This is a genomic window from Treponema paraluiscuniculi Cuniculi A, assembly GCF_000217655.1.
Classification (GTDB): Bacteria; Spirochaetota; Spirochaetia; order Treponematales; family Treponemataceae; genus Treponema; species Treponema pallidum.
The window spans coordinates 1,029,731-1,133,390 of record NC_015714.1 but is presented as its reverse complement, the minus strand read 5'-3'; the positions used below and the strand labels follow the sequence as shown (position 1 = coordinate 1,133,390).

Sequence of the window (103,660 nt, the reverse complement as noted above, 5' to 3'; positions counted from 1 at the left end):
CCCATGATACAACCTATTGTATTTTGCCTGCAATAAACGAAGAGGTTATACGCGCGTTGCTTTGTGGGGTGTAGATTATCTTGTTATTCAAGAGAAGTTTTTATGCTACACTAAGCGGCTCTTGTTTAGTGCGGGACTGTTGCACGACAGTATACCATGAGCATGCCCGCGAGAAATGGGGAGTCGGAGTGGTTATGAGGTGTGATGCTACGCAGGAAAAACGTGCGCACTCAGAATCAGGGGAGAGTGTTTTTTTCCAGAAGTTTTTGGAAACGCGGCAAATTCTCCTTTCAGGGGAAATAAGTAAAAACCTCGCAGAGGGAATAGTACGGCAACTCTTTGTATTGGAGTCTCTTTCCGTTTCGAAGCCCATCTATATGTACGTGGATTCTCCTGGGGGGGATGTGGATGCAGGGTACGCTATTTTTGACGTTATTCGCTTCGTCAAGACGCCAGTGTACACAATTGGAATGGGGTTGGTTGCGAGTGCTGGTGTACTCGTTTTGCTCGCGGCAAAAAAGGATTGTAGGTTTGGATTGCGCAATAGCCGGTACTTGATACACCAACCCCTTTCTGGTATGCGTGGCGTTGCGACAGACATAGAAATTCACGCACGGGAGCTTGAGAAAACGCGATCGAAACTGAACGCTTTGATCGCAAGTGAAACGGGTGTGAGCTTAGATAAAGTTGCACAGGATACGAATCGAGACTACTGGCTCGACGCTTCTCAAGCACTAGAATATGGTCTCATTTCGAACCTGATTGAAAAAAGGGCGGACCTTCCTAAGAAATAATGGATACCGAATCTGTCCTCTTTCGCGCGCAGTGCTTGCGTGCAGTGCGTGATTTTTTCCTTGAACACCTCTACATAGAGCTCGATACGCCTGCACTCGCCCGTGCGCTCGTTCCAGAACGGTGTCTTGAGGTGTTTCAAACCGAGTACTTTACGTCAGTGCATGCTAAAGATACACAGAAGTTATATCTCGTTCCCTCTCCTGAGGTTTTTCTGAAACCGCTCATCGCGCAACTGCAACGTTCGGCTTTTCAGATCTCAAAGTGCTATCGCAATGGAGAGTCCATGGGCGCCTTGCATAGGCCGGAATTTACTATGGTCGAATACTACACGGTGTACGCTGACTACAAGACGTCGCTCGATGTAAGCAGCAAACTCTTTCGCTTTGTGGTTGAACAAGTACAGAGTCATCCGCTCGCGGACCCATATTCGTGTGCTTGTTTTTGTGCTCCCTTCGAGTACGTGACGGTCGAGGAAGCTTTTCTCCGCTATGCAGGCTTTTCCCTTTCGCACGCGAGTAGTGTACAGACGCTTGCGCAGGAAGTATTGCGCTCCGGAATAGACCTGGGAGCACGTGCGGGGGTCGATTATACCCAGTGGTCATGGGACGATTTGTACGAACTGTTGCTCGTGCATATTGTTGAACCAAAGTTGAGGTCAATAAAGGATCGTTGCGTCGTGCTGTATGACTATCCTATACAGATATCCTGCCTGGCGCAGGAACACACTGGACGCTCAGGGATACAATCTACGTCACCTAACAAGGGTGACGCACCTCACTGGGTGGTAAAGGAACGGTGGGAACTGTACGTCCGCGGTGTGGAACTCATAAACTGTTACACAGAGCAGCGGGATGCGAAGCGTGTTACCCGGTACTGCAGGGAAGAACAAACCGCAAAACAGGGATCTGCGCGAGTTGTGCATCCTGTTCCAGAGGGCTTTGCGCACGCGTGCGCACGCATGCCCCCTTGCTCTGGAGCAGCACTCGGATTTGATCGCCTGGTTGCGCTGCTAGCCGGTCGGCACTCATTAGATGCGTTTGTGTATGATCAGTGACACTCCTCCTGCCTTGGAGAAGTTAATTGGAAGTTTCCTGGTTGTATTCGATGAGCGTTCTCACGGGAAGATCCCCAATCAGCTCATGGTACCGTAGGAATGGTAAACCCACAACGGCGAAGAAGCCCACCACTTCTGCCCCGCCAGCCCGGAGCATCGTGCGCGCTGCATTCAGCGTTCCACCAGTGGCAATCAGGTCGTCTGTTAACAGCACGCGGGCCCCCGCGACTACATCGCTCTTGTGAACCTCAACGGTCGCCTTTCCATACTCTAAGGAATAGGAGCACGAGTACGTATCCCCCGGTAGTTTCCCCGCCTTCCGAACTAAAATAAGAGGTATTCCCATGCGGTCTGCAAAGGGCGCGGCAAAAATAAAGCCACGTGATTCGATTGCTGCGACCGCGGTAACGTGCTCATCGCGGTAAAATTCCACCATTTGATCAAGACAGTAACGAAATACAGCCGCGTTCATCAGCACGCCAGTAATGTCGTAGTAGAGAATTCCTTTTTTAGGGAAATCAATCCGCTTACGAATTGCGCGGTCCAGCGCCGCGTGTCCGTCCATAGGGGCATGGTAACGTCCAATACCACGCACGTCAATGATCTTACCGGTTTGTTGGGAGGCTTGGTGGATTGAGAATTACGTCTCCTGGAAAAAAAGATTTCGCTGAAACTTCACGAAATCTCGGTGAAAATAAATGATGATTTTATCAATCGGTGAAAAAAAGCCGGGAAAAGTCCAAAAAGACAGTAGTTATGCTCCATTTCTTTCGATTTTTTGTTGGCATGGTTTTTGCTTTAAAGTTTGGAGGAGGAAGAACGATGAACATGTGTATAAATGGAAAAAAATACCACAGCACCGCCACGAGCGCTGCAGTTGGAGCCAGCGCCCCCGGTGTACCGGACGCTCGTGCCATTGCTGCTATCTGCGAGCAATTACGCCGGCATGTAGCGGATCTGGGAGTACTGTATATCAAGCTACATAACTATCACTGGCACATCTACGGCATTGAGTTTAAACAGGTGCATGAGCTCCTTGAAGAGTATTATGTATCAGTTACTGAAGCCTTTGATACGATTGCCGAGCGGTTGTTACAGCTGGGCGCGCAGGCTCCTGCGTCTATGGCTGAATACCTTGCGTTGAGTGGAATTGCAGAAGAGACGGAGAAAGAGATCACTATCGTCTCTGCGCTTGCGCGCGTAAAGCGGGATTTTGAATACCTAAGTACGCGATTCAGCCAAACGCAGGTACTTGCAGCTGAAAGTGGGGATGCAGTGACTGACGACATTATCACAGACATACTGAGGACGTTGGGAAAGGCCATTTGGATGCTTGGTGCTACCCTGAAAGCCTAGGTAGAGCAGGCTGTACGTACAACACACGTATGGCCATGCGCTGGAAGCCCTGTATTTTGCGCATAAGGCCTCTCTCCCGTTACAGCATGAGGGGAGGGAGGTGTTGGTTGAAGTGCTTGGGGAAGTGTGCATAATCGTCCTACGGAAGGGGGCGTTTTGTGGAAAAAATTGTTAACGCAGACGGATCGGATGCTATCTGTCCTGCGTCTGCGGCCTGTGCTAAGTCCATACGATCTTACCAGGAGAGCTATTCTCTTGGTGAGGAAATCGCAAATGCAGTCACCCACGGTATCGGTGTCGGACTATCCATCGTTGCACTGGTGCTCCTGGTGGTGCGTGCAGTGCACTATACGCCGGCTGACTTGACGGCTCGCTATGTTGTTGGTTTTAGTGTCTTTGGCTCCTCACTCATTGTGCTGTACCTGTGCTCTACGCTGTACCATGCTCTGCCTCGTGGAGCGAAGTATGTGTTCGGTGTTATTGATCACTGTTGTATTTACGTGCTCATTGCAGGTACGTATACCGCGAGTTGCCTGACTACACTGTACGGCGCGATCGGATGGACTGTTTTTGGGGTTATTTGGGGATTAGCGTGTAGTGGGAGCGTAATGTACTCCGTGTTTGGGCATCGGGTACGGTGGCTGTCTCTCGTGATGTACATAGCGATGGGGTGGCTGGTAGTGTTTGTAGCAAAGCCGTTGCGGGAACGGCTCCCTGAGATTAGCTTTCTGTTTTTGGTATTAGGAGGCGTGCTCTACACGGTTGGTTGTGTATTCTATGCACTCAAGAGAATAAAGTGGACGCATACTATCTGGCATATGTTCGTCATCGGCGGTAGCGTCATGCATTTTTTTTCGCTGTATTTAAGCTTTTAAATCCATAAGCCTCCTATGATAGATAGGAGGTTCGTTTCTTTGCGAAGACCGCATCCTGTCTGACGGAGCGAGCGGGTTCGCGCAGTCCTTTATGGTGATGAAGACTGAAACTGGTTCAACCTCAACGCATTGCATAGCACCGAGACTGAGCTTAAACTCATTGCTGCTGCTGCAAGCATAGGTGTGAGACGTAATCCGAAGAAGGGATATCCGAGTCCTGCTGCTAGAGGAACGCCGAGCGTGTTGTAAAAAAATGCCCAAAATAAGTTCTGCTTCATGTTCCGCACCGTTGCAATGCTGAGATCTACCAACGTTACCACGTCCTGTATGCAGTTTCTCATCAGGACTACGTCTGCACTTTCTACTGCAATATCAGAACCTGCACCGATGGCGATCCCAACATCGGCGGATGCCAGTGCAGGCGCGTCGTTTACGCCGTCTCCTACCATCGCTACCATCATTCCGGACGCTTTTAAAGCGGAAATTTCTCGTTCCTTATCATGAGGGAGTAACTCCGCTTTACTTTTCTTGACACCACAGCGTGCAGCGATGGTGTGTGCAACGTGTTTGACGTCTCCCGTTAGCATCAGCGTTTGGATCCCACGCTTGTGCAAGGCACCAATCGCTGCAGAAGAATGTACCTTTACGGGATCTGAAACAAAAAGAACTCCTACGAGATTTTTATCCGCTGCTACAAATAAGGGCGTTTCCTCTGGATTGTGTAATGGAGAAAGATATGTGTCCATGCCATCAATGCTGTGTGCGACCATCATACGTGCATTGCCTACCATGACGGTCTTTGCATACGAGGTATGCACTAAGCGCGCCCGTAGACCGAGTCCTTGTTCTGAGTTGAAATCGGTTATAGCAAGCGGTGTCATTCCTTTACGCTGTGCAGCTACGCTAATTGCAGCTGCAAGCGGATGGCCAGAGCATACTTCTAAGCTGTACGCAAGGCGCAGTATGTCTTCTTCGTTATAGGTTGGATGGAGCGTGTGTATGTGTGAAAGTGTAGGACGTCCTAAGGTGAGGGTGCCAGTTTTATCGAACGCTATTACTTTTGTGCGTGCCATTTGCTGGAATACCTGCGCTGATTTTATGAGAATACCCATCTGTGCACCCTTACCCGTTGCAACCATGAGCGCAGTAGGGACGGCAAGTCCTAACACGCACGGGCATGATATGACCAGGACAGTGACTGCGATAGAAAAGGCAAATTCTGCAGACGCTCCTGCGCATAACCACGCGCAGCCAGAGAGCAAGGAGAGTGCTACGATTGATGGTACGAAGTATGCGCTGACAGCGTCGACCAGTTTGGTGACCGGAACTTTAGACGCAGTAGTTTTTTCTACCAATGAGATAATTTGCGCAAGGGTGGTATGCTCCCCTACCCGTTCAGCACGAAATTTGAGGAACCCCGTGCTGACTAAGGACGCAGAAATGACGGAATCTCCGCGTCCTTTTTCTACCGGAATACTTTCCCCTGTGACGTTTGACTCATCGAGCGTGGCCTGCCCGGATGTGATGATCCCATCTACCGGAACTAGCTCACCTGCTTTTACAAGTACGGTGTCTCCGACAAGTACGTCCTGTGCAGGAATTTCTATCTCAATTTCATGGGTCTCATGGGCTGATGCAGCGCTTGCAGTTGTTGGGGAAGAAGGGGATGCTCCGCGCGGAACAGATACCTGACGGATAACGCGAGCCGTTTTAGGTTTTATGTCTAGCAGTTGTGTGAGTGCGCGAGAAGTGCGCCCTTTAGACAAGGCGGACAGGTATTTACCCACCGTGACGAGCGTTACGATCATTGCAGCTGATTCGAAATACAAATCCGCCACATAGTGCGATACAAGTGCCGTGTCGTTGGCATGCACGCCCATTGCTATACGCGCCGTGGCAAAGAGACCGTATGTAAAAGAACTCAGGGAACCGAGAGAGATGAGCGAATCCATAGTTGCAGTGTTGCGTCTCAGAATTGCACCATACAACGCAATAAGTCCTGCACGAAAAAGAGAGCGATTGGCGTACAGGACAGGTAATGTCAGAAACGCCTGTACAAGGGCAAAGGAAAGCGCATATTTCAGGGGGTGCAAGAACCCAGGGATCGGTAGGTGCACCATGTGCCCCATGGACAGATACATAAGGGGCACGAGTAAGCAGAGAGAAGTACGGACACGCCTTTTGAGCGTCACAAAATCTGGATGTACCGGCTGGGTTGCAGCAAGCGGTGCGGTTGTCGAATGCGTATCTAAAAGCGTGGCTTTGAATCCTGCATGTGAAACTGCATCGATGATGGTCTGAGCAAACAGGGTGTGCTCAGTAGGGTGAAGATCAGTGTGTACGTATAAATGGCTGGTGGTGGGATTTACGTAAACGTCGTATGCGCCTGTCACGTGGCGCACTGTTTCCTCTATGCGCCGCACGCACGCAGTGCAAGATATACCGTGAACAACAAATGACACCTGCATGAAAGACTACCTCCTATTCAGGACGGGTTTTTTATGTATCCAAAAGCTCTGGGGAGGAGCGGCTGGCAGTGACGGCAAAAAAACTTGCATGTACCGGATAAAAAACCGTACACTTTTCATCCTATCTGCTGTGAAATGGGAGCTCAACGAATTATGACCCAAAAACTGCAAAAAATAGTGCTACCTCCTGTCTATGGGCCTGCAGATTTTGAAGCGCGTGTCTACGCATGCTGGGAGCAGCGGCAGGCATTTAGCCCGCGTGCGCGCGGGAGTGGAACGTCGGATAGCGAGGGGTGCGATGGGCATGGCAGACAGATAGAAGGGGGTGTGCGTACCTTTGTCATTGCTATCCCACCGCCAAATGTAACGGGCGTGCTCCATATGGGGCACTGTCTCAATACGGTGTTGCAGGATATCGTTATCCGCTACCAGCGCATGGCCGGTGCGTGTACGCTTTGGATTCCGGGCACTGACCATGCAGGTATTGCCACGCAGCATGTGGTTGAACGCGCCTTGAGGAAGGAAGGCATCCATAAGCGTGAGGTGACGCGCGAACAATTCGTTGCACGAGCGCAGCAGATAAAGGATTCCCATCAAGACACTATTCGCATGCAGTTACAGAATATGGGGGCATCTTGTGATTGGACCTGTGAGCGCTTCACGCTTGATGCAGGTATGTCAGCCTCCGTACGCGAAGCGTTCGTTACGCTTTATGAACGTGGCTTGCTCTATCGTAGCATGTACTTGGTTAACTGGTGTCCTCGCTGTGGCACCGCGCTGTCTGACGATGAGGTTTTTCATCAAGAAAAGGATGGCGCGCTCTATTATGTTCGGTACCCTCTTTTACCCCGTACTGAAGAAGAAGGAAACGGCGTTCCCCCTCCATTGGGGACTGCTCAGGTGGGGGAAACTATCATCATTGCTACTACGCGCCCTGAAACCATTTTGGCAGATGTGGCAGTTGCGGTGCATCCAGATGATGCGCGCTACCAATCTTTGATTGGACGTAAGGTATGCGTGCCAATGGTGAACCGCATTGTTCCTATTATTGCCGATTCATATGTTGCGCAGGATTTTGGAACCGGTATGGTAAAGATTACTCCTGCGCACGATCCGAACGACTGGGATATTGGGACGCGCCATTCGCTTGAAGCGATTAATATGCTCAATCCAGATGGCTCGCTCAATGATCAGGTGCCTGCTGCGTATCGGGGGCTTTCGTGTGCTCAGGCACGGATACAAATCGTTGCCGATTTGCAGGCGCATGGGCTCCTGTCCCGTGAGGAGCGCATAGTGCATTCGGTGGGAGTGTGTTATCGCTGCGAAGCAGTTATTGAGCCGTATCTTTCTCTGCAGTGGTTTGTCAAAATGAAACCACTTGCTTCTCAGGCCCTGGCTGCGTGGAAGCGTGCGGACGTGCAGTTCCATCCTAAGAAATGGGAAAATACCTATGTGCGGTGGCTTGAGCACATTCGCGACTGGTGTATTTCGCGCCAGCTGTGGTGGGGACATCGCATCCCGGTGTGGTATTGCGCACAGTGTGCACAGCAAACGGTGAGTCGGGTGGATGTGCAGCGCTGTGCTCATTGCGGCAGTGCGGATATAACGCAGGATCCTGATGTGTTAGATACGTGGTTTTCCAGCTGGCTGTGGCCTTTTTCTACCCTTGGGTGGCCTCAGGAAACGCAGAAGCTGCGCGCGTTTTACCCCACGTCTGCAGTCATTACCGCGTATGACATTATTTTCTTTTGGGTGGCGCGCATGATAATGGCGGGGCTGGAGTTTACGCAAACGGTTCCTTTTCGAGATGTGTACCTGCACGGTTTAGTGCGTGACAAGCAGGGAAGAAAGATGAGCAAATCGCTCAACAACGGGGTGGACCCGCTGCACATTATTCGCACGTACGGTGCCGATGCACTGCGTTTTACGCTTGCCTTTATGTGTGCGCAGGGGCAGGACGTGTTGATAGAAATGGATTCGTTCAAGATGGGTTCGCGGTTTGCGAATAAGGTGTGGAATGCTTCTCGTTATATTTTGGGCAATCTCGAAGGCAGGCGGGTGTGCGCTATTGCGCACGTGTCTCTAACTGAACTGGATCGCTGGATCTTTCACACATTTAATGAAACTGTGCAGCAGGTGCGTACAGCACTTGAAGCGTACCGTTTTAATGATGCGGCACAGGCAGTGTATGAGTTCTTTTGGAACAGCTTTTGTGATTGGTATGTAGAGGCAAGTAAATGCTCGTTTCAGAAACCTGATGAACAGGAGAAGGATCGCGCAGCTTCAGTGCTCTGTACCCTTCTGGAAGAGGCGCTGCGACTGCTCCATCCTTTTTTGCCGTTTGTAACAGAAGAGATTTACCGGTCGCTGCCGCCTTCTGTGCACGATACCACCCAAGCAATTCCGTCTGGGGCGCACGCGTTGCTCATGTGCGCGCCATATCCGGTGTATGTGCCGTCGCGGGTAGATGCGCGCGCATGTGCGCATATAGGTGCGGTGCAGGAAATAGTGCGTGCGGTGCGTACGCTGCGCGCTGCGTGTGGTATTGATCCGCAAAAAGCTGTTTCAGTCAGACTGCGTCCGAGTTCTCCGGCGCAGGATGCGAACGCCGCAGCGCAGGCGTCCTGTGTGCACGATCCGGGAGCGGTGGCGCGCACATATGAGGAATTGATTTGTGTGTTAGCGGGTATTTCTCCGCTTGTGTATCTTGAAAGCGATGCGCCTAAACCGCAGGGTGCCGTTGCAACAGCGGGGGCAGGGTTTGAGCTGTTTTTAGTAACGACGGAAGGAATTGACCGGACGATGCTGAGCGCGCGTCTTCAAAAAGCGTGGCAGAAGGCGCGGCAAAAAGTGCAGCAGGTGGAGTGTAAGCTTGCAGACGCGCAGTTTTGCACGCACGCTCCTGAAGAAGTGGTGACCGCAGAGCGCAAGAAACTGGCAGAGGCGCGCGCAACGTGCCACACCCTTGCAGGATATCTTGCGGACATGAATGGAAAGCCTGGACCGCTCTCTGACTCCGACTAGGGTCCTGTGCCCCTGAGCAATCCGTTTAGCAGCACGAACAGCCCATATACCGCGCACAGGAGCACACCGGCAGGGCGGGTGAGGGTCCTGCGGCCGAGTGCGCACGCGTGAAAGATTCCCACAACTAACAGCATGGCAGGCAGGTGTAGCAGAGAAAAGATTTTTGGCACCGGCAGGCCGTGTGGCGTAAGAGACGCGGCAGCTCCGACTACAAACAGCACATTGAGAATATCCGCACCTACTATGTTTCCCACTGCCAGCGCGCCGTGTCCGCGGCGTACTGCGGTGATGGCAGAGACGAGTTCTGGCACGCTGGTGCCAAAGGCGATGATGGTTGCGGCTATGATGCCTGCAGGTACCCCTGCGCGGAGCGCCATGATTTCTACCGTGGGGATGAGGACACGCGAACCGAGGACGAGGAACCCGATTCCCCCTCCTAATTGCAGGAGCAGGCGGCATACACTGCGCGTATCAGTCCTGTCTGCGGGGAGCGCTGCAGTGCGGGTGTCTGGAGCGTGTGGGAGGGCCGACCAGCGCAGAGAAACCCACAGGTACAGCGCGAGCAGACTGAGAAACAGCCAGCCGACGTACTGATGCACCCGCGCGCCAAAGCGTGGCAGGGTTACCCATCCGAGCGCGCATACGACGAACAATTGCACCCGCGCGTGCCGGCGCATCAAGTGTGTGTCGAGCGCGAGCCCGGGGCGTGCAAGGAGTGCCCCGAGTCCGAGAATGAAACCGGTATCCACCACGATGGATCCTATGGCGTTTCCGAGTGCTAAGTCGGCGTTGCCGCAGAGCGCAGCGTATACAGACACGGCTGCCTCGGGGGTGGTGGTGCCCAGGCTCACGAGCGTGGCGCCCAGGATAGCTTCGCTGATCCCCCAACGCCGGGAAAGCGCGCTGGCGCTCTCTACCAAGCAGTCTGCGCTGCGGGCCAGAAAGTAGAGCGCACAGAGCAAGACGCCGAGTAAGGTGGGGAGTGTGCGCGCCGCAAGTGCGCTGCGTATAAACGATTCCATACTGCGTACTGGAACGGTATCACACTGAGGGGAGAATGGACAGCAGGGAGGAAAACGCTCATAATGACCGCACGTGAAGTGGTCGCTCGTTCTTTCAGGTGGTGGTGCGCGGGGAATTGCCCACATTGGGGTGCTCAAAGCGCTTGAAGCGCTGCAGGTTCCGCCGCCGCAATGTGTCGTAGGATGTTCTATGGGTGCGGTGGTGGGGGCGCTCTATGCGCTGGGGATGTCGGTGCGGGAGATGGAAGCGTTTTTTCAGCGTGATTTTGTTATTTCAGACTATGTGAATGCACGGGATCCCTCTGCGTGCGTTGAGGCGGGGATGGTGTGGGGGGCGCGGGCTGCGTTTCAACGCTTGGGCAAGCTGGTGCAGTTGGGGGTGAGCTTGAACACGCTCGTGCGGGGGCTGGGGCTTGATTCGGGAGAAAAGTTTGCCACGCTGCTGACGCGGGTGACGGGGGGGAAATCCTTTCACGATTGTAAAATTCCGTTTTTGTGCAATGCGGTCAATCTGTGTACGGGCGCGGAGGTTGTGCTCTCCAGTGGGATGCTTGCCCGTGCATTGCGCGCCTCGTGTGCGTACCCGGGTGTTTTTGCGCCGGTGCGGCAGGAGGGGGTGTATTTGGCGGACGGCTGTATATTGAACAACACGCCGGTGTGGATTGCGCGTGCGCAGGGTTTTGACGCGGTGCTGGCGGTGACGTTTGACCGGTTTGAGCAGCTGGGGCTCAGTGACTTTCGGACGGGATTTGACGTGTTGCTGCGCAGTCTTTCGTGTGCGTCGCATGCGGTTACCACGCAGGCGCGCAATTACCCGAGCGCGTGTGTGCGGGTAGAAACGCGGCGGGACCAGAGTGATTTTTCTCGTCCGCAGGAGCTGGTGGCGCGTGGGTATGCGGCGGTGCAGCATGCCCGTGCAGTGTTGGACGTATTTTTTGCCCGCGGGGTGCGGGGGATGCTCGGGCGGCGGCGTCTGGCGCGGCAGGCGCGTGCGTATTTTGAGCGCTAACGGGGGGACGCGTGGCCTGCGGCGAGAATGAGCGTGCCTCCACCTCTCCCCCGAACCGGGCGGCTGCCGCGCGCGGCGGAAGGCTGACGCTGCTGGACGGGTGCTGCGTGGCGCTGGTGCTGGCACTGACGGCGTGGAGTGGATTCTTCGTGTACCGCATGCAGGGGGGAGCGCGGACGCTCGACATTCGGTGTGGGGCGCAGCGGTGGACGTACCCGCTCGATCAGGAACGGGTCATCCGGGTGCGCGGCCCCCTGGGGGAAACGGAAATTGAAATTCGCGCCGGGGCAGCCCGGGTGTGCCGCTCGCCGTGCGCGAACGGCACGTGCATTGCGCACCCGCCGGTGCAGCGGGTGGGGGAGTGGAACGCCTGTCTACCGAACGGCGTCTTTCTGTACGTGCACGGCACCGACGCGGCTGAACCCGAAGCAGACGCCGTGCAGTAACGCGCCGGCGCGCCCGCGCGCGTGCCGGCAGACAGCGCTGGTGGGGCAGCCCGGGTGCGCCCCGCTACCACGCGATTTTAAGGCCGCACACAAAGGTGCCAAAGTGTTTATCTGAGGAAATATCTTCGGTAATCAGCATGTACGGCGAGGTGGTCAGCCGCCCCTGCTCCCACCGGGCGTCAAACTCCACTTTTTCTATTGGGCTAACGGTGAACCCCACGTGGTACTGCATTGCCTTTTCGCATAGCAGATTGCTAGCATTGTCGGTGTTGAAACGGTTAGTGGTGCCGTACACCACCGCGTACGGCTTGAGCCAGGCGTGGGAGCCGAGCGCAATCTGATAGCTCAGCCAGGTTTTGCCCACGACCGGCAGGTTGATATGCCCACCGGCTGTACGGCCGTTGTACGCGATGCCCCCGTTGTCTAAGTAGGAGGTGTAGGTGAAGGGAATGTACAGGCGCGCCTCCACCCCTGCGTTCAAGCCGGTGAGCAGGTGCGTGTAGGGGTCGCCGGACTTTGTTTCTAATTTTAGGAATGCGGCGCAGTCCAAGTAGTCGTCTGCAAACTGCCTGGAAAAGACGCGCTTGCCAAACATATTGGCACCGGCGGTGGCAAAATACGCGCCGGAAGAAAGCCACTTCCACTGCATGCACAGCAAGGCGTCAGCGCCCAACATGTGCACGCGCAGGCGGTCCAGCCACGCAAAGAACTTGACAAGCGCAATGGCCGGGTCCGGCCTTTCAAGGAGCTCGGCGAATTTCTTGGTGAGATTTTCTGCCACCCGCGCTACCTGCTGTGCTGCGCTACTAAGTACATTGGTGAGTTTTCCTCCCAAATAGGAAACCACCAGTCCCACTTGCTCTATGAGGGAAGCGCCCTGCACTTTTTTGACAAAAAAATCTACAACGCCACCGTTTCGCACTATCTGGAGAATTTGTTGCTGAAGTTCGGCTACCGCTTTAGCTACGGCCACTCCCGCCTTTTCCTCCACTCTCATCGTCTTCTCCATGTTCTCGTCGCTCCGGTGAATGTTTCCCACATCAAGCGCCAGCACGAGCCGAAACCCGTACCCCGGGGTCAGCGTCAGCCGTCCGCCGGCGCTCCACAGCAGGCTGTCTTTCTGATCATTCTTTCTTCCCTGCTCAGTCCCCGTGGTGTATTTGGGCTCCAGCGTGGCGTTCCCCGCCAGCTCCATCTTGATGCGCTCAGCGCGGTGGTGCGTGTACGTAAGCGTGGCGTCCGCTCCAAAGCCGTACTTGCTGTGCGCAGTACCCGTACTATCCCACATGCCGTTTGACGCAAACGAGAGAAAGCCCACGTCCAACCCAATGCCACTGCCGCCGATATCCTGCGCACGGTAGCCGAGCTTGCCCCCATAGCCGCCAAAGCCGGGCGCATAGCGCACGTCTTCCTGCTTGTAGTCGCTGGTCACGAACGGGTCCCATAGCTGCGCAAAGTTAATAAAGCAGTTCGGGTCCTTGCCAATGGTCAGGTACGCGTTGTAGCAGTGGAGCGTTGCTTCAAAAGACGCTTTGGGTTTTTTGAGCGTAAAGGCATTCCCCGGCTTGGGGGATTCAAAATCAACAGTCAGGTCCTTGAGCCGCAGCTCCGCCCACACGCCTGAGCGCGCCCCGCCGCGACGCAGGTGCGTGGCCTTGGGCACGAGGGGGAGCGAGATTTTCAAATCATTGGTGGTGCGAAACCCGTGCGTGTACCGGTTCGGCTGCGACGAAGGGTTCTTTTCAAACTTAATGCCCCACTGCAGCTGGGCGTGACCGGTTACCTGCGGGGCAATACCTAGCTGCTCAGAAAAAACGGGCAGTGCGCCAAACCCCGGGAGCAGCGCCCCGGCCCCCGCACAAAAAAAGACTGCACGCCGCACCGCCCCGGCTGCGCGCGCAGCGCGTGGGGTGTGCGGTGCACGTTTCTGTATACTCTGCACGGTGCAGTTCCCTCCCGACCCATTTCATTTTTACAACACCCCCCCCCGCCCGTGTCTAGCACCCTCCAGAAGGGGTCAACCGGCGCAGGGTGGCGTCACCGCCGCACGCCCCGCCCCCTCCTCAGGTAGACAGGGGGGTGGGGGCGCGCTATACTTGCAATCCTCAGTGCGCAGAGGGAGTTTTGTATCGCCCCGTGCGCCGCGCGCTGCAGCGCACCGCACGTGCCCGTTTTCATGGCACCGCATTATGAGCGCACGAAACGTTTAAAACTCAGGGAGCGCGAGAATGTCAAAAATATCCTCCAAAATATCGAGCGTTGATCAAGAAAAATTCCAAGCATTTCTGCAACAAATCCTCAGAAACGTAAAAACGCAGGAAGACCCCCGCGTGCTCGACGCCTATCGGCGCCTTTTTCGCAAGAGTGTCCCCTTCTCCATGCGCTCATACGTGGCCGCACACCTGGCGCACACACACTGCCGCGCCGGCGCCACCGCCGGCAGCACGCGGCGCACTGGAGCACGGGAAGGTATACGCACCGGCAGCGCGCACGCGCCTGCCAGCGCCGCCCGCGCGCGCGACTTTGAGCGCAAAGCGCGCGACTACCCCGCCCTCTGCCCGGGGGACACCACGAGCATCTTCATCAGTATTGGAAAAAATCGGCACATCTATCCGCGCGACATCATCGCCCTGCTCATGCAGCGCGCCGATGTTGCACGCGAGCACATCGGCACCATTCGCATCCTCGACCACTATTCCTTTATCCAAGTCCTTTCGGGTGAGGCAGAAGCGGTTATCGCCCGTTTAAATGGCCTCTTTTACCGGGGGCGCACCCTGACGGTGAGTCACTCGCGCAGGGCGGACGAGCATCCCGCTCCTTCTACAGAGCCGCACGCCGCTGCCGTTGCACCAGAGCCTGACTTTATGGCAGAGCCCATCCCCGCCCTGGAAGAATAAGGAACATGCCGTCAGTGCAGGGCGCCGCTCGGGCGCGGTGGCACCCGGTGCGGTGCGGCAGTTTTCGGTTGCAGGGCTGCGCGTGGAATCCTACCTGAGCGCGCTCAATGAGGCGCAGCGTCAGGCCGTTTGCCATTATGGCAGTCCGCTTCTTATCCTTGCCGGCGCAGGCTCAGGAAAGACGCGCGTTATCACCACTAAAATCGCCCATCTTATCCGTTCCCGGCAGGTTCGCCCCGAGCAGATTCTGGCAGTAACCTTTACCAATAAAGCGGCGCGTGAGATGCGCACGCGTGCCTGCGCGCTTGAGTCTGCCGCGCAGGGGGCAACTATCTGTACCTTCCACGCACTGGGGGTGTGGATCCTGCGTCGCTATGCAGTCCGTCTGGGATTGAACCCCCATTTTAGTATTTATGACGACCATGACGTCCGTGCACTCTTGCCAAAAATCCTGCCTAATTGCGATCACAGTCGGGCAGGCATGCTCGCGCGTGGAATTTCTCAGGCAAAGGACTATGGGCTCGACTGCACCTCGTTTGAGTCAGTGCACACGCGTGTCTCCGATCCTGCATGCGCTGCCAGAGCCGTTCTGGGTGACAGGCAGTTTGCGCACGCATATGCGTGCTACCATCGGCGTATGCGCGAAATGGGAACGGTAGACTTTGGGGATCTGATTATGCTTCCGGTGCAGCTCTTGCGTGAGCACCAGGACGTCGCCGAACAGCTGCATGCACGGTGGCAGGTGGTCATGATAGATGAGTATCAAGACTCAAACGTGGCGCAGTTTCATTTCTTGCAGGTGCTCACCGGTGCGCACACCTATCTTTGTGTGGTAGGGGACGATGATCAGTCCATCTACCGCTTTCGCGGAGCAGAGGTAAAAAATATCTTGACCTTCCCTGAGTTCTTTCAAAACACCCAGATTATCCGCTTGGAGTACAACTACCGGTCCACAGACGCAATTTTGCGTGTTGCCGATTCGGTAGTGAAAAAAAACCAAGACCGCTTGGGAAAGGCGCTGATTGCCCAGCGCACGGGAGGTACTAAGCCGCGCCTGTTCTTGCTGAATAATCAAGATGAAGAAGCTGCGCTGTGCGTGCACCTCATTCAAGAAGCGCGTGCGCGCGGCATCCCATACGCGGATTGGGCGATTTTATATCGGGTAAATGCACAGTCGCTGAGTTTTGAACAGTGTTTTTTGCGGAATCGCATTCCGTATCGCATTGTCGGCACGCTCAAATTCTACAGTCGCGCAGAGGTAAAAGACATGCTGGCGTTTCTCCAGCTCATAGTCAATGGCTCAGATGAACTGGCCCTCCGGCGGGTGCTGAATAAGCCGCCTCGGGGCATTGGAGAAAAGACACAAGACGCATTGTTTGTCTGTGCACGGCAGGCAGCCATAACTGATTTTACCACACTCCAGTCCACCCACCTGACCGCGCTTGGCACGCGTGCGCGGCAAAAGGTCAGTAGCTTTCTGTCACTGTTACGTGCGCTGCGTGCACGCATGCCACAGGCCCCCGCAGCGGGAGAAGAAGCTCGCACCAGTGCGCCGCCTGAGGAGCCGGTAGAGGAGCGCACCCACGATGCAGAAGGACTTGCGCGCTTTGTTTCTGTGGTAATGGAACACACGGGGCTGGAAGAATGGTATCGACAGAAGGATGAGGAAGAAGGGACGCAGTGCGCGGTCAACGTGCAGGAGTTAATGAACGCAGCGTCACTGTATGCATGTTCGCATGAGGGGTTAGTGAGTTTCCTAGAACACATCCAATTGGACCAAAATATGGCCGACGAGGGAGGAGCGGCCGACGCAGTGCACTTGATCACCATTCACAATACAAAAGGACTGGAGTTTCGACGGGTGATTCTGACCGGACTAGAGAACGGGGTGTTTCCGCGTGATGACGAAGCAGATATACAGGAAGAGCGGCGTTTGATGTACGTTGCCTGCACGCGGGCTATGGATAGCTTATACCTTACCGCGTGTGCGTACCGCAGAATGTGGGGACGACACACGGCGATGAAGCCCAGCCGCTTTTTGACTGAGCTTGACTCCGCGCTGTTAGAAATAACCGATCCGCGACACTTTGCCTAAAGCACTGCAGTGCGCCTAGCGCGGGGAGTCTTGGGTGATGAGTAATTTAACCGCTTCCACTGCAACCCGTATGGCGTTTTCGGTGTCGTGAACTTGAATGTCTTCCAATCCCTGTGCTCTGCGGGTTTGGTTTCCAATGACTAAGAGCACCGCGCCGGTGCGCACGCGCCGTACGCTCCCGAGCACAAAGAGCGCTGCAGACTCCATTTCGGATGCGAGTGTGTTGCATGCAATCCATGCGTGCCATTTTTGCGTGAGTTCTGCATGGACGGGCATGGTATGGGGGGAGTGTTGACCGTAGAAGTTGTCTTTACACTGAACCACACCGAGCGCGTGGCGCACCTGCACGTCTTCTGCAGCGTGTTTGAGTGCAGCAGTGACCGTAAAGTCCGGCACCGCAGGAAACTCCACGGGAGCATATTCTTTACTGGTGCCTTCAAAGCGAATCGCACCGGTTGCAATAACTACCGTCCCGGCAAGAATATCAGGCTGCATGCCCCCTGAGGTCCCTACGCGGATAAAGGTGTGTGCGCCCAAATGGATGAGCTCCTCAACACCAATTGCAGTTGACGGCCCCCCAATACCGGTGGACATGACGCTGACTGGTGTTTCGCAGAGGGTGCCCGTGTACGTGACGTACTCGCGGTTGTGGCCAACTTTGTGAGGATGAGAAAAATGTTGGGCAATCTTTTCGCTTCGTGCAGGATCCCCCGGTAAGATAACATAGTGTCCGATGTCTGACGCTTTCAGTCCAATGTGGTATTCGCAATCCGTACTGTAGACAAGCTTCATGTGTTTCCCCTTTAAGCGTAAGGTGCACAGCACTCCCCAGTCACGAAGAATCCCGACCGCAGGGGACGGTGACAGGTAGTTCTCTTTTTGGCGAGGCATCTTTTACCCTTTTTTCATAGACCTAGGAAAGGCGGTCACCAACCGTGCGAAAATATGCACGGCAGGAAGCGAGTGTTGAAACAAACGTGTCTTCCTCAAAGGGTTTGTGCAGATTCGCTGTGGCAAGCAGACGCATGAACGGTTCGCTGCCGCCTCGGCTGCACAGTACGCAATAGTCATGCCAGGCTTCCGCATAGGCAGTAGGAGTTGTGCTGGCGTACGGTGCCGCGCCGGTGAGAGTAGAAAGGTGAGTGTATGCAACGCGGCTGCGATCCCAAAATTGCAACGCACATATCTGCGCGAGCGTGTAGTCTATGTAGTAAAAGGGTATACAGAAAATGTGACTTTGACGCATCCACAGTCCCCCGCAGGACAAGTAGTGCTGCCCTCCGTACCGACGGCGAGGTAAATACTGAGTTTCTAATGCGCGCCACGCCTTCTTGCGTTCAGTGGCAGAAGCGTCCGCATGTGCGTACACCCAGTGTTGGAATTCGTCCACGGCTGCCCCGTACGGTAAAAGCTCCACTGCCTGTGTTAAATGGCGCAGGTAGAAGCGTTCTTTCTGTTCACCAAAAAAGAGCCCCATCCACGGCCAGGTGAGAAATTCCATACTCATTGAGTGGATCTCGCACGCTTCGTACGTGGGCCACACATACGCTTCCAAACAGGGATCAAGACGCGCTCGATAGCGTTGGTAGGCTTGGAAGGCGTGGCCCACCTCGTGCGTCATAACCTCCACGTCATGTGCAGTGCGATTAAAGTTTGCAAAAATAAAAGGCGCACGATATGTGCTCAAGGTTGTGCAGTATCCACCGCTCGCTTTTGCAATACGTGCACAGACATCAAATAGGTGGTACTCGCGCATAAAGGTAAAGAACTGGTCTGTTTCTGGGGACAGTTCGCGGTACATACAAGCGGCCTGATTCAATATCCAGGGTGCATCTCCCTGGGGAACTGGATTTCCAGAAGGGAAGTACAACGGCTCGTCATAAAAGAGAAGTTCACTGAGTCCAAGTCGAGATCGCTGTTGTTCATGTAGTTCCGCAGCGAGGGGTACGGCGTAGCGCAGGATGTAGGTGCGGTAACGCGCAATATCTTGCATATCGTAGTCGCTGCGTAACAGGCGGTCATAGCCGAGTTGGATGTAATTGTCATAGCCGAGCGTGCGTGCGATGCGTGTGCGCACTCGTACCAGCGTGTCATAGAGGGTATCGAGCTCCGATTCATGTTGAGCAAAGAAGTGATAGTATGCCTCATGCGCGTCGCGCCGCGTGTTGCGGTCGGTGTGTTCCATAAAGGGAGACAGCTGGGCGAGAGTGTAGTGGTGGCCTCGGAAGAGAATGTGTGCGGAAGCGAGGAGTGTTTCATAGGCGCTGGTGAGACGATTTTCTTCTGCGAGGTCTTCCATAATCTCCGAGCAGAAGGTTTTGCTCTGAAGGCGTGCAAGGGTAAAGCGGTGAGTGCCAATAAGTTTTTCAAGACCGTCGCGCTGTGGTGATGCAAGCAGCAGCTGGTTGAAGGCATGATCTAAGCGGGCAAAGCGAGGATGTACAGCATCGAAGAAATCCTGTTCTCTGCGGTAAAAGGTGTTGCGTGTATCAATGGAACAGCGTATGTTCGCTAGTGCCTGTGCGGTAAGATATTGGCGCTGGAGATCCTCTATGGCGAGTATAGACGCATACGCATCGCGTGCACAACGGGCCTGCGCGAACTCCCCATGAGCCGCGTCGACGGCATGCTCGAGTATGTCCATGTGTGGCCGCGTGTACGGAATGTCTTCAAATCTTTGCATGCGTTATGCGCCCATCATCAGGCGGACTGAGCGTTTGTTCAAGTTAGCTGATTTCTTTCAGCAGAAGGTTTCTTCAGGAAGTTCTTCGCAACTATCTGGAGAGTATACGCATTCTAACTGTCTTTGTGCTAGCGCAGCTTGACACAGAATGATTTTTATGAGACGATCGGGGGATTTTGCGCGGGAGGCGGTGGTGGGCGCGGTTTTGGTTGGTGTGCTGCTAATGGGAGCGGCGGTTTTCGCTCTTCTTTCCCCTATGGAGTACGGTTGTGGTCTCGGGTGGGCGCAGGATGCACTGCGGTTCTTGCGTGGTGCTGCGCCAGTCGGCGGTATTTTTGCTGGTTTTATATCTCTCCTTGTAGGGGTGGCAAACATGCGTGATCGTGCGCCCACGCGCAAGCTACCGGAGCGTGTGGATAAAGGAGCAGAGGGGTGAGGACAATCTTTGTTAATGAGCGCGAGGCTGTTCGCGCTTGGCACCTGATTGACGCAGCGGGGCGCCCCTTGGGGCGTGTTGCCGCGCGCGTTGCGTGTCTCCTGCGTGGTAAGCATAAAGCATCGTACACGCCAAACCAGGAAATGGGTGATTACGTTGTGGTAATTAACGCTGAGAAGGTGTTCCTGAGTGGGACTAAACCGAAGGACAAGATGTACTACCGCCACTCGGGCTATCCTGGGGGGCTCAAGAGCGTGTCGTTTAGCGCGTTGGTCAAGCGCCGGCCTGTCGAACCGTTGCGTCACGCGGTTAAGGGTATGCTACCCAAGGGGCCTTTGGGACGCAAGCTTATCAAGAATGTGAAGATATACGCGGGATCTGTGCATCCGCACGAGTCGCAGAATCCCGTGCCGCTGTCGTGTTAAGGAGTGGTAAAGAGCGTGAAGAATCTTGGGATCGGAACAGGGAGAAGGAAAACGGCTGTCGCTCGCGTGTGTATCCGTATGGGGAACGGGAATGTTACCGTCAACAGACGGGATGTCGGCGCGTATTTTCCTACGGCGGAGCAATTGCGTCGGGTGCGCGAACCCCTCTTCGCTACCGCGAACGAGCGGCGTTACGATGTGATTGTCAATGTGTATGGCGGCGGACTTGACGGGCAGGCTGGTGCGTGTGCGCATGGTATTGCGCGCGCTCTCGTGCGTGCTGACGCTTCAAATCAGGCTTCGCTGCGTGCAGGTGGGTTGCTCACGCGTGATTCTCGCATGGTAGAGCGCAAGAAGTATGGCCAGCGCGGTGCACGGCGTAGATTTCAATTCAGTAAGCGATAGGCGCTTTTGTCTCTGTGCTATCCAGAGCCTCCAGGAGGATGTGCTTAAACTTACGGATGAGGTGGGTGCTGTTCTGCAGACTCGCTTGAGTTACCTTGGCGCGCTTTCCTGCCCGATAGAGGAGTTGGTGGGTACTCGTCCCACTGATGAGCAGTACGGGGCGGTGTGCTTTGCATGTAGGTGTTATGAGGCTGAGTGCGTCGCAGTGCGGTTGCTCGCTCGGAGTGAGACGAGTGCTCAGCAGCTGGGTTTTAAGCTTTTGAAAAGAGGCTTTGAGAAGAGGGTCGTTGAGAGCGTGTTCCCGGTTCTTAAAAGATATTCTTGGCTTGATGATACGCGATTCGCGCGGGCGTGGTTGCGAAACCGCGTCGATTCCCGTCCTGCGTCCCGTGCTCAGCTATTAGGTGAGTTAAAAAGGCGAGGGGTTTCTCATGCAGATGCAGAAGGCGCGTTAGATCTCTTGTTTCAAGAGCAAGATGAAGAAACGCTCTGCTTGAGGTTGCTGGAGAAGCTGCGAAGGCGGGGATATGGGCCGCATACGTTGCAGCGTGCATTGCAGCGGAGGCAATTTTCTCCTTCGCTCGTCCGTCGCTGTCTTGCGGTAGAAACGGAGGGTGCGTGCGGCCCGCCGTGCAGTGCTTTTTCTTCCTGACGTAAGAGAAATGGAGTGGCTAAAAAGACGGAACGTGCCTTTTCCTGCGTGGGGTGTGGTTACGTTCATCCTAAGTGGCTTGGGCGTTGCCCTGAGTGCGGGGAGTGGAATTCCTTCGAAGAGACACCCTCGTTGTCCTCCGGCGATGTTCGTGCTGTAAAAAAGGCATCTTCTTCTCCTGTACAGGCGTTCCCGCTGTGTGCTGTGCGCGCGCAGGATGCGCAGCGTATTAGTTGTGGTATCGCAGAGTTCGATCGCGTCCTCGGCGGAGGAGCCGTAAGACGCTCCGCGATCATGATTGGCGGGGAACCGGGCATTGGTAAATCTACATTACTGTTACAAATCGCTGCAGCCTGCGGGAAATCGGTTCTCTATGTTTCGGGTGAAGAATCTCCGGGGCAAATTCGTGGGCGTGCGGATCGGCTGAATATTCCAATTCAGAACATCGAGTTGCTTTGTGCGACGCGGGTCGAGGATGTCGAGCGTGTTTTAAATACACGATGCCCTACCTTCGTTATTGTTGATTCGATTCAGACAGTTTTTTCCCCCGAAGCAGGTGCCATTCCTATGACTATCAATCAGCTGAAATATTGCGCAAATGAGTTGATAGCGTGGGTAAAGGAACGGGACTCTGTTCTCTTTTTTACTGCGCATGTAACGAAAGATGGGAATATTGCCGGGCCAAAAGTAGTGGAACATATGGTGGACACTGTGATTTCTTTTGAACGGAATGAAGAGGATATTCGTTTTTTACGTGCATTGAAAAATCGATTTGGTTCTGTTGATGAGCTGGGTATTTTTACCATGGGTGAAAATGGACTTTCCGCTGTGCAGGACACTGCAGGATTTTTTATTAGTACCAGGCAGGGAATGTTTCCTGTTGGGTCTGCAACTGTGCCCGTGTGTGAGGGGAGCCGTGTTTTTATGGTAGAAATACAGGCATTGACCGTTCCTGCAAAAAGTAGTGTTACGCGCGTTTTTTCTGATCGTATCGACTCGGCCCGCGTCAGTCGTGTTGCAGCGGTAATTGAGAAACGTGTGGGTTTGAAATTCTCAGATCAGGATATCTACGTGAATGTGGCAGGGGGTATCCGGTTATATGAGCCTGCGGTGGATGTGGCGTTGGCAATGGCCTTGTATTCAGCGCGGCAAAACACCCCAGTGAAAACAAATGCCGCGTTTATCGGTGAGGTAGGTTTATCAGGAGAAATTCGACCTGTGCGTCGGCTAAAGACGCGGCTAAAGACGGCGTATGGTCTGGGATTTTCAACGATATATGTACCTATAGGGGTTGAACACGACACACCGCCTCCTTATACCCTACGGGTAGTGGGTACGCTCGCACAGACAATTGCGGAGATATTTAGCAAGGCGAAGGCGTAGTAGCCCTTTGGTGCGTCTTTCTTCTCCTGGCGTGAGCCGGGCCGGGCGTATGCTGAAAGAGAGACCGCCGCTCTTCCGTGGAGTTTTTCCAGCTGTTACAGCTGAGAGAGTGCTTGGTGGACGAGCGTCGCCACTCGCGCAGGGTGTGCGCGCCCGCGGGAACGCTTCATTACTTGCCCCATGAGCCAGGCAGCCACGTTTGTCTTACCGTGTTGCCAATCACGCAGTGCCTTTGGATGTTCTTGAAACACCGTCTGCACTAAGGTTGCGATTTCTTCCTCATCTGAAAGTTGTGCTAGACCCTGTGCGGAGATAATGTCCTGCGCTCGCGCACCGGTGGCAAGCATTTGTGCAAATATATCCTTTGCTTGTTTTCCGGTAATGCGCTGATCTTCAACTGCATCCATTAGTTCGGCAATTGCTTCAGGACTCAGATTGAGCTCTGCAATGCAGATATTCTTCTCGTTTACTACCGCAAGAACCTCCGACAGAATCCAGTTTGCCACTCGTCGCGCATTCTTAGACGCATGCGCTGCCTTCTCAAACCAGTCTGCGAGCATGCGGCTGCCGGTAAGCGTTTGGGCTGCAAACGCCGACAAGCCAAGGTCAAGTTTGAAACGTGCACGCCGCGCTGCCGGAAGTTCCCCGACTGTGTAAGAGAGATGCTGGACATATGCAGGGGTCAAGTGCAGGTCAGGTAAGTCTGGATCGCGCATGAAACGATAATCGCGCAGTGAGTGCTTTGTACGCTGTAAAAGCGTAACCCCTCCGACCGGATCCCAGCCCATCGTGCGTTTTCTCTGCATCTCTTCTTTGCTCGCAGGACCCTTTTGCCAAAACTCCTGCAATTGACGCTGTACCTCATACGTACACGCGTCCCGCACCATACGATACGAGTTCATATTTTTGATTTCAGAAATGGGAGTGTGGTGTTCTTGCCCTTTGTACAGAATCCTCACATTAACATTCGCGTCGCATCGCAGTGCGCCTTCTTCTAAATTACCATCCGTTACCTCGATAAAGGTGAGAATCTCGCGGATCGTCTGCATAAAACATGCGGCCTCCTCTGCAGAGCGCAGATCCGGCCTAGATACAATTTCAATGAGCGGCACCCCACAACGATTGAAATCAATATAGCTGTAAGCGTCTGCAGCATGCAGGCTTTTGCCTGCGTCCTCCTCCAAATGTATCCGTTCAATACGGACACGCCGCTGCATGGGCATGTCAACTCCCTGTACATCCACTGCACCATCCGTACACAAGGGAGCGTCGTACTGGGTAATTTGATAACCCTTTGGGAGATCTGGATAAAAATAGTGCTTGCGATCAAAGGCGGACCAAAGCTGGATAGTGCACCCCAACGCAAGTCCGGCGCGCACCCCAAGCCGCACGTACTCTTCACTCACAACGGGCAACGCTCCTGGCAACCCAAGACACACAGGACACACACGGCTATTCGGCATTCCTCCTGAGCGATTTGCACAGGCACAGAAAGCTTTGGTCTTTGTTAGAAGCTGACAATGAATTTCACAGCCAACAATTACCTCGTAGAAAAAGGGTGCGGCATGTGCGTCATCTGTGGCGCCTGCAATGGAGGGAACTGTGCCTGTTTGGAGGTCAGACATGAGGTGCCTCCTCCCAACGTTTTGCTAGCCGGAGAACGGCACACTCCTGCCACTGAGAACCGATAATCTGTATTCCGATGGGTAGGCCAGTGCCTGATGTTCCCACTGGTACTGATAGCGCCGGTAGGCGGGCAAGGTTAACGAAGGTGGTGAATAAATCCGAGCAATACATGGCCAGCGGGTCATGTATGCGTTCTCCAAGCGGGAAGGCACCGGTAGCGGCAGTAGGACAAACAATAAAGTGGTAGGAACAGAGGAGCTGCGTACATTCTTGTTCTATACGCGAACGTACGCGCACACTCGTTCGGTAATAATCACCGGAGAAATGGCGTGAAAGAACATAATTCCCCACAATGATCCTTCGCTGTACTTCGGGTCCAAAGCCTGAGGTACGGACGGCGCGGTAGTAATTTTCCAAAAGAGCATCAGTGTCTCCCCTCTGCCCGTAGCGAATACCGTCAAAACGCGCAAGATTGCTGGCGGCTTCAGCTGTCGCGACAAGATAATATACAGGCACTGCCGCCTGTAGTGCAGGAAGCGTCACTTCTTCTACCTGTACGTTTTGGGCACGCAGCCAGGTGAGGAAGCGTTGAAATTGCGCAGACACGTCAGGATGCACGCCAGGAGCATCTACTAATTCGCGGGGAACAGCAGCACGCAGGGTAGAGCACTCGTGGGCAGAAAAAGGGGCAAGATGGTGAGACACAGCGTGTCGCCCCGTCGCAGGAGGGGGGCAAGTGCTCGTGCTGTCGTACAGGTCTTTCCCTGAGGTGACGGAGAGGGCGAGGGCAATATCGTCAATGCAGGTAGCAAAAAAGCCGATTTGGTCCAGAGAGGAGCCAAAGGCAACCACCCCATATCGACTCAAGAGACCATAGGTCGGCTTCAGGCCATAGAGGCCGCAGTAAGCAGCTGGCAGGCGTACCGAGCCTCCCGTTTCGGTACCGAGTGCAAACGGTGCCTGACCGCCTGCGACGGCGGCAGCCGAACCGCCGGAACTTCCCCCGCTGGTGCGGCTCCGATCCCGAGGATTACGCGTCGGCCCATAAACAGAATACTCGGTGGAAGAGCCCATGGCAAACTCATCCATGTTCGTTCTCCCGAGCGGGATAGCACCTGCGGCGCGCAGGCGCGCAACAACGGTGGCATCGTACGGAGCCCTATAGTCTGCAAGGAGTTTACTGCCACACGTGCAGTGCTTTCCTTTCACTGAAATATTGTCCTTGACAGCAAAGGGTAAACCTAACAAAGGCTTACCTGAGACACTCCTCCCGTTTGCTCCAGCTGTTTTAGTACTCTGGGCACACGAGGCACGGAGATTGTCTGCCGTACGCGCGTGCTCCTCCACATCAGAGAAAAACTCGACCAAAGCCCCAAGCGGGGACGCGCTGCGTGTGTCTTCCTCGTATACGTTGCGAAACGCACGCACAATCTGCAAAGAGCTGATTGCACCGACTTCAAGCTGAGCCTTTAACATACTCCAGCTTGCACAGGTAATAGCATGCGCGTCCATTTATGCGCTACCATCGAGCGCGCGCGGTGCGCGAAAGTAACCGTCAGCAAACTCTGTGGACAACCGCTTGAGATCGTGAACGGAAAGACCAGGTAATGCGACATCCTTGCGTACCCAGTCCGGGCAGCAGTCCACGTCAATTTTATTCCCCTGGGAGCAACGGCCTTGTGCGTTATCCGTGTCAGGATCGTCGCGTGGACCGGGGTCGAACTGTTCTACAACGGAAAAATACTGGATAATGTCCTCTATCTGTGTTGCAAGTCCTACTGCACACTCGCTGCTTTCGAGGTGAGAAAGGGTGAGCAGCTGAGCAAAGATATCAGACGTAATACGCTGTTGTGCCATGATACTCCCATGTGCCTTGTTGACCAATATCGCCGGACTAGAATAGGGAGGTAGGAGAGTCACTGTAGCCGATGCAAACCTGCACGGACGCCCGTGCACTCTCCCCCCTCCCCCTGAGGCTCAGCGGGCGTACTCCACGACGCGCGTTTCTCGAATAAGAGTGACCCGGATACGCCCAGGATACTTCAAGTCGCTCTCTATTTTCTTTGCGATGTCACGTCCAAGTGCCTTCACGTCCCTGTCGGGGATTTTATCGTTGTTCACTAAAACACGCAACTCGCGCCCGGCCTGAATAGCGTAGGCTTTCTCCACACCCGAGAACCCCTCAGCAATCGCCTCGAGGTTTTCTAGACGCTTGACGTAGTGATCCACCATTTCACGCCGAGCACCAGGACGCGCAGCAGAGATAGCATCAGCTACCTGAACGAGCCAAGACTCAACACAACACGGCTCTATGTCGTTGTGGTGAGAACCAACGGCGTTCACCACTCGCGGGTCCTCATTCATTTTGCGAGCCATCTCCATACCAATTTCTGCGTGGTTGCGGTCTGAATCAGTTTCCACTCCCTTGCCAATGTCGTGCAGCAACGCGCCCCTTTTGGCAATGGCCACATCTGCGCCGATTTCCGAGGCGAGTATGGAAGCGAGCAGAGCCACCTCCTTTGAGTGGTAGAGTACATTCTGTCCGTAGCTTGTACGGAAATACAGGCGCCCCAGTGCCCGTACCCCCTCGGGACACATATCGTGAATACCGAGGTCAAACAGCACTTTCTCCCCTTCCTCATAGATTTTTTGAGAAACTTCCTGCGTCACCTTCTGCACAATTTCCTCAATGCGCGCCGGATGGATTCGACCGTCAAGTACAAGACGCTCAAGAGAGATGCGCGCAATCTCTTTGCGTACCGGGTCGAAACAGGAAATGACGACAGCTTCAGGTGTGTCATCTACGACAACGTCAGCACCAGTGAGTGTCTCTAACGCGCGGATATTACGTCCCTCGCGCCCAATGATGCGTCCCTTCATTTCTTCACTGGGTAGATTCACCGTAGAGACGGTCACATCACCGGTGACATCAGCAGTAATACGCTGCATGGTAGTAACGAGGATGTCGCGCGCGCGACGCTCAGCGTTCAAAGCCGCGTCCTCCTCTATCTTGTTGATGAGCGCCTGTGCGTCGTGCTTCGCCTCGTTCTCAAGGTTTTTGATGATGAGATCCCGTGCCTGATTCTGAGTGAGGCCAGAGACACGCTCGAGCTCCTGGCGATAGCGGGCCTCTTCTTGACAGAGGGACTGATCCCGCTGTTTTAGCGATCGTTCTCGAGAATCAAGCTCCCCCGCGCGCGTAGAGAGGGCTTCCTCTTTTTGAAGAAGGCGTCGCTCTGCACGCTGCAGCTCAGCTCTTCGGTCTCTGTCGTCTCGTTCCTGTTGATTTCTTTCGCGAAGGACATATTCTTTTGCCTCAAGGAGAATGCTTTTCTTTTTGGATTCAGCTTCTTTTTGTGCCTCCTGGAGGATACGTTCTGCACGTTGCTCACAGGCGGATAAGTGAAATCTGGCGTAGAGCCAGCGAATGGTCCATCCGAAGGTTAAACCGACAGTAACAAGGACAACACCGATCACAATAGACGTGGTCATGTGTGTGCTCCTTATATTTTTTAAGGGTGCGAAACTGTCTTGCGAGAGGCTAGAGGTGTGTGCGAATTCTGTCAAGGATCTTGTCGCAAGGTTGCTCAGAGAGTCCCCGTTTCTTTTTCCCGTTTAGGGTCAGATGTTGACCGCAGCAGGGAAAAGGCGATAATACCCTCCATGAGCATTCCTATTCGCGCCGATCAGCTACGCTCGCGTTATCTCGCCTTCTTTAGCCAGAAGGCTCATGTGGTTATCTCGGGTAAGTCCCTTGTGCCCGAGCACGATCCTACTGTGCTTTTTACTACTGCTGGCATGCATCCGTTGGTTCCCTATCTTATGGGTGAGCCACATCCGGCTGGTACCCGCTTGGTCAATGCGCAAAAGTGTCTGCGCACCGGTGACATCGATGCGGTGGGCGATAACTCGCATCTGACCTTTTTCGAGATGTTGGGTAACTGGTCGTTGGGCGATTACTTCAAGGAGGAGGCAATCGCGTTCAGCTTTGAATTTCTTACTGGTGCTCCATGGCTCGGCATATCCCCTGACCGGCTTTCGGTGACTGTTTTTGCAGGGGATGAGGCTGTTGCGCGTGATGAGGAATCTGCCGCTATCTGGGAACGACTTGGTATCGCGCGCACCCATATTCATTTTTTACCACGTGCGGATAACTGGTGGGGACCTACGGGGGAAACAGGGCCATGTGGTCCGGATACCGAGATATTCTTTGATACTGGAGTTCCTCCTTGCAGTGTGACCTGTTGTCCGGGATGTTCTTGCGGCAAGTACGTAGAGATTTGGAATGACGTGTTCATGCAGTATCGTAAGGACGCAGACGGCAGGTACCGGCCGCTTGAACGTTATTGTGTGGACACCGGTATGGGTATTGAACGCACCGTCGCGGTTTTGCAGGGCAAGCGGTCAGTGTATGATACGGAGATCTTTACCCCGCTCCTGGAGCGGATAGGTCAGTTATGTGGGAAAAGGTATGGGTGTCAGGGAGCGCACGACGTATCCATGCGGATTGTATGCGATCATATCCGTGCAGCCACTTTTATCCTCGGCGATCCTGTCCCTGTACGCCCATCTAACGTGGGTGCAGGCTACGTACTGCGCAGAATCATTCGCCGTTCAGTCCGCCACGGAAGGAAGCTCGGTATCGATGGGGAGTTCCTGTCCTCCCTCGCGCGCGTGGTGATTGGGCAATACGCTGCGGTATACCCGGAACTGGAAGAGAAAGCTACGTGTATTGCGCAGGAGCTTGCAAACGAGGAACGTAAGTTCCTCGACGCCCTCAGGAAGGGTGAGGCAGAGTACGAGAGGATGATACCCAAGTTTTTACAGGGGACAGAGCGAGAAATACCTGGGTCAGTTGCCTTTCGGCTATACGATACGTATGGATTCCCCCTTGAGCTGACCGAGGAACTTGCGCGTGAATCGGGTTTACAGGTGGACCGTGCAGGGTTTGACACCGCGTTTCAGGCGCACCAGGCGTGTTCTCGGATCGGTGCACAGCGAGTATTTAAGGGTGGGCTGGCTGATCATTCAGCGGAAACGACAGCGTACCACACGGCGACGCATCTGCTGCACCAGGCATTGCGAGTGGTTCTTGGTACGCACGTGCAGCAAAAAGGCTCAAATATTACGGCAGAACGCCTGCGTTTCGACTTTTCTCACCCAAGACCGATGAGTGCGCAGGAGAAGGTGCAGGTGGAACAGTTGGTGAATGAGCAGATCCGGGCAGACTTGCCGGTGTGCTGTGAAGTGATGTCGCTCGAAGATGCGATGAATTCTGGTGCCGTGGCGTTGTTTGGTGAGAAATACGAATCAACTGTAAAAGTGTACTCCATAGGAACTTTTTCTCGGGAAGTGTGTGGCGGTCCACATGTAGCACGTACTGGGCAGCTCGGGCGGTTTTCTATTCAAAAGGAACAGTCGAGTGCGGCGGGGGTGCGGCGTATTCGCGCGATTCTTGAGAAAAGCGGGGAAAAGTCGTAACTTGCCCTGCTGCGTATAGTTTCTTCGGCGTGTGTGCTGGTGACTGAGTCGCGGTTGTTACGGGGAGTTCTCATGGGCAGATACATAGTTCCCGCTCTGTTGTGCGTGGCGGGTATGGGGTTTGCGCACGCGCAGTCGGCGCTGCAGCCTATCGCCGAAGTGAATTTATTCCGGCGTGAGCCGGTGACGCTCGGGCAGATTAAGGCAAGAATTTCTGCGATTGAGAAAGAGATGGGAAAGAAGCTCAGCACTGCTGAGCGTAGACAATTCATGGACAGTCTTATTGACGAAAAGCTTCTTGCTCAAGCGGCAGAAAAGGCGGGTATCCAGGTAACAGATGCTGAAGTGAATCAGTATTTTAATGGAATGCTTTCTCAACAGATTGGACGTGCGGTAACGGAGGCTGAGTTCGCCAATTACGTCAAGGAGAAGCAGAATATCTCGCTCGATCAGTTCATGAAGCAGCAAAACGGCATGACTATGGCAGAATACAAAAAGTTTCTAAAGACGCAGGTGAGCACGCAGCGCTACGTGGCACAAAAGAAGGCAGACGAGTTTCGGAATTTGAAGGGACCTGAGGACTCTCAAATCCGTTCCTACTACGAGCTTAATAAACAGGCCTTTTTCCGCCCTGACACGGTTAAGTTGTTTCTTGTTTCTGTCCCGAAGGGTTCAGGTCCTGCTGCTGCAAAGGCGAAAGCGCAAGAGTTTGTTAAGAAACTTAAAAGTTCCGGTGTCAAAGCCACGGCTGACATTAAGAGTAAGGCAAATGGTGCACAGGCGGGTTACTCTGCCGGGGAAATATACCTGGGGAAAACTGCGGTTACTGCCACGCAGCTTGGTCTGACAATGGAGGCGTTGCTTGAAATTTTTAGCATGGGAGTTGGTGCTGTTTCGGACGTGAATGAAACGGCTAATGACTATCAGTGCTTCATAGTTTTGAAGAAAGAGGAAGCGAAGATCCTAACGCTCAGCGATTTGGTGGAGCCTGACAAGACCGTCTCGCTTTACGAGTTTATCAAGAATCTTCTTACTTCCCAAATCCAACAAAAAGCGCTCGAGGACGCTATCCGGGAAGTGTCAGCGGAGCTGAGGAAGTCTGGTACCTATAAGGTATTCTTGGCTGACGCAGAGCTCGGCAAGGTGCTCGACTGGTGAGTGAAGTATTCCCAAAGATAGGGAGGAGGCGCGCTCGGATTCTGGCTTTTCAGGCTCTCTTTGCTTGGGACGCGGCGGGCATCACGCCGGAGACGTTAACTCAGTTTACTTGGTTGCGGAGAAACCCGCCTCCTTCTACCCAGGATTTGGGGTTTTCCCGACTCCTCTTTCTCGGTACGCTCGAGCACCTGCGGGAAATTGACGGTTGTGTGAGTTCACGGTTGGAACACTGGGATTTTGTGCGTTTGAACAAGGTGGACAAGGCCATCCTGCGCCTAAGTGCGTATTCGCTACTCTTTCAAAAAGACATTCCCCCCGTTGTCGTTATACACGAGGCGGTCAGTATCGCTCGGGATTTCGGTACGGACGACTCCTTCCGCTTTGTAAATGGTGTGCTCGATAACATTGCTAAAAGTGCGTAGTAAGCGCCACCTCCTCTCTTACCTTGGAGTAGTTGGGGTGGGTATTGCTGGGCTATGCATCTATCGCTCCGTTTGGGGGAGTCGGCCCTTTTTGGAGAGACTTGCGCGTGCAGATAGTCTGATTGCTCAGGAGCGCAAAGGCGCAGCCTTGCGCGGTCTTGCGCGTATGGTGGGACACGCGCGAGAGTCGTCGCAGTATCTGAGTATTGCCAAGCGTCAGATGGAACTCTCAGCCTCCGCTGCGGCACTGCGTACACTCCAGCGTGGCATACGAAGAAGTGCAGATGATGGCAGGCTTGCTGCATTGGTGATACATCTTCTCCTGCGGGAGGCTCGTTTCGAGGAAGCAATCTCCTATGTCCCCCGGGTGGTGCACAAGGGATATGAGAGTATTGGCGCAGAGGCACTGATAAAGGCTGCTCTCACAGGTTCGCGCACAGGAGGTGACTCTCCATCTCGGGGCTCTTTTCACAGTGAGAGAGCCGAGCACGTGCCAGAGGAGCCTGTTAAGTTTTCTCAGGTTCAGGGGGGTAGAGATCAAGCGTACGTGACGGCGTTCCCTCTTGACCGGGGAGAAGAGCAGTTTCGTGTAGAACCGTCGCCGCCAATACGGCATACAACTGGCATCGCACTTGCCCGCATTGCTCCTGCGCTTTGGCTTGCAGCCTTTGGTGTCACTGGTATGCATGCCTTTCTCCAGAATGCCGCGTGTGCGTACGCCCGCGTGGGGGAGTTGCATGCTGCGTTCCGTCTGTACTCCCGTATACTGGGTACTGAGGCACCGGAGAATACGGCATTCTGGGCCACAGTCGCCTATGACGCAGGACAGTTTTCTTTGGTCTTTGAGTTGCTCCCCATAAGTCTTGCACGTGCAGATTTGTTCGGTACGTACTCTGCCGCCTCGACGCACGCCCGTACTCACTTGCTGTTAGCGGCAGATGCCGCTTTCGATGGAGGGGATAGAGCGCGTGCACGTGCTTTTTGGTACGCGTACGTTGACCGTTTTCCTGGAACATCCATACATGCACTCTACAATCTAGCACTCACTGCTCCTCATGCACAGGAGCGTGTTCGGATGCTCGCGCAGTGTGTTGAGGGGGATAAAACGTACTATCCTGCCGTTGCGTGCTATGCGCGAGAGAGCATTGCCTTTCGTGCAGCACACAGACAGCGCGATTCTGTTACGGAATTGCTCTCTGAAAGGGGGGTGTATTCTGTGCAGATGGAACAGGAGCACTTTTTGTCTCCCCATTTTCCTGTGGAGGCTCGGTCATTGCTGGCGGAATTAGCACAAGAGGCGATGCATGGGCGGGCAGATGTGCGTTTTGCATTGGAATACTTTCGTTTTTGTTATCCTGCACAAAAGAGACTACAGGGCAGTCGGGGCGCGCTGTGGCAGTTGCTTGAAGTCTTCCCTGTGGACACACAGGTGCGTCGGTATGCACGTTGGTTCTTTTTTCGAATTGGGGAATATGAGTCAGCGTTTGGTCTCAGTGATGCAGGAGGTGGTCCTGAGGATGCTTTCTATCGGGCACTTGCTGCAGCTTCTCGTACGGGGAGGGTGGAGAGTATCCTCGGGGGCTTGGTGGAAGCGACACGCGCTGTGGAAGCGCGCAGCGCAGCGTTCGCAAACATAGCGATAGTGCTTGAGCGGATGGGCAAGAAAACCGCGGCTGCAGAACACTTTGTGCTTGCGGCAGACGAAGCAACGCGCGAATCAGTACGACAACTTCGAAAGGAGGCGGGAGAGGGGGAGGCCGAAGAACATCCTCGAGCGCGCCCGGCGGCGGGAAAAGCACAGCGCTGGAGAGAATGGTACCAGCGTGCAGGACAACTTTTGCAGCAACAGGGAAAGACGGCGGCCGCGCGTGCACTGCTCCAGCGCGCGCAAGCCCGTTAAAGAGATGAAACTACTCGATGACAGCTAGGATATCAGTACCCTTAAGCAGCAGGTGCTCCTCTCCATCAATCTTTACTGGGTTTCCGGCATATTTATCGTGCATGACACGCTGACCCACCGAAACTTTTATCTTTTCCGAGTCAGAACCAACAGCAATGACGGTACCGCTTTGCATCTTCTCCTGCGCAGTGTCCGGGATGATGATTCCAGAAGCAGTCCTAGTTTCCGATTTATCAGTTTTTACCAGGACACGGTCCGCGAGCGGTATAATTTTCATGCGCTCCTCCTCATAACGAGTCATATCTTCACGTTTGCGCCGTATGCCTACACGCACCGCGCGGGGCGCATTCTATATATTTCCTTTTGAAGAATCAAGAGAACTGTAGCGCGCCGTGGGAAAGGGAGGTATGCACAGAGGGTCCAGTGGCGTGATAGGGACACCGAACAGATCCCCTCTGGTTTATCGTAAATGGCATGATATTTGCTGAGTATATGGTACGTACCTTTCGAACAAAAGGAGTACTCTGTGAGACAAATGCAGTTCCGCCACGATGAGAATACTCTCACGGCATATTTGAATGACCTGAAACGGATACCGCTCATGAACGAAAAGGAAGAATATGCATGTGCATGTGCTGCCTATGCCGGGGATGCGCAAGCTAAAAACGCGCTCGTGCGTGCAAACGTACGCTTTGTTATCAGTGTTGCCAGGCATTACCGCACGTGTGGCTTACCCCTTGCCGATCTTATCAGTGAAGGCAATATTGGTCTTTTGACGGCTGCCGAGCGGTTCAATCCAGCAAGGGGGTGTCGCTTTATTTCTTACGCTGCCTGTTGGATTCGCCAGTCTATCCTCAAGGCACTGAACGAAAAAGCACGCATCATCCGGTTGCCCGTGAATCGTATTCGTGCTGCAAAGAGCACGTATGAGTACATACCTCCTGTTACCTCGGTGAATGTTGGTATATCGAAAACACAGGGAGGAAACAGATATGGCAAAAGGCGTGCAACGATGTGCCGAGCTGTGCCAACGGTGGAAGAAGTTCACATCTGGCACACGCCGCTATCTTTAGATGCTCCGCTTGGAACCTCGGGAAGTCGTGGTGAGTCTGGGGATGTTGATGGACTGCGTATAGGTGACTGCGTGCCGGACGATCTTTACGCGCAGCCTGGGGAGCATATGCTTGCATGTGCATTGCAAGCGGATATTGCAAAGATTTTACGACTTTTGCCTGCGCGTGATGCGCAGGTCATCCGCTATCGATTTGGACTTGGCGGGTATGAACGGCGTTCTCTGCAAGAGATTGGAGAAATTTTTCAGATAACAAAGGAGCGCGTTCGCCAAATAGAAAAAAAGGCTTTGTTGCGTATCCGTAGCTGTGCCCGTCAACACAGACTGGATTCCTACATAGCGTAGACATCAGAAGCGTATGAAATAGGAGCAGGACGCGTTGGGCATACAACTTATAGTGTTTTTAGGAAATCCTGGTGCAGAGTACGAAGAAACGCGGCACAATGCTGCATGGTTGCTTCTAACGTACCTCTTCCCATCCATCGTGCTTCCTTGGCGATGCGGATGTCGGGGGTCGATTGCGCGTATTGAAGGGTTTGAAGGGTCAAGCGAAGAAGTTTGGCTTTTGAAACCGCTGACTTATATGAACCGTTCTGGGAAAAGCGTAGGGGCAGCATGTGCCTTTTTGCAGACGGATGCGAAGCAGCTCTTAGTAGTGCACGATGAATTAGAATTACCGTTCGGTGTGGTGAGTTTAAAACAAGGCGGAGGGCTTGGAGGACACAATGGGTTGCGCTCTATCAAGGAAGTGCTTGGTACCGCAGATTTTTGGCGGTTGCGCATAGGCATCGGGCGTCCACCCAGTGAGAGTGCGAATATAGCGCAGTACGTCCTCTCTGCCTTTTACCCGGCAGAGATGGCTGCATTCCCAAAGCTGGGGCGTGCCACGCGAGATCTTCTGTGTCAGCTTGTAGTAACAGATCAGGAAGCGACAGTCACCTTACTCAGTACGTGGAGAAAAAAACGGTTGCTGTCTTTATGCGAATAAGGACAGGGTGACTCACCATACGGTGAAGGAAGGGTAAAAAGAGAAAGTGTGGGGAGGACTTGCATAAAGAAAGAATGGTGGGTACGCTGGCGTGCCACGTGTATTCGCTAGGACGAGGAAATCATATGGCATTTGAAACAACTTTCGTCATGCTTAAGCCGGGTGTTCTTCAACGTAGACTGGTAGGGGAGATTTTGAGTCGCTTCGAGCGCAAAGGGCTCGTGCTGACTGCGCTCAGGCTGTTGTGCGTCGATACAGCTACTGCGGAGTTGCATTACGCGGAGCATCGCGAGAAGCTTTTTTATCCTTCGCTTATCGCTTATATTACGAGCGCACCGGTGGTTGCACTCGCATTCAAGGGGGAGAATGCTATCAGTCTTGTGCGCACGCTTTGTGGCTCTACGCGTGTGGAGCACGCTCAACCGGGAACGATTCGTGGTGATTTTGCGCTACGCACCACTACTAATATTGTCCATGCTTCTGATTCTCCCGAGAGCGCTGCACGAGAACTGGCGCTCTACTTTTCTGCGCAAGATTTTGTTGAATGGCGTGACGGGAATTACGATTTTTTCTAAAAAGTTTAGGGTCTGCGGTGCGTGTTCTTTTTCGATACGGTGATCATGTCTCCTCTTGCTGAAGAAAGGTGAGGATCAGGGGAGGGGTTAGGAATCATGGCTTCGATTGCAATACTCGGTGGAGGGGCATGGGGCACGGCGCTTGCTGCGTCTCTCACCGTGAACGGTCACACCGTAATGCTGTGGGCCCGTCGTGGGCAGACGTGCGATGCTATCAATGCACGAAACGAAAATGTTCAGTATCTGCCGGGCATTACGTTGCCCGCAGCCTTGTGTGCCTCTCCCGATATGGCATATGTCTGTGCCGGCGCGGATCTTATTGTATTAGCGGTTCCTTCGTGCTATTTGGCTGAAGTAGCTGCGCTTATGAATACCACTCCTCGTTTTCAGAGGTTGCGTACTGCTGCCGTAGGACAGGAATATCCCCTTATTGGTATTTTGACAAAAGGATTTATTCCGGATCAGGAAGGGATGCCTCATCTAATTACCGATGCGCTGGGTGCGTTGTTGCCGTCTGGGGCGCACGGGCAGCTCGTGTATATTTCGGGTCCAAGCCATGCACAGGAGGTAGCGCAGGGAAAGGTGACCGGACTTATTGCAGCGAGCCAAAATCCTATGGCGGCCATTCGGGTGCGGGAATTGCTGCGCTCGAAGAGGGTGCAGGTGTATTCCAGTCTTGATGTTGTTGGGGTGCAAGTGTGTGCAGCGGTAAAAAACGTGATTGCCATTGCATTTGGTCTTTTGGATGCGATGGCTGAGCATTCTGAAGCTTTTGGGGACAATACAGAGTCGATGCTGCTCGCAGCGGGCTTGAATGAAATTCAAACCATTGGAAAACAGTTGGGTTCTACACATCCTGAAACATTCACATCGCTTGCAGGAATAGGAGATTTGGATGTGACGTGTCGCAGCGCGTATGGACGCAACCGACGTTTCGGACGCGACATAGTGCATAAGGGGATCCTTGATTCCTTTTCTGGAATACAGGATCTCGTGAGTCGTTTGCCCGAAGTAGGGTATCTGGCGGAAGGGGTAGTTGCCTGTATGCATGTGCAGCGCCTTGCTGAGCGGGATCGGTTGAAGGTTCCAATTTGCGCGGGACTGTACGCTATTTTAAATCGGGAAAAGGGTGCTGACACCTTTATGCAAGAGATTCTTGGTTGGTAGCACGGGGGTGTTTTCTTCCGCGCGTCTCTGTGGGGGAAGCGTAAAGAACGAGTCTAGGAGTGGAAGCGAGAACTCTTACCCAAATGTTATTTTTGGCCCATAATCCGCGTTCGGACGGAGAGATATATGCATATCATCAAGCGAAATGGCGAACCGCAACCTTACATGCGCGAGAAAATAATTGTTGCTATCAGTGCTGCTTTTAGAAGTGTCCAGAATCCTCTTGCTCCTGAAGTTCCTGCTATCATCGCAGATCTTGCCGCGGAGGTTGAGCGACAGCTTTTTGAGATGAACCGTGCGGGCGTTCCTGTTCACGTGGAAAAGATTCAGGACTTTGTCGAAAAGACTCTTACCAAATACAATCACAGCGATGAAGTGAAGAGTTTTATCCTGTACCGTGATGATCGCACAAAAAAGCGTATTGCAAGAGAACAGATTGCGTGCTGTTTTACTGACTCTTCAGTGCTCGGTGTACTGAAAGAAATCCAACAAGACTTCCCGTTTCCTGAGTACAGTCTCGATGCACTCGCCAGTAAGTTCCTGCTCTTTAAAAAAGAAGTTACGGACGAGCGTCGGAGTATGCAACTGCTTATTAAGGCAGCGGTGGAACTGACTGCCCAAGAGGCTCCCCAGTGGGAGCTTATTGCTGCGCGCTTGCTTATGCTCGACTTTTCACTCGCGCTAGGAACATCTTTGGAAAAGTTAAATATTCACTCTTTCTACGAGAAAATAACTTATCTTGAAGAGGCCGGTCTATATGGGGTGTACATCCGCACGCACTATAGTCGGGCAGAAATTGAGGAAGCTGCCACGTATCTTGAGTGTAGTCGCGATAAATTGTTTACGTACAGCAGTCTGGATATGATTCTGCGTCGCTATGTGATCAGAACGCGTGCGCATGTACCTCTTGAAACTCCTCAGGAGATGTTTCTCGGTATTGCACTGCATCTAGCGATGAATGAAACCCAAGATCGTATGCAATGGGTAAAACGCTTTTATACAGTCCTCAGCAAGTTGCAGGTTACGGTCGCAACACCTACGCTTTCAAACGCGCGCAAACCTTTTCATCAACTTTCCTCGTGTTTCGTTGATACGGTGCCAGATTCGCTCGACGGTATCTACCGCAGCATCGACAATTTTTCCCAGGTATCTAAGTTTGGGGGAGGGATGGGGCTGTACTTTGGAAAAGTGCGTGCGGTAGGCGCTCCCATTCGGGGGTTCCAGGGTGCTGCAGGTGGTATTCTCCGTTGGATTAAGCTCGCCAATGATACTGCAGTTGCAGTAGATCAACTAGGAGTACGCCAAGGCTCGGTGGCAGTGTATTTGGATGTATGGCACAAGGATATTCCGGAATTTTTGCAATTACGGACTAATAATGGGGATGACCGCATGAAAGCACATGACGTATTTCCTGCGGTCTGTTATCCAGATTTGTTCTGGAAGACAGTACGCGATAATTTGGGGGCGTCGTGGTATTTAATGTGTCCGCATGAGATTCTTACGGTGAAAGGCTATGCTTTGGAGGATTTTTATGCGGAGGAATGGGAGAAGCGCTACTGGGATTGTGTAAAGGATGCGCGTATCTCTAAGAGGACCATTCCGATTAAGGAGTTGGTGCGCTTGGTGCTAAAATCTGTGGTGGAAACCGGTACTCCCTTTGCGTTTTACCGAGATCATGCAAACCGTGCAAATCCCAATGGGCATCGGGGAATTATTTACTGTTCTAATTTGTGTACTGAAATTGCGCAGAACATGAGCGCTATTAATTTAGTAAGCGTAAAAATCACCGAGGTTGATGGACAAAAGGTAGTGGTGCAGACAACGCGGCCGGGGGATTTTGTTGTATGTAATCTCGCGTCGTTGGTGCTGAGCAATATTGACCTTTCAGATGATAAGGAGTTGCGCGAGGTAGTGCGTGTGGCGGTACGTGCATTAGACAACGTGATCGATTTGACATATTATCCGGTTCCCTATGCACAGGTAACCAATGCGTATTATCGTGCTATTGGTTTAGGTGTTTCAGGCTATCATCACGTGCTTGCCCAGCAAGGAATCGATTGGGAAAGTGATGAACATCTTGCATTTGCGGACAGAATATTTGAGCGCATTAACCGTGCCGCAATTGAAGCGAGTATGACAATCGCGCGCGAGAAGGGTGCGTATGGGTGTTTCACTGGGAGCGATTGGTGTACCGGTGCGTATTTTCGCAAACGCGGCTATGTCTCTGAAGACTGGCAACGTTTGCAGCGTGAGGTAGCAACACATGGGATGCGCAACGGTTACTTACTTGCAGTCGCGCCAACTAGTTCTACGTCTATCATTGCAGGGACCACTGCGGGTGTAGATCCTATTATGAAGCAGTATTTCCTCGAGGAAAAGAAAGGCATGCTAATGCCACGCGTAGCTCCTTCTCTTTCGCAGAAGACCTGTCCACTGTATAAAAGTGCACACGCAGTGGAGCAGCGTTGGAGTATCCGTGCTGCGGGTCTGCGGCAACGACATATTGACCAGGCACAGTCAGTGAATCTGTACATTACAACGGACTTTACACTGAAGCAGGTTCTAGATTTGTACGTGTATGCGTGGGAAGTAGGAATGAAATCACTATACTACGTACGAAGCCAGTCGCTCGAAATAGATTCGTGTGGGTATTGTGCCTCGTAGGAGCGTGCTTGCATAACACTGTCCACTGTGTAGGCTTTCTTTGTGACGTTGCGTACGCTTCAAGCCGGTGTAGCGGTCAGTATCGCTCTGGATCGTGTGTGCTTTTTCTGTTATAACGGGGCGGTGGCACACTGTGTAGTAGAAGCTGCCGAAGATATTTTGGACCGGCGTTTTTCTGTATTGGATAAGGGTTTCGTGCGTTTGATAGATTACCTGGGAGGGGATGCACGCATTGTGCAGGCAGCGCGTGTTTCTTACGGTGCGGGGACTAGGACTGCGCGTGACGATGCGGCGCTTATCGATTTTCTTTTACGCAATAAGCATACGTCTCCTTTTGAGCAGGTGGTCCTTACCTTCCATGTACGTGCACCGATTTTTGTCGCGCGTCAGTGGATGCGGCATCGCACTGCTCGCATCAGTGAGGTGTCTGGTCGTTATTCGCTTCTTAGTCATGACTGTTATGTTCCGCAGGAAACTTCAGTTGCAGTTCAGTCCACGCGTAACAAGCAGGGCCGCGCGTCCGAAGGTATTTCTCCTGAACAGCAGCAGGAAGTGCGGGCAGCGTTTGAAGCTCAGCAGAAAGCGGCGTGTGCCGCTTACGACGCATTGATTCAAAAGAACATCGCGCGGGAGCTAGCGCGTATTAACGTGCCGCTTTCGCTTTACACCGAGTGGTATTGGCAGATTGATTTACACAATCTTTTTCATTTTTTGCGTTTACGTGCGAGCGCTCATGCGCAAGCAGAGATTCGTGCGTATGCAGAGGTAATCATTGAAATTACCCGTGCAGTTGCGCCGTGCGCTACCGCCTCTTTTGAAAATCATGAAAAAGATGGGGTGCAGTTTTCAGGGCGGGAGTTTGCTGCGCTTAAGGCCTTACTGGCTGGAGAGGGTCTCTCCCTTGAGGGGAAGGAACGTGCGCGCTTTGAAGAAAAATTACGCTCTGGCCTGCAGCAGTAGAAGTCTATAGTGCGCTCGTCTGTGTGAGCAGCAAGAGTATTGCCTTTCTGTGTCTTAAAAAGGTGAATGTGGTCATAGATATGCTGATGAAAAGGAGAGCGGTCAGTTATGGGGATTGAGTACTCAGCGAGTAGCATTACTGTATTGGAAGGTCTTGAAGCGGTACGCAAGCGTCCGGGGATGTATATCGGCTCTACCGGTCCTAATGGATTGCACCATCTGGTGTACGAGGTGGTGGATAACTGTATCGATGAAGCCATGGCTGGGTACTGTGATCGTATCACCGTGGTGCTTGAACAAGGAAACGTCGTGCGTGTTGAAGACAACGGGAGAGGTATTCCTGTTGACGTGCATCCTCATGAGGGGGTTAGTGCGCTTGAGGTTGTACTTACTAAGTTACATGCGGGGGGGAAGTTTGACAAGAAATCGTATAAGGTGTCGGGTGGACTCCACGGAGTTGGAGTTTCTGTGGTCAACGCGCTGTCGTTGTGGGTAGAAGTGACAGTGTATCGTGATGGTGCTGAGTATTATCAGAAGTTTAATGTGGGGATGCCGCTTGCTCCAGTAGAGAAGCGGGGAGTGTCGGAAAAACGTGGCACTATTATCCGCTGGCAGGCGGACCCATCCATTTTCAAAGAAACGGTGGCCTATGATTTTGATGTACTCCTGACGCGTTTGCGTGAACTTGCTTTTTTGAATAACACGGTAGTTATTCAGTTGCGTGATGAGCGGTTGGCGACCGCTAAACAGGTTGAATTTGCGTTCGAAGGAGGTATTCGTCATTTTGTCAGTTATTTAAACCGCGGTAAATCAGTTGTGCCCGAACGTCCTCTGTACATTGAGGGATCGAAGTCGGATGTTTTAGTGGAAGTTGCGTTGCAATATCACGACGGTTATACGGAAAACGTGCAGTCATTTGTCAATGACATTAATACTCGTGAGGGGGGCACGCATCTTGAAGGATTTAAGTCGGCACTTACGCGTGTGGCGAACGATTTTTTGAAAAAAAGTCCAAAGCTTGCAAAGAAGATAGAAAGGGAAGAAAAGCTCGTTGGGGAAGATGTGCGTGCTGGATTGACAGTGGTGCTTTCTGTGAAAATTCCTGAACCCCAGTTTGAAGGGCAGACAAAGACGAAGTTGGGAAACAGTGAGGTGCGGGGTATTGTTGATTCTTTGGTGGGGGAGCGTCTGACGCTCTATTTTGAGCAAAATCCAGGTGTGCTTACAAAGATTCTTGAAAAGAGCATTGCAGAGGCACAGGCGCGTCTTGCAGCACGTCGTGCAAAGGAAGCTGCGCGCAGAAAAAGTGGAATGGATAGTTTTGGGTTGCCGGGAAAGTTGGCCGACTGTTCGCTCAAGGATCCGGCGAAGTGCGAAGTATATATTGTGGAAGGGGATTCTGCAGGAGGTTCGGCGAAAAAAGGACGGGACAGCAAGACACAGGCCATTTTGCCTTTGTGGGGGAAGATGCTGAACGTGGAAAAGACACGTTTGGATAAGGTCTTGCATAACGAAAAATTACAACCAATTATCGCAACGCTCGGTACAGGTGTTGGCAAGGATTTTGATTTAACAAAGATTCGCTATCATAAAGTGATCATCATGGCGGATGCGGACGTGGATGGCTCTCACATCCGTACGCTTCTTTTAACGTTCTTCTTTCGATACCTGCCGCAAATAATTGAAGCTGGTTACGTATATCTTGCGATGCCGCCTTTGTATCGCATTGCGTGGAGTAAAAAGGAACTGTATGTGTATAGCGACACAGAGCGTGACGAAGCGCTAGAAAGTATCGGTAAAAAAAGTGGTGTCGCTGTGCAGCGTTATAAAGGTCTGGGGGAAATGGATGGCACTCAGCTTTGGGAGACAACTATGAATCCAGTGCGTCGCAAGATGATGCAGGTGGTGCTCTCAGATGCGGTGGAAGCAGACCGGGTGTTTAGTACTCTCATGGGTGAAGATGTCGAACCGCGCCGTAAGTTTATTGAAGAGAATGCAATATATGCGCGTTTGGACGTATGAATGTTTTGTGCATTTGTATTTCCATGTGAGTGGTGCCGTCTGACAGGGGGAAGGATCAGTGGCGTATCAAGTGACGGCAACACGGTATCGGCCGCAACGTTTTCAGCACGTGTTGGGTCAGAAGTTTGTAGTGGCAACACTGCAAAAGTCTCTTGAGGAGAACAAAGTTTCTCCTGCGTATTTGTTTTCCGGCCCACATGGGTGTGGTAAGACCAGCTGTGCGCGTATCCTTGCAAAGGCATTGAATTGTGTGCAAAGAGAAGCGTCTGAACCGTGTGGAGAGTGTCCGTCTTGTAGAGAGATTGCCACCGGTACTAATTTAAATGTTATCGAAATTGACGGTGCGTCACACACAGGGGTGGGCGACGTACGTCAGATTAAGGAAGAGATTCTCTTTCCACCTCATGGGACGCGTTATAAGGTTTTTATTATTGATGAGGTGCATATGCTTTCAAACAGTGCCTTTAATGCACTGTTGAAGACAATCGAAGAGCCTCCGCCGTATGTGGTATTTATCTTTGCAACAACGGAGGTGCACAGGATTCCTGCAACGGTAAAAAGTCGCTGTCAACAATTTCATTTTCGTTTGGTAGATACTCAGACGCTTGTTTGTGCGTTGGCGCAAGCTGCCCAGCAGATGCAGATTGCAGTTGAAGACGGAGTACTGTCTTGGATCGCGCGTGAGTCAGCCGGTAGCATGCGAGACGCATATACTTTGTTCGATCAAACCGTGGTGTCTTGCGCAGGGCCGGTAACACTTGAGAACATTCAAAAAAAACTCGGGCTAATGACTGACGACTCACTTGCAGCACTGTTTTCACATTGCTGCCGCAAAGATGCTCGCGCCGCCTTGGAATTGGTAGATGCTTTGGTAAGTTCTGGTGTCTCCGTTGAACAGTGCGTAATCGACTGCGTCCGCTATGCGCGTGCACTGTTGCTTTTCACGCAGGGAATTACAAATGAGTCACTGGTAGGAATAGCGGCAAACCAGGTGCCTGAGTACGTGCGTACCACATGGAATGCGTCGCAGATTGAGCGGGCGCTTGGACTGTTACTGCAACTGTTTCGCGACATTCGTTTTTCAGTAGATCCGCGGTATGAATTGGAGCTCGCAATTTCGCGTTTAGCGTGGTTGAGTGAGTATGTCTCAATTCAAGAAGTACGCGTTGCATTGGATAGTGTGCAGCAGATACTGGACACGCATGCAGTTCCCGGGGTGTGTTCTGCGTCTGTAGGTTCGGACGATGGGGAAACAGGTGTCGTCTCCCCACACGGTATACGTCCCCCTATGTCAGCATCAGTATGTACCGTGCGTGCGTTACAAGATGCCTTGGTAGAAAAGTTGCGCGCGTCACACCAGATGTTGGCAACAGCGCTTGGTTCTTCATATTCTTGGCGCGAGGAAGATACTTCTGTGTGCATGTGCGTACGCACGCATTATGAGCGCAGCGTTATTTCTCAGCACGCGTCGCTGCTCAAGGAGTATGCGTCAGAATTACTGGGACGGGAGGTATGCGTTCGCGTACTTCTGGATTCGGCGCCTTCGTCAAAAGTCGCGCCCTCCCATCTTCCTCAGAGTCCTGCCCCATCTGCTCTCTTTACAACTTCTTTGCTTATCTCTGGGCAGGAGTATGATAGGGTGAGTGGAGATCTGCCTGCACAGGTGAAGCTTCTCTGTGATTGTGTGCAAGGGCACGTGGTGCGTGTGTATGAAGGTACTGCACGGTGTGTACCTGGGGAGGGGAAAATAGCAGGGGCTGTGCGTACTCCGTATTGAGTAGCGACAGACGGGTAGGAAGAGTGCGAAAGCTGTCAGTTCAATATGGGGATTTTGCACCAGGGGATGTGTGATGATACCGGCGATTGAAGAAGTAGTGGAGCATTTATCTCGTCTCCCGGGTATTGGAGTAAAGCTGGCGACGCGCCTTGCCTATCACCTTTTGAAACGTGACCCCGCTGAAGCGCAGGTTCTTGCGCGCGGGATTGCATGTTTGCATGAGCGCGTATATCGGTGTGTGTGCTGCGGTGCTTTCTGTGAGGGGAGGACCTGCGCGTTGTGCACGGATGCGTCTCGGGACCGAGGCATCATTTGTGTAGTGGAGCGTGCGCAGGACGTGGAAATGATGGCGGGTGTGGGGGAGTATCGGGGTTTATTCCACGTGTTAGGAGGAGTCATTGCACCGCTTGAGGGGGTCGGTCCTGACCAGCTCCGTATTGCGGCGTTGCTGAAACGGTTGCAAGAGAGTCCAGTACGGGAAGTTATTCTGGCGTTGAATCCCACCGTGGAAGGGGATACCACCGCCTTGTATGTGCAAAAAATCCTTGCAAACTTTCCGGTGGTAGTAACGCGTCTAGCGTCTGGTATCCCCGTAGGGGGGGACTTAGAATATATCGACCGAACGACATTGGCGCACAGCCTGCGTGGGCGCCGGCCACTTGATTGCTCGGAGGCTTAGAGCATGATCTCTACCGCAGTGACTACTGCCATATGTGTACCCGGTGGACGCTGCGGATAAAGAACACGCTTGCGGTGTTCAGCAAGAGGAGTCCAACGATACAGGTGCTCCACGTGAGTCCGTGTGTGAGCAATCGGTAACCTGCAATCACAAAAGGTAATGCTGCCGCCGCGATGTAGTAATGGGAGATTTGCAACGTGTGGCCGAGCACCCCGTAAGAAAGTGCGCTGAGGACTGCCGTTGTCCAGAAAAACCACCGGTGCCACGCGTGACTCCCGTAGTAGAACGTGAAGTTCCTCTGTGGGGTCACCAGGATCCGTGTTTTTCTGTGGGCGGAGCTGCGCACTTTGAGCGTTTTTTCTTCACCAGTACTATCTATGATAGATCCGGATTTTGGGATCGGCTGTGCCAGCAGTATAGCTCCCTGTGTGCTCTGTGAGGGACGATATGCGTGTATAGTGTGTATCGTAGTGTATCGGCTAATAAGAAACGCCACCGTGCACAGCACAAAGACAACGGCCCCTTCCTGTCGTGTGAGTGTTTTTTTCGCAAAAATGCCACTTGCAAAGAGAGCAAGCAGTGCCAGACTCCGGAAGAACATGACGATTTGCATGGGAACATTCCCTGCGTATGTGGTAGGCGTGCCTGTGTAGAGTATGGGGAGGAAAAGACGGACTCCTTCGAAGTTGAGTGCGCACAGAAAAAGAGAAAAATAGGATATCTCTACCGCATGTGTTTTTTCGAAGCGACGAAGGAGGTAAGTAAGCAAGAGTGGTGCAGAAAGACCCGTACCGAGGATTGCCACCAAGGTACTGCTATTTGAGGGTGCGGTGGACACCGCAGCAAGCGAGCGAGCAGCTGCCTCCGGTAGCAAGAGAGTGAGCACACGCATGAACGCACGGCCAGTGGTGTGTAACAGGGGAGGAACGCGCGCAACGGCAAGTTGTGGGAGTAAACCACCAGATAGCACGAACGCGGCCTGCAAAAGGGAAATGCTGCACAGCAGGGCGGAAAGTACGATGGAGAACGCGACGACTTTGTTTCGCCCGGCGATGGTCACCGGGCCATTGTAGGCGGTGCATGCGTGTTATGTAAAGTTGTGCTGCGATCAGGAGTCTTCTTAAGGAGATTGGCGAAAGTTGCCGAAGCTGCGGGCGCGGAGGACGTATGGGTAGAACAGGATGTGTGGGTAATCGATGCAAACGGATAGGTACTGTGCGTGCGCGTGGCGAGAAGCAAAGGAGAATAGCATGGGTGTGCTATCTGGCAGCGGTGTTTTTGACGTTATGTACGAAGTCTGCCATGGCGGGAGATATCGCGACCTTTGTGAATTTGGGATTTTCTGCGCACGGAAAGACATTTGCCTTTGGACAGCACGGGGTAACTGATGGGTTGTATCAGGCGTATGCGGATATTTATGTGGTGGACGTAGAATCAAACCGTTTTGTGCAGGGAGGGGTAGTGCGCACAACGCCGACGCAAGAAACAAAAGGCAAACGAAGCATGGATGTCTTTCTTGCGTTGCAGAACCGCGCGCAATCTCTCTTGCAACGTGCAGATATTTCTGCGCTGCGTTTGGGGCGTACTCTGTACGTGCAGGCTGAGGATCGGATGGGGGAAGAGACGCTACTGTTTCGAGATTTTAAAACGAATGTAGAATATGTGGTGGTTATGCATGTAGAACGGACAACAGAGCTGGGTGTGTCGTTCTATTTGACGGTTGAAATGACAAGACCGAATGGAAGCAAAGTTTCGCGTGTGGTGGGGCAGCGCGGCTATGTGCGACCGGGGGTGAAAAATTACGCCTTAAAAAAGGTACTTATTAATGATCAGCAGGACGCTTTGATTTTTGTTGTTGAAAAGCACGGATATGCTCCTGATGGAGCATCAGTTCGGTACATGGTGGAGGCGTGTCGTCTGTAACGGTTATGGGTTCTTGCAATCGTACGAGGGTGGGGTATGGCTTACGTGTGATATAATGGGCGTTAGCCTATTTTTGGTGAGGGAGCATGTCGTCGTGTGGGATCTGCATCGTGCTTTATGCGCAGGGTTGTTGAGTGTGCTGCTCTACGGCGGCTGTTCTTCTGCGCGGGACTTTGTACACGTTATGAAAACTGCGGGCAATGAAGTGACGCTTGTGCATTACGCGTTGCAAGGTGATTGCATTGTGTTTGGTTTTCGCGGTGAGGTGTCTGATGTAGTTGCGCGCGTATATCGCGCAGAGGGTGTTGTTTCAGAGGAAGTGAGCGATGAGCTGTTGCAGTCCTTTACAGACGAAATCCCCTCTGCACTTTCACGCATTGCGGTGCCTGCAGCGTATCAGGAGTCTGTGGATGCAGCCCGTGAGCGCCTTTCGTTTTTCGCAGTGCGCTTTTTACAAAAGCCGCACGTGGGGCAGCAGGTGGTATTGCGTGGTAGTGCGCAGGACGTGGCGCACCAGAAGCATGATTTTGTGCTTCCTTTTGAGGGGATAAATACACAGCCTGCGCGTTTAGAAATCAGCGAAGTCCGTCCCCTTTATGGGAATAAACGCTCGGAATTTGTGGAATTGCTTGTCGTGGAATCCGGTAATTTGCTGGGAATTACTATCACAAATGTAGGTGGCAAGGGGAATCGCTGCGACTATCATTTTCCTGCAGCCCAGGTGCGGGCAGGAGAGCGTGTGGTATTACATTGGCGTAAGCAGGATCCTGCTTCGTGTGATGAACTGTCTGCTGAAACGGTATCGGCAGGTTCGCAGGCCTGTGCGCGTGCACGCGATTTTTGGGGGCAGGAACGCTCAATCCCAGGGCGTAACCCAAACGCAATCGTAGTGAAAGAATCTGCCAACGGAAAGATACAGGATGCGCTGCTATTCTTTAATACCCACGTAAAAAAGGGAAAGGCGCCGACGTTTCGCTGGGCTTTTCCAGAAATTGAAGCTGCCTCGCGGCTTGCATTGGAGCAAGGGGCGTGGCTGAGCACGCACGAGCACTTCCCTCTAAGAGAGAGTCACTTTTTTCAGTGCGATTTGACGCCAGCGAAGAGTATCGCGTTAAAGCGCAAACGGGGCGCAGGCCGATCTGCGGCAGATTGTTTTGTGCTAAAAAAAGCAACGATGGGGTTGCCAAATCAATAGCCCTTCAGGGTGCTGCTAACTTCAGCAAATTGATCGTGTCGGCACCCTGCTCAGATCTTGGCGCTTGCTCTGAAACCAAAAGCTTGTCGGGTTCTACAGCGGCCGCTTTTGCGTGTCCACATCCCTTCTCCTACGCTGATCATTCGAGTTCCTCAAGAATTCCTGCCATTTCTTGCCCACAGGATACTCCCCATCTGTCCAACACCTCGTTCATCCGTCGCAGATCCTCACTTGAAAGCACGAAGCACCCTGCACTCCACGCATAATTCGTGTCGCGCCCTAACTTTTCTGACCACTGGTCGTGTATTAACCACCGACCGGTCTGATATCCTTCTGTAGATATTTGCATCGCTTCCCGATCAATCCACTCTCCATCCATATCCCATGTGCGTGTGATTGCGTGTATCCGTCCATGAAACGCGCGGGCAGGCACAAAGCAACGCACTACAAATGCCCCCGGCGCAACCGATTCCCCATGTGCCACCCCAGACCCCGGTGCCATCCGCCCGAAACAATAATTCGCCACGGTTTGTACCATCGCGCCATACAGCACCCGTCCCGCTTTATCCTGTAGTTGCATTGTATCACAACTGTTGTTTGCCCAGTTGTTCTCGAAACTATCGCCTTTGAGTGGATCTACGCGGTAATGGAAACTTATCCTTCTTCTCAATACGTGCATCCGTACGTCCTCTCTCATCATTGTCTCTCCCCGCTGTACATCCGCGCGGTGCGCCGCACTGCAGGCACCCTTCCTCCTGTGAGGCTGGTAATCGGCGTTGGAATAAAGGGGCAGGGTATCGCCTGCTTGCATTCTGCCGCCCTTCCTGAGAAGAACGCGCGCATCGCGCAGTCACTGACTACCCTTCCGGCAGCCTCCGGTGCATCGTGCCTCACCTTTTTTACCCGTGGACACGTACCCCAATTGCGCAGTTTCAAAAAGTCCGTTGAACAATCGTTCGTCGTTTTCTTACACGCAGATGTGCAACAACTACGAACGCAAAACATCACGTGGTTTGGATCCATTCGGCGGACCGACCACCCCCCTTGCTTCCATTTCTTCGATTAGGCGCGCGGCGCGATTGTAGCCTATCTTCAATTTACGTTGCACGTACGATGTGGACGCTTTACCCGCGTATTGCACTACCTGCACTGCCTGCTCGTACAAAGGATCGCTTTCATCCACAAAATTTCCAGATATACTCGCGTCGTCATCGTCAAAGAAAATTTCTTCATCAAGATACTCAGGCGTTCCCCACGCGCGTACGTGGGCGATCACGCGCGCTAATTCTCGCTCGGAAACATACGCACCTTGAATCCGCGTAGGAAAAGACTGACTCGGGTTCATGTACAGCATATCCCCTCGTCCCAGCAATTTTTCTGCGCCCATCTCATCCAAAATAATACGGCTATCCATTTTAGATGAAACCATAAAGGCAATTCTGCTTGGAATATTTGCCTTAATAAGGCCGGTGATGACATCGATTGACGGTCGCTGGGTGGCAAGTACCAAATGGATGCCTACTGCACGGCTCATCGCGCACAAACGCGCAACACTCGTTTCTAATTCTTTGCCAGAGGCAACCATTAAGTCTGCAAATTCATCAATGATAATAACGATGAATGGGAGAGGCTGCGTGGCGATGCTTTTTTCCTGTATTTTTTTGTTGTAGGTCTTAATGTCGCGGCATTCTAATTGCTCAAGAAGCGCATAGCGTCGCTCCATTTCGCACAGGATGTACTGTAGTGCTTGGAGTGCTCTTTTGGGCTCAGTGATGACAGGAGTGAGAAGGTGGGCGATATCGTTGTAGAGCTTTAACTCTACGATTTTTGGATCAATGAGCAGAAGTTTGGTTTCGTCAGGACACTTGTGGTACAGGATAGAGAGAATGAGCGCGTTTACGCATACTGATTTACCCGACCCAGTTGCGCCTGCAATGAGCAGGTGAGGTGTTTGGGCAAGGTCGATAACCTGTGGTTCGCCGGTAACGTCTTTGCCAAGGATGACAGGGATGGCCATACGGTTGCTGCCAGCTGTGCGCGTATGGAGCAGTTCTTTGAATGTAACGAGGGATCGTTTTTTGTTAGGGACTTCCACGCCTATGGCGTGTTTTCCAGGAATGGGAGCGACGATGCGCACGCTTGAAGCAGCAAGCTTGAGCGCAACGTTGTCCTGCAGATTTGTAATTTTTGACAGTTTGATGCCGGGTGGAGGGAGAAGCTCGAACATTGTGACCACAGGACCCTTCTTGATACCGGTGATTTCTACTCGAATGTTGAATTCAGAGAATGTTTCCTCAAGCAGGAGTGCAAGATTCTTGGTGAGCTCGTCAATTCCTTCATATGTGTCCTCTGAGTACTGGTCAAGCAAGTCGTACGGTACTTGGTAGCCGCGGCAAGGGTGCCGAAGCGGAGCTGCTGAGGCAGGAATAGGACGCGGTGGTCCCTGTTCATCGTCTTGCGCAGGAATAAGGGTTTCAGCGGGGGCGACTGGGGGAGCAGAGATAGGGGAGAGGGCCATGACACACGGTGCCTGTGCAGGGATGACAGACGGCAAAGACCCGGGTGACGCGGGGGCGTGAACGTCTGAGAGAAGGTTACCCTGAATGAGCCCGGGCGCTGGGAGCAGGGGGAATGGAGCCTGAGAAGGCACCGATGGCGCCAAAGCAGTTGGCGTGGACACACCGCCACACGCTGCCACCTGCGTGGCAGGCTGCACCTCTGCCTCAGAAATCAAAAATTCTCCCCCCTGGAGGGGAACTTCCGTGGAGAACTGCCCCTCTGGGGGCGCGCTTGCTTCGGGCGTCTGCACATCTGCGGTGGCGCAGGAGGGAGCGGGGGGAGGGGAAACGGTGTCAGGATGATCGGCAGTGGAGGGAGGGAAGGAAGGGTCTTGGAATCCATCAGCGATGAAATCGCGAGGAATACGTGCATGAAACCATACGTAACACTTTTCCCCGTAAATGAGTGCAGCATAGAGCTCTGCTCCCAGCAATGCGAGGAGGCAAAGGACGTATACGATGTCTACCCCTCCCCGCGTTGACGGTGAAATTGACCGTGCAGCGAGTGCGCGTTGCAGCGCGTAGAGACCGTGTTCTCCACACACTGCAGTAATGAACAAGAGTGGGAAGGCAACAAGTGCGCTTTCTGCCCGTAACGAACGTCCGCCGACAAACAAGAGGAGCGCTGTGTGCAAGAGTAACAGCGGCACGAGCAAGGAGGAGAAAGCGTACGTTTCGTAAAGGAGAGTGCCAGGTACGAAGAACCAGTGTGATGCTCGGTGCAAGGTAAAAAGGGGAAGGAACGTGGACAGGGTCAGGAGCACTGCACTGACGAATAGCAGTGTGCCGAAGGTAAGAGCGGTGATTCTAGGTAAAGGGGATCGTTCCATGCATTGTCCTGAACAGTTAATCTGTTAGCTTGCACGCCCTACAGGCTACCGACCCCGACAGAAGGAGCCGAGTGAGGGGAGGAAACAGGCGCGACCCAATATCTTGTAACGGTAAGATGCTTTGCGTTACACTGGGCGGGCGTGCTTTGCGCCTATTTTACCCATTGAAGTTGGAAGGAATTTCCATGACCGCGTTTCAGGCGCTGCTTATCCGCCTTGTCGATGCTTTGCACTCCTATATCCTCGTCGGGTGGCTTGTCGTCTGCGGTGTCTTTTTTACCATAAAGACTGGCTGTGTTCAACTTAGTCTTCTGAAGCCTGCGTTTGCAGCGCTGGCTGAAAAGAGGGGGAAAGGAGTTTCATCATTTCAAGCGCTTATGATTTCCACTGCGAGCCGTGTGGGGGCTGGGAACATTGTCGGCGTTGCTACGGCTATCGCCTTTGGAGGAAAAGGGGCAGTGTTTTGGATGTGGGTGAGTGCCTTTTTTGGCGCTGCAAGTGCCTTTATCGAAAGTACGCTCGCCCAAGCATACAAAACGCGTACTGCGTGTGGTTTTCGAGGTGGTCCCGCCTATTACATCGAAATGGGTCTGAAAAGTCGCTCCATGGGGGTGCTTTTTGCGCTGTGTCTTGTCTTTGCATACGCGTACGGGTTCAATGCACTACAGGCTTATAATATTGTCTCTACTCTCTCTTACTACGGAAAGGATTCTTCTCTGTGGGTCCAGATCCTGGCGGTGTTGCTGTCTTTTCTCCTTGCGTTTGTTATCTTTGGGGGGGTCGCGCGCATTAGTGTTGTCAGTTCGGTGATAGTACCAGTGATGGCTGTAGGTTATGTTCTCTTCGGGCTGTGGGTGTTGGCACTCAATGTGTACAGGCTCCCTGCGCTCTTTTTTGAAATTTGCCGGGAAGGACTGAGCCTCACGGCGTTTGCTGGTGGTACGTTCGGTTCGGTGGTAGTCATTGGAATAAAGCGTGGCTTGCTGTCTCACGAGGCAGGAATGGGTTCGGCGCCTAACGCTGCAGCCTCTGCAGAAGTGAGTCACCCGGTTGTGCAGGGCCTGGTGCAGGCGCTCTCGGTGTTTATAGACACGATGCTAATTTGTAGTGTGACTGCTTTTGTGTTGCTGCTCTCTGATGTTGCAGGATCAGTGGATGTGAGCGGAATGCAGTTCGTGCAGCAAGCGCTGTCCAAGCAAGTTGGCCCCGTGGGGGTGCACTTGGTGACGCTTGCGATCTTTCTGTTTGCATTCAGTTCACTGATGGGTAACTATTACTACGCGGAGTCAAACGTACGTTTCATTAAGGACCATAAAATGGTTTTGAGTGTTTTCAGAGTTACCTGTGTCAGTGCGGTATTTGTCGGTGCGCATGCGAGTTTTCATTTTGTTTGGGGTGTTGCGGATCTTTTTATGGTATTTATGACGGTCATCAACCTGATTGCTATCGTGACACTGCATCCGGTGGCGTTGTATCTACTGCGTGACTATCGCAAGCAATATCGTGCTGGGAATGTGCCAGTCTTCTTTCAGGAACATTTGGTATTTCCTGAAAAGATAGCCTGCCGGGAGTAGACGAGGCATAACACGCATGAGGTGGAGGTTACAATGTACTCATTGAGAGTTCTCTTTAGGAGACTGCTTCGTGGGTTAAATGCCGTTCGGTTGGTCAGTTTGAACGTCATTTTCTTTCTTTTGTTGTTCTTGTTTTTCAAAGTGCTAGTTGGTGACCGTAGCCGAAGGTCGTCTCAGAAGGTGGTACAATCTGGGACCGTGTTGCTGATGAGACCGGTTGGCGTTGTTACTGAGCAACAGCCGCGTGTTAATTTGGGCACCGTGTTCTTGAACCCAAAGGGATCGGCGATCCTTCTTTCTGATATTACCCAGGCGCTGCGCAACGCAGCCACCGATCGACGCATTGAGTCCGTTTTTTTCGATCTGTCCAATATGAGTGGTTGGACGAGCGGACATTTTGTGGAAATGGAATCCGCTCTGTCTGAGTATAAAAAGTCAAAAAAGCCGCTCTACGTTTTTTCTACCTCTTACAGTTTGGCTGACTATTACATCGCCTCTTTTGCTGATGAGATTATCCTTGATCCGATGGGGTCTGTGGATCTGTCGGGCTTTTACACGGAAACTCTCTTTTACGGAGGTATGGAGGAAAAGATTGGGGTGCGTTGGAACGTCGTGCATGCTGGGGCGTACAAGGGCATGGCTGAGATCTTTTCTAGGAAGGATTTTTCTCCTGAGGTTCGCAGAAATTATCAGTCTGTATTTGCGCGTCTGTGGCAGCAGTATCTCAGTGATGTTTCGCGTAATCGAGCACTAGAGGTGCAGCATCTTGCCCGTTACGCGGATCGTCGCCTTGAGCTCCTGCAGAAGTATAACGGAGACGGTGCGCGCACCGCATTGGCGGAAAAGTTAGTAACGCGCGTATGTTCCTACGATGAAGCTGGCGTTGCGCTCAAATTTTTAAAAGAAGACGACTACGAATCTGCAAAAAATTTCGTTGGTCTAGACGATTATAATCGTGACCGTGCACAGCGGCAGGTGCAGGATCAGGTGGGGATTATTCATCTTGCAGGACCGATTGCTGCACACAGGGATACGGAACTCGGCGGAACGATCAGCGACGAGGTTAGTGCTTTGTTGGATGTCGCGATGAGTGATCCGGATATTAAGGCAGTAGTGTTGCGTATTGATTCCGGTGGGGGAGAGGTGTTTGCTTCTGAACGTATCCGCCGCGCGCTTGCGCGGGCAAAGCGTCGAGGCAAGAAGCCAGTGATAGTATCGATGGGTGCGATTGCTGCGTCTGGTGCGTACTGGGTTGCTTCTGCAGCCGATTACATCTTCGCATCCCCCTATACCATCACTGGTTCCATAGGGGTGCTTTCGGTACTACCGACATTCGAAACGTTTTTAGAGCGATATGCGGGGATCACTGTCGATAGCGTGCAGGTGCACGGCGTTCGCCAACCTTCTTTGCTCAGGAGTGGAACGGCTGAAGACACCGCGCGCATGCAGCTTGATGTGATGGCGACGTATCGTACTTTTCTTTCGGTTGTTTCTGCCGGGCGTAACCTTGCCCTTGATCGGGTGGCGGCGGTTGCAGAGGGTAGGATTTACGCGGGGGAGGACGCAGTTTCTCTAGGCTTGGTTGATGCGCTAGGCGGACTAGATGAAGCGGTAGCACATGCAGCGAAAGAATCACATTGCAGGCAGTATTCGGTGAGAGTTTTGAAGCGGAGCGCCACGTACGGTGAAGAATTTCTGCAGTCCCTGTGGGATGTCCTGCAGAAACGAAGTCTTGCTTTTGGAGAGCGTGTGATCATTGGAGAGTTACTCCAGCTTGACCTAAGCAAGGGCACCTACGTATATGAGCCGCTGCGCTTGCATTGGCGTTGACGGGCACTGCTACGCTTGATCGAGCGCAGCGTTGTTTGCTACGGTTGGCGCCGGTTTTTGGGGATGTAGCTCAGTTGGTTAGAGCGCTTGCATGGCATGCAAGAGGTCAGGGGTTCGATTCCCCTCATCTCCATCGCCGTGTGTGAGGGAGGGGGTGTGTCTGATTTAGGTTTAGATCCGGATCTGTTAGCTCTGCTGCAAGATACGCCGCAGGGTGTGCCGTCTGAGCATTCTTCTGCAGGGAAGGGTACAGCGATGTCGCCTACCGGGACACGAGATCCGAGTGACGTTGATCTTTCTGAGCGTAGTTTTCCCTTGGTTACTGAGTTTCAAAGCAAGACCCCGCACCAGTTTTTTGAGTCAGCAGAGTTTTATAAACGTGTCGTTTCAGATGAGTTGGAAGTTGGGCAGCGTGCGCATGCGGCTTTGGCGCGCTATTTGTCCACCACTGACTTAAAGGATCGCTCTGTGTGCCGGCAGCAGCTTATTAGCAGTTACTGGCAATTAATGGCACAGATATCGGGGAAAATCGGCGGTGGGTCGGCGTGCATGGAAAAGCGTTACGCATTGCGCTATGGACTGTTGCTTCCTACCTTGTTGACCGCATCCCAGAAAGATATCTTCGCGCGGATTATTGAGACGAATAGTTTGCAACAGCCTCTTTATTATCTGGATGAATGGCTGATTGCGATTGGTTCTGGAAAGGTTCGCCCTTCAAGCACCGACGAAGTGCAAGTAAAAAGGAAAGACGATGTCGCACGCGTACGGCAGGCGTATGATAAAGCGTGCGGGCAGTTGCAGAGTTCTGAGCGTCTGTTGCAGGTGAGGTCGGCGGAGCGTGCCCGTGTGGAAGAGGAGGTGAAGAACAGAATTTCGCGTCTTTTCGTGCACGAATCCATTGAAGGTCTCCCTGGGGTGACAGCAGGTTTCAACGAGGCGCAGAAGCAAGGAATCTCGGAGATCCATGAATTGTTAAAAAAGTTGTTGGGTATAGATCGGGAGTTTAATGGGTTATATGCGGGCTACCGCGCTTCACAAGACGCAGTGCATTCCCTGCGAGAGAAACTAGATGCGCCCAATGCGGAGAACAGTTCAGCAGTGAGTACGGAGTACGATACCGTGCGCCAAATGATAAAGATGAGCTGCGGGCGCCAGGGCAACCATTTCCCTCTCTTGTCCAGAGAGTATTTCCGTTCTGCGGAGCATGAGATTGGCACGCGGGAAAATGTATTGAAAATTATGGCTTGGATTGAAGGTCTGGATCCGGAAGCGTATTGCCGTCAGTATAAGCAGCAGGTAAACAGGATTCCTCCATTCGTGGTGCTGTTGCCTTCTTATGGGGACATAGGATTTTGTTGGGAGCCGTTTGATCGTTACAATCGCGTGACAAGCCGTGGACGCGTTGCGGTGCCTATGTATGGAAGGAGCTTGAAGCTTGCAGTTATTACCGCGACGGCGGATTTACGTTGGCAGGTTGCAAAGGAAAAGGCTTCGTATTACTGGATGGAAGAGGGCTTGACGGGGAATTATTATCAGTGGTTTCAACCCCAAAAATTAAGGGGTGATGTAAAGGAGTATTTTATTGCCGATTACACGACCTGGCTCCTGAAGGAAAGCGAGGGTATCCAGAAACTAGACAAAGAGGTCCGCAATGTCTTTTGGCGCTACATCCCCTTTCCCCAAAAAATCAAAGACGAACTCAAGACAAAGTCCTTTGTGTACCAAGAGCTTTGTCAGAAGGACGCCAATCGCCAGGTATCTGACGGCTATTGATAGTTTCTCCTGAATCGGTTGGTGTCCTGTCATGAGGGGATAGCTTGTGCGCCGGTGTCGGGTGTTCGTTGACCGAGAAGGGTCAGGGTGTTTTTAAGCTTCGCGCTCTCGCGCGATTGGTGGGCAAGTCTACCTGCAAGCAGGCGTGCGAGGTAGATCCCATAGTGAGGATGATCCTCAATCAGTGAGATGAACTTCATCTTTGATATCTTTACCAGTGTGCCTTCGCCTACTGATACAATCGTTGCAGAGCGCCGGTTGTTGAGCAAGAACGACATTTCCCCGATGAATATGTCTGATGGGGTCAGCATGGACATGAACTTGTTATCCACGTACACTGCGAATTTCCCCGACGAAATGTAGAAAAGGGAACTGGATTCTTCGTTCTGGTAACATACCACCTGGGCATCCCGGAACGTTAGTACCTGTTGGTTCTTCAAAATTGAAGGCACAAGGTTCGCGACGTTTTCCTGGTTGTCAATTTCAAACGTCACCTCGTTGCCCACGTCGTTATAGCTGAGCCTTTTGACAAAAATTTCTGTCATTTTTATGCCCATACCGTGTAGACCAGGTTTGCACGCGCTTGCCATGCGGCTTTTCCAATCAAAGCCTGTGCCTTCGTCACGAATGGTAATGCGTGTACGCTGCAGTGTAATGTCATAGGAAATATAGATTTTTTTCGCGCTAATGCGCGGGTCCTGCTTGCGCAGAGCAATCAAATCAAGGATATCCTTGCGCTGTTCGAGCCACTCTGTTTTTTCGTCGTAGCTAATGCCGCAGTTTCCGTGCTCCAGTGCATTGAGTAACAATTCCATCATTGCGCCTTCAAACGAAGTGCGTTCAAGCTCATTGATACGGTTGGTATTGTACAGGTACGAACTAATCAAGCTGGCGTAAAAGGTAATCTCAAAGGAATCGGTGTCGCAGATAAAATTTCCCTGCTCGTGTCCATGTGCTTGGTGCACGAGACTGCGACTAGAAAGAAAGTGTCGGTTTCTGTCCACGATTCGCACAACCTGGGAGGCATGCGCTTCAAATTCCTGCCGCGTGGAAACTGAAAGGAAATTCGGGTCTTTGCGATTTACGATTTTTATTTTTTCTTCCATCGAGTTAGTGATAGCAATCACCCCACCAAATAGAAGCCAAGGATCATCCTTTATAATTTTTAAACACGCTTCGCTGTCGACGTTTGGGTCACCAAAATCAATAATCTTAATCTCAGGCATCTCGAAGCGAAAAACGGATGCTATCTCATTCAGACGAGAGAGCGTCTGAATGTGTATATCCACGCGTTCTCCAGTACACGCACCGTTAATGGCAGATATGGTAGACGTAACCGTACTGATAAGAGGTATTTTGCTCATACTCATAATCCTTTGTTATAGAAATCGAGCCACGGCAATCATCGGTTGACTTGTCTTTCGAGAATGAGATCTGGCTACGCATTAGGTATATCGTGTGGGGCATGCGCTTGGGAACATGCTTCTGTCGGTTCTTGCGCTTCAAAAAGGGCACAGCAGTTTGCAAACACGTGCTGTGCTAAAGCCTTCTCACTTATACCAAGGATGTTTGCTACCAACGCGTAGGTATGCCGGACATACTCGGGTCTGTTGTGTGTTCCTCGATGCGGTACTGGAGCGAGGTAGGGAGTGTCCGTTTCTAACAATAGACGATCCAGAGGGATACTCCGAATAAGCGCATCGCGCGCGAGAAGTTCGGATGTCGTCTTTGCGTACGTAAGTGTGCCTGCACAAGAGATGTACAAACCACGTTCTAAAAAAGCGTGTGCCTCAACGACTCCGTACGAGAAACAATGCATCACACCCTTTCTCCACCCCACTGAGTCCAGGCAACGGAGTGTCGGTTCAAAAGCGTCCCGTGAATGAATGATGAGCGGCAGGTTCTGAGCTTTCGCTATAGAGAGCTGTGCCTTAAAAAGATACTCCTCTGCATCAAGATCTGGTGTACCGCGCACACCAGATCCTTTCCGTGCTTTGCACGCTACCTGAGGGCCATTCCAGTGTCGGTCAAGACCGCATTCACCCAAGGCTCGGTAGGGCGCCTGTTCTGCGCACAGGGCACGCACGTCTGACCGAAGCAGTGAAAGGGCTGTCTCAGGATGCGCAATGGGCTCCGGCGCAGGCCAAACCCCTACAGAGAAGTGCAGACAAGAAGGAAGCGAGCGCCCCGCGCAGGCCTGCAGGAGCAGAGCCTTTCTTTCCTGATAATCCCCTGCGCGCGTACCGACCTCCATGAGAAACGGGAAGCGTGCAAGGTCCAGCTGTCTGAAGAGGGATTGAGGATCCTCACTTTGCTTTACAAGCAGCGCAAGGTGGCAGTGCGAATCACTGTATATGTTGACCTCCCGGCTACTTACCCGCTACAGTGGCAGCACGGCCACACAACGCTGGAGTGATGGAATTGGTAGACATCAGGGACTTAAAATCCCTTGACCGGCAGCGGTCGTACGAGTTCAAGTCTCGTCTCCAGCAACCAACTGCGCCCCTACCTTAAAAGATTTCAACCTTTTTGTCCATATTCCGATAAGCGTCGGGGGTGTCTTGTGAAGCATCGTTTTGCTCGGGTGAAGCCTTTGGAAGGAGTGTTGAATGGTGGACAAGCGTGTCGTTGCAGTGGCTGCAGTATTGTGGAACGTGCAGATGCTTTTTGCAGCCGGCGAGGTAATCGTTCCGGAAGGGTATGCTTCCTACTATGCGGAGTCTTTTAACGGAAGACCTACCGCAAGTGGGGAGATTTTTGACATGAACGCGTATACTGCCGCGCACCGCACGCTTCCCTTTGGTACGGTTGTGGAGTTGACGAACTTGGACAACGGCAAAAAGGTAATCGTGCGCATCAATGATCGGGGACCTTACGCTGCAAATAGAGAGATTGACGTGTCAAAGGCTGCAGCTGTTGCGTTAGACATGCTGAACGCGGGGGTGGCGCGCGTCTCCATACACAAGGCAGATCCGAATGCGCACGCTTCACAGCAACGCAACGATAGGCAGACTTCTCCTGGTGTCTTACCTCAAGATTCCTTTGGTGTTCCGCCTACTGCTCCCACGTCCAGTGCGCCTGTCATGTATGCGGATCCTCATAATCCACCGCCAGCTCCTGTCGGAAGGAGGGCTGGAACTCCGGGTGTGCCGGGAGTGGCGAATACAACGGATGTCCCCGCTTCGGAGTATGGTGCGCCGCCTGTCGCGTACGCAGCACCGGGTTCGACTCCCAGTCGGGTTCCCTATGGGACGGCCGTGCCTGGCTCCGCTGCACCTAACTCGCACGCGCAGCCTGTTCCTTCGTCTTCTTCCTATGCGGCTGCTGCGCCTCTTCCCTACGCAGCTGGTGGCGGGAAGGTGTCAGGGATGGAGTCGGTGTATACGCCAACCCATGCGGGGGAAACGCGGGGGGTGCTTTGGCGTATACAGTTGGGAGCCTTTGTTCGTGAGGAGAATGCGCTCCGCTTGGTGGTTAAGCTGCGCGAGGCGGGCTTTGATCCTTCATATGAGCGAACAGAGCACGCGGTGCGCGTGGTGCTGCCGGGGATACGCCCTGCGGACCTAGAGAGGGTAAAGCACGCGCTGAAAAGGGGAAGGTTTCACGATTACGTTATCCGCCAGGAAAGTTGGTAATAGGAAATCCTGCACCCCCTCAGGCCTTAGCCTGAGGGGGTGCAGGATCTTCAGCGAAGGAGGAAGCGGCTAGAGGACAACCGCCTTTTCCCCTGGTTCGGAGGCAATGCCGAAAACTTTCGCGATGTCCTGCGCGCTGTACCTGCTCCCTGAGCGGGCGTTGTAGGCGGAGGCGACGGCCTCCAGTGCTTCTGTCGAGCGTTCCCAAACGGCGCAGGCAGCCGCCTCTCGGAAGGCCCCCGCACTGAGAAGTTCCTGCAGGGAACTCCTGCTGTGCTTCAGCACGCGGGCCCTGTCCACTACTGCCCGTTGACCGTCGTAGCCGATCGTACCGACGAAAGCGTCCTTTTTTTTCACTGGATTGTTCCCCTTTCCTACTAGGCAGAAGAGCTACACTTTCACAAAACTTGTCTTGTCCACCCCACAGAGTGGACACTCCCAATGGTCCGGTAGGTTCTCAAACGCAGTACCCGCGGGAATGCCCCCGTCTGCATCCCCTACCTCTGGATTGTATCCCCAGCCACACAAATCACACATGTACGTTCCCACCAGTCGTCTCCTCTCAGGGGAGACACTACCCTGTTTCGGTCATGCAGGCAAGCGGGCACCGTTGGCTAGTTCTCTTGTTCCTTTTGGATGGGCGGTTCTTCGTGCTCAAGTAGGAGAGGAATGTCGTCGTACAGTTCTGGCTGAAACTCTGTGTAGGGGCGTGTCATGTGATGGACGTTTAGGTATGAAAGACCGGTAGCTTGTGAGCGCACCCTGGTTTCAGGGTGACGGGTGAGTGCGTCCCATGCACGAGAGGATTCTGCAAACAGAGTTAACGCCCGTGCATTTTTCCGCGAATCTCCATGAGTCGTTGCCAAACGGTGCAATACTACTCCCAGGTTATTACACGTGCGCATGTACAAATCAACAAACGCGGCGTCCGCCTTTTCTATGTGGGGGAGCATGACACCGCGTCTTGTACGCTGCGCATCTAACAGTTCAAGTAACTGCTCGTAGTACCCCTGGGAAGCAAAGTAGTCACCACGTTTACACAACAGGGTGCCGAATCCATATAAAAGGTGCTTATCCTGAGGATTGTGCTCGTACGCTGCATTCATTGCCCGAATCGCTTCGGGGTAGTTGTTTTTTTTGTGCTGAATATACCCTATTTTGTATTGAACCTCAGGAGTATCAAGTAACTGCGCCCGCGCATGCTGGTAGTGCTCCAACGCAGAGTCATAGTTTTTGTAGATAAAGTAGTCCATATCTGCATAGTCACGGTACAGTTTTCCAATAGTCCGATGCGGCGGTAGGTCACGCATTACGGTATAGCTGCGATAGCGCGTAAGTGCCTGGGTGAATATTTCGCGGGCAGCAGCGTGTCCCTTTTCCTCCAGGAGTAACGTACCGAGCAGGCGCATCGCGTCAATTTCACGCAGCGTACGCCTGACTGTGGAATGTGGCATGTGCGGGTAACGGTTGACAGCTTGCTGAAGGAGTTCCCGCGCGCTGTCCTTGCGGTGATTGTAGACAAAGAATTTTCCAAGGTAATAAGCCGCATCCGCAGACATAGGATCCGCCTTAAAGGCCCGCTCAAGTAATGCGCGCAGATCCTCAATCTTTGACTGCAATGTAAGGGAGTCACTGGGTTGAGATTCATAGCGTTTCTCTAAAAGGTATCCACTGAGTTCTGTCAAATCTTCAGGAGCGATCTTGGCGCGCGTATTGGTAAAGTGTGCCTTAAGAGGAAGTACCTGCGCGAGCTGATCTGTTCTGATGAAATAGCGCATCATGCGTGCAAGATACGCATCGCGCGTGCCGTGGGAAGCGATGAGTGATTGGTATGTTTTTCGAGCCTGCTCGTATTGAGCAGGGTCCTCTTCTGCCCACTCTAGATATACGTCTCCGAGTGCGCTGAGGATATCAGGATCATTTGGATGATAGTCGAGTCCCTGCCGACGCAGTGTCGTTTCTGCCTGTTCGTATTTGCGCAGCTCATTGCAGAGCATGTGCGCATATTCAATGCTCCCCTGTTTGGGATGCCGGAAATCAAAGAGTAACTCGGTGTAAATTTGTTCAGCACGTGTATATTGTTTTTTGTCACGTAAGGCACGCGCATAACGAAAGTACCAGTGTTTCATCTTCCAGTACTGTTTGGCGTGTTCAAAGTTAGTGTGTGCATCTTCGTAGCGGTCCAGTTCTAATGCATGGTACCCTGCGCGGTAGCTCAGGTGCGCATGAAGGGGTTTGTACAGAAAGTGCCAGGAGAGGACTGCAAGCGAAAGGATGAAAATGAGTATGGCCGCTGAGCTGGCCGTCAGGGGAAGCACCGTGTGTTTCGCGATGTAGGGAAGGGAAGACTTCTCGCGTTCGTGTGCGGCAGCTGACTTGCGTTCAAACTTTCTGGGAATATGCAGCGGCTTTTTTAGAATGTGCTCGAGTTGAGTAGCAACCGCTTTTGGCGAGGCGTTGTTTGCAATGCTGCTAATGAGCGCATAACCCTCTTTGTCCGAGGTCTCCTCTGAGGACAGGTATTCTTGAACCGCAATACGTACAGGAAGGGGGAGGGCGTCGAGCCGCTGGAGAAAGCGTTGATATTCCGTTTCGCTTATGGTCTGTGCTTGGTCTGCGTCGGCGGTTGTATCAGGACTGAAATAGGGGCTCTCAGATTCTCTCGCAAATTCTTGGAATTTACCGGGAAGTTCAAAGCCATCAGCGGGGAAAGGAGGTATCTGCACGCTTTCTTCAATGGGGAATTGGGCGACCAAGTCATCCGCAGACCCAGGGGAAAAATTAGGATCAGAGGCACTAGGCCCTAGGACAGACGCATCAGCGTGCACAGTCTGCGATTGTGGCGAGGTGGTACCCGTTTCCTGCGTCTGCGTGGGGTGCTCAGAGAGCGCTGGGGTGATTTCAATCTCAGTGAGAGCAGAGTTAGAAGAATCAGGGGCGTCTGGTGTAGGAGGCGCTACCTGGTCCAGATCAAACGCAGGGAAGTCATAGGATACAGGTTCCTCTTGCGAGCGTTTCGTCTCTTGGTCTTCTGGATGCAACCCTTCTAGAAGGGATTCAGGTACCTGAGCGGCGAACTCATCTGCATTCTCGGGGACCACGCGTTCGCCATTTGCCGAATCAAGATCAAGAGAGGCGAGCAATGCGTCAAAGTGTTGTTGATTCTCGCTGGTTTGCCCTCCTGTCGCAGGCATCTGGTTAAATCCGGCGTCTTCCTCCTGCACGGCGGACTCCTGGAGACCTTTTTCTCCGGGCACTGGTGTTTCTTCCGGGTCAAGAGGTAGGGGGGGGACAGCATGCTCGGTTTCAAAAAGAGGATCCGGTGGTGCACTCCAGGCAGCAGTCGGCATAGTTTCCGGTGTCCGCTCTTCAGAAAAGAGAGAAATCTCCGCCGCTGGCTCCTGTGCGGAGTCATGCATTCGAGTCTGTGGTGCGTGCGCATCTTCCTGCACGACCTCCTCTCCCGAGGCAACGCTCGATGCTTCTGTGTCAGGCTCAAAGGGGCGCTGCCCATGTGCGGACACAGGGCCAGAAGCTGACGCGGATGCAGGCGCGGACTGCTGCTCAGGCGTGGGCGCAGGCTGTGCCCCGTCGGGGGTAGATTCAGGAGGTGGTAGGTCATCGTACAGAGTACCCCAAGATTTGAGGGTGTCTGGCTCATTCCCAAGAGTCTTGAGCTCGCGAGCAAACTCTGACAGGTGTTGTGCACTCGGCATTGCGCGTTATACTCCCCGCCCTCGTATCGGTTTTTTTTGTGGAGGAGTGAAGTCTGCCAGGAGGACAGGTTTCCCTTTAGCGTGCGCATGCATGTCCCGAAGCTGTGTGTGGTATGGGTTTCGGGTGTGCCGCGCTTTTGCGAGTTCGCTAGGACCGGTGGTATGGGGGTGTGTTCGTGGTGGTGCGCTTTGCCGGGGAGGATCGAGAAACTCGATGAGAGGATGTGCGCTTGGTGTCATGCTTGTTTTGTCTGGTGCTGTCGGGCTCTGCGCGGCTGGACTTGATCCGACGCAGCGCCGCGCGCTTATTGAGTCTATTTCCCGCGTGGAAGCGCCTCGGATTCAGGGGCGCTGCGTCGTGTTTACTGCGTCAGGGGCAGCGCGCCACGTGGGTATCGCGTTTGAGCACGAAGGGTACCGCCCGATATACTCGTTCGTGCGCCTCAGTCAAGAGAGCGCCCAGAATCTCACGGAACGCTCCGTTCTTTTCCATATCGCGCCTATTCCTGAGGGGTGTTCGCGTTTAAGTTACCGGCTTGTGATTGATGGGTTGTGGACTACCGATCCTGAAAATAGCTCCGAAAGCTACGATCACCGCGATGGCATGTCCATTTCTTACCTCGATGTGCCGTCTCACGAATCGTATCAAACCCAGCATACGGCCGCGGGCACTCGGTTTGTGTACCAGGGTGCAGCGGGACAGACTATCCACCTTGCAGGTACGTTTAACAACTGGGATCCATTCATGTACTCTCTGGAAGAGGTGCGTCCCGGCCACTACGAGCTAGAGCTTCCCCTCCCGCCTGGAAGGTGGCTCTATGCCTTCGTCAAAGATGGCACTTCTTCCTTTGACACCCAGAGCAACGCCCGCGCATACCTGGCAGATGGCAGAGTCGCGAACGTTGTCGTCGTCCCCTAAGCCCGCACGTACGCAGCGGGTAGTTTTCCATCTTGCTAGGAAGCGGCAATAATGCCCCGGGCTCCCTCAACACACATCTGGATGGAAAGAATGAGCAGCAAGATACCTGTGATTCGCTCAAGCGCGGTGATTCCCTTTTCTTTAAGAAGACGGTATAGACACGGTGCGCTTATCATAATAAGACACGCGAGCGTCCACGCAACAAGCAGCGCAGCACAGGTGGCGAGACGGGATGTCCCCTTCGTCTCTCCCATAATTACCAGCGTGGTGAACGCCGAAGGACCTGCGATCATGGGAGTGGCGATGGGAACAATAAACGGTTCCTCTTCTGTGGTGGAGGGGAGCGCGTGTTGATCAGGAAATACCATCTTGATGCCAACGAGAAAGAGAATGACGCTTCCGGCCATTTTCATTACTCCCGTTTCTAGCTGGAACAAAGATAGGAAAACTTTTCCGCAAAAAAGGAAGGAGAGCATGAGCACCAGTCCTAGAAGCAGTTCTCTAAAAATGATCCGGGTATGACGCTCAGCTGGCACGGTGCGCAGCACAGACAGTACCACCGGTATGTTCCCAATCGGATCGATAATAAACAGCAAGGTAAACGCAGTAGACCAGATGTGTGTCCAAGTACTCATACGAGGGGTGAGTATACGAGAAGAACCTCGCGTGCGGCAATCTCCGTTACCTTGTGTGGGTACAGCGCGCGTGCAGCATTTTTTCTGGCTGTGGCGCTTACGGTGGGGGTGTGTGTCGCTGCCTGTAAAACCGCGCCGCGCGCAGATGCTCATTTCGTGCATATCTTCGTGGCGGATATGTTCCACATCTCGTACGGAGCGCTGCCTTGCACTGTCCATTTCGAGCATGCAGAGCATGAAACGTACCGTACCGACATTAACGGACGCATTACGGTACCGCTTGGTGGTCGTCGTGTTATAGGTGTGAGCTACGATTTTACTCAGTACCAGCGCCCCTCAGGGCGGCTGCTTGCGAGAAAGGATTTTCTCCACGTTGTCGCTGCACGTGACGCGCCGCACGACGGCAAATACGCGGTGGAAGTTCCTGTGCACGTCACGCGCACCTGCCTCATTCTTTTACCGAGAAAAATCTAAGCATGGGGTAGACCATGTGCTTCGCGTACGTGCGTGCCATCGGCTCTAGCGTGTGTGCGACGGCACAGTGGGTTCTTTCCGTTCACGCTCGCGCGCAAACACGTACAGGGCAATGGCGAGAATGATACCGATGCCCGCTACGGTCCAGTGGTCGGGTACCTCTTTAAAGTACAAGAAACCGATGCCCGTCGAAAATAAGATGTGGGTATAGTCAATTGGAATCGACTTTTTTGGCGCGTATCGATACGCAACAGTGAGAAAAAACTGTGCACCTGCTGCTGCCACTCCTGCGGCCCACAGCGTAAGCACTTGCGGTGAGCTCATCGGTTGGTACTGCCATATAAATGCAGGGAGCAGCAATAGCAGCGATCCGAAGGAAAAGAAAAAGATAACCAAGAACTTCTCTACGCCACGGGTGGAGAGGTAGCGTACGCACGTGTGCGCAGCTCCCGTCATCATGCCTCCTACTGCGCCAATACACGCGGGAAATACACGGTGAGAAAGGGTGTGACTCGGCTTGACCACGAGCGTGCCTGCAGCAAAGGCACCACAGAGGGCGACGACTTGATACGGCGCAATGCGTTCTCCCAAGAGAAGGCAAGAAAACAGTATGGTAAAGAACGGAGAGAGCTTCGAAAGCAACGACGCGTCTGCCAATGTTAAGCGTTCTACTGCGTAGAAGTTTGCGACGATTGCTAGCGTCCCGCACACGGTACGCAAGGAGAGCATGGGGAGATCCTGCACGTGGACGCGGGTACGCGCACGAAAGAGCATAGATCCCGAGATGAGCGTTGAGACCAGGTTACGCGTAAATGCCTTCTGAATAGAGGGGAGATCCCCTGCAAGACGCACAAAGACGCTCATCACGCTAAAGCAAAAACTCGAGCACATTAGGAACAAAGTACCTTTTTGCCTCTCAGTAAAAGCCATGTACCCCTCCCCCCCCTGGTAGGTATTTTACGCCGACGAGCGAGTAGCGATGCCCCTAGACGTGTACAGTGAGGTGTAACTCGTCAAGCTGACGCTTATCGAGCACGCTAGGACAATTGTCCAGGGGGCTGGCGGCGAGTGTATTTTTAGGAAAAGCAATGACGTCTCTAATTGACTCGCTTCCTGTCATGAGCATCACGAGGCGGTCCAACCCGTGTGCGATGCCGCCGTGCGGTGGCGCGCCGTATTTAAACGCTTCTGTGAGAAACCCGAACTTTTCCCCCGCTTCTTCAGGATCTAATCCCACTATTTTAAAGATGCGTTTTTGCAGCTGTGTGTCGTGGATACGAATTGAGCCTGAAGCCAGCTCATACCCGTTGAGCACCAAATCATAGAGGTCACCTTTCACCGAACCGGGATCTTGCTCGAGCGTCTCAAGATACTGTTCCTGAGGAGCAGAGAACATGTGATGAGCAGGGTCCCACTTGTTTTCCGCTGGGTTCCATTCAAAGAGGGGAAAATCAACGATCCATACGAAGGAAAACAACTCCTTCTCTGGGAACGACTCGTCCCTGATAAGAGCGCTGCGCACTGCGCCGAGTGCGACGCAGCACACGCGGTGCCGGCAATCGGCGACAAAGAGCAACAAGTCTTCATCCTGAGCAGAAAGTCGCCTGCGTACTTCGGACTCTACCCCTGCAAAAAACCTTGCGATACCCCCCTCGAGGCCTCCACCGGTTGCCTTAAGCCAAAAAAGGTTGTGCGCCTCATGTGCTCGAGCGATAGACTCCAACGCTTCGATTTGCCTACGGCTGTAGCAACGTGCCTTGCCCGGAAGAACGAGTGCTCTGATGCTGCCACCCTGTGCGATGACTTCTTCAAACGGGGTGAACGTGCCAAGCATTCCCATAAAGTCTGCATTCTGCAGGACCGGTTTGAAGCGCATGTCTGGCTTATCTGTTCCATATTGGTCTAGCGCCTGCGCGTAGGTAAGCCGAGGAAAAAAGGTAGGCAGTTCGACACCGATGCTGGTTCTAAACACGTACCGAAGCATATCCTCGTTCACCCGCATAACATCGTCTCGAGAAACGAAGCTCATCTCAAGGTCTATCTGGGTAAATTCTGGCTGACGATCGCCTCGTGCATCCTCGTCTCGGTAGCAACGGGCAAGTTGGAAATAGCGGTCAAACCCTGCCACCATCAGAAGCTGCTTGTACAGCTGGGGGGACTGTGGCAGGGCATAGAAACGCCCGGGGCACACTCGGGAAGGGACAACAAAGTCACGTGCCCCCTCGGGGGTAGAGCAGATGAAGGTGGGAGTTTCGATCTCGATGAAACCTTTCATACTTAAAAACTGCCGTATGGCCAGGGCAACGCGTGAGCGCAGTGCAATGCGCTCCTGCATGCGCTGAGAGCGCAGGTCGAGGTAGCGATATTTTAAGCGTATATCTTCGTGCGCACGCACAACATCATCAACGCGGAACGGAAGCACAGCATTCTCCGAGAGAACGTACAGCGTGCGAGCGTGCACCTCCACCTCCCCGGTATGCAGGGCGCGATTTATCATTGAAGGAGGTCGCTCTCGCACCACGCCTTCGACTGCAAGACAGCATTCCGACCGTATGCGGTTTACCGTGGACCACAGGCTAGCGTCTTCCTCCTGGCTCACTATAACCTGCACTATTCCGGACCTATCGCGCATGTTGAAGAAACTAACGGTTCCGTGCGACCGCTTTCGGTGGACCCATCCATTGAGCACAACCACCGTTCCGACGTGGCACCTGCGCAGCTCGCCACAAGCTATAGTCCTTCTCGGATAATCCATGACCTGCCTATCATACCATGGGGTGTGAGCGCTATACAATCACGGGTTCTTTTGTCTGGTATTCATCGGGCAGCGTGTACCACCTGTTCCGGTTGGTTTACTGTGCTGCACAGTCTGTGCTACACTTCGCGCGCGGTCTGTGCGCGGCGTAATAGAATCTTTTTTAACCTCTGGGAGGATACATGGCTCAGTACGAGTTTCAAACTGAAGTGAGTCAGCTGCTAACGTTGATTATCCATTCTCTCTATTCCCATAAAGAGATTTTTCTCCGGGAGCTTATCTCTAATGCGTCGGATGCGTTAGATAAGTTGAGGTATGAGGCACTTGTTGATGGTACGTACAAGCAGTTGCATTGCGAAGCGCGTATAGACATCGCGTTTGAAGAAGATGCTCAACGGCTTGTTGTGCGTGATACGGGTATTGGCATGAACGCAGAAGATCTGAGGGCCAATCTAGGTACCATTGCGCGATCCGGTACAAAGGCGTTTCTCAGTACGCTGACGCGTGATCAAAAACAGGATTCCAATCTGATAGGCCAGTTTGGCGTAGGGTTTTACTCTGCCTTCATGGTCGCTTCCAAAGTAGAAGTAATCACCAAGAAAGCTGCAGAGAACACCGTGTGGAAGTGGACGTCTGAAGGGCAAAATGCCTATACCTTGGATGAGGTTGATGCGGCTGCCTTCCCAGTACTTGAAGGGGTTGCTGAGGGTAGTGCCGGTACCTGCGTTGTGTTGCACCTGAGCCAGGAAAATTCCGAGTTTGCAACGCGCTGGCGTCTTGAAGAGGTAATTAAGAAGTATTCTGATCATATCGCGTTTCCCATCTATCTGCATTACCTGCAGAAGGAGTACGACAAGGATGGAGCGGTAACGGATACTCAGAAGAAAGTAGATCAAGTCAATGACGCGGGTGCGTTGTGGAAAAGACCGAAGTCAGAATTGAAGGAGGAGGATTATCATCGTTTCTATCAAACGCTGACTCACGACAGTACTCCGCCTCTCTTGTACGTACACACGAAGGCAGAGGGTACACAGGAGTACGTCACGCTCTTTTATGTGCCGGCAAAAGCGCCCTTTGACCTTTTTCACGCAGATTATAAGCCGGGGGTAAAGCTCTTCGTTAAGCGCGTTTTTATCACTGATGACGAGAAGGAACTGTTGCCAGTGTATCTGCGTTTTGTCCGCGGTGTAATAGACAGCGAAGATCTGCCCCTGAATGTAAGCCGTGAGATTCTGCAACAAAATAGAGTCCTTGCAGCAATCAAGTCGGCTTCGGTGAAAAAGTTGCTCGGGGAATTTAAAAAACTCGCGGAGTGTGACGGGAAAAAGTACGATGAGTTTATCACGCAGTATAATCGTCCCTTGAAGGAGGGTTTATACAGCGACTACGAGCACCGTGAGCAGCTGCTGGAACTTGTTCGTTTCAGGACTCTAAGTGAGTCTGTTCCAGAAGACGGATGGACGAGCTTCGCCGAATACGTTTCTCGCATGAAACCGGATCAAAAGGCGATATACTACATTGCGGGAAACGACGATCGTGTGCTGCGTCAGTCTCCCCATGCAGAGTCTTATCGTTTGCAGGGTTTTGAAGTGCTCGTTATGTCAGACGACATAGATGGTATCGTGATGCCCTCTGTTTCGAAATACAAGGAGTGGGAGTTAAAGGCAATTAATCGTTTAGGTTCAGAGGAGGAGTTGCGTCCCAACGAAGAAACAGACGCCGCCGCGCAGAGGGAACAGGGTTTTAAGCCGCTACTAGAAAGGTTGACGCACATACTGTCTAATTCGGTGAAGGAAGTTCGTCTTTCAAAACGGCTTTCTGACTCGGTGTCTTGCATTGTTATCGATGAGGGTGATCCCACGGTGCAGATGGAGCGCTTGATGCGCGCCACGGGACAAACGCATAAATCAAAGATAAAGCCAATTTTAGAAATTAACGCAAGTCATACGCTGGTACAAAAACTAAAAGAAAGTACGGATGAGGCGTTTGTGGAAGATCTTGCGTTTGTTCTTCTGGATCAAGCCTTGCTCATTGAGGGCATGGACGTAGGTTCGTCGGTTGATTTTGTGAAGCGGGTGAACCGTCTGCTCGCACGCGGGTAGCGGTCAGGACTCGGTGCGTGCTACTAGTATACGCTATAGGGCGTTATCTTTGTGAAGTGGACACTGAGTGAGAGCTCTGCGACAAATTCCCCCGCCTCTACAAAGAGGCGGGGATTGTCTTTAACGTATAGCATTCCTTCTACTTCTTTTGGCTTGTTTTTCTGTGTCTTTCTAACCGTTTTCCGTAGTGCGTCTACAATCGCGCGGTGGTATGCATGATATACTCCCTTTAGTTCCTCTTTCCGTTCTCCTCTTCCTCTACCCTGCGCACGTTGGTACGTTAGGTTTCTGCTCTGTCTCATGTGTGTCGCGTGCCTGGCGTCTAATGAGTACTCTGTACGGCAGTGGATGTAGGGGTACGGCGTCCGTACGTGACGCAGACTTATCTGAGGACTATCGGGCGGTAGGGGGAAAATGGGAGTGAGGGTAAGGTGCTCCATGACGGCGCGCTTCTTTTCTTTTGGCGTATAAGAGAACCGCCACCCATACACAGCACCGCCTAATACGAACGCCCCTAATTCTCGCAAGGTCTGGCGAGGCGGAGTCCTCGGGGACTCCCCCTGCTGGGTCATAACACCCGGCTGGGGCTCGACAAAAGCCCATATGGGAATAGAAATCGTGACATGTCCCGATGTGCTGGGGTCCGTATAAACCTCAGCGTGCACGGCGCGCGTATAACCAAATACGCAGGCTAGCACGACGAAGACATATCTCCCACTGCCTCGACTGTTACGGGACAATGCTCCACACTTTCAATGGTTTGATGCCAAACCGGATACGGATATATCCCCACGCAAAAAGGACACCGAGCAAGTGGGTAAGATGAGAAACATTATCACGAGAGAAAAATAGATCAAAAATTTCAAACAAAATGTATCCTACAATGAGCAGAGGAGCGGGGATAGGAATAACACCCCATAGATAAATGAGCGCAGTGGGGAACATAACCGAAAATAAAAAAAGTATTGCGAAGATGGAGCCCGACGCCCCCAACAGCAGTACGTTCAACCGACCGACACACAGATATGCCGCGCACGCACCCGCACCACAGAGTGTACCGACAAGCAAATAAAACAACAGCATTTCAGAAGATCCCATCTTTTTTTCTATCGTCTGCCCGAAAAACACTAGTCCTAGCATGTTAAAAAGCAAGTGCCACACGCCGCTGTGTACGAACTGATAGGTGAATATTTGCCAATACATACGGTGGTAACGTACGAGTCCTGGCACGAGCGCCAGATATATACCCAGTGATTCAACCAACGACGTGATCACAAACACCGCCCCATTCGCGAGCACAAGGGAAAGGGTCACATTGGTATACGAGTACCTGAAGGGCTTCCTGATCACACTCATGCCGCCAGTATCGGTTTATTCCTGAGATGAGCACATGTTTTTCTCTGAGATGACGACTTTGTTTCTGCCATTTTGTTTGGCTTGATACAGCGCACTGTCTGCACGCTTTATCAGTGTTTCGGCGGATTCTTGGTTAGGAAGGTATTCTGCGACGCCTGCAGAAACAGTGACTCGAATTGATACCTCATGGTAGGGGATGGTCAATTGCTCGGTTGCCACGCGAATGCGTTCTGCAACGTGCGCAGCTTCCCGAGACGAGTTGTTGGATAGCATGAGCATAAATTCTTCTCCCCCATAGCGAGAGGCGATGTCGCATGGACGGGTGCAGGATCGAATAATTTCTGCCACATGTTGGAGAACTAGATCGCCACACAGATGACCGTGCGTGTCGTTGATCTGTTTGAAAAAGTCGATATCAAGCATGAGAACAGATACGGTCTCTTGTGTACTGAGTGTATCGAGCTTCGCGGTGAGCATGGCAAAGAAGTAGTGTTTGAGCTTCATCTGGGTCATCATGTCAGTGGTAGCTTGCTCAAGCAGTAACGCATTGTTGACGGCAATAGCAGCAAGCTGTGCAATATCCATGATGATGCTCTGATCGTAGGGAGTGTAGGCTTCGTGTACGTTGATTTTCTTGCCTAAAAGGATAAGACCAACAAGGTGGTCCTTTGCTCTCAGTGGAACAAAGAGCGAAGGTTGCAAGTCAAGGAGCGAACGTACGCTCTTTGAGGGGGCGAGCGCGCTCTGTACCTCTTCGGGAGAAAGACAACAGGCCTTTTCGTCCAGAAGTCTGAGAATAGGGTCTTCTTCCGAGATTATCAGCTGTGCATGGTGGGAAACGTCAAAGCCGCACACATTGCGGCTCAAAGACAATTTTTTCATACCGGAGTTTTTCTTGGTGAAAAGCGCTGCCCCCAGCGTCTTGGTCTGGGCCATCGCGACGTAGAGGATGGCTTCTACCAGGTGAGTAAACTCAAGGAGAGAATTCAAACTCTTAGAAATCTCTAGGAGCTGCTTGAGGTCATAGATTTGCTTTTCTTTAGAAACACATTCTTTCACTAGGATTCCCTGCCACCGCGGGTGCACGATTCTGGCACAGGAACCGGCTTTGTACAAGTTGCACGCAGGACAGATATAGTCACGCTTTCTATCGAGGGAGCTGCGCGTCCTGTAGGACAAAGTAAGTTGGGGTACGCCGGAAGCGTACGTTTTTCACGCGGTTTGAAAAGCCGTGCAACTTATAAACCAATACATGGACACGCGTCACGAATGACTGCTGCAAAGTCTGCGAAGGAAGACGCATGCACCGCGCGCTGACACCATTGCGTTTTACCCCGCTCACCCTTTGCATACGAAACAAAACGCTTGCGCATCTGCTTGCAGGCTGAGCTTTCTCCCACGTCTTGTGCCAGAAGGTGAAGCTCGCGCCAGGCTGCGCGTAGCTTTTGCTCAAACGTCACGGGCGTGTAGTATCCTTCAGTTAAAAGCTGACGGGTTTGTCTGAAAATAAACGGGTTGCCCATAGCACCGCGGGCAAACATAACCCCCGCGCATGCGGTGTGTTCTAACATTGCCCGTGCGTCTTCAGGCGCATGCAGATCCCCTGAGCCGAACACGGGAACCTCTCCCCACCCACGCGCGCACTGCACGAGGTCTGCGATTATGTCCCAGTTTGCCTCTCCCGCGTAACACTGCGCGCAGGTGCGCGGGTGCAACGCAAGCGCTTGTGCTCCTGCGTCTACTGCCGCACGCGCAGCTTCCTTCCATGTCAGGTGTGCCTCTTCCCACCCAGCACGAATTTTTACTGTCACTGGGATACGCGCGTCTTGCGCGTACACAGCATCGGCGACCGCCTTTACCACTTCATAGAGGCGCGTCGGTTCTCGGGTGAGTGCGGCTCCGGCTCCTGTTTTAGTGATTTTAGGCATAGGACAGCCCGCGTTGATGTCGATACAGGACGGCTGCGCGCTATCGACGATTAGTTTTGCCGTCTCTGCCATTACTGCAGGATTAGAACCAAAAATCTGGATAGCGTAATGCGTCTCATTTGACGCGCGCCGAATCAAACATTTGGTATTGAGTGAATCGCGCACCATCGCCTCAGACGAAACCATTTCGGTGTAGGTGAAGCTTGCTTCCCATTCAATGGCAATTGAACGAAACGCACTGTCAGAATAGCCTGCAACAGGAGCAAAAAACACATTCCCCTTGAGAGACAACGGGCCAATAGAAACCGGATGATATAAGGCGTGTTGTTGCATCTGCTGCTCACTCAGGAAGGTGAAAACACGCACAGCTGTTTTTCCACAGCTGGTCGGCAAGCTCAAGCATGTCCATATCAAGGAGCTCAGCCATGAACTCCACGGTTTCAACTGTGTGCGCCGGTCGGTTGCGCTTGTTGCGGTACGTGGCGGGGGACATAAACGGGCTTTCGGATTCCACTAGAATTCGGTCAAGCGGGAGGGCCAATACAGTTTCATGGAGATTTCGTGCATTCCGGTAAGTTAAATTCCCCGCGAAAGAAAAGTACACAGGTAAATCCAGCGCCATACGTGCGTACTCTGCGTCCTCAGAATAACAGTGGAACACACCGCCTTGGTCGGGAATGCGCTCGCTGAGGATGTCCAGGATATCCTGGCCCGCACCACGGTTGTGGATGATAACTGGTTTTTTTGCCTTTGAAGCAATATCCAATTGAGTGATAAAAAGCCCAATCTGGGAGCGTTTATCACCGTACTTTTTACAGTAGTCCAATCCGGTCTCGCCTAAGGCAACTACCTGAGGGAGTTGTAGGCTTTTTTGAATAGTATCTATCCAATCCTTCCCCGGGGCCATGACCTCAGAAGGGGAGACACCTACGGCGTGATAGACAGAGGGTGAGAACTGGAGCGTCTCGTATACGGCGGCAAAGTCATGAAGGCTGTTGCAAATACTCATGATGCGGGTGACAGAAGCTCGTCGTGCCTCTTGTACTACCCGCAGCTGCTCTACGGGATCTGGGTGAATAAGACCGATGTGGGCGTGAGTATCGAAGATCTGCATGGGCTAATATCCTGAGTGCTGTGAGGCGCTCGCGCGTACCGCCCTGGTACGCCGGAAGCGCAACGCGCGGCACACACGCGCGGTATTTGCGGAGAACAAAGCAACCATTGCGGGCACAGGGGCACGCGAACTAGAACGGCCGACGCGGACATGCGCGCACGGCCCAGCTCTACGTGCGCAAAACGCCCCCCGTCTCATTGCAGGAGGGTTGGGAGCTGATCTCTTTTTCTTGTTTTATGAACGAAATGATCAAGAGCAAACCACAGGTCATGATGACCGCATCTGCAATGTTAAAAGCGGGCCAGCGCTCAAAGCCAAAGATGCCAAAGAACTTTACGTCGATAAAGTCGAGCACCCCGTTTGGCCTCAGGAAGCGATCGATTAAGTTCCCTATCCCTCCCCCGATAATCCCTGACACGGCCCAGCGCTGAACAGGACAGAAGACGTCAGTGCGAAAATAGGAGAAAACAATAAGGAACATAATGATTAGCGGCACGATACCGAGCACGAGCGTACGCAGAACCTGATTTAGCTGATGGCCAATGCTGAAAGCGGCGCCAACATTGTACACGTGAACAATTCTCACGAAATCACCGAGCACGCGAACGCCCGAGGTGTTTGTAGGCACATAAGCACCCACCAACAATTTAGCGCACTGATCCAGAACAACAACTAATCCAGCGGCAAAAAGCGGGATCCACTTTTCTTTCTGTATCCGTGTGAGTTTCATTGTATCCACCCTTAACGGGCGCGAGCGTATCACATCCCCGTGGGAATGTCTAGAAAAAGCGTTTCTATGCCTGTATCCCGTTGCAGCTTGCGCGCCACCAGCTGCAACCCTACGGTTTCTGTTTGGTAGTGTCCCCCTGCGATTACCGAGATAGAGTGCTCGCGCGCGGTGTGATAGCAAGAATGTTCAATCTCCCCGGTAATAAACAGGTCCAGATCTAACGCGATAGCCTCCGCAAGGTACGTGCCTGCTTTGCCCGACAGTATACCCACGCGCTCGATACGCTGTTTCCCAAACGGTAACAGGCGCACGGGTTGCTCTTCTGCGGGGAAGAGGCGATGTGCTACTTGTTGGAGAGATAGCCCGGCACTCGGCGATATTGCATTCGCATGCGTCACGCGGTGGGTATCGGGTGCTGTGCACGCTGCATGCTGCTGCATTGCCTCCTGAGAGGGGGTGGTGTTTTCTGCCACCGTCCCCCAGAGTCCTACGGCAGTTCCACGGATAAAACCGAAAGGACCACCTTGCCTAAGACCGACTCGCGCAGCAAGGCCCGCATTGTTACCGTACTGCGGGTGTGCATCGAGTGGTAGGTGCACTGCGTACAGCGCTATGTCGTGTGTCAGGAGCGCCTGTACGCGTCGGTATTGCATACCGGTAAGCGGCTCTATGCGTCCCCAAAAAAGACCGTGATGGACAAAGAGCATGTGTGCACCGGCGCGGGCGGCTTCGTCGATAGACTGTGCACACGCATCCACTGCAAAGGCAACCTTGTGCACGGGGGCACCGCTATTTGCTACCTGCAGGCCGTTGAGAGCGACATCACAGGAGACGAACGGTCCAAAGTTCAAAAAACTACGAAAGTACGCATCTAACTCACGTGCGGTCATAGGTTCCTCCCGCATGGACAGTGTGATGAGATAGCGCTTGCGCGTGCGGAAGGACGGGTTCTGATAGATGCAGCTGGGCGCGTATCCACTGGTCTACCTGCGTAGCACGTGCCTGAAGGCGCGTTCTGTGGCGGTCCCGAGGGAGCCCTGCAAGGTAAGCGGCCAGTATATCGGTGGATGCGAGCTCTGCCCACGCTGCCTCTGCTGCGTGAACATACTGTCGATACACAGCTGGTAGTGTCCGGCTGGCGCCACGGACAGCAGACGCAACGCCCGCTGTGTCGACGGGGGGAGGTGCGCCCTGCACGGCAGGAGCATGGTGTGGTCCACGCGCTGCAGAGTCAGGAAGGACAAAAAAGACACCGGCGCATGCATGTGGCTGTTGTTGCAGAAAACGGCTGAGCATCATCTCATGGGCACTTTCTGCGTACACGAATGTGGGCGCGTGCCTGCAAAGCGCAAAGAGTGCGGAAAATAATGCAGGTACATGAGCGTCTTCAAAGGTGGCAGCGTCGATAGCGTTCGCCCGACGGGAAACGTATGGGGTCGGTACATCGAATGGTACCCCGCGCAGTGCACTAGAGAGCAACACAACGCCCGGGGAAGTGCGCATAGGAGCAGCAAGAGAAGCGGCGCTGTACGAAGGGGAGTACGCATCCTGGTAGGGAACAAATACGGTATAGCCACGTTCGGCAAGCATCAGTTCCAGCGTTTCAGGGTGTGCCCGGTGCGCAGACTGCGGGGTATTTTTTAGAACAACCACGTTCACGCCGACTGGGTTTTGTTTCGGGTGCGCGCGCGACTGCGGGTTTTCGGAAGGGTGTGGCGCAGACGGGTTATCCGGATGAGATGTTTCGTAGGGATTGGCCAGGGAGAGCAGGAGCCCTGCGTTCACCTTCGTGTTACCTAGCCGAAGGGAAAAGGAACTGCGCACTATGCTACGGCTGGGCCGATAACCGGGTTCCGGGGCACAGAGGCAGACAATCACAAGCGTGAAAACACCTGCAACGAGGAGCAGGACCCGCGCAATACGTGCTCCTGCACTGTACAGGTCATTGGGAATTCCCTGGCTGAAGGCGACAAGGCGCGGCAATTCTGTGAGACACACCGCTGAACTTGAGACTAGACTCAAGGTAAGGTCCAACGTCAGACCCTGTCCGAGGACTGTCAGTGCACCGACACTCAGTGCAAGCACTGGCAGCAGGGGGATAGCACTTATCTTTCTGCTTTGTCGGCTGAAGGGGCGAAGAAGCGCCGGCAGACTTAAACCGAGGATGAGTAGCTCGCTGACAAGCAAATCTGACACGGCCTCCGTCTCGGTTGACTCGGTTGTACGCTTTACCAAGTTTTTCTGAGGGAGTGAGCACCACCTGTTTCCTTGTTGCGCAAGGGAACAGGGAGTGGTAGGTTTGCGCGGTGGGTACCTTGTACGTGGTAGCAACGCCGATTGGAAACTTGGCAGACATCACCCTCCGTGCCTTAGATGTATTGCGAACGGTGGATGTAGTTGCCTGTGAAGACACGCGTAGGACGCGTGCGCTCCTGTCTCATTTTGGGATCCATAAGCGTCTTGTTTCCTGTCGTGCACACAATGAGGCGCAGGCGGCGCGTCGACTCATCCATTTTTTGAGCACCCCTATTTCTGCTTTTCTCTCTCCAGAGAAGGGGAGGGGCAGGCAGAGCGCGCGGCGCACGCGTGCACGTCCGGGTGAGACGGTAGGGACAGCTGCGCTGCAGCTCGCTGCAGAAGCAACGGGGGAACAGGAAGTGTGTGGATCGCCGCACGCACAGGTAGCCTATGTTAGCGATGCAGGTACGCCGGGGGTCAGTGATCCGGGAGCGGTTTTAGTGCGCGCGGTGCGGGATGCTGGGCACACGGTGGTACCGATTCCCGGTGCTTCTGCACTGACTACTTTGCTGAGTGTTGCAGGCGTGCGGGACAAGACCGTGCTATTCGAGGGGTTCCTTTCACCTCACCCGGGTCGTAGGCGTGCGCGCCTGGTGCAATTGTGCGCGCAGCGTGTAGCTTTTGTTCTGTACGAGAGTCCCTACCGGGTTCAAAAGCTTCTAGAGGATCTGGTGGCGGTGGCGCCGGAGTCGCAGGTGGTGCTGGGTCGGGAATTGACCAAGGTGCATGAGGAGCTCTGTGTGGGGACTGCCTTGCGCGTCATGGAGAGCTTCTGTGCGCGGACGCGCGTGCGGGGGGAATGCGTGTTGCTGGTTTCTGCAGAAAAATTTTAGATCTTTATTTTTCTTACAAATTTCCGATAATGGGGCGGGGGTGGGGCTCTTGTGATGATCGATAAGCTAAGTGGACTTGATCCGGTTCAGAACCTTCGCGCCTCTTGTGCGTCTGAGCATGTGGCGCGTGCTCCAGCCGGCGATGAGATTACTGTCTCTGCGGAAGCCCAGAAAAAGGCTGAGTTGTACTTGGCCCTGGAGGCGGTACGTTCTGCGCCTGATGTGCGTGAATACAAAATAGCAGCTGCGGAGCAGAAGCTTGCAGACCCTGCGTATCTGGAGCGGGCGCTGTCCCACGTGGTGGAGCGCTTCCTGGAGGAGCAGAATTTATAAGCCTGTAGGCAGGCTTTTTAGGTCCGGGTGAGGGCGTACGGGCTGTTGTGTTTATACCCTCAGGCGGACGCTCTCGATGTCTGGGCTGAACAGTTCTCGCACGTCTGAGATACCGAGCGCCAGGAGCGCCATGCGGTCTACTCCTAGTCCCCAGGCCATGACGGGGACGTGCACGCCGAGCGGGTCGGTCACTTCTGGGCGCAGGAGACCTGCTCCTCCCAGTTCGAACCAGCCGAGTGCGGGGTGGAGTGCGTGTAGCTCGATAGAGGGCTCCGTGAACGGAAAGTACCCGCCCACGTAGCGTACCTCCTGTGCACCGGCGATTTCTGTTGCGAGGATTTTGAGCATGCCTAGAAGGGTACAGACGTTCACATCCGTACCCAGTACGATTCCTTCTGTTTGGTAGAAATCTGCAAGGTGCGTCGCATCCACTTGGTCGTGACGGAAGCAGCGTGCGATCCCAAAATACTTACCCGGTATGTGGGCGGTTGGCAGGTGGCGCGCTGAAAGTGCTGTTCCTTGGCTGCGTAATAGCAGTCGGCGGGTAAAATCCCGATCGAACGAGTAGCGCCAGCCGAGGCTCCCGCTATCTGCTCCGCGCTCATGCGTCGCCGCAACGCGGGAGAGGAACGGCTCTGGGATTGTAGGTGCGTGCGTTGGGTGTTTGAGGTAATACACATCATGAATGTCCCGTGCAGGATGGAACTGTGGCATGAACAGCGCGTCCGCGTTCCAGAAGTCTGTTTCCACCAGTGGCCCGTCAAATTCCTGAAAGCCAAGTGCCACCAGACGATCTTTGATGTGTTCGAGGAAATCTGCGTAGGCATTAGATCGGCCGGGGATGATGCGGGCAGGGGGAATGTGAACGTTGTAGCGGCGTAGATGTTGTGTCTTCCACGCGCCACTTTTTAGGCACTCGACGGTGAGTGCACCTATCTCGTTTCCGGTAAGCCCTGCGGTATGCAGCGCCTCCTGCACGGCACGGGCGGTGGGGGTAAAGGTGAACGTTACCCTCTCGCGTACACTGACTTTGAAGAGGCTGTCGCTTGCGCCCCGCTTTTTTGCTATGCGTTCCATTACACGTCGCTCATCATCGGAGAGCTCAGATTCAAAGAGGGTGCCTGGAGGAGTGTCCGAGACCTCTGACGGGGAAGCGACGCGTGCAGCGGCGCGCTGAAGCAAGGTGCGCGTGAGGGACATGCGATCACTTACGTGCGGTGAAACGATGTGTATGCGTTTTTCACCGTCCATACGGAGGATACCTTCCTGCGCTAGGATACCGAACGCTGAACCTACATCCTTTGGTGCGAGCGTGAGCGCATGGGCAAGCTCAGGGAGGCTGAGCCCGTTGCAAAGTGGGGGGCGAGGGTGTAGGTGCTCGGCTGCATCTGCAATAGCGGTAAGGGAAGGGGGGGAAGACAGGAAGGTGAGCATACGCTCCTCTGCAGTACCGTCGCTAGCGGCAGCATAGCCGCAGGGGGTGAGTTCAAAGGACCGCATCTGTTCCCGCTGGTGCTCTTCGATGATTCGCTTTGACTGAAGCCAGGAAAACGCTTGGTTTGCGTGTCCTTCCTTAAAGCCTAGCCGGGAGATGAGCAACGAAGTCGAAAGGATCTCATCCATTGCGCAGTTCTTGAGGACCTTGATCTCAAGGGGATGCAGCTTGTGCACAAGCGTGTTCAGATCGGCTTTACCTGTCATGCGCGGCATCATAACGTATTTTCGCGCCGTTTAGATGTAGGCTGTTTCTCAATTTTTCGTTCTGCATCAGGGTACATCTGCCGTAGTGTGGAGAAATAGATGGAACGATCCTGGGAGGGTATTGACAGAGGTGTGCCCATCTATGGTATGGGTTGCACCATGGTCGCGCCTGGGATGCCTGCAGCTTTTGCTCGCTCGGTGGTTCGCGCGTCTGCGTGGGTGGGTGTGGTGCTTGTGTGCGTTGCGTGGTCGGTCTCCGCCGCGGAGGGCACGCGATCGGGTGGGCAGGCTCAGGAGCGCTTGAGTTCCTGGCGCCAGGTTGTGCAGCGCATGGAGGTGCATCTACGTGCGGCGTACACCTCTTTTGAGAGTGGAGATAGTGATCGCGCCTATGAGCAGATAGGTAAGGCGTATTTTCGCTACTATGAGGCGAAGGGTATGGAGAAGATCACCATGGGGTATCTGTCCGGTGCGCGTAAGGCGGCGGTGGAGAACGCGTTTTTCGCGTATCGGCGTTCGGTGCGGGGTGCGCGTGATTTGGCGGGCGTTGCCTCCTGCAGGGACAAGCTGGTTACCATGTTGTATGAGGACGCGCGTGCGCTGGATGGGGTTGCGCGTGGTCGGGCGGGCTTTGCGGCGCATATCGCCACGTTTGTTGCCTCGTGCGTGTTGGTGCTGCGCGAGGGAATTGAGGCAATTTTGGTTATCGCAGCGATTGTTGCGTATCTGGTGAAGACTGGTAAGGAGCGGTGCTGCGCTGCGGTGTATGCGGGAGCGGGCGCGGGTGTTCTGTTCAGTGTCGTGCTTGCGGTGATGATAGTCCGGGTGTTGGGTTCGGAAGGTGGTGCGGCGCAGGAGATTATTGAGGGTGTTGGTATGTTCTTCGCAGCGGCGATGCTCTTTTACGTGAGCAACTGGATGTTGTCCAAGGCGAGGGCATGTGCTTGGGATCGCTATATCCGTCAGAAAGTTGAGCGGTCGGTGTCTCGGGGTAATCAGTGGGCGCTCGTGGCCACTGCCTTCCTCGCAGTGGCGCGGGAAGGGGCGGAGCTTATTCTTTTCTTTCGAGGCATCCCAGTTGCGGGGCCATATGGGCGGCTGGCTGTGTGGGCAGCGGTTACTGTTTCTGCCTTGGTTCTGGTGGGTGTGTTCGTGGCGATCCGTTTTCTGTCAGTGCGACTTCCGTTGAGGCCTTTTTTTGTTGCCACGGGCGCGGTGATGTACTTGCTATGTTTCTCTTTCGTGGGTAAGGGTGTCAGCGAGCTGCAGGAGGCAGGTGTGGTCAGTCGAAGTACGGCACCGTGGATGCATGGGTGGAGTTTTGATTTTCTGGGCATCTACCCGACCTATGAGGGTCTGGCCCCTCAAGCGTTTGTGGTGGCGTTGGTGGTGCTTTCGGCGGTATGGTGGTGTGGTGGTCTCTGCCGTGGCGCATCCAGCACGTAGGCTTGGGACGGCTGTGTCGCGTCCTACTGGGGCTGGGTGTGTGCTGCGCCGTGGAGATTTCCATTTGTTTTTCTATGAATGGTGAGGAAAAGAAGCGCTGGACGGGAGAAGGCGTTTTGAAAAGGAGGGGCGCGTGACGCCCCAGGGGAGTGAAGAATGAAGAGGGTGAGTTTGCTCGGGAGCGCAGCCATTTTTGCGTTGGTTTTTTCCGCGTGCGGGGGCGGTGGAGAGCATCAGCACGGTGAGGAGATGATGGCCGCCGTTCCTGCTCCAGATGCAGAGGGGGCGGCCGGTTTTGATGAGTTTCCTATAGGCGAGGATCGGGATGTGGGGCCCTTGCATGTGGGAGGGGTGTATTTTCAGCCGGTTGAGATGCATCCGGCTCCAGGAGCACAGCCGTCGAAGGAAGAGGCGGACTGTCACATAGAAGCGGATATCCACGCAAATGAGGCGGGTAAAGATTTAGGGTATGGAGTCGGGGATTTTGTGCCGTATCTCCGAGTTGTTGCTTTCCTCCAGAAGCATGGCTCTGAGAAGGTGCAAAAGGTGATGTTTGCGCCCATGAACGCAGGGGACGGTCCGCATTATGGGGCGAACGTGAAATTTGAAGAGGGGCTTGGTACGTACAAGGTACGTTTCGAGATCGCTGCACCCTCGCATGATGAGTACTCGCTACATATTGATGAGCAAACTGGGGTTTCCGGAAGGTTCTGGAGCGAGCCATTAGTTGCAGAGTGGGATGATTTTGAATGGAAGGGGCCTCAGTGGTAGGGACGTTCAGAAGGTCCGAGGGTGCGCGCACATAAGGGCGTTCTTTGTTCGGTAAGACAGGCGGGTAGCGCAGTGCGTGGCGCTGCTCGCCAGGTCCGCTTTGAAGGTGTGGGTTTTGACACGCAGTTATTTTTTGAAAGTTCTCCTGCGCGTTCTTCTGTCTCCATGGGGCCGTGCGGTGTACGGAACGGGGGGTGTTGGGAGTGCGAGTATGAAAGTCTTGGTGTACGCGGTGGCGCTGGGGTTCGGGTGCGGGGGTGTGGTGCACATGCGGGAGGGGGACACCTATCAGCAACTCCTCGAGCATCGCATTGCAAATGGTCGGGAGTTTTCGCGGGTGTTTGCGCAGGCACAGGTCGACGAAGCTGAGCACAATGAAGTTCGGACAAAGACAGCGGGAAGTGTGCAAATTGGCACGGGAGGCGTGCTCTTCAACAAGAAGAATGGCAGTGGTGCCAACGGCTACAAGGTGGAGATGGCGCCGCATTTGAGTATTGCGTCCCCCTTTATAGGAAATTCTCGGCTGAATCTTGTTGCCCCCCGCAAGCTTGACGGTGTCACAAGCACCTCCACCGTGTCGGTGGATTACACTACCGATTTTTACTCCTCCGTTCGTCCAACATACCTGAACTCCCTCAAGGAGAAGACATACCAGAAAGAGAAGAGCGGTTCGGCGCTGCGTGATGTGCGTAGGCTGGTGGAACGGGAGTTTTTGCAGGAAGTACAGCGTCTGTACGGTGGTTACGCGGACCAGGTGCGCGCAAGTTTGGAGTTGGTGCGCGCGCGGTTGCGTTTTGAGTCAGTAAAGAGACAGGGATATCAAGAGGATTCGGCGTATTTTCAGAGCGCGCAGCTTGCACAGGTGCGGGCGGCACGCGCCCGGGCACAGGCCAGGCAGCGCTTTGACCTTGAGTACACGCGGTTTGCAGCGCGCAACGGGGTGGCCTACGAGGACGATGAGCGCGACGGTTTTTTACACGATTTGGCGGTTGCAGTGCCGCTTGAGCCGGCGATGGCGGTGACTCAGTGCGCAGGGGAGCGGGGGCGCGAGTATTGTGATGCGCAGGACCGCTGCGAGCGCGCCATTGCCCAGCGAGGCACAGATTACTCCCCCTTTCGCACAAGCGCGCGCGTGTACTTTACCGATGGGGAAGAAAACAAACAATTAGTTAGCGGCGTGGCGGCAGCTCCTGCTGCTGGCGCTTCGACAAGCACGTATGGGGGCACGTTCAACATGGCGTTTCCCGGCGGGGATTCCAGTTTTACCGTGCAGAATAGTAAAGGGGCGGTGGGGATCCTGGCGAATTTTGAGTGGAGCCCGATACGTACACGCTATCGCTCGCTGGACTACACGGCAGAGCGCGCAGAGCGTGTCTTTGACGAAGTTGAGCTTCAGGCAAAGGGTGATCGGTCGAATAAGTTGTTCGGTGCTATAGACGCGCAGGGGGACTCAGTGCTGGTGCTGCGCGGGGTGGATTTGCAGACGCTGGATAACGCGCGCAAGAAGGCACGGTTGCAGAAAGAACGCTTGGAACGTGGTATCATCGGGAGGCTGGAGTACGAGGCAGCGCGTTCGGAGTATCTTCTGGCGCTTGCTTCTGTGGCAGAGGCAAAGGCGCGGGCGATTATTTTTAACACCGATCTTGCGTGTGCCTACGGGGTGGGTGCGGACGCTGCCGCTGCTCAGTTGACCCAAGAGGAAATAGTGGTCTCTGAGAAAAAGGATGCTGAAGAAAAGAAAGAGGAGTCTTCGTGAGCGTAAGTTATCGTGGCCCGAGGTGGTCTTCGTTCGTCCACGTGTCGCAGCATTCGTGTAGGTTCGTAGCTCCTACATGCGCTGAGGGTGCTCAGGGGTGTTCTGAGTTTGGGGCGTTCCCTGTTTTTGAGGAAAGGGGAATGTGCGCGGCGCGGCGTATGCGCAGGGCGGCAATTGCTGCGTGCTGTGTGTTCGCGCGCGGTGCGGCGGCTAATCCGTACCAGCAGCTATTGCGCCACCGCCTGGAAGCGTTGCGGCCGGGTGCCCGCGCGCAAATAGAGTTTGATGTGACGCACTGTGGGTATGAGAAGGCGCGCTTGCGCTCAGCGGGTACGTACGTGTTGGGCAGTGAGCTTGAAATCAGAGGACACTCGGGGGAGAATTTTGGGCTCCCTCGCTTTGGAATAGAGTCCATTATCGGCGTGAAAAGTCCGCGCTACAATAACCTGGGCGTGTCCATCGACACCGCAAGGGTAACTAGCATAGGGAATATATCCCGGATAAACGCGGATATAGGGGTGGATTTGTATTCTAACGTGCGGGGGCGCGAGCTCATTCGTATGCGTCGTGCAGAGCACGAAGAAAAGGCGGCGCAGAAGGTGAACGAATTGAATCGCGCGTCGGTGGAGCTGGCGCTCATCGATGAGCTGGAAGTGCTTTTTACCCGCGCGCAGTCGCTCGTGCGGCGAGAGTTTCATATGGGGGATGCGCGTTCGGTGCACCTGCGCACGCGTGCGGCAGGTTTTTCTGAGCACTCTGAAAAGGCCCGGCGCGTCCGTTTAGCGTACGACCGCACACAGCGTGAGTTTGAACAAGAAGAGCGCCTGTTTGCGCAGGTGTGTGATCCCTTCGCTGCCGTCTGTGCAGTGGGCGGAGGGGATGAAGCACGGAGAGACTTTTTGCTGCAGCTTGCAGAGGCGGTGCCGCGCGAGGTGCCGCTCTCGCTCGTTTCCTTGCATGCTACAGATGCGCACAGCCTTGCAGCGGCGCAGGAGATGGCACTGCTTGAACGCGCCGCGCAGCAATCGGAGCGTGATTTGTACGCCGTGCGGGTGGGCGCTGTCGTGAACATGGATACGCGGAAGACTTTCATTCTGTTTAAGGGAGACGGAACCGAGTCGCTTGAAGGTTCCGGGACGGTGGCGCTGCATATGCCCAGCGTGAACGCGCAGGTAGAGGTAAAGGTGCCCTACGCGGAGAGGGGTAAGCATTCCCGTGACAAGGTGGGAGTGTACGGAAAGTCGCAGTGGAATCCGCTTGAAATTGCCTATAAGGTGTTCGAAAGACGGGAGGAGCGGGCGCAAGAGCAAGAACAGGAGCAGTATTTTGAAGATTCCCTGGCGCGTGAAACGCGGAAGATGGAGGGGTTGGAGGTGCAGGGCAAACAGCTTTTTGCAGCACAAGAAACCGCCTTGCGCACGCGCGAGGCGCTGCGTTTAGATCTTGCCGAGGTGGAGCGCGCCGCGGCGCGCGGGGTAGTGGAAGGAAATCGCCTCGCGCGTGCGCGGTGTGAGTATGCCGTGGCACAGCTGCGTGCGGCGTGCGCGAAGTTGCATATGTTGCGTTTTAATCTGGGAGTGGTACGCGCATTTGGCCTGGTGCCACAGGTGGTGCCGTGAGCGGTCCGCGGGGTGGTTCGTATGGCAAGCGCCGGGCGACCGTGCGTGTGTTCGCCGGAGGCGTGCTGTGGCGTCATGCAGTGTTGGGTGGGATGGGCGGCGCTGCGCTCATCGCCAGCGAGTTAACGCCCGGCGCACCGCCGGCGGTGAGCGCCCGGGCGGCCGCGCAAGAGGCGGGAACCGACCTCTACCAGCGCGTGGTGCGCTATCGGCTGCAGCGCAGTACGGCGGCGGCGCAGGCTGTCCGACGGCAGACGATAACACAGAGCCAGTACGATAAGCAGCGGCTTGATTCCTTGGTGCGCCTTTCTATCGCAGCCGGGGACATTGCGTGGAACGCCGATGGGGTAAAGTTTCGCATTACGCCCAAGGCGTCGGTGGCATTCCCTTCCTTTTATAACCTGACCACCCATTTTGGTATGACGGTAACGCAGCCGAATGGAGGAGGGGGGGCAGGAGGAAACGGCTGGCAAAAGACGCTCGACGCGGGGGCAGGCATTGATTTGTACTCGTCGGTGCGTCGCAGCCATGTGCTTGCGGTGAACACCAAGTACGAGGCGCTGCGTGATGCGCAAGAAGCGCTCGCCTGTGAGCCGCACGTAAGTGAGAAGCAGGTGCTCGAGGACATGCGCCGAATGTTGGATTCCTACGTGCAGCTGTTGCACGCGCAGGAGTCGTTTGCGCAAAAGCAGAACGCAGAGCGGTCAGTGCAGGTGGCTGGATACACGGACCGCTCCATTGTGTACCGCGCAGCAGCGCTCGAGCGGGAGCGGGCACAGAACGCGCTCAAGGTGGCGCAAGACGCGTTTGACGGAGAGTACCGGGATTTTATCATCTCTGCTGGTCAGGAATTTTTAGAAAAACGTGCGGATCGGGAACGCTTTCTGCTCGCGCTGGCTGAAAGCGTTCCTGAAATGCCGCTGGTGTCCACCGAGCACTGCGAGGCAGATACGTCCCGCCCTCTGCGCAACGCGCGTGAGGCAGCAGATAACGAGCGCGAGGAACGGGCGGTACAGAACTTTCCCGTGGCGCTTCGTCTGGACACCCGCTTTACCCTAACTGAAGGAACCGGGGAGCTTTCCGTTGCGTTTCCAAGCGTCAAAATAGCCAGCGCCCTGGCCATAGATTACACCGGTAAGCCCAAAAGCATTGGCGGGTCTCTGGACTGGCATCCGTTTGAAATCCGGTACGCGCATTTGCGAGGAAAAAATCAGCGCCTGCACGATGCGTTAGGGGCACGGGAGTATGCACAGAAAAAGAAGCAGCAGGAGAAAGTAATCGCAGACCTTCCACAGCGTGCAGAGGATATCCTCTGGGAGCGTGAAACTGCACGCGCAGAGCGGGACACGTACGCAGAAAGCGCCCGCGCGCACAAGAAGGGACTTGATCGGGGAGTTATCGGCGCGCGTGACTACGCGGCAGTACATTTGGACTACGTACGGGCGGTTATCAATTTGGCGAAGGCGAATGTAGACGCACTCATTTTCAACATTGACGCGCGCGTAGATTTTCTTTCTTCTGGAACCCAAACATGAACATGGGGAGTCTGGCATCTTATGCTGCAATCCAACGGGGGGGGTAAGGTGATCGCACGCAGGATGCTTTGCGCGCGCCCGTGGGGGCCGTCGTGCGTGGTGTGCGCTCTGTGGGGGGCGCTTGCCGCCTTGGTGCCAGCAGTCGGTGCACAGGAACAGGCGGTGCCTGCGCCGGGGACGCCGGCTCCTCCCGCACACACGGCTTCAGAAGCGGTGCCTCCTGCGCCAGAGCCCCGTGCGGAAGGGGAGCAGCCGTCTCCTCTTGTCCCCACGGCTCTGCCGGTCCCTGGAGGGGCAGTGGCTGCACGCGCAGCGCCCGGCACAGTCGGTCCGCGGCTGTGGGAACGGCTGCTGCAGTGGCGTGTGCAGCACGGTGACGAACACCAGGCGCCGCAAATGGCCTACGAAATTGCCGCGAACAATTACGACATCGCGTTGGTAAAGTCCATCGTGGACCTGAGGATGGGGACCGGGCACATACACCACAACCTGAATGGGAGCGGGGCCGTGGGTATTGCAAACGGTACGCCGACGCTTTCTCCCTACGTGCATCTTTTTTTTCCGACCTATCAGAATTTGAGTTTAAAAGCGGATATTGCGATCAAAACGAATGGTGTCGCCTCGGCAGACGTGACCGCGCTCTTTGGCATGGATCTGTACTCCAAGGTGCGGCGGCAGCATCAGCTGCAGGTGCGGCGTGCGCGCAATAGCATGCTTGACGCGTTTGCGGCGCACCTGCGGGGGCAGCACGCTGCGCGGGAAGCGTTCCTGGCTGAGCTCGATGAGCTGCTAAGCGCATACAGCACGCTGCTTGAAGCACAGGTAACCGAGCAGGAGTGCACGCGCCTAGTGCGCACGATGCGCATACAGCGCTACCAAGCGCATTCGGTAAAGTTGCGCTCCGCAACGCTCAAGCACGCACGCGCAGAGAGAGTTGCCCGTCGTGCGCGCAAGACGTTCACCGCCCTGTATCAGGATTTTGTGCGCAAGTGCGGGGCCTTTGAAGGAAATGATCCGGAAACATTCATGCTCCAGCTTGCGCAGGCAGTTCCGCAGGAGCCCGTATCTTCTACCGCACTGCTTTCAGTGGAAAATGACTGGGAGTTTCTTAAGAACAGGGAAGATTTGGAAACTCAGGCTGAAGCGCGTGCAGTGGATGCTATCTCGTACGGGTTTAATGTGGAGTCTGGGATGGGGTCTGAGGGTAAGTCATTGAAGAGAATATTGGCAAATGTCAGAATGGACTTTCCCGGCGGTGGCTTTTGGCTTGGATTGAACTTACCGTACCAGCAGTGGTCCCATGTGGAGGTAAATTTTCGGCTCACGTGGGACCCGCTTTCCATTAAGTATCAGGAGCTTTCACGGCAGACACTGCAGCTTCATGAGCGGCTCAGTGCGCTTAAGCTTCAAGACGCGTACGAAGCTTCTGAGCGTAAGGTGCTTGGCCTGCGCCACACCGCCGAGTCGCTCGGCTGGGAACAAGAGGCGGCACTCACCGAACTGAATATTCTCAGGCGGAGTGCGCAAACGCACCAGAAGTGGCTGGAAAGAGAAGCTATCGGCGCGCATCAGCACGCCCGGGCCCAACACGCGTACCTACAGGCGCTCATCACGTTGGCCAAGATCAACATTAAAATACTAAAGTTTAACCTTGAAACTGCGTCTTCGTTCAGACCAGTACTCTAACGAATACCCCAAGAAGGAAGTTGTATGACCACAGCACAGAAACTCCTACACAGAAAATCGACCATCGCCATGGTGGTCGGAATTCTCGCCTTCTTATTTGTTCTTCCCCGCTTGGTGTGGGCGCCGCGTCGGGTTCCGCCGCCTACCCTCAGTGTGAGTAAGGAGGTGGTGCTCAATAGAATTGAGATTTCGGGGTACATCGAAGCGGCTCAGCACCAAAAGCTTGAGTCCCCTGGTGAGGGAATCGTGCGCACCGTACGGGTGCAAGAGGGAGATACGGTAAAGAAGGGGCAAATCCTCTTTTCGCTTGAAAACTCTCACCAGCAGCTTGACCTTGCCGAGCATGAGTTTGCAATCGAACAAGAAGAAATTAATGGTGTTTCTAAAAAAATGGAGATCATGAAGCTAAAGAGAAATATGCTCCAAAAAAGACTGAGGGAACGCTACGTCACTGCCCAGTTTGATGGCGTTGTTGCCGCTTTTAAGCTCTCTCCCGGACAGTACGCGAAACCTCAAGATTACTTTGGCACTCTCATCGATCGCTCTTACTTCAAGGCAAATGTCGAGATTCCTGAGGTGGACGCTTCGCGCCTCAAGGTAGGGCAGCGCGTTGAAATTTCTTTTCCCGCAGAACCAAGCGTGAAAGCGGTGGGGAGTGTCACTTCCTATCCGTCCATCGCGCGCGTTACTAGTGTCGGGCGCACCGTGGTTGACGCCTCCATCAGAATCGATGAATTGCCAGAAATACTGCCGGGTTATTCCTTCAGCGGGGCAATTGTTGCCGGGGAGCAGGAGGAAATTTTAGTCCTGAAGCAAGACGGCCTCCGGTACGAGAAGGGTGCTCCGTTCGTGGACCGAGTGCTCCCCAGCGGTAAGATAAAGTCTGTGCCGGTTACGGTGGAGCCGTATGTTCCTGGCTTTGTCAAAATAATTTCTGGGCTGGGGGCTGGGGACCGCGTCAAAGACCAAAGTGCAGCGAGGAAATAGTGACTCCCGTTGTTCGCGTCTGTAACGTAAGTAAGGTGTTCCCCATGGGGGATGCGGTTGTCCATGCGTTACGCGGCGTTTCCTTTGAAATTGCCCCGGCGGAGTTTGTTTCTATCCTTGGTCCTTCGGGTTCTGGCAAAAGTACCTGCATGCACATGATAGGGTGCCTCGATCGTCCCTCATCAGGCAGCGTGTTCATTGCAGGGGAGAACACTGCCTGCATGAGCGAACGTGCGCTTGCACACCTGCGCAATAGGACGGTGGGTTTTGTCTTTCAGCAGTATTTTTTGCTCCCAACGCTCACCGTCTTAGAGAATGTGATGCTCCCGCTTCGCTACCAGGGAGTTGAGTATTTTGCGCGTAGGCGTCGCGCTGAAGACGAGCTCGCCAAGGTTGGCCTGAGCGATCGTCTCGCTCATCGGCCCAGCGAGCTATCAGGAGGGCAAAAGCAGCGCGTTGCGATCGCGCGCGCGCTGGTCACGCGGCCGAAAATTATCGTTGCAGACGAACCCACCGGTGCCCTTGATTCAGAAACAGGTCGCTCTGTGCTCGACTTGTTTATCGAAATTAATAAAAAGGGTACCGCGGTTATCATTGTCACGCATGATCAGGGGGTAGGAGCTCTGGCTTCTCGCTCTCTCACGCTTAAAGATGGCAAGATAGTAGGAGATCACGTGCGGGGTCACGGGGGAGCCGATGGTGGGTGAGGATTTTTTGTCTGCACTCCACACCTTTAATGCGCGCAGGGGACGTACTGTTCTTTCGCTCCTCGGTATTGTAGTCGGTATCACTTCTGTGGTGGTTGTGGCAACATTGGGGAGCTCGCTGGGAGCGAGCGTGGAAAAGTTGTTCGAGGAAGACAATAACAACATAATATCTGTTGCGCCCGTAGCCGCGCACGACGATGGGGTGACGCGCGGGCAGCTTGTGCTCACCGAGCACGTCCGCCACCATCTTAAAGAGCGCGTGGCAGGAGTGCAGGGGTTTTTTTATCTGAATTATTTGCAGGCTTCTGCGAGTCGGCGGAGCTTGCACGCGGGAGCCGTCAGTGTGTTGGGGGTGGAACACGGTTGGCTTGCCGCCTCAGGTCTTACGGTTTCCTATGGCTCTGACGTAAGCGTTATTGGCTACGCTGTGGGCACGCACAGCGTTATTCTTGGTAAACAAACGGCGGAGGGGCTTTTCCCTGAGGGGAATGCGGTGGGAAAGACCATAACGCTCTACGTGCCTATTGGCCGAAACAAGGTCTTGCCGATGGTCGTGCGCGTTGCTGCAGTGCTCAAAGAAAAGGATGGTTTTAGTTTCTCCTCCGCAGCGCAGGTGCTTATTCCACGGAGTGTGCTGACAAGAGAGTTCTCTCGGCGTATTGCCGATGCAATGGATTTGAAAGTATACGATTCTGGATCGATCGCGCATGTTGAGGACAAAGTTAAGTCAGTGCTAACCAATCTGACCGGTAACGAGAAGGCCTTTGAAGTTTCTTCCCTCCATCTTATCGTTGAACAGATGCGGAGTTTTCTCCGGGCAATGAATATGGTCTTGACGGGCATCGCAGCTATTTCACTGATTGTCGGTGGCATCGGTATTATGAACATCATGCTGGTGACGGTCGCCGAACGACGCCAGGAGATTGGGTTGCGAAAGGCACTGGGTGCTTCGCGCATGCACGTGCTTCATCAGTTTTTGGTAGAATCGGCCACGTTAACGTTCGTAGGTGGTTTGTGCGGCGTTGTGCTTGGCCTTTTACTGAGCGTGATTGTTATCGCCGGATTGAATGCGTTTGATTTTCAAATGACGTTTTCTCCTAGCGTAGTCGGCATGTTTATTGCCTTTGCGGGGTCAGTAGTTATTGGGGTGTGTTTTGGGTCGTATCCAGCATTCCAAGCCGCGGGTCTTGACCCAATTCAGTCTTTGGAAGACCGCTAGGCGATGTGTGTGCGCGTGCCTGTCCTGTGGCGTTGCCATGTGCGTGAAGTCAGGTTTCTGTAGGAGGGGAGAGGCGCGCGCGTAGAGCGCACGGCTCTGCAAATAGGGATATGCTTGAAGATATCGTGAACACCCTGTTGTATTTCAGGCAGCGTGTGCTGCGGACGACCCTTTCGTTCCTCGGTATTGCGGTAGGGGTTGCGTCGGTAGTGGTAATTACCTCGATCGGCGAGTCTCTCTACGCGAGTCTTGCCCAGAGTGTTGGCGAGGGCGAGCGCCGACTCATTCGAGTCAGGCCAGAGTGGGATTATGTGAAGGACGAAATCATGTTTCAGCCGACTGAGTCGTATCGGACGCGACTTGTACAAAGTAGCGAGGATATAGAGGGAGTGTTTTACAATTCTTCCCTCAAGGCACTTATTTCTTCTCCTCACACAGGGGGAAAGGAACGGAACATTACGGGAGTAGAGCCGCGGTGGCTGGAGTTAAAAGATTTTAAGCTTGAGTATGGGACGTTCTTTTCTCCAGCGGACTTTAAGACCCATCGTCACTGTGCGGTGATTGGCGGTTTGCTTGCGCAAGAATTATTTCCTGAAGGGAATGCATTGGGTAAACGTATGACTGTGACCATACTTTCCCGGGCGTCGGGTGCAGAACGTGCACTGTCTTTCCCATTTGAAATCGTAGGCGTCTTGCAGGAAAAGGGGAGTTTGATTAGTGGCATTCCTTCGTATCGGGTTTTTGTCCCCCGTGAGTTTATTTCTCTAGAAATGGGTGCAGGTCGTGTGGCAGACGCGGTGGAGGTGTGCGTACGCGATGTGCAGGTTATTGCCGCAGCGGAAAAACGTATCCGGGAGTTTTCGGACTTTTTCTCTAACAAATCGGGTTCTGTGAGCCTTTGGTCCGGTGCGGGGGAAATAAAAAGTTTTCGCAGCTTTCTGAGTATGGTGAGTGTAGTGCTGTCGGTTGTGGCTGCAGTCTCGCTGATTGTCGGTGGCATAAATATCATGAACATTATGGTAGTAACCGTAACCGAGCGTCGCAGAGAAATCGGTCTCCGCAAGGCCGTCGGTGCGACGTGCGCAACAATAGTTCAGCAGTTTTTGCTCGAGGCGGTGCTTTTAACCCTGGCGGGGTGCGTGTGTGGCCTTATTCTTGGGATGGTGCTCAGTTATGGGCTCTTTTCCGTGTTTTCTCCAGAGGGGATAACAGTTGTTTTCAGTCTGAGCACTGCGGGTATGCGTACAGCCTTCTTTATGTCATTGGGAGCGGGGATTTTCTTTGGATTAAAACCAGCGCTGCAGGCCTCAAGACTCGATCCTATTATTGCACTTGCTCAGTGAATATCAAAAAAGTAGTCACACTGACAAAAGAATTTTCTTGATTCCCCTTTTCTATCTCCCGATACCAGGGGGAGCGGAGGGGCGTATGATCCGAGGGTGGTATACCGCAGCCAGTGGCATGAGCGCGCAGCAGCACAGGCTGGATGCTATTGCGCAAAACCTAGCGAATGTAGACACAACAAGCTACAAGCGAGATGTAGCAGTTCACAAGAGTTTCCCAGAGCTCCTATTGCGTCGTGTAAACGACGATGGTGTGGTGAAGAACCCTTTCGGTTCTTCAGACGTTTCTCCTATAGTTGGAAAGTTAGGCCTCGGTGTTGAGGTGAATGAACTGTTCACTGAATTTGAGCAGGGTTCGCTTAAACAAACGCAAAGTCCTTCGGATATTGCGCTTGAGGGGATGGGTTTTTTTGTAATTAGGACTCCACAGGGAGAAGAGTACACCCGGAATGGGAATTTCCTAGTCGGTGTAGAAGGTTACCTTATGACTAAAAATGGGTATCCAGTACTGGGAGAAAACGGTCCACTTTTTCTGCAGGAGCGATACTATACGATCAATCAAAACGGGGAGATTTATGTACGTCCCATAGATAGGCCAGACGTTGACGGTTTTTTTTTAGATCGGCTGAAAATTGTCACGTTTGAAAATGTTCGTTACCTGCAAAAGAAGGGTGCTGATACGTATATGCAAACTCCTGTTTCAGGGGCCCCTATTGCTGCGGAAGGTCCTGAACGTCCGGCTGCAGTGCAGGGTTTTGTTGAGGCGTCGAATGTAAACGTGGTCAATGAAATGGTTCGTATGATTGAGGTGAATCGCGCGTATGAGGCGAACCAAAAAACTATTCAAGCAGAAGATGGAATGATGGGCAGATTGTGGAACGAAGTGGTGCGTGCAAAGTAGTTGTCCGCATGTTTTATAGAATGTAAAGAAGATATAGACGAGCATAGCGTGTAGCGGAGTGAGAGGGAGGTGTGAATGGTACGAAGTTTGTGGACCGCTGCTACGGGGATGAACGGCCAGCAGGCAAACATCGACACGGTAGCGAATAATCTAGCGAATGTGAATACGTCTGGTTTTAAAAGACAGCGTGCGGAGTTCGAGGACCTGTTGTATCAGACCATACGCACCGCGGGTACGCCTGCAACTGAGGACACACTTACCCCTGTTGGGGTACGGATGGGACACGGGGTGAAACTCGCTGCAACGCAGCGCCTCTTCGAACAAGGTTCGCTCCAGCACACGGGCGTGAGCGGAGATGTGGCTATTGCGGGTGAGGGGTTTTTTCGCGTACTGCAATATGACGGAACCTATGCTTATACCCGCGACGGTTCGTTCAAGGTGGATGCGGAGCGGCAATTGGTGACCTCAAACGGGTTGCGTCTCGTTCCAGAGATTATTTTTCCCGAAAACTACGTAGAACACAGTATCGCTATTAGCAAAGATGGGCGCGTTACGGTGCGAGTCGGAGAACAGGGAGATCCGGTTGAGGTAGGACAGCTTGAGCTGTATCGCTTCGCGAACAATGCGGGGCTTGCAGCAGAGGGGGGGAATGTGTTTACCCAAACACCTGCGTCCGGCCAGCCAATTCCCGGAAGGCCGGGTTTTGAAGGATTCGGAAAGGTTGAGCATAAGTTTTTGGAAATGTCAAACGTGTCTACAGTAAGTGAAATGGTGAACATGATTGTCGCCCAGCGTGCGTATGAGTTTAATTCAAAAGCAATTCAAACGAGTGACAACATGCTCGGCACAGCAGTGGCGCTCAAGCGTTAGGAGACTGAAAGGTGAACGTGCACCGTGTATTGTCATTGGGGATGCAGTCTGTTCCTTCCGTTTCCCTGTCTAAGACAGGGAAAATGGAAGGTAGTGGTTCTTTCGCGGCATGCTTGTCCGCTGCGCAGCAAGGTGCTGCCTGTTCTGCAGAAAAGAATGATGCGCTGTACACTCAAGCTCGGGAGCTTGAAACGCTGTTTGTGAGAGTGATGGTGCAGTCTATGCGCGAGACGTTGAGCGGGCAGACGCTTGCAGGTGAACAGAGTTTTTCAGGAAGGTTATACGAAGACGCCCTCTATGAGCATTTTAGTGCGCAGCTAGCCGCGCAGGGTGGATTCGGCCTGGCGGAAAAGGTATACAGACAATTGAATCCCCGCAGGGAGGCTGCACCCGGCGCATAAAACGGGGATCGCAGCATGCCTGCGGCGTTTCTTTTCAACTTTTTCAGACTTGTGGCCGGAACGCGGTGCTACAGGAATGCAGTGCTGAGCCATGGTATGTAAGTTGTAAGAAGAAGCACTCCCAGTTGTGCTAGCAAGAAGGGTGCAATAGCGCGCGTGAGATGCACAATCGGTTTTTCGAATGCAAAACTCGCGATGAACAAGTTCATTCCAATCGGCGGGGTCAGCGCACCTAGCTCAAGGTTCATCAGGAAAACGACGCTCACGTGCACCGGATGTACCCCAAAATGCACTGCAAGGGGTAGCACTAGGGGAGAAATTACCAGGATCGCCGAATACAGATCCATGATACACCCGACACCCAGCAGCAGTACATTTAAAAGGAGCAAAAACGCATACTTTGATGAAATTGCATGCTGCAGAAACGCGATGAGGGTGTCCGGTACGTTTGCATCCACCAGGTAGAAGGACAGCCCCTTCGCTGCTGCGACAATGATTAAAATGCCACCGACGATAGGCAAACTCTCAAGGGCGGTTGCGCAAGCTTCCTTCACGGTGAAATCCCTGCGCACCCACGTACCTAATACAAAAGCCAGGAGAGTTGTCAGCGACGCGCACTGCAGCAGGTTGAGCGTACCGGAAAAATAGCCCAGGCTAATACACACTGGCAGGGCAAGGTCAAATACGCTTCCTCTTACGGCACGGACAAGCAACCGCCAGGAGAAGGATGGACGGACCTGTGTGCGATCTTTTGCCACCCCTAAGCACATGGCAGAAAGCGCAAGTAATGTCCCGGGAAGCAATGCACCTTTGAACAAATCCACAATATGTACGGTAAGAATGTTAGTTGCGCCAAAAATGATAATCGCTGCACTGGGTGGAAATAGGAGTCCGATGGCGCCAGAGGAGGTAATGAGCGCTTCTGCATCGTGCTCGGGGTATTTGTTACCCGTGAGAATCAGCTTGAATAAGCTTCCTAGGGCCAAGATTGTCACCCCCGATACACCGGTTAATGACGTAAACAGCGCCGCTACTGCCACGCAGGCAACTGCTGCTCCTCCACGCAGCCAGCCCACCGCTTCTTTTACCAAGCGAAGCAGACGCGTTCCAGTACTGCCGCGTGCAAGCAGCAGACTTGCAGTGGTAAAAAGCGGAATCGCTACGATTCCTCCCGTATCCGTGAGGATCTTGTACCCCTCGAGAGGAAGGGTATCCACGTATCCTCCATCGACGCTCAGCGCCAGATACGCGATGGCAAGCAGCGTAATAAAAAGCGGGAGACCCTGTGCAGCGAGCAGAAGAAGGAGAAGCACGAACGGCCAAAAGAGTCGTGTACCCACTGCTACCCAGCCGTGAAAGACACTATCCAGCAGGGGTACGGTCAGGTCAAAGAGATGGAAAAGCACAGAGGCGATGGATCCTGTGCTTATCAGCACGCCAACTAAAAGTCCAACGATGACGCACGTACGAAACTTGACTTCTCTTGCGTAGTGAAAAAGAAGCGCGCCGTACATGCATGGCAGCGCGGTAAAAATCCAGCGTAACGGCACTCCCCACACAGCTTCTTCTTTGCGAAAAACTGCGACGATATTCGGTCCAGACGCAAAAAAGCAAGCGCTGAGCACTGCCACCGTACAGATCGCAGAGAGGAAGGAAAGAACGCGGTGCATCGGTCTGTCCACGTCGCACGAGAACAGGGTGACACCCAAGTGTTTACGTTCACGCGCAGCGTAAATGCCTGCAACACAGGAAAACACGAAGGCTAACTGTGCAACCGCGGCGTCAGAAGAGGAGAAAAAAAGGAAAATGAAGTCCTCGTGCGCGGAGAACACCTCGGAACCTACGCCCCGCGCAAGAAAACCGAATATCCGTTCAATTAAAAAAAGCATTAACGGCAGCAGCATGAGCGCCCCAATGAGCAGAAGCGCTATGCTGCGCAAAACCAGTTGTCCCCGTGCACCCTTCATGACATCGCCTTCCCCTTATACCGGCTAAGCTCAGCGCTGTGCGCTGTACAAGAGGTGTTTGATCTTCTCGTACAAAGTCATGTTCAACATGCCAGGTAAGCGCGCCTGGATGCGCTTGACGTCTGCAGCGAACTCGGTACGCCATTCCTGTATTTCCTGCGGGGTAAGACGGACGATGGAGACCCCGGCTTTCTGTATATTGTTGCTGCATTCGCGATCAAGTGTCTCAAGGTTATTAGCTAGGCGCTGTCTTACGCGTGTAGCTGCCTGGAGCATAGCGTCGTGGTAGCGCGATGGGATTCGCGCCCATGACCCGTCTGAGATGAGCATACCGATTACCGCAGGACAAATCTTAGTGTCGAGCGCGTACGAAATGTACCGGTAAAAACCGGTTGCCCAGGTGAACAAATGCACTGAAAGAAAACCGTCGATGCTACCTGCTTTCAGTAACGGTGCAAAGCGCTCGTTCGGTGCATCTTTGATGTCAAAACCGCATATTCTAAGACAGGTACCGAGGACCGAGCTGTCTAGGCTGGAAAGGGCGATAGTCTGTTTTTTTAATTGTCCTAACGATGCGTACGGCGCGCGTGTGTAAAAAGAAAGCCAACCGGCGTTCGTCCACGTGATGACGCGAAAACCTGCTGCGCGGAAGGGTCTGTCTAAATCTTCGCGCAGCTCATGCAGAACTCGTTCTAAATCTTTCTCATTTTGAATGAGAAAGGGGACCGAGAGCGTATAGATACCGGAATCTGGCGCGAGTTCGCTCAGACCTAAACAACTGAAAACAGCTCCATCAAGAGGAGCTGCCTGACCAGGACGACTGGATTTTAATTTTCTAATTCCCTCTCGTTCTCCTCCGAGCGAACTCATGTTATAAAACTTCATGGACACCAGACCGCCAGTAATTTCACTCCATTCTGCTGAAAGCTTTTTCAGCTCCGTTTCCCAGATGGAGCGTGCAGGGGCAATGGAAGCGATCTTCAACACCACTTTTTCTTTTGCATAGAGGCCAAAACAGGTGAGTACCGAGCAGACACTCATGAAAAAGTACGTTCGCATACAGACATTCCTTTTGCAGAAAGTAATTTTTTACACAAGAACGCGCGTCCTGTGCAGGGAGACTACCTGCACCACGAATTCTGCTTATTCTCAATCCAAGAAAAAATCCTGCACGTGCGCCTTTAACCAACGTGCACGCTTTTGAGAAAGGATCACCAGTAGTTTATTATGCGGCACCGACTCAGGGTCAATGGCAAGAGCGCGATCGAGTGCCTCGTCAAAACCTGCACGATTGTTAAGGGGTATGCACAGCGCATCAGCGTATGTGATGTGGTGATCAGGGTCGTGCGCGCTGCAGTACCGCGTAAGGTGTTCGAACGCGGTATGTGCCTTCTCCATCCCCCCACCGAAAGACTTTGGTGCTGCGGCGTAAAACTTGGTCAGTACGTTCCAGACTGCTCCTTCCTGATACGAAGGCCACAGATCGCAGGCTCTCTCAAGCATCATCACCGCCGCATGCACGGTGTCTGGGAGCGCGCTTCCCAGAGGGGTAAGGGCGAACGCCGCCACGTACCCCGTACCTACCCAGTAAAGGGTGCCCACATCCACACGCGTACAGCGAGAAAGTACCTTGTGCAACCGTTGCTCATCCCCGGAGAATACCTCACGGGTGAAGCCCGGATATGCGGTTTCTAGCGAGGAGAGCGCATAGCGCGCGCCACGCAAATACAGTTTCCTCGCGCGCGAATAGGCTTCGTTCTGCGCCTCAAACTCGTCTTCTGGCAAATACTGAGCAGGGGTCTGGACAAAAGCATTAGCGTACATGATATAGAGCCTGCCGACAGCGAGGGACAGTCCTCGGTGCGCGGGATTCTGCAGATGCAGCGCTTCGTACACCTTGAGCACCAGTGGGAGGGACTGGGCGACTAAATCAAGATCATCTTCCTCGGTGAAAACGCGCGTAAAATCGGCGTCCGAAAGGTGCGCGTCCAGTTCCCCCTCAGGAAAGGGAGCGAGCGTGTGGGAGAGAGAGGAAAAGGCGAGCCTTTTCAGTGAGCAGCCTGCACAAAGAAGACAGGACGCGAACGCAAAGCAGCATACGCGCACCGAGGGGTGTTTCATTTCTTTTCCATGCTCAGGGGCGAGGCAGTGCTCAGCTGGCGTCTCCACTCGCACAGAAACTGCTCGTACGCGGCTATGGTAGCGTCCAGACCGATTTGACGGGGGTTCCCACGCCCATCCTGATTATTCCCATCCATGAGATAAAGAGTTTCCAGAACCGCCTCGATATCCGAGACGCTGCACGTCGGATCGCGCTGGCGACGGTGCTCGAGCGCGCTCAATTCTTCCTCAAAAACTTCACGATATTTGAGCTCTTCCCAGGACTCCCCGCACGCCATCGGCGGAAGCATAAGCTGATTTTCCCTCTCAGGTCAAGGGCATGGCTCTTGTGGGGGAGCTCCAGGAAAGTTCCTCTGCGATTTAAATAAAAAGGTAAAAGAAAGACGCCGAGAATTCAGCGACGCGCGGGTGTCGGCAGCGTGCGGTACAGGGGGTCGGTGTGCGGTATGGCACTCTTTTTAAGGTGAGTGTGCTCTTAGGTGCGCTCTTTGTATCTTGTGTTAGTACTGGATCGAACAGCGCTCGGGAGAGCGAGCGGGCACAGCTTTTAAAAAGCGAAAATCCTAATATCCGTTTTGCAGCTCAGCTCAGTGGGTTGTTGGAAAAGCAGCGGTGGGAAGAGGCGTTGCAGCTGTTCGATACGTTGAGCCCTGAGCATCGTGCCGAAAAGCGTATCCAATACCTGTATCTTTCTACGCTCATTTCCGCAGGGAAATTGACGCACGCGCAGGAGCTTGCAGAAAAGCTTGGGCAGGACGGTCCTACGGCTTCTGAAACGGTGCAACTGTGGTACGCACACGCAATGATAGCGCAGGCGAAACGAGATGTGCGCAAGAAGAAACAGTACGTAGAAAAGATTCTTGCGCAGGATCCGCACGATCTGTGGGCACTGACTGAACGCGGTTACGATTTTTTAAGTGTTAATGATTATGCCCAGGCGGTGCAGGCTTTCTCGCGCGCGCTGCGCGTGGAGCCGCGTGCGCAGGACGCGCGGGTAGGTTTGGGGAAGGTGTACTATCTGCAGGGAAAGATGCAAGAGGCAGAGGCACAGTACCGACAGGTACTGCAGGATACGCCTGAACATGAGCGCGCGCTTGCAGAATGTGCGCGGGTGAAAGCGGAAACGAACCGAGTGCTCGAAGCTATTAGGGATCTGGAACGTGTGGTGCAGCTTGATCCGCACGATCCTGCATATTGGACAGATCTCGGCACGTATTTGTCCCAGGCGGGGAAAAAGGAGCGTGCGGCAGCGGCGTTCGAGCGCGCAGTGGCGCTTTCTGCTGATGCGTATTTTGCCCACATTTATCTGGGGGGAATTTACGACGAGCTCGGGCGAGCGGAGAAAGCGATTGAGCACTATCAGCGCGCGGTGCAGCTGTATCCGAAATACCATTTTTCTTTCGAAAGCTTAGGAGTGCTATTTTGGGAGCAGCAGCGGTGGGAAGAGGCGCGTGAGGCTTTTGCAACTGCGCTTACCTACGCCCCAACGAATATCTCGTATGCGCTCATGACGGCGCTGTGTTTGTGTCAGATGGGTCAGGCACACAAGGCGCAGCACTTTATGCGGACGTTTATTCGGACCGTAGATAGAACGCGACGGGAAGTGGAGTATTTTTTGTGTCGCTTGTTTGTCGATTTGAGTGGGGAACAGGATATGGCTTCCCGTATATCTAAAATTAAGTCGGTGCCCCAGCGTATAAGGTACTCGTTTTACCTTGCCTTTTTTTACGAACTCGGGGGGCGGCATCTGCTTGCCGAGAAACATTACGGTGAAGTAGAATCGGCGCGTGCTCCTTCTTCCTTTGAGCACCGACTTGCGGTGAGTGCTCTTGGGCGTTTACGAAGGAGGTCATCGTCGCTGCGTACGAATCCCTAGGCCGTTTTGGGCGCCACCGTGTGTGGGAGGGACATTCGGCGAGGTGCGACTAGTTGATGGCGTGAGTCTCGGGTAAAGGTTACCTTTAAAAGTGGTTATGGATCACCAGCTGACGTGTCTTGAGTTCGGGTCTCGCCGTGTGGTGCTTATGGGGGTAGCCTGTACTTCTCAGGAAGCCGTTGAGTGCGTGCGTCGCACGATTCGTGCGAGGCGTCCGCAGTGTGTGTGTGTGGAAGTGGACGATGCGCGTGCGCAGGACCTCTTGGGGATGCGCCAGTGGCAGGAATATGACCTTGCGCGAGTTTTGCGTGAAGGGAAAGGCTTCTTTCTCCTCAGTACTCTAGCCCTGTCTGCGTTTCAGAAACGTCTGAGTTCCGGTACTGGCGTAAGACTTGGGGATGAAGTGAAAGCGGCAATTGAGGTGGCAGCGGAGCTTTCTGCCCAGGTAGCGTATATCGATCGGTCTATTGAGGTGACGCTCAGACGTGCCTGGCGCGTGTTAAATCCCTGGGGCCGAGCAAAGCTGCTGGCAGTGTTGCTGAGTGTGGCGTTTACCGGGGAACAGTTGAGTGAGCAGCGCGTTGCGGTACTGTGTGCGCACGGCGCGATGGATGGGTTAATGCAAGAGATTGTCTCGTTCCTACCAGCGGTAAAGGGGGTATTGGTGGACGAGCGGAACCAATATCTGGCTTCCAAAATTTGGGCGGCGGACAGCCAAGTGGTAATG

89 protein-coding genes and 2 tRNA genes (1 of these 91 only partly in view) are annotated in these 103,660 nt (G+C 53.5%); 56 read left to right on the top strand and 35 right to left on the bottom strand.

From position 1 onward, the window contains the following. Positions 1 to 194: 194 nt before the first annotated feature. Positions 195 to 794 (top strand): ATP-dependent Clp protease proteolytic subunit, encoded by a 600-nt coding sequence (locus TPCCA_RS05115; RefSeq protein ID WP_013945594.1) that lies wholly within the window; start codon positions 195 to 197, stop codon positions 792 to 794. Further along, positions 794 to 1,849 (top strand): amino acid--tRNA ligase-related protein, encoded by a 1,056-nt coding sequence (locus TPCCA_RS05110; RefSeq protein ID WP_013945593.1) that lies wholly within the window; start codon positions 794 to 796, stop codon positions 1,847 to 1,849. The genes TPCCA_RS05115 and TPCCA_RS05110 overlap by 1 nt, the downstream gene beginning before the upstream one ends. A gap of 22 nt (positions 1,850 to 1,871) precedes the next feature. Here the strand turns inward: TPCCA_RS05110 and TPCCA_RS05105 are convergent, their stop codons facing one another. Beyond that, a complete protein-coding gene (locus tag TPCCA_RS05105; protein ID WP_013945592.1) occupies positions 1,872 to 2,444 on the bottom strand; it encodes an adenine phosphoribosyltransferase in 573 nt (190 codons plus the stop codon). A 227-nt stretch (positions 2,445 to 2,671) separates the two neighbouring features. On the opposite strand from TPCCA_RS05105, the gene TPCCA_RS05100 reads away from it, so the two are divergent. Both TPCCA_RS05100 and trhA read left to right on the top strand, forming a co-directional pair. After that, entirely contained in the window at positions 2,672 to 3,205 is a 534-nt protein-coding gene (locus TPCCA_RS05100) for a Dps family protein (protein WP_013945591.1), read from the top strand. A gap of 158 nt (positions 3,206 to 3,363) precedes the next feature. Further along, positions 3,364 to 4,080, top strand: a complete 717-nt coding sequence (trhA, locus tag TPCCA_RS05095; protein WP_013945590.1) for a PAQR family membrane homeostasis protein TrhA — start codon at positions 3,364 to 3,366, stop codon at positions 4,078 to 4,080. 89 nt (positions 4,081 to 4,169) lie between these two features. Here the strand turns inward: trhA and TPCCA_RS05090 are convergent, their stop codons facing one another. Beyond that, positions 4,170 to 6,548 carry a heavy metal translocating P-type ATPase gene (locus tag TPCCA_RS05090; protein ID WP_013945589.1) on the bottom strand — a complete coding sequence of 793 codons (2,379 nt, stop codon included), beginning with the start codon at positions 6,546 to 6,548 and terminating at the stop codon, positions 4,170 to 4,172. A gap of 153 nt (positions 6,549 to 6,701) precedes the next feature. Between TPCCA_RS05090 and TPCCA_RS05085 the strand changes: the two genes are divergently transcribed. After that, entirely contained in the window at positions 6,702 to 9,572 is a 2,871-nt protein-coding gene (locus TPCCA_RS05085) for a valine--tRNA ligase (RefSeq protein ID WP_013945587.1), read from the top strand. On the opposite strand, the gene TPCCA_RS05080 is transcribed toward TPCCA_RS05085, so the two are convergent. Then, positions 9,569 to 10,594, bottom strand: a complete 1,026-nt coding sequence (locus TPCCA_RS05080) for a sodium:calcium antiporter (RefSeq protein ID WP_013945586.1) — start codon at positions 10,592 to 10,594, stop codon at positions 9,569 to 9,571. The genes TPCCA_RS05085 and TPCCA_RS05080 overlap by 4 nt on opposite strands. A gap of 73 nt (positions 10,595 to 10,667) precedes the next feature. Here TPCCA_RS05080 and TPCCA_RS05075 point away from each other — a divergent pair, with 73 nt between their 5' ends. Next, on the top strand, positions 10,668 to 11,603 hold the full coding sequence (locus tag TPCCA_RS05075; RefSeq protein ID WP_013945585.1) for a patatin-like phospholipase family protein: 936 nt from the start codon (positions 10,668 to 10,670) through the stop codon (positions 11,601 to 11,603). Between the two features lie 11 nt (positions 11,604 to 11,614). Then, positions 11,615 to 12,049 (top strand): NusG domain II-containing protein, encoded by a 435-nt coding sequence (locus TPCCA_RS05070; protein ID WP_010882476.1) that lies wholly within the window; start codon positions 11,615 to 11,617, stop codon positions 12,047 to 12,049. A gap of 64 nt (positions 12,050 to 12,113) precedes the next feature. Here TPCCA_RS05070 and TPCCA_RS05065 read toward each other — a convergent pair whose 3' ends face one another. After that, positions 12,114 to 13,991 carry a major outer sheath N-terminal domain-containing protein gene (locus TPCCA_RS05065; protein ID WP_013945584.1) on the bottom strand — a complete coding sequence of 626 codons (1,878 nt, stop codon included), beginning with the start codon at positions 13,989 to 13,991 and terminating at the stop codon, positions 12,114 to 12,116. 286 nt (positions 13,992 to 14,277) lie between these two features. On the opposite strand from TPCCA_RS05065, the gene TPCCA_RS05060 reads away from it, so the two are divergent. Both TPCCA_RS05060 and TPCCA_RS05055 read left to right on the top strand, forming a co-directional pair. After that, positions 14,278 to 14,946, top strand: coding sequence for a DbpA RNA binding domain-containing protein (locus TPCCA_RS05060; protein ID WP_013945583.1), 669 nt, complete (start codon positions 14,278 to 14,280; stop codon positions 14,944 to 14,946). A gap of 82 nt (positions 14,947 to 15,028) precedes the next feature. Next, positions 15,029 to 17,041 (top strand): ATP-dependent helicase, encoded by a 2,013-nt coding sequence (locus TPCCA_RS05055; protein WP_013945582.1) that lies wholly within the window; start codon positions 15,029 to 15,031, stop codon positions 17,039 to 17,041. 15 nt (positions 17,042 to 17,056) lie between these two features. Here the strand turns inward: TPCCA_RS05055 and udp are convergent, their stop codons facing one another. Then, positions 17,057 to 17,833 (bottom strand): uridine phosphorylase, encoded by a 777-nt coding sequence (gene udp / locus TPCCA_RS05050; RefSeq protein WP_010882471.1) that lies wholly within the window; start codon positions 17,831 to 17,833, stop codon positions 17,057 to 17,059. 121 nt (positions 17,834 to 17,954) lie between these two features. Next, positions 17,955 to 19,724 carry a M3 family oligoendopeptidase gene (locus TPCCA_RS05045; RefSeq protein WP_013945581.1) on the bottom strand — a complete coding sequence of 590 codons (1,770 nt, stop codon included), beginning with the start codon at positions 19,722 to 19,724 and terminating at the stop codon, positions 17,955 to 17,957. Positions 19,725 to 19,872: 148 nt separating this feature from the next. Between TPCCA_RS05045 and TPCCA_RS05575 the strand changes: the two genes are divergently transcribed. The 5 genes from TPCCA_RS05575 to radA all read left to right on the top strand — a co-directional run bounded on the left by TPCCA_RS05575 (position 19,873) and on the right by radA (position 23,025). Then, the gene (locus tag TPCCA_RS05575; protein WP_013945579.1) at positions 19,873 to 20,160 is read left to right on the top strand and encodes a hypothetical protein; all 288 of its coding nucleotides are present in this window, start codon (positions 19,873 to 19,875) and stop codon (positions 20,158 to 20,160) included. Then, positions 20,157 to 20,585: a 50S ribosomal protein L13 gene (gene rplM / locus TPCCA_RS05030; RefSeq protein ID WP_010882469.1), complete on the top strand. Its 429-nt coding sequence runs from the start codon at positions 20,157 to 20,159 to the stop codon at positions 20,583 to 20,585. The genes TPCCA_RS05575 and rplM overlap by 4 nt, the downstream gene beginning before the upstream one ends. A 15-nt stretch (positions 20,586 to 20,600) precedes the next feature. Continuing rightward, positions 20,601 to 20,990 carry a 30S ribosomal protein S9 gene (gene rpsI, locus TPCCA_RS05025; protein ID WP_010882468.1) on the top strand — a complete coding sequence of 130 codons (390 nt, stop codon included), beginning with the start codon at positions 20,601 to 20,603 and terminating at the stop codon, positions 20,988 to 20,990. 127 nt (positions 20,991 to 21,117) lie between these two features. After that, positions 21,118 to 21,642, top strand: a complete 525-nt coding sequence (gene recX, locus TPCCA_RS05020; RefSeq protein ID WP_193386067.1) for a recombination regulator RecX — start codon at positions 21,118 to 21,120, stop codon at positions 21,640 to 21,642. A gap of 15 nt (positions 21,643 to 21,657) precedes the next feature. Beyond that, positions 21,658 to 23,025 (top strand): DNA repair protein RadA, encoded by a 1,368-nt coding sequence (gene radA / locus TPCCA_RS05015; protein WP_013945577.1) that lies wholly within the window; start codon positions 21,658 to 21,660, stop codon positions 23,023 to 23,025. Between the two features lie 95 nt (positions 23,026 to 23,120). On the opposite strand, the gene gatB is transcribed toward radA, so the two are convergent. From gatB to rny, 4 genes are all read right to left on the bottom strand, one after another. After that, on the bottom strand, positions 23,121 to 24,650 hold the full coding sequence (gene gatB, locus TPCCA_RS05010; protein ID WP_013945576.1) for an Asp-tRNA(Asn)/Glu-tRNA(Gln) amidotransferase subunit GatB: 1,530 nt from the start codon (positions 24,648 to 24,650) through the stop codon (positions 23,121 to 23,123). Continuing rightward, the gene (gatA, locus tag TPCCA_RS05005; protein WP_013945575.1) at positions 24,643 to 26,163 is read right to left on the bottom strand and encodes an Asp-tRNA(Asn)/Glu-tRNA(Gln) amidotransferase subunit GatA; all 1,521 of its coding nucleotides are present in this window, start codon (positions 26,161 to 26,163) and stop codon (positions 24,643 to 24,645) included. Before gatA ends, gatB begins: the two co-directional genes overlap by 8 nt. After that, positions 26,164 to 26,508: an Asp-tRNA(Asn)/Glu-tRNA(Gln) amidotransferase subunit GatC gene (locus TPCCA_RS05000; RefSeq protein WP_014505682.1), complete on the bottom strand. Its 345-nt coding sequence runs from the start codon at positions 26,506 to 26,508 to the stop codon at positions 26,164 to 26,166. It lies immediately after the preceding gene. 120 nt (positions 26,509 to 26,628) lie between these two features. Beyond that, a complete protein-coding gene (gene rny, locus TPCCA_RS04995; RefSeq protein WP_013945573.1) occupies positions 26,629 to 28,143 on the bottom strand; it encodes a ribonuclease Y in 1,515 nt (504 codons plus the stop codon). Positions 28,144 to 28,314: 171 nt separating this feature from the next. On the opposite strand from rny, the gene TPCCA_RS04990 reads away from it, so the two are divergent. The 4 genes from TPCCA_RS04990 to TPCCA_RS04975 all read left to right on the top strand — a co-directional run bounded on the left by TPCCA_RS04990 (position 28,315) and on the right by TPCCA_RS04975 (position 33,612). Continuing rightward, positions 28,315 to 30,132 (top strand): alanine--tRNA ligase, encoded by a 1,818-nt coding sequence (locus TPCCA_RS04990; RefSeq protein ID WP_013945571.1) that lies wholly within the window; start codon positions 28,315 to 28,317, stop codon positions 30,130 to 30,132. Positions 30,133 to 30,204: 72 nt separating this feature from the next. Next, entirely contained in the window at positions 30,205 to 31,290 is a 1,086-nt protein-coding gene (locus TPCCA_RS04985; protein WP_013945570.1) for an MOSP complex formation periplasmic protein, TDE1658 family, read from the top strand. Beyond that, a complete protein-coding gene (gene nusB, locus TPCCA_RS04980) occupies positions 31,287 to 31,712 on the top strand; it encodes a transcription antitermination factor NusB (RefSeq protein ID WP_010882459.1) in 426 nt (141 codons plus the stop codon). Before TPCCA_RS04985 ends, nusB begins: the two co-directional genes overlap by 4 nt. Continuing rightward, positions 31,678 to 33,612: a hypothetical protein gene (locus TPCCA_RS04975; protein ID WP_041610014.1), complete on the top strand. Its 1,935-nt coding sequence runs from the start codon at positions 31,678 to 31,680 to the stop codon at positions 33,610 to 33,612. Before nusB ends, TPCCA_RS04975 begins: the two co-directional genes overlap by 35 nt. A gap of 10 nt (positions 33,613 to 33,622) precedes the next feature. Here the strand turns inward: TPCCA_RS04975 and TPCCA_RS04970 are convergent, their stop codons facing one another. Next, positions 33,623 to 33,889, bottom strand: a complete 267-nt coding sequence (locus tag TPCCA_RS04970; protein WP_013945568.1) for a co-chaperone GroES — start codon at positions 33,887 to 33,889, stop codon at positions 33,623 to 33,625. A gap of 204 nt (positions 33,890 to 34,093) precedes the next feature. Here TPCCA_RS04970 and TPCCA_RS04965 point away from each other — a divergent pair, with 204 nt between their 5' ends. From TPCCA_RS04965 to recR, 9 genes are all read left to right on the top strand, one after another. After that, positions 34,094 to 35,029 (top strand): sigma-70 family RNA polymerase sigma factor, encoded by a 936-nt coding sequence (locus TPCCA_RS04965; RefSeq protein ID WP_013945567.1) that lies wholly within the window; start codon positions 34,094 to 34,096, stop codon positions 35,027 to 35,029. Positions 35,030 to 35,063: 34 nt separating this feature from the next. Continuing rightward, positions 35,064 to 35,672: an aminoacyl-tRNA hydrolase gene (gene pth, locus TPCCA_RS04960; RefSeq protein ID WP_013945566.1), complete on the top strand. Its 609-nt coding sequence runs from the start codon at positions 35,064 to 35,066 to the stop codon at positions 35,670 to 35,672. 125 nt (positions 35,673 to 35,797) lie between these two features. After that, entirely contained in the window at positions 35,798 to 36,247 is a 450-nt protein-coding gene (gene ndk / locus TPCCA_RS04955; protein ID WP_013945565.1) for a nucleoside-diphosphate kinase, read from the top strand. A gap of 96 nt (positions 36,248 to 36,343) precedes the next feature. Further along, positions 36,344 to 37,414, top strand: a complete 1,071-nt coding sequence (locus TPCCA_RS04950; protein WP_013945564.1) for an NAD(P)H-dependent glycerol-3-phosphate dehydrogenase — start codon at positions 36,344 to 36,346, stop codon at positions 37,412 to 37,414. A gap of 126 nt (positions 37,415 to 37,540) precedes the next feature. After that, positions 37,541 to 40,078, top strand: coding sequence for a ribonucleoside-diphosphate reductase subunit alpha (locus tag TPCCA_RS04945; protein ID WP_013945563.1), 2,538 nt, complete (start codon positions 37,541 to 37,543; stop codon positions 40,076 to 40,078). Positions 40,079 to 40,120: 42 nt separating this feature from the next. Next, the gene (thyX, locus tag TPCCA_RS04940) at positions 40,121 to 41,038 is read left to right on the top strand and encodes an FAD-dependent thymidylate synthase (RefSeq protein WP_013945562.1); all 918 of its coding nucleotides are present in this window, start codon (positions 40,121 to 40,123) and stop codon (positions 41,036 to 41,038) included. Positions 41,039 to 41,146: 108 nt separating this feature from the next. After that, positions 41,147 to 43,060 carry a DNA topoisomerase (ATP-hydrolyzing) subunit B gene (gyrB, locus tag TPCCA_RS04935; RefSeq protein ID WP_013945561.1) on the top strand — a complete coding sequence of 638 codons (1,914 nt, stop codon included), beginning with the start codon at positions 41,147 to 41,149 and terminating at the stop codon, positions 43,058 to 43,060. Between the two features lie 58 nt (positions 43,061 to 43,118). Next, positions 43,119 to 44,837, top strand: coding sequence for a DNA polymerase III subunit gamma/tau (gene dnaX / locus TPCCA_RS04930; protein WP_013945560.1), 1,719 nt, complete (start codon positions 43,119 to 43,121; stop codon positions 44,835 to 44,837). A gap of 73 nt (positions 44,838 to 44,910) precedes the next feature. Continuing rightward, entirely contained in the window at positions 44,911 to 45,516 is a 606-nt protein-coding gene (gene recR / locus TPCCA_RS04925; protein ID WP_013945559.1) for a recombination mediator RecR, read from the top strand. 22 nt (positions 45,517 to 45,538) lie between these two features. Here recR and TPCCA_RS04920 read toward each other — a convergent pair whose 3' ends face one another. Continuing rightward, positions 45,539 to 46,576, bottom strand: coding sequence for a hypothetical protein (locus TPCCA_RS04920; RefSeq protein ID WP_013945558.1), 1,038 nt, complete (start codon positions 46,574 to 46,576; stop codon positions 45,539 to 45,541). A 107-nt stretch (positions 46,577 to 46,683) separates the two neighbouring features. Between TPCCA_RS04920 and TPCCA_RS04915 the strand changes: the two genes are divergently transcribed. Together TPCCA_RS04915 and TPCCA_RS04910 are read left to right on the top strand one after the other, a co-directional pair. Continuing rightward, positions 46,684 to 47,439, top strand: a complete 756-nt coding sequence (locus TPCCA_RS04915) for a DUF2259 domain-containing protein (protein ID WP_013945557.1) — start codon at positions 46,684 to 46,686, stop codon at positions 47,437 to 47,439. Continuing rightward, on the top strand, positions 47,387 to 48,634 hold the full coding sequence (locus tag TPCCA_RS04910; protein WP_476718424.1) for a lipoprotein TP_1001-related protein: 1,248 nt from the start codon (positions 47,387 to 47,389) through the stop codon (positions 48,632 to 48,634). The genes TPCCA_RS04915 and TPCCA_RS04910 overlap by 53 nt, the downstream gene beginning before the upstream one ends. A 139-nt stretch (positions 48,635 to 48,773) precedes the next feature. On the opposite strand, the gene TPCCA_RS04905 is transcribed toward TPCCA_RS04910, so the two are convergent. Together TPCCA_RS04905 and TPCCA_RS04900 are read right to left on the bottom strand one after the other, a co-directional pair. Then, positions 48,774 to 49,445, bottom strand: a complete 672-nt coding sequence (locus TPCCA_RS04905; protein ID WP_013945555.1) for a hypothetical protein — start codon at positions 49,443 to 49,445, stop codon at positions 48,774 to 48,776. Positions 49,446 to 49,622: 177 nt separating this feature from the next. Further along, positions 49,623 to 52,022 carry a DNA translocase FtsK gene (locus TPCCA_RS04900; protein ID WP_013945554.1) on the bottom strand — a complete coding sequence of 800 codons (2,400 nt, stop codon included), beginning with the start codon at positions 52,020 to 52,022 and terminating at the stop codon, positions 49,623 to 49,625. 185 nt (positions 52,023 to 52,207) lie between these two features. Here TPCCA_RS04900 and TPCCA_RS04895 point away from each other — a divergent pair, with 185 nt between their 5' ends. The 4 genes from TPCCA_RS04895 (at position 52,208) to TPCCA_RS04880 (ending at position 57,199) form a co-directional block, all read left to right on the top strand. Then, positions 52,208 to 53,596, top strand: coding sequence for an alanine/glycine:cation symporter family protein (locus TPCCA_RS04895; RefSeq protein WP_013945553.1), 1,389 nt, complete (start codon positions 52,208 to 52,210; stop codon positions 53,594 to 53,596). Between the two features lie 33 nt (positions 53,597 to 53,629). Further along, positions 53,630 to 55,426 (top strand): signal peptide peptidase SppA, encoded by a 1,797-nt coding sequence (sppA, locus tag TPCCA_RS04890; RefSeq protein WP_013945552.1) that lies wholly within the window; start codon positions 53,630 to 53,632, stop codon positions 55,424 to 55,426. Between the two features lie 59 nt (positions 55,427 to 55,485). Continuing rightward, a tRNA-Ala gene (locus TPCCA_RS04885) sits at positions 55,486 to 55,559 on the top strand. A gap of 23 nt (positions 55,560 to 55,582) precedes the next feature. Continuing rightward, positions 55,583 to 57,199 carry a hypothetical protein gene (locus TPCCA_RS04880; RefSeq protein ID WP_010882440.1) on the top strand — a complete coding sequence of 539 codons (1,617 nt, stop codon included), beginning with the start codon at positions 55,583 to 55,585 and terminating at the stop codon, positions 57,197 to 57,199. A 29-nt stretch (positions 57,200 to 57,228) separates the two neighbouring features. Here the strand turns inward: TPCCA_RS04880 and TPCCA_RS04875 are convergent, their stop codons facing one another. Together TPCCA_RS04875 and TPCCA_RS04870 are read right to left on the bottom strand one after the other, a co-directional pair. Beyond that, complete coding sequence (locus TPCCA_RS04875; protein WP_041610013.1) at positions 57,229 to 58,563, bottom strand: cyclic nucleotide-binding domain-containing protein; 1,335 nt, start codon at positions 58,561 to 58,563, stop codon at positions 57,229 to 57,231. A 74-nt stretch (positions 58,564 to 58,637) separates the two neighbouring features. Continuing rightward, positions 58,638 to 59,525 carry a TatD family hydrolase gene (locus TPCCA_RS04870; RefSeq protein ID WP_245522223.1) on the bottom strand — a complete coding sequence of 296 codons (888 nt, stop codon included), beginning with the start codon at positions 59,523 to 59,525 and terminating at the stop codon, positions 58,638 to 58,640. A gap of 80 nt (positions 59,526 to 59,605) precedes the next feature. Between TPCCA_RS04870 and TPCCA_RS04865 the strand changes: the two genes are divergently transcribed. Then, a tRNA-Leu gene (locus tag TPCCA_RS04865) sits at positions 59,606 to 59,691 on the top strand. 117 nt (positions 59,692 to 59,808) lie between these two features. Further along, a complete protein-coding gene (locus TPCCA_RS04860) occupies positions 59,809 to 60,834 on the top strand; it encodes a septal ring lytic transglycosylase RlpA family protein (protein ID WP_013945548.1) in 1,026 nt (341 codons plus the stop codon). A gap of 69 nt (positions 60,835 to 60,903) precedes the next feature. Here TPCCA_RS04860 and TPCCA_RS04855 read toward each other — a convergent pair whose 3' ends face one another. The 3 genes from TPCCA_RS04855 to flcA form a co-directional block, all read right to left on the bottom strand. Continuing rightward, a complete protein-coding gene (locus TPCCA_RS04855) occupies positions 60,904 to 61,191 on the bottom strand; it encodes a hypothetical protein (protein ID WP_010882436.1) in 288 nt (95 codons plus the stop codon). Positions 61,192 to 61,224: 33 nt separating this feature from the next. Next, positions 61,225 to 61,383: a rubredoxin gene (locus TPCCA_RS05440; RefSeq protein WP_010882435.1), complete on the bottom strand. Its 159-nt coding sequence runs from the start codon at positions 61,381 to 61,383 to the stop codon at positions 61,225 to 61,227. Between the two features lie 65 nt (positions 61,384 to 61,448). Beyond that, a complete protein-coding gene (gene flcA / locus TPCCA_RS04850; protein WP_013945547.1) occupies positions 61,449 to 64,550 on the bottom strand; it encodes a periplasmic flagellar collar protein FlcA in 3,102 nt (1,033 codons plus the stop codon). 46 nt (positions 64,551 to 64,596) lie between these two features. On the opposite strand from flcA, the gene TPCCA_RS04845 reads away from it, so the two are divergent. Beyond that, the gene (locus tag TPCCA_RS04845) at positions 64,597 to 65,469 is read left to right on the top strand and encodes a glycogen-binding domain-containing protein (RefSeq protein ID WP_013945546.1); all 873 of its coding nucleotides are present in this window, start codon (positions 64,597 to 64,599) and stop codon (positions 65,467 to 65,469) included. A 35-nt stretch (positions 65,470 to 65,504) separates the two neighbouring features. Here TPCCA_RS04845 and TPCCA_RS04840 read toward each other — a convergent pair whose 3' ends face one another. Beyond that, positions 65,505 to 66,104 (bottom strand): MarC family protein, encoded by a 600-nt coding sequence (locus TPCCA_RS04840; RefSeq protein ID WP_013945545.1) that lies wholly within the window; start codon positions 66,102 to 66,104, stop codon positions 65,505 to 65,507. A gap of 90 nt (positions 66,105 to 66,194) precedes the next feature. On the opposite strand from TPCCA_RS04840, the gene TPCCA_RS04835 reads away from it, so the two are divergent. After that, on the top strand, positions 66,195 to 66,578 hold the full coding sequence (locus TPCCA_RS04835; RefSeq protein WP_193386068.1) for a hypothetical protein: 384 nt from the start codon (positions 66,195 to 66,197) through the stop codon (positions 66,576 to 66,578). A 45-nt stretch (positions 66,579 to 66,623) separates the two neighbouring features. On the opposite strand, the gene TPCCA_RS04830 is transcribed toward TPCCA_RS04835, so the two are convergent. Together TPCCA_RS04830 and aspS are read right to left on the bottom strand one after the other, a co-directional pair. Continuing rightward, the gene (locus TPCCA_RS04830; RefSeq protein ID WP_013945543.1) at positions 66,624 to 67,508 is read right to left on the bottom strand and encodes a DMT family transporter; all 885 of its coding nucleotides are present in this window, start codon (positions 67,506 to 67,508) and stop codon (positions 66,624 to 66,626) included. 55 nt (positions 67,509 to 67,563) lie between these two features. Beyond that, on the bottom strand, positions 67,564 to 69,372 hold the full coding sequence (aspS, locus tag TPCCA_RS04825; RefSeq protein ID WP_193386050.1) for an aspartate--tRNA ligase: 1,809 nt from the start codon (positions 69,370 to 69,372) through the stop codon (positions 67,564 to 67,566). A 143-nt stretch (positions 69,373 to 69,515) separates the two neighbouring features. Between aspS and htpG the strand changes: the two genes are divergently transcribed. Next, positions 69,516 to 71,435: a molecular chaperone HtpG gene (gene htpG, locus TPCCA_RS04820; RefSeq protein ID WP_013945541.1), complete on the top strand. Its 1,920-nt coding sequence runs from the start codon at positions 69,516 to 69,518 to the stop codon at positions 71,433 to 71,435. Between the two features lie 23 nt (positions 71,436 to 71,458). On the opposite strand, the gene TPCCA_RS05695 is transcribed toward htpG, so the two are convergent. The 8 genes from TPCCA_RS05695 to TPCCA_RS04780 all read right to left on the bottom strand — a co-directional run bounded on the left by TPCCA_RS05695 (position 71,459) and on the right by TPCCA_RS04780 (position 78,798). Continuing rightward, on the bottom strand, positions 71,459 to 71,737 hold the full coding sequence (locus tag TPCCA_RS05695; RefSeq protein WP_235214054.1) for a hypothetical protein: 279 nt from the start codon (positions 71,735 to 71,737) through the stop codon (positions 71,459 to 71,461). Between the two features lie 427 nt (positions 71,738 to 72,164). After that, positions 72,165 to 72,791 (bottom strand): rhomboid family intramembrane serine protease, encoded by a 627-nt coding sequence (locus TPCCA_RS04810; RefSeq protein ID WP_010882426.1) that lies wholly within the window; start codon positions 72,789 to 72,791, stop codon positions 72,165 to 72,167. A 15-nt stretch (positions 72,792 to 72,806) separates the two neighbouring features. Beyond that, positions 72,807 to 73,850, bottom strand: coding sequence for a diguanylate cyclase DgcA (gene dgcA, locus TPCCA_RS04805; RefSeq protein ID WP_245522126.1), 1,044 nt, complete (start codon positions 73,848 to 73,850; stop codon positions 72,807 to 72,809). A gap of 179 nt (positions 73,851 to 74,029) precedes the next feature. After that, complete coding sequence (dusB, locus tag TPCCA_RS04800) at positions 74,030 to 75,052, bottom strand: tRNA dihydrouridine synthase DusB (RefSeq protein ID WP_013945538.1); 1,023 nt, start codon at positions 75,050 to 75,052, stop codon at positions 74,030 to 74,032. A 7-nt stretch (positions 75,053 to 75,059) separates the two neighbouring features. Beyond that, positions 75,060 to 75,833, bottom strand: coding sequence for a TatD family hydrolase (locus TPCCA_RS04795; RefSeq protein ID WP_013945537.1), 774 nt, complete (start codon positions 75,831 to 75,833; stop codon positions 75,060 to 75,062). A 169-nt stretch (positions 75,834 to 76,002) separates the two neighbouring features. After that, complete coding sequence (lspA, locus tag TPCCA_RS04790; RefSeq protein WP_013945536.1) at positions 76,003 to 76,596, bottom strand: signal peptidase II; 594 nt, start codon at positions 76,594 to 76,596, stop codon at positions 76,003 to 76,005. Beyond that, the gene (locus TPCCA_RS04785; protein ID WP_013945535.1) at positions 76,593 to 77,453 is read right to left on the bottom strand and encodes a Nif3-like dinuclear metal center hexameric protein; all 861 of its coding nucleotides are present in this window, start codon (positions 77,451 to 77,453) and stop codon (positions 76,593 to 76,595) included. Before TPCCA_RS04785 ends, lspA begins: the two co-directional genes overlap by 4 nt. Then, positions 77,440 to 78,798, bottom strand: coding sequence for a hypothetical protein (locus tag TPCCA_RS04780; RefSeq protein WP_013945534.1), 1,359 nt, complete (start codon positions 78,796 to 78,798; stop codon positions 77,440 to 77,442). The genes TPCCA_RS04785 and TPCCA_RS04780 overlap by 14 nt, the downstream gene beginning before the upstream one ends. 71 nt (positions 78,799 to 78,869) lie before the next feature. Here TPCCA_RS04780 and rsmI point away from each other — a divergent pair, with 71 nt between their 5' ends. Then, positions 78,870 to 79,694, top strand: coding sequence for a 16S rRNA (cytidine(1402)-2'-O)-methyltransferase (rsmI, locus tag TPCCA_RS04775; protein WP_010882419.1), 825 nt, complete (start codon positions 78,870 to 78,872; stop codon positions 79,692 to 79,694). Positions 79,695 to 79,745: 51 nt separating this feature from the next. Further along, positions 79,746 to 80,027, top strand: a complete 282-nt coding sequence (locus TPCCA_RS04770; RefSeq protein WP_010882418.1) for a flagellar biosynthesis anti-sigma factor FlgM — start codon at positions 79,746 to 79,748, stop codon at positions 80,025 to 80,027. A 51-nt stretch (positions 80,028 to 80,078) separates the two neighbouring features. On the opposite strand, the gene pheS is transcribed toward TPCCA_RS04770, so the two are convergent. After that, the gene (gene pheS / locus TPCCA_RS04765; RefSeq protein ID WP_013945532.1) at positions 80,079 to 81,740 is read right to left on the bottom strand and encodes a phenylalanine--tRNA ligase subunit alpha; all 1,662 of its coding nucleotides are present in this window, start codon (positions 81,738 to 81,740) and stop codon (positions 80,079 to 80,081) included. Positions 81,741 to 81,827: 87 nt separating this feature from the next. Here pheS and TPCCA_RS04760 point away from each other — a divergent pair, with 87 nt between their 5' ends. The 13 genes from TPCCA_RS04760 (at position 81,828) to TPCCA_RS04700 (ending at position 96,969) form a co-directional block, all read left to right on the top strand. Then, positions 81,828 to 83,174 carry an FTR1 family iron permease gene (locus tag TPCCA_RS04760; RefSeq protein ID WP_013945531.1) on the top strand — a complete coding sequence of 449 codons (1,347 nt, stop codon included), beginning with the start codon at positions 81,828 to 81,830 and terminating at the stop codon, positions 83,172 to 83,174. A gap of 156 nt (positions 83,175 to 83,330) precedes the next feature. Further along, positions 83,331 to 83,945, top strand: a complete 615-nt coding sequence (locus tag TPCCA_RS04755) for an iron transporter (protein WP_010882415.1) — start codon at positions 83,331 to 83,333, stop codon at positions 83,943 to 83,945. Positions 83,946 to 84,078: 133 nt separating this feature from the next. Continuing rightward, positions 84,079 to 85,701 (top strand): hypothetical protein, encoded by a 1,623-nt coding sequence (locus tag TPCCA_RS04750; protein ID WP_193386049.1) that lies wholly within the window; start codon positions 84,079 to 84,081, stop codon positions 85,699 to 85,701. Further along, positions 85,698 to 87,320, top strand: a complete 1,623-nt coding sequence (locus TPCCA_RS04745) for a hypothetical protein (protein WP_013945528.1) — start codon at positions 85,698 to 85,700, stop codon at positions 87,318 to 87,320. Before TPCCA_RS04750 ends, TPCCA_RS04745 begins: the two co-directional genes overlap by 4 nt. Continuing rightward, complete coding sequence (locus TPCCA_RS04740; RefSeq protein WP_013945527.1) at positions 87,317 to 88,855, top strand: hypothetical protein; 1,539 nt, start codon at positions 87,317 to 87,319, stop codon at positions 88,853 to 88,855. The genes TPCCA_RS04745 and TPCCA_RS04740 overlap by 4 nt, the downstream gene beginning before the upstream one ends. Positions 88,856 to 88,903: 48 nt before the next feature. Further along, a complete protein-coding gene (locus tag TPCCA_RS04735) occupies positions 88,904 to 90,541 on the top strand; it encodes a hypothetical protein (protein ID WP_013945526.1) in 1,638 nt (545 codons plus the stop codon). 24 nt (positions 90,542 to 90,565) lie between these two features. Next, on the top strand, positions 90,566 to 91,528 hold the full coding sequence (locus TPCCA_RS04730) for an efflux RND transporter periplasmic adaptor subunit (RefSeq protein ID WP_013945525.1): 963 nt from the start codon (positions 90,566 to 90,568) through the stop codon (positions 91,526 to 91,528). Then, on the top strand, positions 91,528 to 92,235 hold the full coding sequence (locus TPCCA_RS04725; protein WP_010882408.1) for an ABC transporter ATP-binding protein: 708 nt from the start codon (positions 91,528 to 91,530) through the stop codon (positions 92,233 to 92,235). Before TPCCA_RS04730 ends, TPCCA_RS04725 begins: the two co-directional genes overlap by 1 nt. Then, positions 92,225 to 93,454 carry an ABC transporter permease gene (locus TPCCA_RS04720; RefSeq protein ID WP_013945524.1) on the top strand — a complete coding sequence of 410 codons (1,230 nt, stop codon included), beginning with the start codon at positions 92,225 to 92,227 and terminating at the stop codon, positions 93,452 to 93,454. Before TPCCA_RS04725 ends, TPCCA_RS04720 begins: the two co-directional genes overlap by 11 nt. 110 nt (positions 93,455 to 93,564) lie before the next feature. Continuing rightward, entirely contained in the window at positions 93,565 to 94,797 is a 1,233-nt protein-coding gene (locus tag TPCCA_RS04715) for an ABC transporter permease (protein WP_013945523.1), read from the top strand. An 85-nt stretch (positions 94,798 to 94,882) separates the two neighbouring features. Beyond that, on the top strand, positions 94,883 to 95,698 hold the full coding sequence (gene flgF, locus TPCCA_RS04710) for a flagellar basal-body rod protein FlgF (RefSeq protein WP_013945522.1): 816 nt from the start codon (positions 94,883 to 94,885) through the stop codon (positions 95,696 to 95,698). 75 nt (positions 95,699 to 95,773) lie between these two features. Continuing rightward, positions 95,774 to 96,568 (top strand): flagellar basal-body rod protein FlgG, encoded by a 795-nt coding sequence (flgG, locus tag TPCCA_RS04705; protein WP_010882404.1) that lies wholly within the window; start codon positions 95,774 to 95,776, stop codon positions 96,566 to 96,568. An 11-nt stretch (positions 96,569 to 96,579) separates the two neighbouring features. Further along, complete coding sequence (locus TPCCA_RS04700) at positions 96,580 to 96,969, top strand: rod-binding protein (RefSeq protein ID WP_013945521.1); 390 nt, start codon at positions 96,580 to 96,582, stop codon at positions 96,967 to 96,969. Positions 96,970 to 97,037: 68 nt separating this feature from the next. Here TPCCA_RS04700 and TPCCA_RS04695 read toward each other — a convergent pair whose 3' ends face one another. The 4 genes from TPCCA_RS04695 to TPCCA_RS05690 form a co-directional block, all read right to left on the bottom strand. Then, entirely contained in the window at positions 97,038 to 98,936 is a 1,899-nt protein-coding gene (locus TPCCA_RS04695) for a TRAP transporter large permease subunit (RefSeq protein WP_013945520.1), read from the bottom strand. A 30-nt stretch (positions 98,937 to 98,966) separates the two neighbouring features. Beyond that, positions 98,967 to 99,995 carry a TRAP transporter substrate-binding protein DctP gene (gene dctP, locus TPCCA_RS04690; RefSeq protein WP_013945519.1) on the bottom strand — a complete coding sequence of 343 codons (1,029 nt, stop codon included), beginning with the start codon at positions 99,993 to 99,995 and terminating at the stop codon, positions 98,967 to 98,969. A gap of 90 nt (positions 99,996 to 100,085) precedes the next feature. Then, the gene (locus TPCCA_RS04685) at positions 100,086 to 101,057 is read right to left on the bottom strand and encodes a TRAP transporter TatT component family protein (protein ID WP_049774988.1); all 972 of its coding nucleotides are present in this window, start codon (positions 101,055 to 101,057) and stop codon (positions 100,086 to 100,088) included. Further along, positions 101,054 to 101,278 (bottom strand): hypothetical protein, encoded by a 225-nt coding sequence (locus TPCCA_RS05690; protein ID WP_235214131.1) that lies wholly within the window; start codon positions 101,276 to 101,278, stop codon positions 101,054 to 101,056. The genes TPCCA_RS04685 and TPCCA_RS05690 overlap by 4 nt, the downstream gene beginning before the upstream one ends. Here TPCCA_RS05690 and TPCCA_RS05570 point away from each other — a divergent pair. The 3 genes from TPCCA_RS05570 to TPCCA_RS04670 form a co-directional block, all read left to right on the top strand. After that, positions 101,174 to 101,425, top strand: a complete 252-nt coding sequence (locus TPCCA_RS05570; RefSeq protein WP_245522222.1) for a hypothetical protein — start codon at positions 101,174 to 101,176, stop codon at positions 101,423 to 101,425. The two genes, TPCCA_RS05690 and TPCCA_RS05570, sit on opposite strands and share 105 nt — an antisense overlap. 71 nt (positions 101,426 to 101,496) lie before the next feature. Then, positions 101,497 to 102,933: a tetratricopeptide repeat protein gene (locus TPCCA_RS04675; RefSeq protein ID WP_013945516.1), complete on the top strand. Its 1,437-nt coding sequence runs from the start codon at positions 101,497 to 101,499 to the stop codon at positions 102,931 to 102,933. Positions 102,934 to 103,030: 97 nt separating this feature from the next. Then, positions 103,031 to 103,660, top strand: the 5' portion of a protein-coding gene (locus tag TPCCA_RS04670; RefSeq protein WP_013945515.1) for a TraB/GumN family protein. It continues 549 nt past the right edge of the window; the window shows 630 of its 1,179 coding nt (coding positions 1-630); the start codon lies at positions 103,031 to 103,033; its stop codon lies off the right edge, out of view.

What these genes read in the sequence shown, in the direction of transcription:
- TPCCA_RS05115 (WP_013945594.1), top strand. Translation starts at nt 195, where the DNA reads ATGAGGTGTGATGCTACGCAGGAAAAACGTGCGCACTCAGAATCAGGG.
- TPCCA_RS05110 (WP_013945593.1), top strand. Translation starts at nt 794, where the DNA reads ATGGATACCGAATCTGTCCTCTTTCGCGCGCAGTGCTTGCGTGCAGTG.
- TPCCA_RS05100 (WP_013945591.1), top strand. Translation starts at nt 2,672, where the DNA reads ATGAACATGTGTATAAATGGAAAAAAATACCACAGCACCGCCACGAGC.
- TPCCA_RS05090 (WP_013945589.1), bottom strand. Translation starts at nt 6,548, where the DNA reads ATGCAGGTGTCATTTGTTGTTCACGGTATATCTTGCACTGCGTGCGTG.
- TPCCA_RS05085 (WP_013945587.1), top strand. Translation starts at nt 6,702, where the DNA reads ATGACCCAAAAACTGCAAAAAATAGTGCTACCTCCTGTCTATGGGCCT.
- TPCCA_RS05080 (WP_013945586.1), bottom strand. Translation starts at nt 10,594, where the DNA reads ATGGAATCGTTTATACGCAGCGCACTTGCGGCGCGCACACTCCCCACC.
- TPCCA_RS05060 (WP_013945583.1), top strand. Translation starts at nt 14,278, where the DNA reads ATGTCAAAAATATCCTCCAAAATATCGAGCGTTGATCAAGAAAAATTC.
- udp (WP_010882471.1), bottom strand. Translation starts at nt 17,833, where the DNA reads ATGAAGCTTGTCTACAGTACGGATTGCGAATACCACATTGGACTGAAA.
- TPCCA_RS05045 (WP_013945581.1), bottom strand. Translation starts at nt 19,724, where the DNA reads ATGCAAAGATTTGAAGACATTCCGTACACGCGGCCACACATGGACATA.
- TPCCA_RS05575 (WP_013945579.1), top strand. Translation starts at nt 19,873, where the DNA reads ATGATTTTTATGAGACGATCGGGGGATTTTGCGCGGGAGGCGGTGGTG.
- gatB (WP_013945576.1), bottom strand. Translation starts at nt 24,650, where the DNA reads ATGTCTGACCTCCAAACAGGCACAGTTCCCTCCATTGCAGGCGCCACA.
- gatA (WP_013945575.1), bottom strand. Translation starts at nt 26,163, where the DNA reads ATGGACGCGCATGCTATTACCTGTGCAAGCTGGAGTATGTTAAAGGCT.
- TPCCA_RS05000 (WP_014505682.1), bottom strand. Translation starts at nt 26,508, where the DNA reads ATGGCACAACAGCGTATTACGTCTGATATCTTTGCTCAGCTGCTCACC.
- rny (WP_013945573.1), bottom strand. Translation starts at nt 28,143, where the DNA reads ATGACCACGTCTATTGTGATCGGTGTTGTCCTTGTTACTGTCGGTTTA.
- TPCCA_RS04990 (WP_013945571.1), top strand. Translation starts at nt 28,315, where the DNA reads ATGAGCATTCCTATTCGCGCCGATCAGCTACGCTCGCGTTATCTCGCC.
- TPCCA_RS04985 (WP_013945570.1), top strand. Translation starts at nt 30,205, where the DNA reads ATGGGCAGATACATAGTTCCCGCTCTGTTGTGCGTGGCGGGTATGGGG.
- TPCCA_RS04975 (WP_041610014.1), top strand. Translation starts at nt 31,678, where the DNA reads ATGGTGTGCTCGATAACATTGCTAAAAGTGCGTAGTAAGCGCCACCTC.
- TPCCA_RS04970 (WP_013945568.1), bottom strand. Translation starts at nt 33,889, where the DNA reads ATGAAAATTATACCGCTCGCGGACCGTGTCCTGGTAAAAACTGATAAA.
- ndk (WP_013945565.1), top strand. Translation starts at nt 35,798, where the DNA reads ATGGCATTTGAAACAACTTTCGTCATGCTTAAGCCGGGTGTTCTTCAA.
- TPCCA_RS04950 (WP_013945564.1), top strand. Translation starts at nt 36,344, where the DNA reads ATGGCTTCGATTGCAATACTCGGTGGAGGGGCATGGGGCACGGCGCTT.
- TPCCA_RS04945 (WP_013945563.1), top strand. Translation starts at nt 37,541, where the DNA reads ATGCATATCATCAAGCGAAATGGCGAACCGCAACCTTACATGCGCGAG.
- gyrB (WP_013945561.1), top strand. Translation starts at nt 41,147, where the DNA reads ATGGGGATTGAGTACTCAGCGAGTAGCATTACTGTATTGGAAGGTCTT.
- recR (WP_013945559.1), top strand. Translation starts at nt 44,911, where the DNA reads ATGATACCGGCGATTGAAGAAGTAGTGGAGCATTTATCTCGTCTCCCG.
- TPCCA_RS04915 (WP_013945557.1), top strand. Translation starts at nt 46,684, where the DNA reads ATGGGTAGAACAGGATGTGTGGGTAATCGATGCAAACGGATAGGTACT.
- TPCCA_RS04910 (WP_476718424.1), top strand. Translation starts at nt 47,387, where the DNA reads ATGCTCCTGATGGAGCATCAGTTCGGTACATGGTGGAGGCGTGTCGTC.
- TPCCA_RS04905 (WP_013945555.1), bottom strand. Translation starts at nt 49,445, where the DNA reads ATGCAAGCAGGCGATACCCTGCCCCTTTATTCCAACGCCGATTACCAG.
- TPCCA_RS04900 (WP_013945554.1), bottom strand. Translation starts at nt 52,022, where the DNA reads ATGGAACGATCCCCTTTACCTAGAATCACCGCTCTTACCTTCGGCACA.
- TPCCA_RS04895 (WP_013945553.1), top strand. Translation starts at nt 52,208, where the DNA reads ATGACCGCGTTTCAGGCGCTGCTTATCCGCCTTGTCGATGCTTTGCAC.
- sppA (WP_013945552.1), top strand. Translation starts at nt 53,630, where the DNA reads ATGTACTCATTGAGAGTTCTCTTTAGGAGACTGCTTCGTGGGTTAAAT.
- TPCCA_RS04875 (WP_041610013.1), bottom strand. Translation starts at nt 58,563, where the DNA reads ATGAGCAAAATACCTCTTATCAGTACGGTTACGTCTACCATATCTGCC.
- TPCCA_RS04860 (WP_013945548.1), top strand. Translation starts at nt 59,809, where the DNA reads ATGGTGGACAAGCGTGTCGTTGCAGTGGCTGCAGTATTGTGGAACGTG.
- flcA (WP_013945547.1), bottom strand. Translation starts at nt 64,550, where the DNA reads ATGCCGAGTGCACAACACCTGTCAGAGTTTGCTCGCGAGCTCAAGACT.
- TPCCA_RS04840 (WP_013945545.1), bottom strand. Translation starts at nt 66,104, where the DNA reads ATGAGTACTTGGACACACATCTGGTCTACTGCGTTTACCTTGCTGTTT.
- TPCCA_RS04830 (WP_013945543.1), bottom strand. Translation starts at nt 67,508, where the DNA reads ATGGCTTTTACTGAGAGGCAAAAAGGTACTTTGTTCCTAATGTGCTCG.
- htpG (WP_013945541.1), top strand. Translation starts at nt 69,516, where the DNA reads ATGGCTCAGTACGAGTTTCAAACTGAAGTGAGTCAGCTGCTAACGTTG.
- TPCCA_RS05695 (WP_235214054.1), bottom strand. Translation starts at nt 71,737, where the DNA reads ATGAGACAGAGCAGAAACCTAACGTACCAACGTGCGCAGGGTAGAGGA.
- TPCCA_RS04810 (WP_010882426.1), bottom strand. Translation starts at nt 72,791, where the DNA reads ATGAGTGTGATCAGGAAGCCCTTCAGGTACTCGTATACCAATGTGACC.
- dusB (WP_013945538.1), bottom strand. Translation starts at nt 75,052, where the DNA reads ATGCAACAACACGCCTTATATCATCCGGTTTCTATTGGCCCGTTGTCT.
- TPCCA_RS04795 (WP_013945537.1), bottom strand. Translation starts at nt 75,833, where the DNA reads ATGCAGATCTTCGATACTCACGCCCACATCGGTCTTATTCACCCAGAT.
- TPCCA_RS04785 (WP_013945535.1), bottom strand. Translation starts at nt 77,453, where the DNA reads ATGACCGCACGTGAGTTAGATGCGTACTTTCGTAGTTTTTTGAACTTT.
- pheS (WP_013945532.1), bottom strand. Translation starts at nt 81,740, where the DNA reads ATGATGCCGCGCATGACAGGTAAAGCCGATCTGAACACGCTTGTGCAC.
- TPCCA_RS04760 (WP_013945531.1), top strand. Translation starts at nt 81,828, where the DNA reads ATGGAACGATCCTGGGAGGGTATTGACAGAGGTGTGCCCATCTATGGT.
- TPCCA_RS04755 (WP_010882415.1), top strand. Translation starts at nt 83,331, where the DNA reads ATGAAGAGGGTGAGTTTGCTCGGGAGCGCAGCCATTTTTGCGTTGGTT.
- TPCCA_RS04730 (WP_013945525.1), top strand. Translation starts at nt 90,566, where the DNA reads ATGACCACAGCACAGAAACTCCTACACAGAAAATCGACCATCGCCATG.
- TPCCA_RS04720 (WP_013945524.1), top strand. Translation starts at nt 92,225, where the DNA reads ATGGTGGGTGAGGATTTTTTGTCTGCACTCCACACCTTTAATGCGCGC.
- TPCCA_RS04715 (WP_013945523.1), top strand. Translation starts at nt 93,565, where the DNA reads ATGCTTGAAGATATCGTGAACACCCTGTTGTATTTCAGGCAGCGTGTG.
- flgF (WP_013945522.1), top strand. Translation starts at nt 94,883, where the DNA reads ATGATCCGAGGGTGGTATACCGCAGCCAGTGGCATGAGCGCGCAGCAG.
- flgG (WP_010882404.1), top strand. Translation starts at nt 95,774, where the DNA reads ATGGTACGAAGTTTGTGGACCGCTGCTACGGGGATGAACGGCCAGCAG.
- TPCCA_RS04695 (WP_013945520.1), bottom strand. Translation starts at nt 98,936, where the DNA reads ATGAAGGGTGCACGGGGACAACTGGTTTTGCGCAGCATAGCGCTTCTG.
- dctP (WP_013945519.1), bottom strand. Translation starts at nt 99,995, where the DNA reads ATGCGAACGTACTTTTTCATGAGTGTCTGCTCGGTACTCACCTGTTTT.
- TPCCA_RS04685 (WP_049774988.1), bottom strand. Translation starts at nt 101,057, where the DNA reads ATGAAACACCCCTCGGTGCGCGTATGCTGCTTTGCGTTCGCGTCCTGT.